The organism is Comamonas sp. UBA7840 (assembly GCF_002501455.1).
GTDB lineage: Bacteria > Pseudomonadota > Gammaproteobacteria > Burkholderiales > Burkholderiaceae_C > Comamonas > Comamonas jiangduensis.
The window spans coordinates 1-112,513 of the sequence record NZ_DLTI01000032.1 but is presented as its reverse complement, the minus strand read 5'-3'; the positions used below and the strand labels follow the sequence as shown (position 1 = coordinate 112,513).

At 57.9% G+C, this 112,513-nt stretch carries 110 protein-coding genes and 1 tRNA gene; 62 read left to right on the top strand and 49 right to left on the bottom strand.

Going from position 1 to position 112,513, the window contains the following annotated elements:
* Positions 1-122: 122 nt before the first annotated feature.
* The 13 genes from B3R00_RS13100 (at position 123) to B3R00_RS13040 (ending at position 14,528) form a co-directional block, all read left to right on the top strand.
* The gene (locus tag B3R00_RS13100; protein ID WP_286999380.1) at positions 123-1,637 is read left to right on the top strand and encodes a DegQ family serine endoprotease; all 1,515 of its coding nucleotides are present in this window, start codon (positions 123-125) and stop codon (positions 1,635-1,637) included.
* A gap of 415 nt (positions 1,638-2,052) precedes the next feature.
* Entirely contained in the window at positions 2,053-3,861 is a 1,809-nt protein-coding gene (gene lepA / locus B3R00_RS13095) for a translation elongation factor 4 (protein ID WP_219163945.1), read from the top strand.
* A gap of 13 nt (positions 3,862-3,874) precedes the next feature.
* Entirely contained in the window at positions 3,875-4,849 is a 975-nt protein-coding gene (gene lepB / locus B3R00_RS13090; protein ID WP_286999379.1) for a signal peptidase I, read from the top strand.
* A gap of 69 nt (positions 4,850-4,918) precedes the next feature.
* Positions 4,919-5,275: a DUF4845 domain-containing protein gene (locus tag B3R00_RS13085; protein WP_219163947.1), complete on the top strand. Its 357-nt coding sequence runs from the start codon at positions 4,919-4,921 to the stop codon at positions 5,273-5,275.
* On the top strand, positions 5,276-5,959 hold the full coding sequence (rnc, locus tag B3R00_RS13080; protein ID WP_286999378.1) for a ribonuclease III: 684 nt from the start codon (positions 5,276-5,278) through the stop codon (positions 5,957-5,959).
* Positions 5,956-7,098: a GTPase Era gene (gene era, locus B3R00_RS13075; protein ID WP_219163948.1), complete on the top strand. Its 1,143-nt coding sequence runs from the start codon at positions 5,956-5,958 to the stop codon at positions 7,096-7,098. Before rnc ends, era begins: the two co-directional genes overlap by 4 nt.
* Before the next feature lie 176 nt (positions 7,099-7,274).
* On the top strand, positions 7,275-8,036 hold the full coding sequence (gene recO / locus B3R00_RS13070) for a DNA repair protein RecO (protein WP_286999377.1): 762 nt from the start codon (positions 7,275-7,277) through the stop codon (positions 8,034-8,036).
* The gene (locus B3R00_RS13065; protein ID WP_286999376.1) at positions 8,033-8,809 is read left to right on the top strand and encodes a pyridoxine 5'-phosphate synthase; all 777 of its coding nucleotides are present in this window, start codon (positions 8,033-8,035) and stop codon (positions 8,807-8,809) included. Before recO ends, B3R00_RS13065 begins: the two co-directional genes overlap by 4 nt.
* 73 nt (positions 8,810-8,882) lie before the next feature.
* A complete protein-coding gene (gene acpS, locus B3R00_RS13060) occupies positions 8,883-9,281 on the top strand; it encodes a holo-ACP synthase (RefSeq protein ID WP_286999375.1) in 399 nt (132 codons plus the stop codon).
* A gap of 128 nt (positions 9,282-9,409) precedes the next feature.
* On the top strand, positions 9,410-10,504 hold the full coding sequence (nagZ, locus tag B3R00_RS13055) for a beta-N-acetylhexosaminidase (protein ID WP_286999374.1): 1,095 nt from the start codon (positions 9,410-9,412) through the stop codon (positions 10,502-10,504).
* Positions 10,505-10,894: 390 nt separating this feature from the next.
* Entirely contained in the window at positions 10,895-11,953 is a 1,059-nt protein-coding gene (locus B3R00_RS13050; RefSeq protein ID WP_286999373.1) for a 6-phosphofructokinase, read from the top strand.
* 207 nt (positions 11,954-12,160) lie between these two features.
* Positions 12,161-13,924 carry a methyl-accepting chemotaxis protein gene (locus tag B3R00_RS13045; protein ID WP_286999372.1) on the top strand — a complete coding sequence of 588 codons (1,764 nt, stop codon included), beginning with the start codon at positions 12,161-12,163 and terminating at the stop codon, positions 13,922-13,924.
* A 121-nt stretch (positions 13,925-14,045) separates the two neighbouring features.
* Entirely contained in the window at positions 14,046-14,528 is a 483-nt protein-coding gene (locus B3R00_RS13040) for a hypothetical protein (protein WP_286999371.1), read from the top strand.
* A gap of 53 nt (positions 14,529-14,581) precedes the next feature.
* On the opposite strand, the gene B3R00_RS13035 is transcribed toward B3R00_RS13040, so the two are convergent.
* Together B3R00_RS13035 and B3R00_RS13030 are read right to left on the bottom strand one after the other, a co-directional pair.
* Positions 14,582-15,217 (bottom strand): methyl-accepting chemotaxis protein, encoded by a 636-nt coding sequence (locus B3R00_RS13035; protein WP_286999370.1) that lies wholly within the window; start codon positions 15,215-15,217, stop codon positions 14,582-14,584.
* A gap of 30 nt (positions 15,218-15,247) precedes the next feature.
* Positions 15,248-16,111 carry a HAMP domain-containing protein gene (locus B3R00_RS13030; RefSeq protein ID WP_286999369.1) on the bottom strand — a complete coding sequence of 288 codons (864 nt, stop codon included), beginning with the start codon at positions 16,109-16,111 and terminating at the stop codon, positions 15,248-15,250.
* A gap of 211 nt (positions 16,112-16,322) precedes the next feature.
* On the opposite strand from B3R00_RS13030, the gene purT reads away from it, so the two are divergent.
* Positions 16,323-17,540: a formate-dependent phosphoribosylglycinamide formyltransferase gene (gene purT / locus B3R00_RS13025; protein WP_286999368.1), complete on the top strand. Its 1,218-nt coding sequence runs from the start codon at positions 16,323-16,325 to the stop codon at positions 17,538-17,540.
* Between the two features lie 154 nt (positions 17,541-17,694).
* Here the strand turns inward: purT and B3R00_RS13020 are convergent, their stop codons facing one another.
* The 4 genes from B3R00_RS13020 to B3R00_RS13005 form a co-directional block, all read right to left on the bottom strand.
* Entirely contained in the window at positions 17,695-18,315 is a 621-nt protein-coding gene (locus B3R00_RS13020; RefSeq protein ID WP_286999397.1) for a mechanosensitive ion channel family protein, read from the bottom strand.
* A gap of 148 nt (positions 18,316-18,463) precedes the next feature.
* Positions 18,464-19,429: a GGDEF domain-containing response regulator gene (locus B3R00_RS13015; RefSeq protein WP_246254195.1), complete on the bottom strand. Its 966-nt coding sequence runs from the start codon at positions 19,427-19,429 to the stop codon at positions 18,464-18,466.
* A 226-nt stretch (positions 19,430-19,655) separates the two neighbouring features.
* A complete protein-coding gene (lysS, locus tag B3R00_RS13010; protein ID WP_286999367.1) occupies positions 19,656-21,203 on the bottom strand; it encodes a lysine--tRNA ligase in 1,548 nt (515 codons plus the stop codon).
* Positions 21,204-21,421: 218 nt separating this feature from the next.
* Positions 21,422-22,060, bottom strand: a complete 639-nt coding sequence (locus B3R00_RS13005) for an LON peptidase substrate-binding domain-containing protein (RefSeq protein ID WP_286999366.1) — start codon at positions 22,058-22,060, stop codon at positions 21,422-21,424.
* A gap of 127 nt (positions 22,061-22,187) precedes the next feature.
* On the opposite strand from B3R00_RS13005, the gene B3R00_RS13000 reads away from it, so the two are divergent.
* On the top strand, positions 22,188-22,757 hold the full coding sequence (locus B3R00_RS13000) for a YggT family protein (RefSeq protein WP_286999365.1): 570 nt from the start codon (positions 22,188-22,190) through the stop codon (positions 22,755-22,757).
* 126 nt (positions 22,758-22,883) lie between these two features.
* On the opposite strand, the gene accD is transcribed toward B3R00_RS13000, so the two are convergent.
* The 15 genes from accD to grpE form a co-directional block, all read right to left on the bottom strand.
* On the bottom strand, positions 22,884-23,765 hold the full coding sequence (accD, locus tag B3R00_RS12995; protein WP_219163960.1) for an acetyl-CoA carboxylase, carboxyltransferase subunit beta: 882 nt from the start codon (positions 23,763-23,765) through the stop codon (positions 22,884-22,886).
* A 64-nt stretch (positions 23,766-23,829) separates the two neighbouring features.
* Entirely contained in the window at positions 23,830-24,651 is an 822-nt protein-coding gene (gene trpA, locus B3R00_RS12990) for a tryptophan synthase subunit alpha (protein WP_174863044.1), read from the bottom strand.
* Positions 24,648-25,916, bottom strand: coding sequence for a tryptophan synthase subunit beta (gene trpB, locus B3R00_RS12985; RefSeq protein WP_286999364.1), 1,269 nt, complete (start codon positions 25,914-25,916; stop codon positions 24,648-24,650). The genes trpA and trpB overlap by 4 nt, the downstream gene beginning before the upstream one ends.
* 5 nt (positions 25,917-25,921) lie before the next feature.
* Positions 25,922-26,641 carry a phosphoribosylanthranilate isomerase gene (locus B3R00_RS12980; RefSeq protein ID WP_286999363.1) on the bottom strand — a complete coding sequence of 240 codons (720 nt, stop codon included), beginning with the start codon at positions 26,639-26,641 and terminating at the stop codon, positions 25,922-25,924.
* A gap of 24 nt (positions 26,642-26,665) precedes the next feature.
* A complete protein-coding gene (truA, locus tag B3R00_RS12975; protein ID WP_286999362.1) occupies positions 26,666-27,481 on the bottom strand; it encodes a tRNA pseudouridine(38-40) synthase TruA in 816 nt (271 codons plus the stop codon).
* A gap of 49 nt (positions 27,482-27,530) precedes the next feature.
* Positions 27,531-30,302, bottom strand: a complete 2,772-nt coding sequence (locus B3R00_RS12970) for a FimV/HubP family polar landmark protein (RefSeq protein WP_286999361.1) — start codon at positions 30,300-30,302, stop codon at positions 27,531-27,533.
* 393 nt (positions 30,303-30,695) lie between these two features.
* The gene (asd, locus tag B3R00_RS12965) at positions 30,696-31,808 is read right to left on the bottom strand and encodes an aspartate-semialdehyde dehydrogenase (protein WP_286999360.1); all 1,113 of its coding nucleotides are present in this window, start codon (positions 31,806-31,808) and stop codon (positions 30,696-30,698) included.
* A 384-nt stretch (positions 31,809-32,192) separates the two neighbouring features.
* Positions 32,193-33,269: a 3-isopropylmalate dehydrogenase gene (leuB, locus tag B3R00_RS12960; protein ID WP_286999359.1), complete on the bottom strand. Its 1,077-nt coding sequence runs from the start codon at positions 33,267-33,269 to the stop codon at positions 32,193-32,195.
* A gap of 132 nt (positions 33,270-33,401) precedes the next feature.
* Positions 33,402-34,058: a 3-isopropylmalate dehydratase small subunit gene (gene leuD, locus B3R00_RS12955; protein WP_286999358.1), complete on the bottom strand. Its 657-nt coding sequence runs from the start codon at positions 34,056-34,058 to the stop codon at positions 33,402-33,404.
* Positions 34,059-34,084: 26 nt separating this feature from the next.
* On the bottom strand, positions 34,085-34,210 hold the full coding sequence (locus tag B3R00_RS12950) for an entericidin A/B family lipoprotein (RefSeq protein ID WP_219163966.1): 126 nt from the start codon (positions 34,208-34,210) through the stop codon (positions 34,085-34,087).
* Between the two features lie 44 nt (positions 34,211-34,254).
* Positions 34,255-35,676, bottom strand: a complete 1,422-nt coding sequence (gene leuC, locus B3R00_RS12945) for a 3-isopropylmalate dehydratase large subunit (protein ID WP_286999357.1) — start codon at positions 35,674-35,676, stop codon at positions 34,255-34,257.
* A 41-nt stretch (positions 35,677-35,717) separates the two neighbouring features.
* Entirely contained in the window at positions 35,718-36,659 is a 942-nt protein-coding gene (locus B3R00_RS12940) for a LysR family transcriptional regulator (RefSeq protein WP_286999396.1), read from the bottom strand.
* A 483-nt stretch (positions 36,660-37,142) separates the two neighbouring features.
* Entirely contained in the window at positions 37,143-38,279 is a 1,137-nt protein-coding gene (gene dnaJ, locus B3R00_RS12935) for a molecular chaperone DnaJ (protein WP_284213326.1), read from the bottom strand.
* Positions 38,280-38,376: 97 nt separating this feature from the next.
* Positions 38,377-40,320 (bottom strand): molecular chaperone DnaK, encoded by a 1,944-nt coding sequence (gene dnaK / locus B3R00_RS12930; protein ID WP_284213325.1) that lies wholly within the window; start codon positions 40,318-40,320, stop codon positions 38,377-38,379.
* A gap of 90 nt (positions 40,321-40,410) precedes the next feature.
* Entirely contained in the window at positions 40,411-40,965 is a 555-nt protein-coding gene (gene grpE, locus B3R00_RS12925; RefSeq protein ID WP_219163970.1) for a nucleotide exchange factor GrpE, read from the bottom strand.
* A gap of 193 nt (positions 40,966-41,158) precedes the next feature.
* Between grpE and rpsF the strand changes: the two genes are divergently transcribed.
* From rpsF to dnaB, 5 genes are all read left to right on the top strand, one after another.
* Positions 41,159-41,521, top strand: coding sequence for a 30S ribosomal protein S6 (rpsF, locus tag B3R00_RS12920; RefSeq protein ID WP_219163971.1), 363 nt, complete (start codon positions 41,159-41,161; stop codon positions 41,519-41,521).
* Between the two features lie 16 nt (positions 41,522-41,537).
* Positions 41,538-41,828 (top strand): primosomal replication protein N, encoded by a 291-nt coding sequence (priB, locus tag B3R00_RS12915; protein WP_174863052.1) that lies wholly within the window; start codon positions 41,538-41,540, stop codon positions 41,826-41,828.
* 18 nt (positions 41,829-41,846) lie between these two features.
* Positions 41,847-42,128, top strand: coding sequence for a 30S ribosomal protein S18 (gene rpsR / locus B3R00_RS12910; protein WP_166069388.1), 282 nt, complete (start codon positions 41,847-41,849; stop codon positions 42,126-42,128).
* 12 nt (positions 42,129-42,140) lie between these two features.
* Positions 42,141-42,596 (top strand): 50S ribosomal protein L9, encoded by a 456-nt coding sequence (gene rplI, locus B3R00_RS12905; protein ID WP_174863053.1) that lies wholly within the window; start codon positions 42,141-42,143, stop codon positions 42,594-42,596.
* Positions 42,597-42,864: 268 nt separating this feature from the next.
* Positions 42,865-44,292: a replicative DNA helicase gene (gene dnaB, locus B3R00_RS12900; protein ID WP_219163973.1), complete on the top strand. Its 1,428-nt coding sequence runs from the start codon at positions 42,865-42,867 to the stop codon at positions 44,290-44,292.
* Positions 44,293-44,482: 190 nt separating this feature from the next.
* On the opposite strand, the gene B3R00_RS12895 is transcribed toward dnaB, so the two are convergent.
* The 4 genes from B3R00_RS12895 to B3R00_RS12880 form a co-directional block, all read right to left on the bottom strand.
* On the bottom strand, positions 44,483-44,887 hold the full coding sequence (locus B3R00_RS12895; RefSeq protein ID WP_286999356.1) for a hypothetical protein: 405 nt from the start codon (positions 44,885-44,887) through the stop codon (positions 44,483-44,485).
* Positions 44,888-46,726: a PhoH family protein gene (locus B3R00_RS12890; RefSeq protein ID WP_286999355.1), complete on the bottom strand. Its 1,839-nt coding sequence runs from the start codon at positions 46,724-46,726 to the stop codon at positions 44,888-44,890. It lies immediately after the preceding gene.
* 173 nt (positions 46,727-46,899) lie between these two features.
* The gene (locus B3R00_RS12885) at positions 46,900-47,388 is read right to left on the bottom strand and encodes a peroxiredoxin (protein WP_174863055.1); all 489 of its coding nucleotides are present in this window, start codon (positions 47,386-47,388) and stop codon (positions 46,900-46,902) included.
* Between the two features lie 138 nt (positions 47,389-47,526).
* Positions 47,527-47,895, bottom strand: a complete 369-nt coding sequence (locus B3R00_RS12880) for an Mth938-like domain-containing protein (protein ID WP_286999354.1) — start codon at positions 47,893-47,895, stop codon at positions 47,527-47,529.
* A gap of 179 nt (positions 47,896-48,074) precedes the next feature.
* Here B3R00_RS12880 and B3R00_RS12875 point away from each other — a divergent pair, with 179 nt between their 5' ends.
* From B3R00_RS12875 to B3R00_RS12845, 7 genes are all read left to right on the top strand, one after another.
* Positions 48,075-49,361 carry a pyridoxal phosphate-dependent aminotransferase gene (locus tag B3R00_RS12875; protein ID WP_286999353.1) on the top strand — a complete coding sequence of 429 codons (1,287 nt, stop codon included), beginning with the start codon at positions 48,075-48,077 and terminating at the stop codon, positions 49,359-49,361.
* 73 nt (positions 49,362-49,434) lie between these two features.
* The gene (locus B3R00_RS12870) at positions 49,435-50,769 is read left to right on the top strand and encodes a homoserine dehydrogenase (RefSeq protein ID WP_286999352.1); all 1,335 of its coding nucleotides are present in this window, start codon (positions 49,435-49,437) and stop codon (positions 50,767-50,769) included.
* A 158-nt stretch (positions 50,770-50,927) separates the two neighbouring features.
* Complete coding sequence (gene thrC, locus B3R00_RS12865) at positions 50,928-52,352, top strand: threonine synthase (protein ID WP_286999351.1); 1,425 nt, start codon at positions 50,928-50,930, stop codon at positions 52,350-52,352.
* 187 nt (positions 52,353-52,539) lie between these two features.
* Entirely contained in the window at positions 52,540-53,094 is a 555-nt protein-coding gene (gene mobB, locus B3R00_RS12860; protein ID WP_286999350.1) for a molybdopterin-guanine dinucleotide biosynthesis protein B, read from the top strand.
* A complete protein-coding gene (gene glp / locus B3R00_RS12855) occupies positions 53,094-54,332 on the top strand; it encodes a gephyrin-like molybdotransferase Glp (RefSeq protein ID WP_286999349.1) in 1,239 nt (412 codons plus the stop codon). Before mobB ends, glp begins: the two co-directional genes overlap by 1 nt.
* Before the next feature lie 20 nt (positions 54,333-54,352).
* Positions 54,353-54,604 carry a molybdopterin converting factor subunit 1 gene (gene moaD, locus B3R00_RS12850; protein WP_286999348.1) on the top strand — a complete coding sequence of 84 codons (252 nt, stop codon included), beginning with the start codon at positions 54,353-54,355 and terminating at the stop codon, positions 54,602-54,604.
* A gap of 9 nt (positions 54,605-54,613) precedes the next feature.
* Positions 54,614-54,967 carry a recombinase family protein gene (locus tag B3R00_RS12845; RefSeq protein WP_286999347.1) on the top strand — a complete coding sequence of 118 codons (354 nt, stop codon included), beginning with the start codon at positions 54,614-54,616 and terminating at the stop codon, positions 54,965-54,967.
* Positions 54,968-55,129: 162 nt separating this feature from the next.
* Here the strand turns inward: B3R00_RS12845 and B3R00_RS12840 are convergent, their stop codons facing one another.
* The 3 genes from B3R00_RS12840 to B3R00_RS12830 all read right to left on the bottom strand — a co-directional run bounded on the left by B3R00_RS12840 (position 55,130) and on the right by B3R00_RS12830 (position 56,233).
* On the bottom strand, positions 55,130-55,315 hold the full coding sequence (locus B3R00_RS12840; protein WP_174863063.1) for a CsbD family protein: 186 nt from the start codon (positions 55,313-55,315) through the stop codon (positions 55,130-55,132).
* Between the two features lie 195 nt (positions 55,316-55,510).
* Positions 55,511-55,831 (bottom strand): hypothetical protein, encoded by a 321-nt coding sequence (locus tag B3R00_RS12835; protein WP_286999346.1) that lies wholly within the window; start codon positions 55,829-55,831, stop codon positions 55,511-55,513.
* A 147-nt stretch (positions 55,832-55,978) separates the two neighbouring features.
* Positions 55,979-56,233 carry a hypothetical protein gene (locus tag B3R00_RS12830; RefSeq protein WP_174863065.1) on the bottom strand — a complete coding sequence of 85 codons (255 nt, stop codon included), beginning with the start codon at positions 56,231-56,233 and terminating at the stop codon, positions 55,979-55,981.
* A gap of 112 nt (positions 56,234-56,345) precedes the next feature.
* Between B3R00_RS12830 and moaE the strand changes: the two genes are divergently transcribed.
* Complete coding sequence (moaE, locus tag B3R00_RS12825; RefSeq protein WP_284213455.1) at positions 56,346-56,807, top strand: molybdopterin synthase catalytic subunit MoaE; 462 nt, start codon at positions 56,346-56,348, stop codon at positions 56,805-56,807.
* A gap of 52 nt (positions 56,808-56,859) precedes the next feature.
* Here the strand turns inward: moaE and B3R00_RS12820 are convergent, their stop codons facing one another.
* From B3R00_RS12820 to B3R00_RS12810, 3 genes are all read right to left on the bottom strand, one after another.
* The gene (locus B3R00_RS12820) at positions 56,860-57,432 is read right to left on the bottom strand and encodes a YceI family protein (protein ID WP_284213318.1); all 573 of its coding nucleotides are present in this window, start codon (positions 57,430-57,432) and stop codon (positions 56,860-56,862) included.
* 132 nt (positions 57,433-57,564) lie between these two features.
* Complete coding sequence (locus B3R00_RS12815) at positions 57,565-58,137, bottom strand: YceI family protein (RefSeq protein ID WP_286999345.1); 573 nt, start codon at positions 58,135-58,137, stop codon at positions 57,565-57,567.
* Positions 58,138-58,183: 46 nt separating this feature from the next.
* A complete protein-coding gene (locus B3R00_RS12810; RefSeq protein WP_286999344.1) occupies positions 58,184-58,744 on the bottom strand; it encodes a cytochrome b in 561 nt (186 codons plus the stop codon).
* A 238-nt stretch (positions 58,745-58,982) separates the two neighbouring features.
* Between B3R00_RS12810 and clpB the strand changes: the two genes are divergently transcribed.
* The 5 genes from clpB (at position 58,983) to B3R00_RS12785 (ending at position 65,608) form a co-directional block, all read left to right on the top strand.
* Positions 58,983-61,595, top strand: a complete 2,613-nt coding sequence (clpB, locus tag B3R00_RS12805; RefSeq protein ID WP_286999343.1) for an ATP-dependent chaperone ClpB — start codon at positions 58,983-58,985, stop codon at positions 61,593-61,595.
* Between the two features lie 51 nt (positions 61,596-61,646).
* Positions 61,647-62,015, top strand: a complete 369-nt coding sequence (locus B3R00_RS12800; RefSeq protein WP_286999342.1) for a hypothetical protein — start codon at positions 61,647-61,649, stop codon at positions 62,013-62,015.
* A gap of 180 nt (positions 62,016-62,195) precedes the next feature.
* Positions 62,196-63,632, top strand: coding sequence for a coniferyl aldehyde dehydrogenase (locus B3R00_RS12795; RefSeq protein WP_286999341.1), 1,437 nt, complete (start codon positions 62,196-62,198; stop codon positions 63,630-63,632).
* A gap of 207 nt (positions 63,633-63,839) precedes the next feature.
* Positions 63,840-64,361, top strand: coding sequence for a GNAT family N-acetyltransferase (locus tag B3R00_RS12790; RefSeq protein ID WP_219163990.1), 522 nt, complete (start codon positions 63,840-63,842; stop codon positions 64,359-64,361).
* A gap of 68 nt (positions 64,362-64,429) precedes the next feature.
* Entirely contained in the window at positions 64,430-65,608 is a 1,179-nt protein-coding gene (locus tag B3R00_RS12785; RefSeq protein WP_286999340.1) for a methyltransferase, read from the top strand.
* A 48-nt stretch (positions 65,609-65,656) separates the two neighbouring features.
* Here the strand turns inward: B3R00_RS12785 and B3R00_RS12780 are convergent, their stop codons facing one another.
* Positions 65,657-66,151, bottom strand: a complete 495-nt coding sequence (locus B3R00_RS12780) for a hypothetical protein (RefSeq protein WP_286999339.1) — start codon at positions 66,149-66,151, stop codon at positions 65,657-65,659.
* 202 nt (positions 66,152-66,353) lie between these two features.
* On the opposite strand from B3R00_RS12780, the gene B3R00_RS12775 reads away from it, so the two are divergent.
* Positions 66,354-67,418, top strand: a complete 1,065-nt coding sequence (locus B3R00_RS12775) for a tRNA dihydrouridine synthase (RefSeq protein ID WP_286999338.1) — start codon at positions 66,354-66,356, stop codon at positions 67,416-67,418.
* Between the two features lie 150 nt (positions 67,419-67,568).
* Here B3R00_RS12775 and B3R00_RS12770 read toward each other — a convergent pair whose 3' ends face one another.
* The 9 genes from B3R00_RS12770 to B3R00_RS12730 form a co-directional block, all read right to left on the bottom strand.
* Positions 67,569-69,353, bottom strand: coding sequence for a phospholipase D family protein (locus tag B3R00_RS12770; protein ID WP_286999337.1), 1,785 nt, complete (start codon positions 69,351-69,353; stop codon positions 67,569-67,571).
* 68 nt (positions 69,354-69,421) lie between these two features.
* Positions 69,422-70,513, bottom strand: a complete 1,092-nt coding sequence (gene ribD / locus B3R00_RS12765; protein ID WP_376747657.1) for a bifunctional diaminohydroxyphosphoribosylaminopyrimidine deaminase/5-amino-6-(5-phosphoribosylamino)uracil reductase RibD — start codon at positions 70,511-70,513, stop codon at positions 69,422-69,424.
* A 61-nt stretch (positions 70,514-70,574) separates the two neighbouring features.
* The gene (locus B3R00_RS12760; protein WP_286999335.1) at positions 70,575-70,997 is read right to left on the bottom strand and encodes a type IV pilin protein; all 423 of its coding nucleotides are present in this window, start codon (positions 70,995-70,997) and stop codon (positions 70,575-70,577) included.
* A gap of 19 nt (positions 70,998-71,016) precedes the next feature.
* Positions 71,017-74,577 (bottom strand): pilus assembly protein, encoded by a 3,561-nt coding sequence (locus B3R00_RS12755; protein ID WP_286999334.1) that lies wholly within the window; start codon positions 74,575-74,577, stop codon positions 71,017-71,019.
* Between the two features lie 55 nt (positions 74,578-74,632).
* Positions 74,633-75,394 (bottom strand): pilus assembly PilX family protein, encoded by a 762-nt coding sequence (locus B3R00_RS12750; RefSeq protein ID WP_312425793.1) that lies wholly within the window; start codon positions 75,392-75,394, stop codon positions 74,633-74,635.
* A 23-nt stretch (positions 75,395-75,417) separates the two neighbouring features.
* The gene (locus tag B3R00_RS12745) at positions 75,418-76,314 is read right to left on the bottom strand and encodes a PilW family protein (RefSeq protein ID WP_286999332.1); all 897 of its coding nucleotides are present in this window, start codon (positions 76,312-76,314) and stop codon (positions 75,418-75,420) included.
* Between the two features lie 41 nt (positions 76,315-76,355).
* On the bottom strand, positions 76,356-76,976 hold the full coding sequence (gene pilV, locus B3R00_RS12740) for a type IV pilus modification protein PilV (protein ID WP_286999331.1): 621 nt from the start codon (positions 76,974-76,976) through the stop codon (positions 76,356-76,358).
* On the bottom strand, positions 76,973-77,545 hold the full coding sequence (locus tag B3R00_RS12735; protein ID WP_286999330.1) for a GspH/FimT family pseudopilin: 573 nt from the start codon (positions 77,543-77,545) through the stop codon (positions 76,973-76,975). Before B3R00_RS12735 ends, pilV begins: the two co-directional genes overlap by 4 nt.
* 59 nt (positions 77,546-77,604) lie before the next feature.
* Complete coding sequence (locus B3R00_RS12730; RefSeq protein ID WP_286999329.1) at positions 77,605-78,204, bottom strand: GspH/FimT family pseudopilin; 600 nt, start codon at positions 78,202-78,204, stop codon at positions 77,605-77,607.
* 264 nt (positions 78,205-78,468) lie between these two features.
* On the opposite strand from B3R00_RS12730, the gene rpsO reads away from it, so the two are divergent.
* From rpsO to B3R00_RS12595, 27 genes are all read left to right on the top strand, one after another.
* Positions 78,469-78,735 carry a 30S ribosomal protein S15 gene (rpsO, locus tag B3R00_RS12725; RefSeq protein ID WP_174863082.1) on the top strand — a complete coding sequence of 89 codons (267 nt, stop codon included), beginning with the start codon at positions 78,469-78,471 and terminating at the stop codon, positions 78,733-78,735.
* Positions 78,736-78,963: 228 nt separating this feature from the next.
* Complete coding sequence (pnp, locus tag B3R00_RS12720) at positions 78,964-81,195, top strand: polyribonucleotide nucleotidyltransferase (RefSeq protein ID WP_286999328.1); 2,232 nt, start codon at positions 78,964-78,966, stop codon at positions 81,193-81,195.
* Positions 81,196-81,373: 178 nt separating this feature from the next.
* A complete protein-coding gene (tpiA, locus tag B3R00_RS12715) occupies positions 81,374-82,120 on the top strand; it encodes a triose-phosphate isomerase (protein ID WP_286999327.1) in 747 nt (248 codons plus the stop codon).
* A 38-nt stretch (positions 82,121-82,158) separates the two neighbouring features.
* Positions 82,159-82,521, top strand: coding sequence for a preprotein translocase subunit SecG (secG, locus tag B3R00_RS12710; protein ID WP_286999326.1), 363 nt, complete (start codon positions 82,159-82,161; stop codon positions 82,519-82,521).
* 129 nt (positions 82,522-82,650) lie between these two features.
* A tRNA-Leu gene (locus tag B3R00_RS12705) sits at positions 82,651-82,735 on the top strand.
* 72 nt (positions 82,736-82,807) lie between these two features.
* A complete protein-coding gene (locus B3R00_RS12700; RefSeq protein WP_286999325.1) occupies positions 82,808-83,167 on the top strand; it encodes an NADH-quinone oxidoreductase subunit A in 360 nt (119 codons plus the stop codon).
* A gap of 31 nt (positions 83,168-83,198) precedes the next feature.
* Entirely contained in the window at positions 83,199-83,678 is a 480-nt protein-coding gene (locus B3R00_RS12695) for a NuoB/complex I 20 kDa subunit family protein (protein ID WP_042418791.1), read from the top strand.
* A 12-nt stretch (positions 83,679-83,690) separates the two neighbouring features.
* On the top strand, positions 83,691-84,299 hold the full coding sequence (locus B3R00_RS12690; protein WP_286999324.1) for an NADH-quinone oxidoreductase subunit C: 609 nt from the start codon (positions 83,691-83,693) through the stop codon (positions 84,297-84,299).
* Between the two features lie 30 nt (positions 84,300-84,329).
* Positions 84,330-85,583 (top strand): NADH-quinone oxidoreductase subunit D, encoded by a 1,254-nt coding sequence (locus tag B3R00_RS12685; protein WP_286999323.1) that lies wholly within the window; start codon positions 84,330-84,332, stop codon positions 85,581-85,583.
* Positions 85,580-86,071, top strand: coding sequence for an NADH-quinone oxidoreductase subunit NuoE (gene nuoE, locus B3R00_RS12680; RefSeq protein WP_286999322.1), 492 nt, complete (start codon positions 85,580-85,582; stop codon positions 86,069-86,071). The genes B3R00_RS12685 and nuoE overlap by 4 nt, the downstream gene beginning before the upstream one ends.
* The gene (nuoF, locus tag B3R00_RS12675) at positions 86,068-87,441 is read left to right on the top strand and encodes an NADH-quinone oxidoreductase subunit NuoF (RefSeq protein WP_286999321.1); all 1,374 of its coding nucleotides are present in this window, start codon (positions 86,068-86,070) and stop codon (positions 87,439-87,441) included. The genes nuoE and nuoF overlap by 4 nt, the downstream gene beginning before the upstream one ends.
* A gap of 20 nt (positions 87,442-87,461) precedes the next feature.
* Positions 87,462-89,582, top strand: a complete 2,121-nt coding sequence (gene nuoG, locus B3R00_RS12670; protein WP_286999320.1) for an NADH-quinone oxidoreductase subunit NuoG — start codon at positions 87,462-87,464, stop codon at positions 89,580-89,582.
* Positions 89,579-90,655 (top strand): NADH-quinone oxidoreductase subunit NuoH, encoded by a 1,077-nt coding sequence (nuoH, locus tag B3R00_RS12665; protein ID WP_286999319.1) that lies wholly within the window; start codon positions 89,579-89,581, stop codon positions 90,653-90,655. The genes nuoG and nuoH overlap by 4 nt, the downstream gene beginning before the upstream one ends.
* An 11-nt stretch (positions 90,656-90,666) precedes the next feature.
* The gene (nuoI, locus tag B3R00_RS12660; protein ID WP_219164006.1) at positions 90,667-91,176 is read left to right on the top strand and encodes an NADH-quinone oxidoreductase subunit NuoI; all 510 of its coding nucleotides are present in this window, start codon (positions 90,667-90,669) and stop codon (positions 91,174-91,176) included.
* 30 nt (positions 91,177-91,206) lie between these two features.
* The gene (locus B3R00_RS12655; RefSeq protein ID WP_286999318.1) at positions 91,207-91,881 is read left to right on the top strand and encodes an NADH-quinone oxidoreductase subunit J; all 675 of its coding nucleotides are present in this window, start codon (positions 91,207-91,209) and stop codon (positions 91,879-91,881) included.
* The gene (gene nuoK / locus B3R00_RS12650) at positions 91,878-92,186 is read left to right on the top strand and encodes an NADH-quinone oxidoreductase subunit NuoK (RefSeq protein ID WP_042418761.1); all 309 of its coding nucleotides are present in this window, start codon (positions 91,878-91,880) and stop codon (positions 92,184-92,186) included. The genes B3R00_RS12655 and nuoK overlap by 4 nt, the downstream gene beginning before the upstream one ends.
* A gap of 28 nt (positions 92,187-92,214) precedes the next feature.
* Positions 92,215-94,251: an NADH-quinone oxidoreductase subunit L gene (nuoL, locus tag B3R00_RS12645; protein ID WP_286999317.1), complete on the top strand. Its 2,037-nt coding sequence runs from the start codon at positions 92,215-92,217 to the stop codon at positions 94,249-94,251.
* 9 nt (positions 94,252-94,260) lie between these two features.
* Positions 94,261-95,736: an NADH-quinone oxidoreductase subunit M gene (locus B3R00_RS12640; protein WP_286999316.1), complete on the top strand. Its 1,476-nt coding sequence runs from the start codon at positions 94,261-94,263 to the stop codon at positions 95,734-95,736.
* A 23-nt stretch (positions 95,737-95,759) separates the two neighbouring features.
* Positions 95,760-97,253 (top strand): NADH-quinone oxidoreductase subunit NuoN, encoded by a 1,494-nt coding sequence (gene nuoN, locus B3R00_RS12635; RefSeq protein ID WP_174863096.1) that lies wholly within the window; start codon positions 95,760-95,762, stop codon positions 97,251-97,253.
* A gap of 15 nt (positions 97,254-97,268) precedes the next feature.
* The gene (locus tag B3R00_RS12630) at positions 97,269-97,580 is read left to right on the top strand and encodes a DUF2818 family protein (protein WP_286999315.1); all 312 of its coding nucleotides are present in this window, start codon (positions 97,269-97,271) and stop codon (positions 97,578-97,580) included.
* Between the two features lie 72 nt (positions 97,581-97,652).
* Entirely contained in the window at positions 97,653-98,135 is a 483-nt protein-coding gene (locus tag B3R00_RS12625) for a DUF1178 family protein (protein WP_286999314.1), read from the top strand.
* 442 nt (positions 98,136-98,577) lie between these two features.
* Positions 98,578-99,348: an ABC transporter ATP-binding protein gene (locus tag B3R00_RS12620; protein ID WP_174863098.1), complete on the top strand. Its 771-nt coding sequence runs from the start codon at positions 98,578-98,580 to the stop codon at positions 99,346-99,348.
* Positions 99,348-100,058 carry an ABC transporter ATP-binding protein gene (locus B3R00_RS12615; protein ID WP_219164011.1) on the top strand — a complete coding sequence of 237 codons (711 nt, stop codon included), beginning with the start codon at positions 99,348-99,350 and terminating at the stop codon, positions 100,056-100,058. Before B3R00_RS12620 ends, B3R00_RS12615 begins: the two co-directional genes overlap by 1 nt.
* Before the next feature lie 48 nt (positions 100,059-100,106).
* Positions 100,107-101,306, top strand: a complete 1,200-nt coding sequence (locus tag B3R00_RS12610) for an ABC transporter substrate-binding protein (RefSeq protein ID WP_286999313.1) — start codon at positions 100,107-100,109, stop codon at positions 101,304-101,306.
* A gap of 147 nt (positions 101,307-101,453) precedes the next feature.
* On the top strand, positions 101,454-102,662 hold the full coding sequence (locus B3R00_RS12605) for an ABC transporter substrate-binding protein (protein WP_219164013.1): 1,209 nt from the start codon (positions 101,454-101,456) through the stop codon (positions 102,660-102,662).
* Positions 102,663-102,745: 83 nt separating this feature from the next.
* A complete protein-coding gene (locus B3R00_RS12600) occupies positions 102,746-103,630 on the top strand; it encodes a branched-chain amino acid ABC transporter permease (RefSeq protein ID WP_219164014.1) in 885 nt (294 codons plus the stop codon).
* 15 nt (positions 103,631-103,645) lie between these two features.
* Positions 103,646-104,644 (top strand): branched-chain amino acid ABC transporter permease, encoded by a 999-nt coding sequence (locus B3R00_RS12595; RefSeq protein ID WP_286999312.1) that lies wholly within the window; start codon positions 103,646-103,648, stop codon positions 104,642-104,644.
* Between the two features lie 78 nt (positions 104,645-104,722).
* On the opposite strand, the gene B3R00_RS12590 is transcribed toward B3R00_RS12595, so the two are convergent.
* From B3R00_RS12590 to B3R00_RS12580, 3 genes are all read right to left on the bottom strand, one after another.
* A complete protein-coding gene (locus B3R00_RS12590; RefSeq protein WP_286999311.1) occupies positions 104,723-105,643 on the bottom strand; it encodes a transporter substrate-binding domain-containing protein in 921 nt (306 codons plus the stop codon).
* A 121-nt stretch (positions 105,644-105,764) separates the two neighbouring features.
* Positions 105,765-106,538: a tRNA-uridine aminocarboxypropyltransferase gene (locus B3R00_RS12585; RefSeq protein ID WP_286999310.1), complete on the bottom strand. Its 774-nt coding sequence runs from the start codon at positions 106,536-106,538 to the stop codon at positions 105,765-105,767.
* 85 nt (positions 106,539-106,623) lie between these two features.
* Positions 106,624-107,235 (bottom strand): class I SAM-dependent methyltransferase, encoded by a 612-nt coding sequence (locus tag B3R00_RS12580; protein WP_174863104.1) that lies wholly within the window; start codon positions 107,233-107,235, stop codon positions 106,624-106,626.
* 617 nt (positions 107,236-107,852) lie between these two features.
* Between B3R00_RS12580 and B3R00_RS12575 the strand changes: the two genes are divergently transcribed.
* The gene (locus B3R00_RS12575; protein WP_286999309.1) at positions 107,853-108,839 is read left to right on the top strand and encodes a Bug family tripartite tricarboxylate transporter substrate binding protein; all 987 of its coding nucleotides are present in this window, start codon (positions 107,853-107,855) and stop codon (positions 108,837-108,839) included.
* 393 nt (positions 108,840-109,232) lie between these two features.
* On the opposite strand, the gene B3R00_RS12570 is transcribed toward B3R00_RS12575, so the two are convergent.
* The 5 genes from B3R00_RS12570 to B3R00_RS12550 form a co-directional block, all read right to left on the bottom strand.
* A complete protein-coding gene (locus B3R00_RS12570; RefSeq protein WP_219164020.1) occupies positions 109,233-109,619 on the bottom strand; it encodes a VOC family protein in 387 nt (128 codons plus the stop codon).
* 246 nt (positions 109,620-109,865) lie between these two features.
* Positions 109,866-110,090 carry a DUF3079 domain-containing protein gene (locus B3R00_RS12565; RefSeq protein ID WP_286999308.1) on the bottom strand — a complete coding sequence of 75 codons (225 nt, stop codon included), beginning with the start codon at positions 110,088-110,090 and terminating at the stop codon, positions 109,866-109,868.
* A gap of 546 nt (positions 110,091-110,636) precedes the next feature.
* Positions 110,637-111,041: a VOC family protein gene (locus tag B3R00_RS12560; RefSeq protein WP_286999307.1), complete on the bottom strand. Its 405-nt coding sequence runs from the start codon at positions 111,039-111,041 to the stop codon at positions 110,637-110,639.
* 13 nt (positions 111,042-111,054) lie between these two features.
* Positions 111,055-112,071 carry an ATP-binding protein gene (locus tag B3R00_RS12555; protein WP_286999306.1) on the bottom strand — a complete coding sequence of 339 codons (1,017 nt, stop codon included), beginning with the start codon at positions 112,069-112,071 and terminating at the stop codon, positions 111,055-111,057.
* On the bottom strand, positions 112,072-112,479 hold the full coding sequence (locus tag B3R00_RS12550; RefSeq protein WP_286999305.1) for a 3'-5' exonuclease: 408 nt from the start codon (positions 112,477-112,479) through the stop codon (positions 112,072-112,074).
* Positions 112,480-112,513: the final 34 nt, after the last annotated feature.

Sequence of the window (112,513 nt, the reverse complement as noted above, 5' to 3'; positions counted from 1 at the left end):
GCGATGGAATCCCCACAAGAATTGACAACTCGCTCATAAACTGGGGAACCAAATTGCGGTTCGATTTTCTGAACATGTAGTTGCGCATGGCGCAGAGTGTGATTTTGGAAAGGATGACAAAAATGCCTTTAATGCAATTCAAACCTTTGCATGCAGCAGTGCTGGCCGTTGGTGTGGCTGCAGGTGCGGCAACCGTGGCGTGGAGCGATGCGGCCCGCCAGTGGATGCCTGCGGCGCATGCGCAGACGGTGGCAACGGCACCTGCGGCAGCCCCGATGGTGACTGGGTTGCCCGACTTCACCCAATTGGTGGATGCGGTAGGCCCTGCGGTGGTCAATATCCGCACCACGGAGAAAATTTCGACACAGCCTTCTATGAGCGGCATTGACGAAGACATGCTGGAGTTCTTCCGCCGCTTTGGCTTGCCTGTGCCCAATGTGCCCCGCCAAGGAGGGCCTCAGCAGCAGCCCAATGACGAGGGCGAAGAGCGTCCTAGTGGCGTAGGTTCAGGCTTTATCCTGAGCGCGGACGGCTATGTCATGACCAATGCTCATGTGGTTGAGGGCGCCAGTGAAGTCATCGTCACGCTGACCGACAAGCGGGAATACAAGGCCAAAATCATCGGTGCTGACAAGCGCACCGACGTGGCGGTGGTCAAGATTGATGCCAAGGGCCTGCCCGCAGTGAAGATTGGTGATGTCAGCCGTTTAAAAGTGGGCGAATGGGTCATGGCCATTGGCTCGCCGTTTGGGCTGGAAAACTCGGTGACTGCGGGCATTGTCTCTGCCAAGCAGCGTGATACGGGTGACTACCTGCCGTTCATTCAGACGGATGTGGCCATCAACCCCGGCAACTCGGGCGGGCCCTTGCTGAATATGCGCGGTGAAGTGGTGGGCATCAACAGCCAGATTTATTCGCGCTCCGGCGGCTTCATGGGTATTTCGTTTGCCATTCCGATCGATGAGGCGGTGCGCGTGAGCGATCAACTGCGTGCCACCGGCAAGGTCACACGCGGGCGCATTGGGGTGCAAATTGGTCAGGTGACCAAGGAAGTGGCCGAATCGATTGGTTTGGGCACTGCACGGGGCGCCTTGGTGTCGGCGGTAGAGCCTGACTCACCGGCAGCCAAAGCTGGTATTGAGGCCGGTGACATCATCGTGAAATACGACGGCAAAGCCATCGACAAGGTGGGCGATCTGCCGCGCCTGGTGGGTAACACCAAGCCTGGCACCAAGAGCGCAATCACGGTATTCCGCCGTGGCCAGATGCGCGATCTGTCCATCATGGTGGCGGAGGTGGAGCCCGACGAGAAAGTCGCTGCCGCAGATGGCAAGCCTGCTTCTGGTGCAACCGCTACGGCCAAGCAGTTAGGCTTGGTGGTGGGTGAGCTGAGCGAGGTACAAAAGCGCGCTCTGGCCGTCAAGGGTGGTGTGCGTGTGCTCTCGGCCACGGATGCTGCCGCCCGCGCGGGGCTGCGCGAAGGCGATGTGGTGCTGGCGGTGGCCAACAGTGAGGTAACCAGCGTCAAGAGTTTTGAGGCGGCCCTGTCGAAGGCAGACAAGAGCAAGCCCGTGAACTTGTTGGTGCGTCGTGGGGAGTGGACGCAGTACGTACTCATTCGCCCTAACACCAAGTAAAGCATCGGTGAAGGTCTTCCTGCGCAGGATGCTAATCCTTGCGTAGGAATGACTTACTTTGAACCGCAGTGGTTTTAAATGGGTGCTTGGGTAGAATGCCCATTGAATGAGCGCGGTCACAGGCCGGCACAAGCAAGTACTCGCTGTGAATGCAGGCTTGTTGGGTGTTGAAATGACTGTCTGTGAACCTACAGTTGAATTGTGGGTAACTTGTTGGTAAGTGATTTGGCGGCAATGCACAATGCCCGAGTCATAGTAAATAGATGCTTGGTTTTTGGGCGGTTTTGCCTACAATCGATCGTCCAACCAATCGCAGTTGCCAGAGATTGTTGGTTCAGGGCGCGTCACATTGAGACGCGCCCTTTTTTCTTGCCTAGAGCACGCTTTCCCCTTTAATTACAAACGCTTATCGTTGATGAAGCACATTCGAAATTTTTCCATCATTGCGCATATTGACCATGGCAAGTCGACCCTGGCAGACCGACTGATCCAAACCTGCGGTGGTTTGGCTGAACGCCAGATGGAGGCGCAAGTCCTGGACTCGATGGACATCGAGAAAGAACGTGGTATCACCATCAAGGCGCAGACGGCGGCGCTGCAATACAAGGCCAAAGACGGCAACGTCTACAACCTGAATTTGATTGACACCCCCGGCCACGTCGACTTCTCGTATGAAGTGTCCCGCTCGCTGTCGGCCTGCGAAGGTGGTTTGTTGGTGGTCGACGCTTCTCAAGGCGTAGAAGCACAGACTGTTGCGAACTGCTATACCGCGCTCGACCTGGGTGTGGAAGTGTTTGCGGTGCTCAATAAGATGGATCTGCCCAATGCCGATCCAGACAATGCCAAGGCTGAAATCGAAGACGTCATTGGTATTGATGCCACCGATGCAATCCCCTGCTCGGCCAAGACCGGCATGGGCATTGAAGAGATTTTGGAAGCCATTGTGGCCAAGGTGCCGCCACCGAAGGGTGATCCGGATGGCCCTTTGCGCGCCATGATTGTGGACAGTTGGTTTGACCCGTATGTGGGTGTCATCATGCTGGTGCGCGTGGTAGATGGTGAGCTCAAAAAGGGCGAGCGCTTCAAGATGATGGCCACAGGCGCCGCCTATGAAGCCAACAACGTGGGTGTGTTCACCCCCGCCAACCAACCCCGTGACTCCCTCAAGGCGGGTGAAGTGGGCTACATCATTGCAGGCATCAAGGAGTTGAAGGCTGCGAAGGTGGGCGACACCATCACCTTGGAAAAGAAGCTGCCCAATAACCTAGGCCCCGCTGAAAAGGCTTTGCCAGGTTTCAAGGAAGTACAGCCGCAAGTGTTTGCAGGTCTGTACCCTACGGAAGCTTCTGAATACGACCAGTTGCGCGACGCGCTGGAAAAGCTGCAACTCAACGACGCTGCCCTGCGCTTTGAGCCCGAGGTCTCGCAGGCACTGGGCTTTGGTTTCCGCTGCGGTTTTCTGGGTCTGTTGCACATGGAAATTGTGCAAGAGCGTCTGGAGCGTGAGTTCGACCAAGACCTGATCACCACGGCCCCTAGCGTGGTGTACCAAGTGCTCAAGGCAGGAGGAGAGCTGATCGACGTAGAAAATCCATCCAAGATGCCCGACATTGGGCAGATTGAGGAGATTCGCGAGCCCATCGTGACCGTGCACCTGTACATGCCGCAAGAGTACGTGGGCCCGGTCATGACGCTGGCCAACCAAAAGCGTGGCGTGCAGATGAACATGGCCTACCACGGCCGCCAAGTCATGTTGACCTACGAGATGCCCTTGGGCGAAATCGTGCTGGACTTCTTTGACAAGCTCAAGTCGGTCTCGCGCGGCTATGCCTCCATGGACTACGAGTTCCTGGAGTACCGCGCCTCGGACGTGGTCAAGGTGGATATTTTGCTCAATGGCGAAAAGGTTGATGCCCTGTCCATCATCGTGCACCGTAGCCAGTCCCAGTACCGTGGCCGTGCCGTGGTCGCCAAGATGCGCGAGATCATCAGCCGTCAGATGTTTGACGTAGCGATCCAGGCGGCCATTGGCGGCAACATCATTGCACGTGAGACCGTCAAGGCCATGCGCAAGAACGTGTTGGCCAAGTGCTATGGCGGTGACGTGAGCCGCAAGCGCAAGCTGTTGGAAAAGCAAAAGGCCGGTAAGAAGCGCATGAAGCAAATCGGCTCGGTGGAAGTACCACAAGAAGCGTTCCTGGCCATTTTGCAGGTCGAAGACTAAAGCGAGGGAGACCATGCAAGCAATGCAATGGATCACGGCGGTCATCTTGGCCGCGTTTGTGGGCTACATCGGTGCTTGGTACACCGGGGCGATTGAAGGCAACTTTGCCTTGCTGATGTTCCTGGCAACCTTCATCACCGGCCTGTACTGGCTGGCGGAGCGTTTTTACTTCTGGCCGCAGCGCAAGAAGGAGGCTGAGCGCCTGAATGCCGAAGCCGCCGCACGGCGTGCTGAATTGGAGCGCCAGGGCTTGCGCCACGACATGGTGGACACACACGAAGGCGAAACCCGCATCCTCAAGCAGCCCTGGTGGCTGGATTGGACGGCGGGCCTGTTCCCGGTGCTGTTTGTGGTGTTTGTGCTGCGCTCGTTCTTGTTTGAGCCGTTCAAAATTCCTTCGGGCTCGATGATCCCCACGCTGATGGTGGGTGATCTGATTTTGGTGAACAAATACCACTACGGCATCCGCCTGCCTGTGCTCAACACCAAGGTAACCGACGGCAACCCCGTGGAGCGCGGTGATGTGATGGTGTTTCGCTACCCTCCACAGCCTACGCTGGACTATATCAAGCGTGTAGTCGGCGTGCCCGGGGATACCGTGGCGTACCTGAACAAGCGCTTGACCATCAACGGTCAGGAAGTGCCGACCAAGGAGCTGCCGGATTTCTTTGACACGGATGCCATGCGTTACTTCGCGCAGTTTGAAGAGCAACTGGGTGAGAGGCCGCACAAGTTGCTCAACACCAAGGGCATGCCTGCATTCGTGCAAGGTGCTTCGGAGTTTCCTTATCGCGAAAACTGCACCTATACCGTTGAAGGCGTGATCTGCAAAGTACCGGATGGCCACTACTTCGCCATGGGCGACAACCGTGACAACTCGCTGGACTCGCGTTACTGGGGCTTTGTGCCGGAAGCAAACATTGTCGGAAAGGCCTTTTTCGTTTGGATGAATTTCGGTAATCTCAAGCGTATCGGTAGCTTCAACTAAATCAAGGCATTGCGCCTGTATCGAATGGCCGCTTCGAGCGGCCATTTTTCATGAGAGGAGAGGGTCATCATGCGTCGTGTATCTGCTCGCAGCCAAAAGGGTGTGTCTTTCGTTGGATTTGTCGTGATTGCTGTGCTGGCCGTCGCGGTTTTTGCGATTGGCGGACAATCGCTTCCCATCGTCTTGGAATACCAAGCCGCCAAAAAAGCTGCGCAAAAAGCAGCCAATGAAGGCAACACCGTGCCAGAGGTGCGCGCAGCATTTGACCGTGCCGCACAAATTGATGACATCAAAACCATTTCCGGCCAGGATCTGGAGGTCAGCAAGGTCAACGACCGCGTGGTGGTGGCCTTTGAATATGAGCGTTCCGTACCGTTGGTAGGCCCTGCCTACCTTGTTTATCGTTTTACACATCAGACCAAATAGGTGCCAATCACCCTGCAAGATCTGCAGCGCTCGCTGCAGTACGAATTTCAAAACCCTGCCTTGCTGCAGCGTGCGCTGACGCACCGCAGCTTCTCGGCAGACAATAACGAGCGTCTGGAGTTTCTGGGCGACTCCGTGTTGAGTCTGGCCATCTCCAGCCTGCTGTACCAGCGTTTGCGCGCTTTGCCCGAGGGAGATCTCTCGCGCGTGCGCTCGAACCTGGTCAAAGAAGGCACGCTGCACCAAATCGCCATCAAACTGCAGCTGTCCGAGCTGCTGCGTCTGGGCGAAGGCGAGTCCAAGTCGGGGGGCAAAAATCGCCCTTCCATCTTGGCGGACGCGGTGGAAGCCATTTTGGGTGCGGTGTACCTGGACGCTGGCTTTACAGCGGGCGAAAAGCTGGTGCACCACCTGTTTGTGGGGGTTGATATCAACCCCCATATGCGTGCCGCAGAAAAAGACCCCAAGACTGCGTTGCAAGAATGGCTGCAAGGCCGCCGCAAACAACTGCCGCAATACAGTGTGGTGGCCACGACGGGCGCAGCCCACAAGCAGACCTTTGAAGTGGCCTGCATGATTCCTGAACTCAAGCTGGGCGCAAAAGGCACGGGCGTATCGCGCCGTGCCGGCGAACAAGCTGCTGCCAGCGCCATGCTGGAACTTTTGAAAGCGAAACACCCATGACCGATGCTGCGAAGAAAAAAGTAGCTAGCACCGCAGGCGCAGCAAGCGCCAAGGGCCAAAAAGAATCGAAATCTATGCCGTCATTTCCTGAGGTGACGCCTGCAGGCCAAAGCATGGCGGAGCTGGATGCCATGCTGGCGGCGGCCAAACCCGGAGCCACCCCATCGCTGGTGGCCCGCGCGGCAGAGATTGAGGCCGAAAAGGCCGCCGAAGCTGCCACGCCGGTGCGCGTGTATGCCCCTGAAGAGCAGCGCTGCGGTCTGATTGCGATTGTGGGCAAGCCCAACGTGGGCAAGTCCACGCTGATGAATGCGCTGGTGGGGCAGAAGGTGTCCATCACCTCGCGCAAGTCGCAGACCACGCGCCACCGCATCACCGGTATTCGCACCAAGGAAGAGACGCAGTTCATTTTTGTGGATACGCCCGGTTTTCAGACCAAGCACTCCACCGCGCTGAACAAATCGCTCAACAAGACCGTGATGGGCGCCATCACCGATGTGGACCTGATTTTGTTCGTGGTGGAAGCGGGCAGCTTCACCCTGGCCGATGCCAAGGTGCTGAGCCTGTTCAAGCCCGGCATTCCTACGTTGCTGATTGCCAACAAGCTGGATGAGGTGGGCCGCCGCCATGAGATTGCGCCTTGGCTCAAGAGCATGCAAGAGCGCCATCCATTTGAAGAATTTGTGCCCATGTCGGCCAAAAAGCGCGATGACATTCAGCGCTTGTTTGGCATCTGCGCCAAGTACCTGCCGCAGCAGCCCTGGTTCTACGCAGAAGACGAACTGACCGACCGCAGCGAAAACTTCATGGCTGCCGAAATCGTGCGCGAAAAGCTCTTCCGCTTCACGGGCGATGAGTTGCCTTACACCTCCACCGTGGTGATCGACAAGTTTGTCGAAGAGCCCAGCAAGCAGCACAAGCGTTTCATGCGCGTGGCCGCCACGATTGTGGTGGAGCGCGATGGCCACAAGGCCATGGTGATTGGCCAGGGTGGTGAGCGCCTCAAGCGCATCTCCATGGAAGCGCGCCAGGAGATGGAAAAGCTGTTTGATGCCAAGGTGTTCCTGGAAGTGTGGGTCAAGGTCAAGTCCGGCTGGGCGGATGACGAGGCACGCGTCAAATCCTTCGGCTACGAATGATGGGCGGTGTTGGGCATTCGGTTCCCGATACTTTGTCGCACCCGCTTGCCGTGGCGTTGCCACGGTCTGCGCGGTCGCTTCGCGTCTCGGCCGCTTTGCCGAACCGACTTCCCAACACTGGATGCAGCAGTGCTTCACAAGGCCTCGTTGAGGCCTTTTTGTCTTTTTGAGAACCTATGGCCGCCAAGCGCGTGGGCGAAGAGCCCGCTTTCATCTTGCACCGCTACGACTGGAGCGAGTCCAGCCTGATTCTGGAGGTGTTCACGCGCCACCGCGGGCGGGTGGCGCTGCTGGCCAAAGGGGTCAAGCGGCATACCTCCAACTTCCGGCCGGTGCTGCTGGCGCTGCAGCCGCTCAAAGTCAGCTACACGCTCTCGGGCGATGGCAATGCCGACATCCATGTGCTCAAGGGTGCGGAATGGGCGGGCGGCCACATCATGCCCATGGGCAACAACCTGCTCACCGGGCTGTACCTCAACGAGTTGCTGATGCGTCTGCTGGCGCGCGATGATCCGTATGCCTACCTGTTCGATGTGTACGGTGCCGTGGTCAAGCTGCTGGCCACGCAGCCCGAAGAGGTGATTGAGCCGGTGCTGCGTGCCTTTGAGCTGATTTTGCTGCGCGAGCTGGGATTGCTCCCAGCTTTAGAGCTGGAAACGCAGACCCTGCAAGCGCTGCAGCCGCAAACGCCTTATGTGCTGGTGGCAGAAATGGGCCTGCGCCCGGCGCTGGATAATGACCGCGCCGCGCTGACGGGGCAGCAGTGGCTGCAGCTGCAATCGGCGCTGGAGCAAGAAGATGCCGCTTACCCCGCTTTGGTGCGTGCCTGCGCAACGGTAGCGCCCGCACTGAAACCACAATTGCGCCATTTGCTGCAATACCATTGCGGTAGCTTGCTGCGCACGCGGCAATTGATGATGGATTTGCAAACGCTATGACCGCCTCTCACCCTTCCCGTCGCACGGCCTTGTCCGTGAACGTCAACAAAGTCGCGCTGGTGCGCAACACGCGCCACCTGGGCATTCCCTCCGTCATGCGCGCGGCGCAGCTGTGCCTGGAGGCAGGTGCGCAGGGCATCACCATCCACCCCCGCCCCGATGAGCGCCATATTCGCGGCACCGATGTGTACGAGCTGGCTGAGTTGATGCAGGCCTGGCCGCAGGCTGAGTTCAACATTGAGGGCAACCCGACACAAAACCTGATGGCTTTCATTCGCAACGTCAAGCCGCACCAGGCCACGTTCGTGCCAGACAGCGAAGACCAGTTCACCAGCGACCACGGCTGGAGCTTTCCGCAGGATGCTGAGCGCCTCAAGCCGCTGATTGCCGAGTGCAAAGCGCTGGGCGTGCGGGTGAGCCTGTTTATGGACCCGGTGCCCGCGCAAATGGCGGCTGCCAAAGCCGCAGGCGCTGACCGCGTGGAGCTGTACACCGAACCTTACGCAGCGGCATGGGGCACCCCCGAGCAAGTCCTGCAACTGGCAACCTACGCCCAAGCGGCGCAGGCCGCGCTGGATGCGGGACTGGAAGTGAATGCCGGCCATGACTTGAACCGTGACAACCTGGCTGCCTTTGTGGCGCAGGTGCCGGGGGTGGCTGAAGTCTCTATCGGCCACGCGTTGATCGCTGATGCGCTGGAGCTGGGGTACGCCAATACGGTGAAAGCCTATCAAGCGTGCATTGACCAAGGCATGGCGCAGCGCGCTGCCTGAGCAAGTTGTTATTAAAGATATGAGCTGCTAGCGCTTACTGCATAAGCGCTAGAGGCTATTTTGATGGTGCATCATGATCTACGGCATTGGCACTGATATTTGCGATATTCGCCGCATCCGCGCCAGTGTGGAGCGCCACGGCGACCGCTTTGCCGAAAAAGTGCTCACGGCGCAGGAGTTGCAGGTCTGGCGTGCGCGCAGCGTGCGCTGGCCCGAGCGCGGCATCAAATACCTGGCGACGCGCTTTTCGGCCAAGGAAGCGTTCAGCAAAGCCGTGGGGCTGGGCATGACCATGCCCATGACCTGGCGCAACTGCGAGATCGCCAATTTGCCCAGCGGGCAGCCCACCATCGTGCTGCACGGCGCGATGAAGGCATGGTTTGAGGCCAAAGGCCTGAGCGTGCACATCACCATGAGCGATGAGAGCGACTACGCCGCCAGCTTTTGCGTGGTAGAGCGTCAACCTGCCTAAAGCCCGGCGCGCGGCGGACAAAGCGCTGCAGCATCCAAAGCGTGACAAGCCGCTCTTCGCAGTCATACTGGAGGCTTTATAGCTTTCGCAGTTGCTGGCTACGCAGCTGCGCTTCATGAGGCTCGTCCATGACCGCATTGCATGCCCCTCTCATCATTGACATCGCTGGCAAAGCGCTGACCGATACCGACCGCTCTCGCCTGGCCCACCCGTTGGTGGGCGGCATTATTTTGTTCACCCGCAACTGGGAAAACCGCGCGCAACTGGTGCAGCTGTGCGCGGACATCAAGGCGGTCAAGGAAGACCTGCTGATTTGCGTGGACCACGAAGGCGGGCGCGTGCAGCGGTTCAAAACCGATGGTTTCACCCACATTCCCCCCATGCGTGCTCTGGGCCAGATGTGGATGGATGATGGCCAAGGTAAAAAGCGCCGCAAAGGCAGCGGTGCCATGCACGCCATGAATGCGGCCACGGCGGCCGGTTATGTGCTGGGCAGCGAGCTGCGCGCCTGCGGCGTGGACTTCAGCTTCACGCCGGTGCTGGATCTGGACTACGGCGAAAGCTCCGTGATTGGCGACCGCAGCTTCCACCGCGACCCCCGTGTGGTGGCCGCGCTGGCCAAGAGCCTGATGCACGGGCTGCTGCAAGCAGGCATGGGCAACTGCGGCAAACACTTTCCCGGCCATGGTCATGTGAAAGCGGACTCGCACACCGACATGCCCGTAGACAAGCGCAAGCTCAAAAAAATTCTGGGCGAAGATGCTGCGCCTTACCCTTGGCTGTCCAGCGTGCTCACGGCAGTTATGCCTGCGCATGTGATCTACCCCAAGGTGGATAAGCTGCCTGCTGGTTTTTCCAAGGTGTGGCTGCGAGAGATTTTGCGCGGTGAGCTGCACTATGACGGCGCGATCATCAGCGATGACCTCAGCATGGAAGCGGCACGCCGCATCGATGGCCAGGTGATCAGCTATACCGAAGCAGCACTGCGCGCTTTGGAGGCAGGCTGCGACATGGTGCTGCTGTGCAACCAAAGCCTGGGGTTGGGCGAGCACGTGGACGAGTTGTTGGAAGGCATGGACGAGGCTTTGCGCACTGGCCGCTGGCAGCCCGACATTGATTCCGAATCACGCCGCTTGGCGCTGCTGCCCGACACTGTGCCGCAGCCTTGGGATGATTTGATGCACCAGCCGGCCTATTTGCAAGCGCTGGACATGCTGCCCTGAGTGAGGGCGGGGCGGTGCTGCGCCCCCATCACAGCGCGTCATTCTGACCGCCTGGACACGTGATGTGCAGGCGGTTTTTTATGCTAGCAGCGTTTTAGGGGGAGATGAGGGGCGCTGTTTTGTCTAGGCTGAAGCCCGCAGTGCTCGCGTGCCGCCATTGTGTTGTGTTGCGTTGTGTTGGGCACTCAAGCATCTGCACATCTCGGCTTCTGCTGGATCTGGCGTGCAGGCCAACCCGAGGCCTGCTCCCTCGGCGCTGTCAGTGCGGCTATTTTTTAGGTCCACCAAGCTGCCTCCAGGGCGGACATGGGATGATGCACGTTTGCTGCCTGGGCCAGCCTTGGCCCTAGGGGCAGCGCGACCCGTTGGAGTGAATAAGGAGAGATGTCTATGCGCGTAGGTGTGCTAACCGGTGGTGGGGATTGCCCCGGCCTGAATGCGGTGATCCGTGCTGTGACCAAGTCGTTGATCCGCCAAGGTGGCTGTGAAGTGCTCGGCATTCAAGATGGCTTCGAAGGCTTGATGGGTGATGCGCCGCGCGTCAAGCCATTGAGCTGGGACGAGGTCTCGGGCATTTTGCACATTGGCGGCACCATTTTGGGCACCAGCAACAGTGCCAACCCCCTCAAGAACGCCGAAACCCTGGCGCAGGTCAAGCGCAATGTGCACACCCTGGGCCTGGATGTGGTGGTCTCGATTGGTGGTGATGGCACGCAGAGCTTGGCCTACGGACTGGCAAACGCAGTGGGCATGCAATGTGTGGGCGTGCCTAAAACCATCGACAACGATATTGCGAATTGCGAGCGCAGCTTTGGCTTTGACACGGCGGTGGCCACGGCCACCGAGGCACTGCGCCGCATTGAGAGCACGGCCAACAGCCACCACCGCGTGATGATCGTCGAGACCATGGGCCGCAACGCGGGCTGGCTGGCGCTGGAGGCTGGTATTGCCGGGGCTGCAGACATCATCTTGCTGCCAGAAATCGACTATGACCTGCAAACCATCATCGACGTGTGCAAGGCGCGCGAGCAGCGCCAGCGCTACACCATCATTTGCATTGGGGAAGGCGCCAAAGAAAGCGGCCAGAGCTTGACGGTGCGAGAGCGCGTGGAGCACAGCCCCGACCCTTTGCGCTTGGGCGGCGTGGGCCATGTGCTGCGAGAGCGCTTGCAGCCACATTTGAAGAGTGAAGTCCGCGCCACGGTCTTGGGCCACGTGCAGCGCGGCGGTGACCCCACACCGTTTGACCGGGTGCTGGCGACCCAGTTCGGCCACCATGCGGCGCAACTGGTGCTGAGCGGTCAGTTTGGCCGCATGGTGACTTTGCAAAACGGCGCGATTGGCAGTGTAGAAATTGCTACCGTAGCCAACACCCAACGCCAGATCGCTGCAGACCATCCGCTGCTGACCATGGCCCGAGATATTGGTATTTGCTTGGGTCAGCCCTAGCACGGCAGGGTGACTGATCTGTAGCACCAGAGCTGGCTCTGGGACGGAGCAGAGCCAGCCAGACAAGGCATTGACGCAGCAGGTTGCACATTTGCAACGTTTTGTCAAAAGTGGTTGGAATATACGGGCAAACCCTGTGTAATTGTCAGCATCTGTAAAAAAGCCGCTGACGCGTAGGTGTTGGCGGTTTTCCTTTATCCGTCTGACATGCAATTCAAAAATCTGACCGTAGCTAAAAAAGTCTGGCTACTGCTGCTGACTGTGATCACCACGATGCTGCTTTCTGGCTTGGGCATGACGTCCTACCTCAAGAGTGTCGATCAACGGGTGATGGACTCCATCCTTGATATGGAGGAGCGTATCCGTCTGGTGGTGCAGCTGCGTGGTAACACCCAAGCTACCGCCAGCTATTTGGTGGCCGCCAATATGGCCCAAGACACTACGTCGATAGACTTTTTTAACCAGCAGTTCAAAACTGCATCGGTAGAAGCGAATGCATTGCTGACGGAGACGAACCAGCGCGTAGAAAGCGCAGAGGGCCTGGCTGTGATGGCACGTCTGGCAGACCAGCGCAAAAAATTGCAGCAGCTGACAGAGCAAATTGCCATGGAGCGCCGCAACGATGGTGATGTGGGCCGCATGGTGCAAAGTGAACTGGTGCCCACGGTGGACCAATACATGGACATCCTGGATGAGCTGGTGGCGCTGCAGCAAAAAATGCTCAGCACAGCCATTCAAAAGGGGAAAGCCGAGGGCGAGCTGGCCATGACGGTTGGCGGTATTGCGCTGGCCTTAGTGATTGCGCTGGGTCTGCTGCTGTCTGCATGGCTGGTGCGCCAGTTGACCGCACCTTTGGCGCGTGCGGTAGAGCTGGCAGAAACCATTGCGGCTGGCGACTTGACCAAAGATGTGCACGATGACCGCCAGGACGAGCTGGGTCAGTTGCTGCGCAGCTTGAATGCCATGACGCAAAAATTGCGCTCCCTGGTGGGCGAGGTGCGCAACGGCGTGGATTCGGTGTCTTCCGCAGCCAGCCAGATCGCCACAGGCAACCAAGACTTGTCGGCACGCACGGAGCAAACAGCGGCCAACCTGGAAGAAACAGCGGCCAGCATGGAAGAGCTGACCGCCACCGTGACGCAGTCTGCAGACACGGCCCGCCAGGCCAATCAACTGGCAGCCACCGCCGTGCAGGCGGCCGAGCGCGGTGGGGATGTGGTGGGGCAGGTGGTCACCAGCATGGACCAGATCAACGTCGCCAGCCGCAAGATCAACGACATCATTGGTGTGATTGACGGCATTGCCTTCCAGACCAATATCCTGGCGCTCAATGCCGCCGTGGAAGCCGCGCGTGCCGGGGAGCAAGGCCGGGGCTTTGCGGTGGTGGCCGGCGAGGTGCGCTCTTTGGCGGGGCGCAGCGCAGAGGCTGCCAAGGAAATCAAGGTGCTGATTACGGAAAGCGTCAACAAGGTGGATGTGGGCTCTGCGCAGGTGGCGCAGGCTGGCGAGAGCATGCAAGAGATCGTCAGCAGCGTGCGCCGCGTGACGGACTTGATCGGCGAAATCACCGCTTCTTCGCATGAGCAACGTGATGGCATCGCGCAAGTGAACCATGCAGTAAGCAACCTGGATCAGATGACGCAGCAAAACGCTGCGCTGGTGGAAGAGTCCAGTGCTGCGGCCACCTCGATGAATGAGCAAGCCAAACGCTTGGCGGAAGTTGTTGCGGTCTTCAATGTGGGGCAGTCACTGGCTGTGGCTGCTGCTCGCCAGCCTGTGGTGGCCAGAGCCACCGCCAGCAAGCCTGCAGCGACCCAGGCAGCCACCAAGCCCGCAGTCACGGGCAGCCAGCCTGCAGCACGCAAACCGGTGGCGAAAAAGGTCGAAGAAGCCCCCAAACTGCTGCGCGCTGTACCGGCAGACAGCAAGGCGGCGGCCACCACCTCTGACGATGATTGGGAAACTTTCTAAGTCATGGTGGTGACGCACCCCAGCCAGGAGCCATTGCGGCTCCTTTTTTTATGAGCAAAATAGAGGCCTAACGCTTGTCTGTAAAGCGTAGACAGCTATCAAAAACTTTTAAAGGGCCCCCATGGATCGACACGATGAAGCGGTCATGCAGTTTTTAACTGCCAATGGCGACACCTTCATAGCGGCGCAGTACGACGTAGCCGCAGGGTGGATGTGCCCGAGTTTTGTGGCACTGCGTCCGGCAAAGCGCCAAATCTGGGTGGTGGCGGTGAGTGCATCGGGCTATCCGCTGGGCTTGGTGGACAAGATCAACCAGCGCGTACCGAAGTGGTATGCCCCTTTGCTGGAGCAATTGCAGCGCCTGCAGGTGGTGGACAGTGGCTGGAGTATTGGCTTGCTGGTATTTGTGCGCGATGACCAGGTGGAATGGCTCAAAGGCCGGGCCCAGGATTGGGCCGGGGTGCATGTGCTGAGCCTGGAAACGGCCAGCAGCCCTTGGGCCTGGGACAGCGTGGTGTGGACGCCGGAGATGGACTTTGCCCAAGCCACCATTCCCCGCAAGGCCCCTGCAGCGGCGCAGGCCGCAAAGCCTACAACGCATTGAAGGCGCGCCCAGCGCTGCTCCAGTTCTGGCGTCGTGCTACTGGCTAATGGCTACTAGCTATTGGTTTGGAAAGCGCTGGCGCTGCGCAGCAAATCCTGAGACTGTGTGTGCAAGCTCTGGGTGGCGGCAGTCATCTCTTCCACCATGGCCGCGTTGTGCTGCGTGCTGTTGTCAATATCTGCCAAGGCGCTGCCTATCTCGGTCACCCCCGTGCTTTGCGCATGGCTGGCCTGTGCAATTTCTTGCACCAGGCTTGTGACGCGGTGGATGGTTTGTTCAATCTCCGTCATGGTGCTGCCGGTTTCGCCGGCTTGGCGCACCCCGGCATCCACGCGCTCGCCGCTGAGTGCGATGAGCTGCTTGATTTCTTTGGCGGCCTCTGCGCTGCGCTGTGCCAGTGAGCGCACCTCCCCGGCCACCACCGCAAAGCCCCGGCCTTGTTCACCGGCCCGCGCAGCTTCCACGGCGGCATTGAGCGCCAGGATATTGGTCTGGAAGGCAATGCCGTCAATCACGCCAATGATGTCGCCAATTTTTTGGCTGCTGTGCTGAATGCTCTGCATGGTCTCGACCAAGCCCAGCATGCTGCTGCGCCCCGAGGTGGCGACCTGGCTGGCTTGCTGGGACAGGTGCAGCGCAGATTGTGCGTGGTCTGCGTTCTGGCGCACATTGCTGGCCAGCGTTTCCATGCTGGCATTGCTTTGCTGCAGGGCGCTGGCCTAGCTTTCCGTGCGGCGCGAAAGATCTTGGTTGCCGCTGGCAATTTGCTCGCTGGCGGTGGCCACGTGCTCGGCATCGGTGCGCACTTGCTGCACCAGGTGTGACAGGCTGGTTTGCATGCCTTGCAAGGCATGCATCAGGTCGGTGATTTCATTGCGGCCATGGGCATGCATGCGCTGGCGCAAATCACCGGCTGCAATGCCGTTGGCCGCTGCTACAGCCTGTGCCAGTGGCAGGGTGATGCGGCGGCTGTAGCCCACACTCACCGCCAAGCCCGCAGCAAATACCAGCAAGCAAACGCCCAGGCTGAGCCAGCGTGCTTGCTCGGCCATGTGCTGGGCCTGTGCGGACAATGCTGCGCTGTCGCTGGCGATTTGCTGGGCGGCCTGCTCCAGCAAGGTGCTGGCTTCGCGGTCAATACCGCGCACGTGCGCATCGCCAGCGCGCGGGTCATAGCCATTGTTTTCAAACTGGCGCAGGCCTTGGCGGTAGGCCTGGCCCATGTTCTGGTGGGATTGCTGAAACTGCTGCACCAGCGTGCGCGCGGTGCCCGCCTCCAGGCTCGACAGCAGCTGCTGGCTGTGGGCTTGAATATCGCGCTCCTGCTTTTCAAACGCTTGCCAGTAACGTGCACGGTCTTGCGGAGTGTGGCCACGCAGCAGCACGTTTTTCCATTCCTGCGCCTGTACCTTGAACTCCTGGAGCAGCAGGCTGGTGACACGCTCGTTCCCCATATGGCGGGCAACGTCTTCGTGATAGAGCGTGAGCGCTTGTTGCTGGCGCAGCAGTCCAAAAAGTGCTGCACACAACATCAGCAGCAAGGCTGCAGCCATAAAGAGCGGGAGTTGAAGGCGGAGTTTCATCGAGAGCGGGAGCGAATGGCGCGAAGCACCTGGCTTCTGGGGAAAGGGACTGCTTGCAAGGCACAAGGGCGTGATCTTGCTGAATTCGCAGTTCTGTGTGTACGGCAGGGTTAATGCTTCAATCTGTAATTTCTTATAGGGCTTATATGGAAATTATGATGATGGGGTTGGCTGCACCAAGCAGCACGTCTTTACAGTGAGAACTTTTGCTATGACCACCCTTGGAACCCCTCTGTCGCCCCATGCCACCAAAGTCATGCTGCTGGGCAGCGGCGAATTGGGCAAAGAAGTCTTGATTGCGCTGCAACGCCTGGGCGTGGAAACCATTGCGGTGGATCGCTACGACAACGCGCCGGGCCAGCAGGTGGCGCACCACGCGCGCACCATCACCATGAGCGACCCCGCCCAGCTCAAGGCGCTGATTGAGGACGTCAAGCCGGATTTGGTGGTGCCCGAGATTGAAGCGATTGCCACGCCGATGCTGGAGGAGCTGGAAGCCGCAGGCGTGATCACCTGCATCCCCACCGCACGCGCCGCGCGGCTGACCATGGACCGCGAAGGCATTCGCCGCTTGGCAGCTGAAACCTTGGGCCTGCCCACGAGTCCTTATCGCTTTTGCGACTCGCTGGCGCAGTTGCAAGCTGCGATTGACGGCAGTGATGGCCACCCAGCGATTGGCTACCCCTGTGTGGTCAAGCCTGTGATGAGCAGCTCTGGCAAGGGGCAAAGCAAGATCGACGGCCCGGTCGATGTGGCAGCCGCCTGGGATTACGCCATGGCCGGTGGCCGTGTGGCCAAGGGACGCGTGATTGTCGAAGGTTTTATCGACTTTGATTACGAAATCACCCAGCTGACCGTGCGCGCCAAAGGGGCCGATGGGCAGATCGAAACGCATTTCTGTGACCCCGTGGGCCACATTCAGAAAGCCGGTGACTATGTCGAAAGCTGGCAACCCCACCCCATGCACCCTGCGGCACTGGAAAAATCGCGCCAGATTGCCAAAGCCGTGACCGACGACTTGGGTGGGCTGGGCCTGTTTGGTGTGGAGCTGTTTGTGAAGGGCGAGCAAGTGTGGTTCAGCGAAGTCTCGCCGCGCCCGCACGACACGGGGCTGGTCACGCTGTGCACCCAGTGGCAAAGCGAGTTCGAGTTGCATGCCCGCGCCATTCTGGGCTTGCCCGTGGATGCCAGCTTGCGCAACCCCGGCGCCAGCGCCGTGATTTATGGCGGCCAGGATGCCGAGGGTCTGGTGTTCGATGGCGTGGACGAAGCGCTGGCGATTGCCGGCACCGATCTGCGCCTGTTTGGCAAGCCCGAGAGCTTTGTCAAGCGCCGCATGGGGGTGGCGCTGGCGCGTGCTGCGGATGTGGATACGGCACGCAGCCAAGCCAAGCTGGCCGCCAGCAAGGTGCAACCTCGCAAGCCTTAAAAAGTAGAGCTGCCAGCGCTTGCTGCATAAGCGCTAGAGGCTAAAAAGCATATGAAAAGTGCATAAAAAGTGCACGAATTGTTAGGGCATGCAAAAAGCCGCTGCTTCGGCATGAATCAGCGGCTTTTTGGTGCAAGAGAAGCGCGGCTTGCGCTTACGGGAAAGTCACGGTCTTGGGCGCAGGCGCAGGCTCTGCCGTGGTTTCGCGGGCGGCGGGTGCCGCCTGGTGCAGCTTGTCCGCAGGCACCGGGGTGCCCATGCGCCAGCGGCGCACCACGCGCTGGAAGATCAGCGAGTTGGGGATTTGAATCATCGTGCCGGGCTCTGCCGCCGTGGCATCTTCCAGCGTGGTGTAGAGCAGGTTGATGTCGATCACGCGGCCCAGGGCGCCGGGTTTTTCGGCGGTGTCCAGCACTTCAATGTGATCGCCCACGCGGAAAGGGCCCACGGTGAAGATCAGGAAGGCGCAAAACAGGTTGGACAGCACGCTCCACGCGGCAAAAAAGGCCACGGCACCCACAGTGGCAAAGCCGGTAAAGGCTGACCACAGCACACTGGCGGAGACGCCCAGGCGCTCCAAAATCAGCAGCACCGAACCCGCAATAATGAGCCAGCGCACCACCGCGTGGATGGGCATGAGCAACTCATGTGGAAACTCATAGTGAGCGCTGGCGCGTTGGATGACGCGTTTGAACAGGCGGTGCAGCAGCCAGGCGAGCAGCACGATCAGCAAAATTTGCAGCACGGGGATGGCAATCTCGATCCAGTCTTGCATCCAGGCGGGAAGGCGGGTGCGCAGGTTGGATAAACGGTCAATCAAGGTCACAAAAGCGGTTCCTTATTTTTCAAAGGCAATCAATAGAGCAGCCATAAAGGCGAAGGGCACCAGAAGGTGCCCCGGACAGACAAATACGGCCCGAAGGCTAACGCATGCGCAATTGCTCAATGGTATCCATCTGCATTTCAAAGCTGAAAAAACGGTTTCTTCCTTCGGCTTTGGCGGCATACAGCGCATGGTCCGCACGCATGATGAGGCTTTCTTCGTCCGTATTTTCGTCGGGAATGCAGGTGGTGATACCGCCGGAAAGCGTGACAAAGGGTGAGGCAGCACTTTGCGGATGCGCAATCGCGCGCTTGTGCAGCACGCTGCACAGTGCGCGGGCGAAGGTCATGGCGCCCGAACGCGGTGTGTTGGGCAGCACCAGGGCAAACTCTTCACCGCCATAGCGCGTGGCGATATCGCGGGGGCGTACGCACACATCCCTGAGCAAACGGGCCACTTCGCGCAGGCATTCATCGCCCGCCAGATGGCCCAGGTTGTCGTTGTAGCTTTTGAAGAAATCGATATCGCACAGCATCAAGGTCAGCGGCTGCTGCTCGCGCCGGGCGGCGTGGATTTCGGAGTGGAGCAGGCGCTCCAGGCCACGGCGGTTGGTCAAGCCCGTCAGCGCATCAATTTCCACCATGTGGTTCAGGCGCTGGTTGGCCAGGCGCAATTCGGCAGACATGCTGACCAGGCGGCGGCGCATATCCAGCAAACGCTGCATGGCGCGCAGTTTGGCCATCAGCACAATGGGTTTGACGGGTTTGACCAGGTAGTCATCGCCCCCGGATTCAATGCCTTGCCAGACATCCAGGTCGTTGTCCAAGCCCGAAAGGAAGATGATGGGTGTCCAGTCGCCGTTCTCGCTTTCGCGAATGCGGCGAGCCACCCAGTAGCCACTTTTGCCGGGCAGGCGAATGTCCAGCAGAACCAAGTCTGGCCGATGTTGCTGAAAGAGCGCGACCGCGCTTTCTGCATCGGCAGCCTGGATGACCTCGGTGACACCGCTGCGCTGCAGCTCATACGCCAAAGCCAAGCGCACGGAGTTTTGGTCATCGACCACCATGACCCGAATGTTTTGAATACCCTGACCTGCCAGGTGGGTGGTGCCGGAGGCAAGACCTTGGTCATCCAAGGCAGTGGTCGGGCGCTCGTCTGGGGAATGCATAAGATCCAGCGAAAAAACTGCGAAGAAGTACGCAGTTTGGCGAGGTTGCGCCGGAACACAAAGCAAAAAAAGGTGTACTCCGCCAAAACGGAGTACACCTGTGATCTGCTGCAGAGAAAGTGCGTTAGATATGTTCGCGGCGCAGGGCGGGGAACAGTATCACGTCGCGGATGCTGGCGCTGTCGGTCAGCAGCATCAGCAGGCGGTCAATGCCGATGCCGCAGCCGCCGGTGGGGGGCATGCCGTATTCCAGGGCGCGGACGAAGTCGTGGTCGAAGTACATGGCTTCGTCGTCGCCACCGTCCTTGGCTTCCACCTGGGCGTTGAAGCGCGCGGCCTGGTCTTCGGCGTCGTTCAGCTCGGAGAAGCCGTTGCCGAATTCACGGCCAGTGATGTACAGCTCAAAGCGCTCGGTCACTTCGGGGCGCTCGTCGTTGGCGCGCGCCAGCGGCGAGATTTCGGTGGGGTGCTCCATGATGAAGGTGGGGTTCCACAGCTTCTCTTCCACCACTTCCTCGAAGTACAGCACCTGCAGGCTGGCCAGCGAGCGGGTGGACAGCTTGTCCTTCTCTTCGTTCATCCCCAGCTTCTTGAGGGCATTGGTCAGCCAGTCGCGGTTGGCCACGTTGTCTCCGGCTTCGGTGTACTTGACGATGGCTTCGGGAATGGTCAGGCGCTCAAACGGCTTGGTCAGATCCACAGGCTTGCCGCCGTAGGTGCACTCCAGCGTGCCCACGGCCTTCATGGCGGCGTCGCGCACCAGCTGCTCGGTGTAGTCCATCAGGTCCTGGTAGTTCCAGTAGGCCGCGTAGAACTCCATCATGGTGAACTCGGGGTTGTGGCGTACCGAGATACCTTCGTTGCGGAAGTTGCGGTTGATTTCGAACACGCGCTCGAAACCGCCGACGATCAGGCGCTTCAAGTACAGCTCGGGCGCAATGCGCAGGTACATCTCCTGGTCCAGCGCATTGTGGTGTGTGACGAAGGGCTTGGCGTTGGCACCACCGGGGATGGGGTGCAGCATGGGCGTTTCGACTTCCAGGAAGCCGTGTTGCACCATGAAGTCGCGGATGCCGGCCACGGCCTTGCTGCGCGCCACGAAGCGCTTGCGGGCGTCTTCGTTCATCATCAGGTCGACGTAGCGCTGGCGCACCTTCTGCTCGGGGTCGGCCATGCCGTGGAACTTGTCGGGCATGGGGCGCAGGCTCTTGGTGAGCAGGCGGATGCGCGTGGCCTTGATCGACAACTCGCCGGTCTTGGTCTTCATCAGCTGGCCTTCGACGGCGATGATGTCGCCCAGGTCCCACTTCTTGAAGTCGGCATACACCTCTTCGCCCACGGCGTCGCGGGTGATGTAGGCCTGAATGCGGCCGGTAGCATCCTGCACGGTGGCAAAGCTGGCCTTGCCCATCACGCGCTTGAGCATCATGCGGCCGCCCACCGACACAGTCAGGGCTTCGGCTTCCAGCGCCTCGGCTTCCTTGGTGCCATGGGCCTCGACCAGCGGCAGGGCGCGGTCGGCGGGCTTGAAGTCGTTGGGGAAGGCCACGCCACCGTGGGCCTTGACAGACTCGCGCAAGGCTTTCAGTTTTTCGCGGCGCTCAGCAATCAGTTTGTTTTCGTCTTGGGGGGCAGCGACTTCTGCCTCAGGGGAGTTGTGTTGTTCAGACATGGATGAGCGCAGCGCAAAGGCTGGTAAGACTTGCCAAAACCGAGCATTTTAGTTTTTTTGCGCTGCTTCGGCATGCAGGTGCTGCAATCTCGGCACTTTCAGTGTGAAAGGCGGTGCTGTGCGCCGGGTAATTACTAAAAAGTGAGCTTTAAGCGCTTGTATTCAAAGCGTTTAGGCACTGAAAGTACCTGAAAACTAGATTCAATAGGCGCAGGCAGCTATGTTTTTGTAGGGTGATGCGGCACGATGCCTGCGCTTTCGAGGGCATCGGTGATCAGCTCCAGGCGCAGCAAAGGGCTGTCCAGCTCCAGCATTTGCAGCTGGAATTGCTCTGTCAGCGGCAATAACTCGCACCAGCGGTTGGCCACCCAACCGCAATCTGCAAACTGTTGTTCTGTGGCCTGGTCCAAGTGCGGCTGCAACAGCTTGTGCAGCACATGGCGCAAAGCCGCTGCTGCGTGTTGCAAGTCTGCGGGGATGGGAGTGGTGATGTCGCTGGGCAGCAGTTGCACATCAGCCACCCATAAACCATTGGCGAGTTGGCGCGCTGTGGTGATGCAAAAGCGGTCTTGGCCTGCGCAGTGAATCAGCTCCAAGCCCGAGCTCAGCGTGGCCACCATATCAATATGCGCCAGCGTGCCGAGTGGGTAAAAGCGCTCTTCAGGGGCATGGCTGCGTTGCACTTCGCTGCCACTGAGTAGTGTGACCACACCAAATGGCGCACCTTGCTCACGGCAGCCGCGCACCATCATGCGATAACGTGGTTCAAACACCCGCAATGGCAACGCGCCGCCCGGAAACAACACCGTGTGCAGCGGAAAAATGGGCAGAGAAACCAGTGTCAGCGCAGAAGTCATGGTCTATAGCAGCAGTACGCTTGGCTATGATGGGTTGCAGTGCATGCGGGCCTGCGTAGGCTGAGACCGCGCAGCCCTGCATGTGGGGCGTTTTTATTGACGTAGTGATTCAACCTTTTCGATCTCCATGATGGTTCAAATTCTTCAATTTCTGCTGGAGGTGGTTTGCGGCTTGGTGGCAGGCGCTTGCCTGCTGCGCCTGTACATGCAGGCACAGCGCATTCCCTTCAACAACCCCGTGGGCAAGCTGGTGTTTGCGCTGTCCGACTGGCTGGTGATGCCGCTGCGCAAGCTGGTGCCCAGCCGCACGCAGTACGACCTGTCCAGCTTGCTGGCCGCGATGCTGGTGATGCTGGTGCAGTACCTGCTGCTGTGGCTGCTGCTGGGGGCGGCCGGCAATCCGTTGATGGTGTTGGTGCTGGCCATCTTTGGCCTGGTGCGCATGGTGCTGACGGGGCTGATCGGTATCTTGATTGTGTATGCCATCTTGTCGTGGGTGCAGCCGCATTCGCCGATTGCCGGCATCTTGCACCGGCTGAGTGAGCCTGTGCTGCGTCCGCTGCGCAAACTGATTCCTCTGGTGGGCGGTGTCGATCTGTCAGCGCTGGTGGCCATCATCGCTTTGCAGGTGATGCAGATGATGCTCTCGCACATCCAGTTCAGCCTGCTCTCCGGCATGACGGCGGTAGCGTACTAAGGCTCGGTTTTGCGTATTCAGTCATCGCTAGCTGGCTGTGCAGCCGTGGCAAGCGCAGGACGTAAAAAAGGCTCCTACCTAGGAGCCTTTTTTGTGGGGTGACGCACCGCAAACAGTGCGCGGTACTTAGTCTTGTACCACTGCGTCAGCAGGCAGACGCTGCAGCATGGCCAGGGTGCTGGCCACGGTGTCGCGCAGCGCGCGGCGGTCGACAATCATGTCCACGGCGCCTTTGTCCTTCAGGAATTCCGAGCGCTGGAAGCCCTCGGGCAGCTTCACGCGCACCGTGGTTTCGATCACGCGGGGGCCGGCAAAGCCGATCAGCGCCTTGGGCTCGGCCATCACGATGTCGCCCACGAAGGCAAAGCCCGCGGAAACGCCACCCATGGTGGGGTCGGTCAGTACCGAGATGTAAGGCAGGCCTTTTTTGGCCAGACGGGTCAGCGCTGCATTGGTCTTGGCCATTTGCATCAGCGACAGCAAGCCTTCTTGCATGCGCGCACCACCCGTGGCGGTAAAGCAGAGGAAGGGTACTTTTTGCTCGATCGCGGTTTCCACGCCGCGCACAAAGCGCTCGCCGACCACCGAGCCCATGGAGCCGCCCATGAAGTCAAATTCAAAGCAGGCGACGACCATCTCGATGCCCTTGACCGTGCCGCCCATGACCACCAGGGCATCGGTCTCTCCGGTGTTTTCCAGTGCTTCTTTCAAGCGCTGGGGGTATTTGCGGCTGTCTTGGAACTTCAGGGGGTCCACAGGAATGACTTCCTGACCAATTTCATAGCGGCCTTCGCCGTCCAGGAAATGGTTCAGACGGGCGCGCGCGCCAATGCGGTGGTGGTGACCACAGGTGGGGCATACGTTCTGGTTGCTCTCCAGATCCGTCTTGTACAGCACCGTTTCGCAGCTGGGGCACTTGACCCACAGGCCTTCAGGAATCTGCTGTTGGCGATCCTTGGGTTCGGTTTGCTGAATTTTGGCAGGCAGGAGTTTTTCAAGCCAGGACATACGGTTTCCTCTTTAGGGCAATCTCACTTGGCACACATACAACGGATGTGGGCCAGGGGGCGCATTATGCATCCATCGTTTTGCGCACACCGCGCAAGAAATCAATGGCCAGTGGGACAATTTTTTCGTGGGGTTGATCTTCCAGCAATTGGATGATCTTGCTGCCAATGATGGCTGCATCCGCAATTTGGGCGACCGCATGGGCGGTTTGGCCATCACGAATGCCAAAGCCCACCCCCACGGGCACGTGGATGTGCTGCTTGATGCGGGGCATCATCGCTGCCACAGCATCCACATCCAGTGCGTTGGAGCCGGTCACCCCCTTGAGCGAGACGTAGTAGACATAGCCGCTGGCGATGCGCGCCACTTGTTGGATGCGTTCATCGGTGCTGGTGGGGGCCAGCAGGAAGATCTGGTCCATGCCCTTGGCGCGCAGCTTGGCGGCAAACGCTTCAGACTCCTCGGGGGGGTAGTCCACCACCAAGATACCATCGACACCGGCTTCGGCTGCATCGTTAACGAAGGCGTCCGTGCCGTGTACCTGGTCGTAGCGCTCCACCGGGTTGGCATAGCCCATCAGCACCACGGGGGTGGTGTGGTTCTTCTGGCGGAACTCGCGCACGTAGGCCAGCACCTGCTTGAGGCCCACGCCATTGGCAATCGCGCGGTCACCGGCTTTTTGGATGACGGGGCCATCGGCCATCGGGTCCGAGAACGGCACCCCCAGCTCGATGATGTCCGAACCAGCTTCCACCATGCCGTGCATCAGCGAGGGCGTGATGGCGGCAAACGGGTAGCCAGCCGTCACGAAGGGGATGAGGGCCTTGCGGCCTTCCTGGTTCAGTTTTTCGAAAGTGGCAGCAATTCTGGATGGTTGTGGGCTCATGCAGCGGGCCCTCCCTTGACGGTCAGACCGCGCATCGATGGGCGGTCGTAAAAATCTACACCCGACAGATCGGCCACGGTGCCGATGTCCTTGTCCCCCCGGCCCGACAGGTTGACCAGGATGGATTGTTCGGGCTTCATGGTCTTGGCCAGCTTCATGGCATAGGCCACGGCATGGCTGGACTCCAGCGCAGGAATGATGCCCTCGACGCGGCACAGGTAGTGGAAGGCTTCCAGCGCTTCCTTGTCGGTGATGCCCACGTACTGCGCGCGGCCGATCTCCTGCAGCCAGGCGTGCTCAGGCCCCACGCCGGGGTAGTCCAAGCCAGCGCTGATGGAATGGGTCTCCATGATTTGACCGTTGTCGTCCTGCATGATGAAGGTGCGGTTGCCGTGCAGCACGCCCGCGCTGCCCTTTTGCAGCGATGCCGAGTGCTTGCCGGTGTCCAGGCCTTCGCCCGCAGCTTCCACGCCGATCAGCTGGGTGTTCTCAAACGGGATATAGGGGTAGAAGATGCCCATGGCGTTGGAGCCGCCACCCACGCAGGCGACGACGACATCGGGTTGCTCGCCCGCCATCTTCAGTTCCTTGAAGATCTCGGGCATCTGCGTCAGGCACTCTTCGCCAATCACGCTCTGGAAATCGCGCACCATGGCTGGGTAGGGGGCCGGGCCAGCCACAGTGCCGATGATGTAGAAGGTGTTGTCCACGTTGGCCACCCAGTCGCGCATGGCTTCGTTCAGCGCATCCTTGAGGGTCTTGGAGCCTGACTCCACGGGCACCACGGTAGCGCCCAGCAGCTTCATGCGGTAGACGTTGGGGCTTTGGCGCTTGACGTCTTCAGCACCCATGTAGACCACGCACTCCAGGCCATAGCGCGCGCAAATCGTTGCCGTGGCCACGCCGTGCTGGCCCGCACCGGTCTCTGCAATGATGCGTGGTTTGCCCATGCGCTTGGCCAACATGGCTTGGCCGATCACGTTGTTGATCTTGTGCGCGCCGGTGTGGTTCAGGTCTTCGCGCTTCAGATAGATTTGCGCGCCGCCCATCTCTTTGGACATGCGGGCGGCGTGGTACACCGGCGAAGGACGGCCGACGAAGTGCGCCAGTTCAGAGCGGAATTCGGCAACGAACTCCGGGTCGTGCTGGTATTTGGCATAGGCATCGCGCAACTCCGCCAGAGCGTGGGTCAGGGTTTCGCTGGCAAAGCTGCCGCCATAGGGGCCAAAGTGGCCGTTTGCATCGGGGTAGGAATATTCAAACATCAGGATTAGGGGGCCAGTGGTGCATCGGCAGCACGCACGGCTGCAACGAAGCGTTGAATCTTTTCAGCATCCTTGATGCCCTTGAGCGTTTGGCCTTCGGGGCTGGTGGCTTCGACGCCGGAGCTGACATCAACTGCCAAAGACAGGCAGCGGGGTCGCACCTGGCGGATGCCATCGGTCACGTTTGCAGGCGTAAGTCCACCAGACAAAACGAGGTGAGCGTTGACGCTTGTTGGAAGGAGTGACCAATTGAATGCTTTGCCTGCACCACCGTAGCCGTCCACATGGGCGTCTAACAAAATGGCCTGGGCCTGAGAGTAATGATCGGCGTATTTTACGAGGTCAAAGCCCTTGGCGTCGTTACCTAGGGGAATGCGTGCAGCGCGCAGGAAACGGTAGCGCCCATTTTCGGTGGCCAGCGCGCAGCTTTCAGGGGTTTCGTCTCCATGAAACTGCAGCAATGCGTGCGGAATGGCGCGTACCGCAGCGCTGACTTCAGCGGCGCTGGCATTGACGAACAGCAGCACGGGCGTGACAAACGGTGGTAGCCGCTGCGCCAATTGGGTGGCGCGCTCCAAGCTGACGGCGCGCGGGCTGGGCGCGTAGAGCACAAAGCCCAAGGCATCGACGCCCGCAGCCACGGCGGCATCGACATCGCATTCACGGGTCAGTCCGCAGACTTTGATGCGAGTGCGAGAAATAGGAGCTGTCAGCGCTTGTTCCATAAGGGTTTAATGCCAATTTGATGCTTAAGGGAGCCAGTCGAAACCGGGAACGCGATCCGGCAAATTCCATTCGCTACCGTAAACAGGGCCCATGAAATACAGGCCGTGGGGCGAGAAAGTGGGGGCTGCGGCATCGCGAGAGCGCGCTGCCAAGACCTGCGCCATCCACTCTGGTGCGTAAGAGCCATCCCCAATGGCCACCAAGCAGCCCATGATGTTGCGCACCATGTGGTGCAAGAAAGCACTGCCTTCAAACTCAAAGCGCCAGTAGCAGCACTCCATCTCCCGGTGCAGCGAGTCGGCCACGCTGCGGCGCGTGATGTCCAGCCGGTGCAAGGTTTTGACGGGGGACAGGGCTTGGCAGGCCGACGCGCGGAACGACGAAAAATCGTGCTCGCCAATCAGATACGCCGCAGCTTGGCGCATGGCATCGCCATCAAGCGCATTGAACACCCAGCCCACGCGGCCCGTTTCCACGCTGGGGCGCACGGGCGACTGCAGCAGCACATAGGCGTAGCGGCGCGAGGTGGCGCAGGCGCGGCTGTGAAACGCATCGGGTACAGCACGCGCCCATTGCACGGCAATGTCTGGCGGTAAAAAAGTGTTGGTGCCGCGTACCCATGAGCTTTCAGGGCGTTGCAGTTCCGTATCAAAGTGCACGACCTGCATGAGCCCGTGTACCCCAGAGTCCGTGCGGCCCGCGCACAAAGTGGAGATGCTATGCGTAGCAAAGCGGCCTAAGGCCGCTTCGAGTTTGTCTTGAACGGTGTTGCCGTTCGTTTGGCTTTGCCAGCCGTTGTAGGTCTGGCCGTTGTAACTTACCCCGAGGGCTATGCGCATGGCGGCTCCTGGGGAAGCGGCGCAGCCGCTTCAGAAAAAATGCAAATCATCAATCCAATTCAGACAGCATTTTTTGTGCACGTTCCTTGAGTGATCCGCTGGCTTCTGCCAGCACTTCTTCGATCAAGGCCCGGGCACCTTCGCTGTCGCCGATAGCGTTGAATTCCTGTGCCAAGTCAAGCTTGGTGGACAGGGGGTCATCGGCCAGATTGTGCACGGGCTGTGCTGGTGCTGCTGGCGCTGCGGCATCACCCAAGTCCAGATCGAGGGAACCTAGGTCAAAGTCCAGGTCGCTGGCTTCGGTAGTGTCTGGTGCTGCCGCAGGTTCTACGACCGGGCTAGCGGGTGATGGCAGCTCTTCTGGGGTAACGGACGTGCTCAAGTCAAAGTCAAGGCCTGCATCGATGGCTGGTGCAGGCTCTGCCACAGAGGAGGGCGCTGCAGGTGCCGAGCTGGGCTGAGCCATGGGCGGCACATCGAAACCAGAGAGGTCCAGATCCAAGCCACTCAAATCATGGGCGCTGTCGTCTTGGGCCATCAGCGTGTCTTGTATCAGCGTGGGCGGGTCTTGCGGCTCAGGGGCTGCAGACACATCGAGCTGGCTGTCTAACGCACTTGGCCGCTCCAAGGATGCGTAGTCGTCATCCGATGGCAGCGGCGCTGTAGGGGCAGCAGATGCCGTGGGTGCTGGGGTGGTGATGGGGGCGGGCGCGGCAGTATGGCTGAGGCCATCGTCCGGTAAATCCAGATTCAGGTCTATATCGGGCATCGGCTGGGCGGCCGCCACGGTGGCAGCGGTAGCGACTGCGGCAACTGCGGCGTTGCCCGTGTGCTCGGGTTTGACGGAGTTCAAAGCGGCGGCAAATGGCGAAGTAGGCTTGCTGCTGGCAGTGCCTGCCGCAGTGTTGGCTGCTGCGAAGAACGGGTTGGTAGGGTCCATATGGCGGCCCATTTCCACCACCCGTTGCCATTCTGGATCTTGGCTGCTGCTGACGTCTTGCATGGCACGTGCAATGCCTTCCAGCGCCTTGATGTCATGGCGTTTGACATAGATTTCTGCCAATTTCACGTGGATCGACAAGCGACCGGGTTGGCTGCGCAGTGCCTCCTTCAGGATTTCCTCGGCCTGCACATCACGGCCATACGCCAGATAGACATCGGCTTCGGCGACAGGGTCTACATCCCCACCACCATCCAACTGGCTAGGGGAGTAGGCCATGGTGGAGGCTCCCGCATCTGCGCTGCTGGTGTCAACCTGCTGACCCCCGCTGCTGCCAAAGAAAGAGTCTGGCTGCAGCTGGCTGTCTCCCAGGCTGGGGTCTTGTGCAGTTTGCGCTGTGCGGCGGCGCTTCCATGCGGTATAGCCTAGCAAGCCCAAAAGTACGGCGACCAAGCCTGCACCGGCTGGCACTAGGGGGTTGTCCAGCAATTCATCCATGACCGAAGCTTCTGCCGCTGGCGTAGGCGCGGGTGCTACAGGTGCCGGCTTCTTGGCGGGTGTGGCGTCGGCTTGCGGTGTAGGGGGCGATGCTTCTTGCGCTGTCTCTGCAGAAGGCGCTGCACCTGCTTCTATCGCGGCTGGGGCATTGGCTTCACTGGCGGCAGCAGCAGTGGCGTTGGCCACTTCCAGAGAAGGAGCCGCTGCAGCGGCGGCATTCGTCGCCTCTGGGGTGGCTGCCGCTGGGACATCAGGCTGGGTGCTTGCAGCGGCAGTGGCGGGCGCTGTATTTGCGGAGTTTTGGGCCAAGTCATTGAGCTCTGCCAAGTTGCGCTGCAACTCATTCAGGCGGTTGTCTTGGTCGCTGGCTTGCTTTTGCTCGGCCACCTTGGCTTCGGCGGCTGCATTCTGTACAGAACCCTTGGAAAGGGTCAGCTTGTCAGGTGTTTCGGCGCTGGGGCGTGTTTCTTCGACGCGCGCTTGCACTTGCCCGCCAGAGCTGCGGTCGGCAGCCTGTACGGTGGCCTGCGGCGCTTTCGATGCCAAGCTGCGGCGATAGGCATTGAAATCACGGCTTTGCGCTGCAACGATTTGGCGGGCCTCGGTTTTGGAGGTTTCCAGTGCTTGATCGCGGCTGGGCACCTGCACGACGGCACCGGCACGAAGGCGGTTGACGTTGCCGTTGATAAAGGCATCAGGGTTGCTGCGCAGCATGGCCACGAGCATTTGGTCGAGGGAAACGCCCGCCGGACGGTGGGTATTGGCAATGCGGCCTGCAGTATCGCCCGCGCGAACGCGTGTGCTTGCTTCGCTGGAAGCTGCGGGCGCAGACGGGCTTGCAGGGGCTGCGGTGTTTGTCGGTGCGGTGGCGCGCTGGCGTGGCGCTGCACTGGAGTTGTAGTCGCGAGCCGCAACCGATGGGTTGGCTGGAGCCGTGATTTGTGGCGGCGCCACCGGTGCCGGGGCATTGCGTTGTGCGGCAGGGGGGTCTAACAGCAGGGTGTAGCTGCGCACCAGACGGCCGGTACTCCACTGCGTCTCCAGCACCAAATCGACAAAAGGCTCTTGGATGGGCGTAGTGCTGCTCAGGCGCAGGCTGGCTGTGCCATCTGCGTTGCGTTGCAGTTGCACTTGGATGGAGCGTGCGGCATTGCTGTAGTCCATGCCCTGGGCCCGAAAGGTTTCGGCCGAGGCGATTTGGGCGACCAAGCTATTGATTTCTGCGGCGGTGGCTTGGGGGATGGCAATTTCAGCCTGCAGGTTCTCGCCCAGTGCGGAGCGCACATTCAGCGATCCCAGCGACAACGCCCACGCATCGGTGGTGTTTAGTGCAGCAGAAACAAATGTGGCTGCAGCCAAGGCTGAAAGTTTCCAACGATGCATGTTTGTGGTCACGTTCAAAATGTTGGGCCGAAGTGATTACGGCGGGTGTTCTTATTGGGGCGCTGCACGCAGCCTCTCCCACTGGTGCGACATTGGCAAAGACATTAGCAGCAATGCCAAAGGGTGACAAGCCAAGCCAAAGCCCGAAAAACAAGGCTTTTTAGGGCATGGATGTTGTCAAAGCCTTGATTATGACAAGCACAACCGCGCGGTAAGGCGCAAGTGTGCGCTCTTACTGCAGGTCTGGAGGTCGTTGTGGCGGTGAACCCCCCTGGTGTGCGGGCGATGCTGTGTGGGGTGAATGGGATGTTGTCTGTGGGCGACAAAGCACCAAGCCTCGCGCAAAGAAAAAAGGAAGCCGTAGCTTCCTTTTTATGGGCGGCCGAACTGGGCTTACTTGGACAGCAGGATGCGCAGCATGCGGCGCAGCGGTTCGGCAGCGCCCCACAGCAACTGGTCACCGATCACGAAGGCCGAGACGTATTCGGGGCCCATGTTCAGCTTGCGCACGCGGCCCACGGCCACTTCCAGGCCGCCGGTGGTGGCGGCAGGTGTCAATTCCTTGACGGTTTCTGCACGGTCGTTGGCCACGAACTTGACCCAGGGGTTGCCACCCTTGATCAGTGCTTCGATCTCGGCCAAAGGCAAGTCCTTCTTCAGCTTCAAAGTCAGCGCCAGCGAGTGGCAGCGCATGGCGCCAATGCGCACGCACAGGCCGTCCACAGGAATAGTGGCTGCTGTGCCCAAAATCTTGTTCACTTCGGCCTGGCCCTTCCATTCTTCCTTGGACTGACCGTTGGGCAGTTGCACGTCGATCCAGGGGATCAGGCCGCCCGCCAGCGGTGCGCCAAAGAACTCGGTGGGCACGTCTTCGCGGATGGTGGTGGCTACCTTGCGGTCGATGTCCAAAATGGCAGAAGCGGGAGTGGCCAGCTCATCAGCCACAGCGGCGTGCACCACGCCCATGCCCTTGAGCAGCTCACGCATGTGGTTGGCACCGCCGCCCGAAGCCGCCTGGTAGGTCATGGAAGATACCCACTCCACCAGACCAGCCTTGAACAAGCCACCCAGGCCCATCAGCAGGATGGAGTTGGTGCAGTTGCCGCCAATCCAGTTCTTGCAGCCGGCAGCCAGCTTGGACTTGATCAGCTCGTCGTTGACGGGGTCCAGCACGATGACGGCGTCGTCTTCCATGCGCAGCGAGGAGGCGGCGTCAATCCAGTGGCCATTCCAGCCAGCAGCGCGGATCTTGGGGAAGACTTCCTTGGTGTAGTCGCCGCCCTGGCAGGTGATGATGATGTCGCACTTGGACAGCTCGGCGATGTCGTTGGCGTCCTTCAGTTGGGTGTGCACCGTGGCCATTGCCGGGGCTTTGCCGCCAGCGTTGGAGGTGGAGAAGAACACGGGTTCGATCAGGTCAAAGTCGCCCTCGGCCTGCATACGGTCCATCAATACGGAGCCGACCATGCCGCGCCAGCCCACCAAACCTACCAATTGCTTGCTCATTTTGAAACGCCCTTAAGAAGAAGTTGCGAAAACAGATGTGAAAGTGCTCAATCTGGCTTCCTGCACCCGGCTCGTCTGGCCGGAAAAGGGCGCACGACGAACCGGGCTGGGTCAGCCTTTAATCGTCGTTGTCGTGGTTGTCGCGCGCACAGCCACGCCTGCCAGCAAGGCAGTGTTTTGAGTAGCTGTAAGAATATGGGCGGCAAACATAGACGTAAATTGTAGCTTAACTAATGCGGCTTTAGAAAATCTAATCTCTGCCCGCCGCAAGGGGTTTGGCAGTGATTGTGGCGGCAAATGCACACCACAACACCTTAAATTTTCTGTGCAGACATTAGCCGCCAGAAAAAAGCCGCGTGGCGCAAGGCGCACGCGGCTTGGGTTTTAGACCGCCGCCAGTGCGGTCACGACGGCATCGCCCATTTCGCGGGTCGATACCTTGGTGGTGCCTTCGCTGTAGATGTCGGCGGTGCGCAGGCCGTCGGCCAGCACCTTTTGCACGGCCGCTTCGATCTTTTGTGCGGCAGCTTCTTGCTGCAGCGAGAAACGCAGCATCATCGCCGCCGACAAGATGGTGGCCAGCGGGTTGGCAATGCCCTTGCCGGCGATGTCAGGGGCTGAGCCGTGGCTGGGCTCGTACAGGCCTTGGCCTTGCGCGTTCAAGGAGGCTGAAGGCAGCATGCCGATGGAGCCGGTCAGCATGGAGGCTTCGTCCGACAGGATGTCGCCGAACATATTGCCCGTCACCACCACGTCAAAGCGCTTAGGTTCCTTGACCAGTTGCATGGCGGCGTTGTCCACATACATGTGATCCAGGGCCACATCGGGGTACTGCTTGCCGATCTCGGTGACGATGTCCTTCCAGAACTGGAAGGTCTCCAGCACGTTGGCCTTGTCCACGCTGGTCACGCGTTTGCTGCGCTTTTGGGCGGCCTGGAAAGCCACGTGGGCAATACGCTCAATCTCGGGGCGCGAGTAGCGCATGGTGTCAAACGCTTCTTCTGCGCCGGGGAAGTGGCCGTCTTCGGCAATGCGGCGGCCACGCGGCTGGCCGAAGTAGATGTCACCGGTCAGCTCGCGGATGATGAGGATGTCCAGGCCTGCGACCAGCTCGGGCTTGAGGCTGGAGGCATGCGTCAGTTCCTTGTAGCAAATCGCAGGGCGGAAGTTGGCAAACAGGCCCATGTGCTTGCGCAGGCCCAAAATGGCTTGCTCAGGGCGCAGTGGGCGGTCCAGCGAGTCGTACTTCCAGTCGCCCACTGCACCAAACAGCACGGCGTCCGATTCCATCGCCAGCTTCAGCGTGGCGGGTGGCAGGGGGTGGCCTGCGGCTTCGTAGGCGGCGCCGCCTACGGGCGCGGTTTCCATCTCCAGGTCCAGATCCAGTGCGTTGAGCACCTTCACGGCCTCGGCCACGATTTCGGGGCCAATGCCATCACCGGGCAAGACTGCGATTTTCATCATATTCCTCAATTTTTTGATAGCTGCTTGCGCTCTTTATTCATAGGTTTCAAATACAAAAGCATCTGAAATCTATAAATAACGCGCGCTGGCAGCTCATTTATTTATAGATGTGCGTGGGCTGTTGCGCACTCAGGCTTGGACCAGGCTGTGCGACAGCCAGGGCTTTTGCGCCAGGCGTTCGGCTTCAAAGGCCTTGATCTTGTCGGCGTGGCGCATGGTCAGGCCGATGTCGTCAAAACCGTTGAGCAGGCAGTACTTGCGGAAAGGAATCACGTCAAACGCAATTTCTTCACCCTGAGGGCGCACGATGACCTGGCGCTCCAGGTCAATCGTCAGCTCATAGCCCGGGAAGGCAGCCACTTCGTTAAACAGCAGATCGATCGTGGCCTCGGGCAGCACGATGGGCAGCAGGCCGTTCTTGAAGCTGTTGTTGAAGAAGATGTCGGCAAAGCTGGGCGCCAAAATGGCGCGGAAACCATACTGATCCAGCGCCCAGGGCGCGTGCTCGCGGCTGGAGCCGCAGCCAAAGTTCTTGCGTGTGAGCAAGATGCTGGCGCCCTTGTAGCGCGGCTGGTTCAGCACAAAGTCGGGGTTGGGCTTGCGCTGGTCTTCGGGCACGCCGGGCTGGCCAGGTTGGTCCAGGTAGCGCCATTCGTCAAACGCGTTGGCGCCAAAGCCGGTTTTCTTGATCGACTTGAGGAACTGCTTGGGAATGATGGCGTCGGTGTCGACGTTTTCGCGGTCCATGGGGGCCACCAGGCCCTGGTGTACGGTGAATTTTTGCATGGCTGTCGAAGTGTTCTGTCGTCAGATCAACGGGCAGCGCGTTCAATCGCGTTGCCGGCTTTTTGCACGTCCTGGCCAATCCCTTGCACGGTGTTGCAAGCGCCCAGTGTGAAGGCCAAGCCGATCAAAAGAATCGTGAAGGAAGGCTTCATGGTGTGTCTCCCGGTCTCGTTGAATCTGTGGTTGTACGGGTGGTTTAGGCGAACTTGCGGATGTCCACAAAATGGCCGTGGATGGCGGCTGCCGCAGCCATGGCCGGGCTGACCAGGTGGGTGCGGCCACCCGCGCCCTGACGGCCTTCGAAGTTGCGGTTGGAGGTGGACGCGCAGCGCTCACCGGGCTCCAGGCGGTCGGCATTCATGGCCAGGCACATGGAGCAGCCGGGTTCGCGCCATTCAAAGCCGGCGGCCTTGAAGATCAGATCCAGACCTTCGCGCTCGGCCTGCTCTTTCACCAGGCCCGAGCCAGGTACCACCATCGCCAGCTTGATGTTTTTGGCCACTTTCTGGCCCAGCTTTTTCACCACCGCAGCGGCTTCGCGCATGTCTTCAATGCGGCTGTTGGTGCACGAACCAATAAACACCTTGTCGACAAAGATGTCGCTCAGCGGCTTGCCGGGCTCCAGGGCCATATAGGTCAGCGCCCGCTCGATGGCGCCGCGCTTGTTGGGGTCTTTTTCCTTGTCGGGATCCGGCACGCTGGCATCCACGCCCAGCACCATCTCGGGGCTGGTGCCCCAGGTCACTTGGGGCACGATGTCGGCGGCGTTGAGTTCCACCACGGCGTCGAACTTGGCGTCAGCGTCGGAGTGCAGCGTCTTCCAGTAGGCCACAGCAGCATCCCATTCCGCGCCAGTAGGTGCCAATGGGCGGCCTTTGACGTAGTTGATGGTTTTCTCGTCCACCGCCACGAGGCCGGCGCGGGCGCCGCCTTCAATCGCCATGTTGCACACCGTCATGCGGCCTTCGATGGACAGATCACGGATGGCTTGGCCTGCGAACTCAATCGTGTAGCCCGTGCCGCCGGCCGTGCCGATCTTGCCAATGATGGCCAGCACGATGTCCTTGGCAGTCACGCCGGGGGCGACCTTGCCGTTAACCTGCACCAGCATGTTCTTGGCTTTTTTGGCCAAGAGCGTTTGCGTGGCCATCACGTGCTCGACCTCGGAGGTGCCGATGCCGTGCGCCAGTGCGCCAAACGCGCCGTGGGTGGAGGTGTGGCTGTCGCCGCACACGACGGTCATGCCGGGCAGCGTGGCGCCTTGCTCAGGGCCCATCACGTGAACAATGCCCTGGCCCTTGTCCATGAAGGGGAAGAAGGCCGCCGCACCAAACTCCGCAATATTGGTGTTGAGGGTGGTGATTTGTTCTTTGCTGATGGGGTCTTCAATGCCGTCGTAACCGCGCTCCCAGCCGTGGGTGGGGGTGTTGTGGTCGGCCGTGGCCACCACGGAGCTGATGCGCCACAGCTTGCGGCCCGCCAGGCGCAGGCCTTCAAAGGCCTGCGGGCTGGTGACTTCGTGCACCAGATGGCGGTCGATGTAGAGGATGGAGGTGCCGTCTTCCTCGGTATGGATGACGTGCTCGTCAAAAATCTTGTCGTAAAGGGTGCGGCCCATAAGTGTTCTCGTCTTCGTGGGAAAAAGTTGTCTCTGAAATTTTAGGCAGCCGCCTTGGCAACTGACACCCAGCCTTTGCCGAGGTGTTCCACCAGCAAACGCGATGTCACGGGCAGCGCATCAAAGTCACGCGCCACCAGACTCAGCGTGCGCTGGGCCCAGCCGTCGGTCAGCGGCACACTCTTTAAATGGCCCACGCCGTGCATGAGCTCAAACGCGCGATCGGGGATCAGGCCCACGCCTAGGCCGTTGTCGATCATGCGGCACATGGCATCCAGGCTTGTGACCTGAATGCGCTGGTGTAAGGGGTGGCCCGAGCGCGCCGCCGCGCCGCGCATGGCCAGGCTGATGGAGCTGCCGCCATGCAGGCCGACAATGTCCCACTCCAGCACTTCTTCAAAAGAAATCGATGTGCGCTGTGCCAGTGCGTGGTCTTGGGGCACCACCAGCACCAGCTTGTCGGTGCGGTAGGGGCGGGTTTGCAGGCCATTGGTGTTGGCTTGGCCCATGTTGCAAATGCCGATGTCGGCCGTACCTTCTTGCACAGCCTGCAGCACGTCGGCGGACAGGTGCTCTTGCAAATCGATCTTGATTTGGGGGTGCTCTTTGCTGAAAGCGCCCAGGTCTTCGGGCAAGAACTGCACGATGGCCGAGATGGTGGCGTGCACGCGCACATGGCCGCGCACGCCATCGGCGTATTCCGAGAGCTCGCCTTGCATGCGCTCCAGCCCATACAGCACGTTGCGCGCGTGGTGCAGCAGGCTTTCGCCCGCAGGAGTGAGGGTGACGCCACGGCTGTGGCGGTACAGCAAGGCCGTATCCACGGCGGCTTCCAGATCAGACAGGCGCTTGCTCACGGCGGAAGCGGCGATGTACTCTCGTTCGGCAGCGCGACCAATGCTGCCAAGCTCACACACAGCGACAAACAACTGCAAAGAGGTCAGGTCGATACGGCGTGCAAAACTGCGCTCGGAATTTTTCATGGCGGGGAACACTTTTTCAGTCTTCTCGTTTTGAGAAGTTGAAAGCATTTTCTCACCCTGATTGGCTGCTTGTCATCGCGCAACGCGAAGTCTTGGGGTATGAAAAGACCAGCAAAGACTTCGTGGTTGGCGATGGCTGGTGTGTTGCTAGTGAAAAAGTGAGCGCCTAGCGCTGGTGTTGCATGCACTTCAAGGTGCTTTATGGCTGAAAGTGTCAAAAAAAAGCGGAACCAGCTCTTTTTTATGAAGCGGTGGCTGCTGGGCATGCAAGCCCGACTAAGCCGTAGCTGATGGTGCTGGAGAGTATGAAAAATGCCAGCAAGCGCTTAACCAGCAGGCATTATGTGCTTTAGAAGTTGTAGCGCAGTGCGTGCTGACAGCCCCGTTGCGGTCGGAGGCTGAGCCATAGAGCTAGCGGTGCCTTAGAGCGCCTGGAAATGAAAAAAAGCCCTGCAGTGCAGGGCTTGTGGGTAGTGCGTTCAGTTAGCTGAAGAAGCGTTTGAGCTTGTCGGTCCAGCTTTCACCGTTGGGTGAATGCTTGCCGCCGCCCTTTTTCAAGGATTCTTCCAGCTCGCGCAGCAGCTTGCGCTGGTATTCGGTCAGCTTCACGGGTGTTTCCACCACGATGTGGCAGTACAAATCGCCGGGGTAGCTGGAGCGCACGCCCTTGATGCCCTTGCCGCGCAAGCGGAACTGCTTGCCCGCCTGGGTGCCTTCGGGAATGTCGATCGCGGCCTTGCCTTGCAGCGTGGGCACTTCAATCTCGCCACCCAAAGCGGCGGTGATAAAGCTCACGGGCACTTGGCAGTGCAGGTCATCACCTTCGCGCTCAAAGATGTCGTGTTCTTTGATGCGAATTTCAATGTACAGATCACCGGGAGGGCCGCCGTTCATACCGGGCTCACCGTTGCCGGAGGAGCGGATGCGCATGCCATCGTCGATGCCTGCAGGAATCTTCACTTCCAGGGTCTTCTGGCGCTTGATGCGGCCTTGGCCGCCGCAGCTGGTGCAGGGCTCGGGAATGATCTTGCCCGTGCCGCGGCAGTGGGGGCAGGTCTGCTGCACGCTGAAGAAGCCTTGGCGCATTTGCACCGAGCCTTGGCCACCGCAGGTGGTACAGGTCTTGGGGCTGGTGCCGGGTTTGGCGCCGCTGCCGTGGCAGGTATCGCAGCTGTCCCAGCTGGGGATGCGGATTTGCGCATCTTTGCCCTTGGCAGCTTCTTCCAGGGTGATTTCCATGGAGTAGCTCAGGTCGTTGCCGCGGTAGACCTGACGGCCGCCGCGTGCACCCCCTGCGCGGCCACCGCCGAACATGTCGCCAAAAATATCGCCAAAGGCTTCAGCAAAGCCACCGCCGCCGCCAAAACCGCCACCCATGCCGCTGTTGGGGTCTACGCCAGCATGACCGTATTGGTCATAAGCAGCGCGCTTTTGGCTGTCCGAGAGCATTTCGTAGGCCTCTTTGACCTCTTTGAACTTCTCTTCGGCTTCCTTGGCTTGCTCGCCCTGATTGCGGTCAGGGTGGTACTTCATGGCCAGCTTGCGGTAGGCCTTTTTCAGTTCTTCGTCCGAGGCAGTCTTGCTGACGCCGAGGACTTCGTAAAAGTCGCGTTTGGACATTGGTATTTACAGACGGTAAAAAACAGGAACGCCGCGCAAGTCGCCTTGGCAGGCGGCAGCGCGGCGGCAAGCGGTCACGTATGCCGCTGCGTCCAAATTACTTCTTCACTTCCTTGACTTCCGCGTCGACGATGTCGTCATCGCTGGAGCCTGCGGGCTTGGACTGTGCCTGCGCAGCTTCGGGGGCCGCTTCCGCGCCGCCTGCGGCTGCAGCAGCCTGGGCTTCGGCGTACACCTTCTCACCCAGCTTCTGGCTGGCGGTCATCAGCGCCGTGGTCTTGGCTTCAATGGCCTCCTTGTCTTCACCCTTGAGGGCTTCTTCCAAGTCCTTGGCAGCAGCTTCGATGGCTTCCTTCTCAGAGGCTTCCAGCTTGTCACCATGCTCGCCCAGGCTCTTCTTGACGCTGTGTACAGCGGCTTCACCCTGGTTCTTGGCTTGCACCAGTTCCAGCTTCTTCTTGTCGTCGGCCGCGTTCAATTCAGCGTCCTTGACCATCTGCTGGATTTCCTCTTCCGACAAACCGGAGTTGGCCTTGATGGTGATCTTGTTTTCCTTGCCGGTGCCCTTGTCCTTGGCGGACACGTTCAAGATACCGTTGGCGTCGATGTCAAAAGTCACCTCAATCTGGGGCACGCCGCGTGGAGCTGCGGGAATGCCTTCCAGGTTGAACTCGCCCAGCGCCTTGTTGCCCGAAGCCATTTCGCGCTCGCCCTGGTAGACCTTGATGGTCACCGCAGGCTGGTTGTCGTCTGCGGTCGAGAAGGTCTGCGCAAACTTGGTGGGGATGGTCGTGTTCTTGGTGATCATCTTGGTCATGACGCCACCCAGGGTTTCAATACCCAGGGACAGCGGAGTCACGTCCAGCAGCAGCACGTCAGAACGGTCGCCCGCCAGCACTTGGCCTTGCACGGCAGCACCCACGGCCACGGCTTCGTCAGGGTTCACGTCCTTGCGGGGTTCCTTGCCGAAGAATTCCTTGACCTTTTCCTGCACCTTGGGCATGCGGCTCATACCGCCCACCAAGATTACGTCCTGAATGTCAGACACGGAGATGCCAGCATCCTTGATGGCAGTGCGGCAAGGCGCAATAGTGCGCTCGATCAGGTCTTCCACCAAAGCTTCCAGCTTGGAGCGTGTCAGCTTGATGTTCAGGTGCTTGGGGCCGCTGGCGTCTGCAGTGATGTAAGGCAGGTTGATGTCGGTCTGTGCAGAGTTCGACAGCTCAATCTTGGCCTTTTCAGCCGCTTCCTTCAGGCGTTGCAGGGCCAGCACGTCCTTGGACAGGTCTACGCCTTGCTCTTTCTTGAACTCAGCAATGATGTAGTCGATGATGCGCTGGTCAAAGTCTTCGCCGCCCAGGAACGTGTCGCCGTTGGTCGACAGCACTTCGAACTGCTTTTCGCCATCCACATCGGCAATTTCGATGATGGACACGTCAAACGTACCGCCGCCCAGGTCATACACGGCGATCTTGCGGTCACCCTTGCCCACCTTGTCCAAGCCAAAGGCCAGTGCAGCGGCAGTTGGTTCGTTGATGATGCGCTTGACTTCCAGGCCAGCGATACGGCCTGCGTCCTTGGTTGCTTGGCGCTGCGCGTCGTTGAAGTAAGCAGGCACAGTGATCACGGCCTCGGTCACTTCTTCACCCAAGAAGTCCTCAGCGGTCTTCTTCATCTTGCGCAGCACTTCTGCGGAGATTTGGGGTGGCGCCAGCTTTTGGCCGCGCACTTCCACCCATGCGTCGCCGTTGTCAGCCTTGGCAATAGTGAAAGGCATCAGGTCGATGTCTTTTTGCACTTCCTTCTCGTCGAACTTGCGACCGATCAGGCGCTTGGCAGCGTAGATGGTGTTCTTGGGGTTGGTGACGGCCTGGCGCTTGGCGGAAGCACCCACCAAAATTTCGCCATCTTCCTGGTACGCAATGATCGAAGGCGTGGTGCGTGCACCTTCGCTGTTTTCGATCACGCGGGTGTTGTTGCCTTCCATGATGGCCACGCAGCTGTTGGTCGTGCCCAAGTCAATACCAATGATTTTTCCCATTTGAATGCTCCGAATGCTGTGATGTTTGATTGGCTTGTAACTAAGGGTGATTACTAGGATTTCAAGCCAATCGATAAGGTTTTTTGAAGTTTATTTTGGGGCTGCCACAGTGACCAAGGCAGGGCGCAGTACGCGCTCTGCAATCAGGTAGCCTTTTTGCAGCACGGTGACTACGGTGTTGGCTTCTTGGTCTGCCGGCACTACGGAGATGGCTTGGTGCTGGTGGGGATCAAACTTGCTGCCCGCCGCAGGATTGATCAAGATGACTTTGTTGCGCTCCAGCGCATGTTGCAGCTGGCGCAAGGTGGCATCTGAGCCTTCGCGCAATTGCTCTGCCGTTGCGTTTTGAATCGCCAAAGCGGCGTCCAGGCTGTCGCACACGGGCAGCAGGCTTTCTGCAAAACTTTCAATACCGAATTTGCGCGCTTTGCTGACCTCTTCTTCAGCGCGGCGGCGCATATTTTCGGCTTCAGCCTTGGCGCGCAGGAAATGGTCAGCCATTTCGGCGTTCTTGGCCTTGAGTTCAGCCAGTTCGGCTTGCAGGCGAGAGATTTCGTCGGCCACATTAGCGGCCATCGCAGCTTCGACTTCCTCAGGCGAGGCGTCAACAGGGGCTGCGTGGGGCGTATTGGTTTGTTCTGACATGTGGATAGCGTCTCTAAAGAGTGAACCTTGTTAGTTCACTTGGGGGCGGGTTTTGTACTTTCAAGGGCAGTGTGCCAAAGGGTATTCCAAGCCTGTGAGTGTACAAGCCCATGGGGAGTGCTTATAATCTACCGTTTTGCCTTGCTCCACCGCTACAGGCGCAGCGGGGGGCTTAACCCAAAAGGGAGTTTTCATGCGTCATTACGAAATCATTTTGTTGATCCATCCGGATCAAAGCGAGCAAGTTCCAGCCATGCTGGAGCGCTACAAGGGCATGATCACCGCTGGCGGTGGTGCAGTGCACCGTGAAGAAGATTGGGGCCGTCGTCAGCTGGCTTACATGATCAACAAGCTCGCCAAGGCTCACTACATCTGCTTGAACATCGAAGCCGACCAGGCTGTGATGCAAGAGCTGGAACACGCGTTCAAGTTCAACGACGCCGTGCTGCGTCACCTGACAGTGCAGAAGAAGAAGGCCGACACCGGCGCTTCTTCCATGATGAAGACTGTCGAGCGCGAAGAAGCTCGCAAGGCCAACCAAGCTGCTGAAGCCTAATTAGGTTTCGCTTGGAGTGGAAAACCACGTTGTCCTGAGCGCCTGTATCGAAGAGCTGCAAGCTCTGCGCTACACCCCCGCCGGATTGCCTGCCTTGGATTTGCGCCTGGTGCATGAATCCTCCCAAGTGGAAGCAGGCGTTCCGCGCAAAGTCTCAGCGGCTGTGAAAGCGGTGGCATTTGGTGCATTGGCCGAGCGACTGGCTCGCCAAGCACCCGGAAGTTCTTGGAGTTTTCAAGGCTTTCTTGCCACACCGCGCAACAGCAAAACCGTGGTGCTGCACATCCAGGATATTCAACAAAATTAATTTTCAAGAGGTCCAGTAATGGCCACGTTCAAGAAATTCAACAAAGACAAGCGCCCCAAGCGCAACACCCAGTCGCTGCTGTTCAAGCGCAAGCGCTTCTGCCGCTTCACCGTGGCTGGTGTTGAAGAGATCGATTACAAGGATGTTGACACCCTGCGTGACTTCATCGCCGAAAACGGCAAGATCATCCCTGCTCGCCTGACCGGCACGCGCGCTATTTACCAGCGTCAGCTGAACACTGCCATCAAGCGTGCTCGCTTCCTGGCTATGCTGCCCTACACTGACCAGCACAAGATCTAAGGAGCAAGAATCATGCAAATTATCCTGCTCGAAAAGGTTGTGAACCTGGGTAACCTGGGTGATATCGTTAAGGTCAAGGACGGCTACGCACGTAACTTCCTGATCCCTACAGGCCAAGCACGCCGTGCTACCGCTGCTGCCAAGGCTGAGTTCGAAGCCAAGCGCGTCGAACTGGAAAAGGCTGCTGCTGAGAAGCTGGCTGCTGCACAAGCTGAAGGCGAAAAGCTCAACGGTTTCACCGTGAAGCTGTCGCAAAAAGCCGGTGTGGATGGCCGTCTGTTCGGTTCCGTGACCAACTACGACATCGCCGATGCTCTGAAGGCGCAAGGTTTCGCGTCGGTGCACAAGGCTCAAGTGCGTATGCCTAACGGTCCTATCAAGACTGTTTCCGCTTCCACCGTGGAAGTGGCTCTGCACACTGACGTGGTTGTGGAAGTGAACGTGGAAGTGGCTGGCGAAGCTGCTTAAGCGTTTGCCGAACTTCTCGGAATACTTTCCGACACACAAAAGCCACCTTCGGGTGGCTTTTGTATTTGGGTTCTGTGTTTGATTTGATGCATGAAACCGCTGTCAGCGGCCGTTGAATCTGCGTGGACAGCACTTATTTTCTGAGTATTGCCAAGTTTTGGTGGCGCGCGATAGTTGCAATGCGTGCGTTGCTGGTGTGATTACTGGATGACGCCAGCAGCGCTGGGCGCTACGATCACTGGCTTGTCTTTTTGTGGGTTGTTGATAGATGTCCTCCGTAATGCCGCCGTTGGAAGATGATGTGTTTGGTGTCCCTGTGCCTGATGAAGATCAGCAGGTAGCCAAGCTGCGCCTGCCGCAGTACTCCATGGAGTCAGAGTCCAGCGTGCTGGGTGGCTTGTTGATGGACAACAACGCCTGGGATCGGGTGGGCGATTTACTCACCGACAACGATTTCTATCGCCACGAGCACAAGCTGATCTTTGCGGCGATTGGCAAGTTGATCAACGACAGCAAGCCGGCCGACGTGATCACGGTGTTTGAGCATCTGCAGGGCATGGGTAAGGCGGACGAGGTAGGGGGCATCCTCTACCTGAACCAGCTGGCGCAGTATGTGCCCAGTGCCACCAACATCCGCCGCTATGCGGAAATCGTGCGCGAGAAAGGCATTCTGCGCAAACTGCTGACGGTGAGCGATGAGATTGCCACCAATGCGCTGAACCCCCAGGGCAAGCCGGTGGAGCGCATTCTGGATGAGGCGGAGCAGAAGATCTTTGCGATTGGCGAAGAAGGCTCGCGCATGAAGCAGGGCTTTCAGAGCATGGATGTGCTGGTGGGTGACCTGCTGGACCGTGTGCAGGAGATGGCCGATAACCCTATGGATGTGACCGGCGTGCCCACGGGCTTTGCCGACCTTGATCGCATGACTAGCGGCCTGCAAGCGGGTGACTTGGTGGTGCTGGCGGCGCGCCCGTCCATGGGTAAGACCTCTTTCGCAGTAAATATTGCGGAGCACGTGGCGCTCAATGAAGGCCTGCCGGTAGCCATTTTTTCGATGGAAATGGGCGCCGCCCAGTTGGCGGTGCGTATCGTTGGTTCGATTGGCAAGGTCAACCAGGGCAATTTGCGCACCGGCAAGCTGGAGCACGATGAGTGGGCACGCTTGACCGAGGCGGTGGAAAAGCTGAGCCAAATCTCGCTGCATATTGACGAAACCCCGGGCCTGACGCCTTCAGAGCTGCGTGCCAACGCCCGCCGTCTGTCGCGTACCTGCGGCAAGCTGGGTCTGATTGTGGTCGACTATTTGCAGCTGATGAGCGGCTCCAGCGGCGGTGGTGGCGACAACCGTGCGACCGAGCTGGGTGAAATCTCCCGTGGCCTGAAGATGCTGGCCAAGGAGCTGCAATGCCCGGTGATTGCCCTGTCGCAGCTCAACCGCTCGGTGGAGCAGCGCACCGACAAACGCCCCATGATGAGTGACTTGCGCGAATCGGGTGCCATCGAGCAGGACGCGGACATCATCATGTTCATCTACCGCGACGACTACTACAACAAAGACTCCAAAGAGCCGAACGTGGCCGAAGTCATTATCGGCAAACAGCGTAACGGCCCTACCGGCACGGTGAAACTGTTCTTTCAGAAGAACCAGACGCGCTTTGAGAACCTGGCCATGGGGTATGGCAGCGACGAGTATTGAGTGTCGGGTGTTGGCGCAAAGCGATGACGCCATAGATGGCGCAAAAGAAAAAGGCCCTGCAATGCTGCAGGGCCTTTTTTATGGCTCAAATAAAAAGTGAGCTGCTAGCGCTTGATATTCATAGACTTTAGATGGTTTTATATCTGAAGTTGTTGATTAATCAGCGCAAGCGGCTTCGTTTTTGAAAGCACTACATGCGCACCAGGTAGATCAGCAAACCTATCACCACCACGCTCAGCACGCCGCAGGCCCACGCCAGACGCGTGGCGCCGGTGCGCAAAATGCCTACGGTTTTGACGATTTGTGCCTGCTGCTCCGCCATTTTCTCCAGCACTTGGTTGGAAGCGCGCTGGGCGGCTTCCAGGTGCTGAATGCGTGCCTCCAACTGCGCCACTTGCTGCAGCGCCAATTCACCGGCATTGCTGGCCAGTGAAGGCTGGGCTGCATGCAGCGAAGCGGCTTGCTCGGCTTCTTCCTGGGCTTGTTCGGGGCTTTTTTTCATCAGTCCCTTGGCAGCCTTGAGTACTGAAGGCGCAGCCTGAATCACGTCGCCCCACGGCACCATTTTGAGCGCAGTCACCCAACTGATGGCCATTTACAGTACCTCGCTGGCAAAGTCCGCCAAGCGCGAGCGCTCCCCGCGTGCCAGCTGGATGTGGCCGCCGTGCGCCCAGCCCTTGAAGCGGTCTACCGCAAAGGTCAGGCCCGAGCTGCCTTCGGTCAGGTAGGGGGTGTCGATCTGTGCCAGGTTGCCCATACAGATTATCTTGGTGCCGGGGCCGGCACGGGTGATCAAGGTCTTCATTTGCTTGGGTGTCAGGTTCTGCGCTTCGTCGATGATGACGTACTTGTTCAAGAATGTGCGGCCTCGCATGAAGTTCATGCTCTTGATTTTGATGCGGCTGCGGATCAGCTCATTGGTTGCGGCGCGCCCCCATTCGCCGGGGTTGCCGCCGTCGCCCTTGGCCAGAAATTCGAGGTTATCGTCCAGGGCGCCCATCCAGGGGCCCATTTTCTCTTCTTCGGTACCGGGCAAAAAGCCAATGTCCTCGCCTACGCTCACGGTGGCGCGGGTCATGATGATTTCGGTGTAACGGCGGTCATCCAGCACTTGTGCCAGGCCAGCGGCCAGTGCCATCAGGGTCTTGCCCGTGCCCGCCGTGCCGGTGAGTGAAACAAAGTCCACATTCGGATCCATCAGCAGGTTCAGGGCAAAGTTTTGCTCGCGGTTGCGTGCGTTCACGCCCCAGACATTGTGTTTGGTGCTGCTGTAGTCGCGCAGGGTTTCCAGCACCACGGTTTTGTCGCGGATTTCCGCCACGCGCGCGTGCAAGCTGGGCTCGCCGGGTGCTTCAAAGTACACATATTGGTTGACCAGCATCTGGCCCGACAGCGGACTGGTGAAGCTGTAGAGCGTTTTGCCACGGTCTTGCCAGCTTTCCACCTGCTTGGCCTTCTTCCAGAAGTCGGCAGGCAGGGCCAGGCTGCCCGTATAGAGCAAATCGCCATCCTCCAGCGTTTTGTCGTTGCGGTAGTCCTCGGCAGGCAGGCCCAGTGCGCGTGCCTTGACGCGCATATTGATGTCCTTGGACACCAAAATCACTTCCTGTTGGCCGAGCTTGACGGCGCGCAGCGCTTGTACCACACCCAAAATCTGGTTATCGGCCTTGCCTTGGGGCAGGCTGGAAGGTAGCTTGTAATCCAGCGGCACGGTCTGGAAGAACAGGTGACCCGTGGCGCCCTTGTGGCCGCTAGCGTCCAGGCGCAGCCCGGTGGCCAGGTCGGCGTCTTGCTGGGCATCAACCAGTGCATCCAAGGTACGGCTGACTTGGCGGCCATTGCGCGCCACTTCGGTCATGCCGCGTTTGTGCGCATCCAGCTCTTCCAGCACCACCATCGGCAAGAAGATGTCGTGCTCTTCAAAGCGGAACAAGCTGGTGGGGTCGTGCAGCAGCACATTCGTATCCAGCACAAACAGGCAGGAATGCTGGGTACGCTTTTTGTGGCTGGTGGCAGCCTTGGTTTTGCTCTTGGCGGGTTGGCTGGGTGTAGCTGGTGTAACTGCTGCGGTGGGCGCTGGCGTAGCGGTGGAGACAGGCGTGGCAGTTGCCGTAACGGCAGCTACAGGTAGTTTCGCGGCGGGTGGTTGCTTGATGCTTGCCTGTGCCGCAGCGCGCTGTTGGGCCAGTTGTTTGGCGGCAGCCGTGGTGGCAGCACTGGCGCTGCCCGATGTTTTGTTGCGACTGCGGGCGGGTGCTGCAGAAGCTGCAGGTTCGGCGGCGATGGCCGTCGCAACGGCGCTGGGCAAGTCTTCGTCCAAGTCGATGACCGGGGGCTTTGCCGCAGCGGCACGTTTACTGATGTCAGCAGTGACGTTGAAGGCTTCCTTGGCAACGCGCGCAGCGCGCTTGGTAGGGGCTGGAGGCAGTGGCATAAGCGTTTCAGTCCTTGTTTTCAGGGCTGTAAAAAACACAAAGCCGCTGGGCGCAGGCCCGAGCGGCTTTGGAAGAGAGGGATTTGCAATGCTGGTTCAATACGCGCAAAGGCATGCGATCCATTATGCATGTCTTGGCGCTTGCACGGATGCCAGCGCCAAGAATGTAGGGTTTAGGCAGCCTTCTTGGCGGCTGTCTTCAAGGCTTTTACAGCCTTCAGAACTTCATCCACGTGACCGGGGACTTTCAGGCCGCGCCACTCTTGCGCCAGGATGCCGTTGGTATCAATCAGGAATGTGGAGCGCTCAATGCCCTTGACCTTCTTGCCGTACATGATCTTGTTCTTGACCACGCCAAACATGTGGCACATCTTTTCTTCGGTGTCCGCGATCAGCTCAAAGGGCAGCTCCAGCTTCTCCTTGAAGTCGTCGTGCGACTTCATGTTGTCGCGCGAAACACCGAACACCACGGCGCCTGCTTTTTCGAAGTCCTTGAACTTGTCGCGGAACTGCATGGCCTCTGTGGTGCAACCAGGTGTGTTGTCCTTCGGATAGAAGTACAGAATCACAATCTGGCCGTTGTGCGAGGTGTTGGAAACCTTCACGCCACCTGTCGCATTGGCTTCAAATTCGGGAAGGGGTTTGTTGACAACGATCGCCATGCGCTTTTATCTCTCGGGAGTAGTCGTTGGAATGCCGAGGGGTGTAGGGTAAGTATTGCTTTTATGGATAAGTACGCCCCCGACCGCAACCTGCGATTTTACCCCGAAACGTTGAATTTGACGAGCCCCCTGCGGATATTACTCCAACAACAGTGCGGCTATCACGTTGCGGCCTTCTGCCGCTAAAACGTTGTAAGTGCGGCAGGCGGCATGGGTATCCATGGTTTCGAATCCGATGCGTTTTTGCATCAGAGCTTGAAGCCAGGAAGGGTGGACAAAGCGCAGCTTCTCGCCGGAGCCAAAAATGATGAGTTCGGCGTTGAGCTCGGCCAGCTCGGCAAAGTGCTGGGCGGTGAGCGAAGCAAAGTTGCTGCAATTCCAAGGGCGTAAAAAGCCGCTGGCGCCAAGCAGAACACTGCCGGAGTGCTCTTTTTTATCAATGGCGACCCAGCCGGGGCCATAGCCTGTGACCATTTGCACATCAGCGCGATCGGCATGGAGTTGCATAGAGATTCCTTCTTGGGCAGTGCGTGGAAATGCTCGGGGTGCTGTCCCCTCTGTGTGCAAGGAGCATGGGCACCTCGGTTTACGGGGAGGCGCTGCGCCCGATCTGTGTTCAAATTATAGGTTTCACCGGGGCGCAAGCGCGCTTCGGCGCCACTTCGAGCCAACTGGAAAATCCTCCTATGAAGACCGTCCAAAAATCCGCCAAATTAGCCAACGTCTGTTATGACATCCGCGGGCCGATCATGGATGCGGCGAAACAAATGGAGGAAGACGGCCACAAGATCATCAAGCTCAATATCGGCAACTTGGCGGTGTTTGGTTTTGATGCGCCGGAAGAAATCCAGCAGGACATGATCCGCAACCTGCCCAACTCGGCCGGTTACTCGGACAGTCGCGGTATTTTTGCGGCCCGCAAGGCAGTGATGCATGAAACTCAGCACCAGGGCATCAAGGGGGTCACGCTCGACGATATCTACCTGGGCAATGGCGCTTCCGAGCTGATCAACCTGGCGACCAACGCCCTGCTGGATAACGGCGATGAGTTGCTGGTGCCTGCACCCGACTACCCGCTGTGGACGGCAGCCACCAGCCTCTCGGGCGGCACGCCCGTGCACTATATGTGCGATGAGGCGAATGGCTGGATGCCCAATTTGGACGACATTCGCGCCAAAGTCACGCCGCGTACCAAGGGCATTGTGGTCATCAATCCCAACAACCCCACAGGTGCCTTGTATTCCAAGGAGTTGTTGCTGAGCATCATTGAAATTGCCCGCCAGCACGGCTTGGTGATTTTTGCCGATGAGGTGTATGACAAGGTGCTGTACGACGACGTCAAGCACGTGCCCATGGCCAGCTTGTCGACGGACGTGCTGACGCTGACGTTCAATTCCCTGTCCAAGGCGTACCGCTCCTGCGGCTATCGTGCGGGCTGGATGGTGATTTCGGGCGACAAAAAGCCCGCCAAGGATTACATCGAGGGCATCAATATGCTCTCCAACATGCGCCTGTGCGCCAACGTGCCTGGGCAGTGGGCGGTGCAAACCGCGCTGGGTGGCTACCAGTCCATCAAGGATTTGGTGTGTGAAGGCGGTCGCTTGCGTGTGCAGCGTGACCTGGCGTGGGAGATGATCAACGCCATTCCGGGCGTTAGCTGTGTCAAGCCCCAAGGCGCGCTGTACATGTTCCCACGCCTCGATCCCGAGATTTACCCCATCTCCAACGACCAGGAGTTCTTCCTGGAAGTGCTGCAAGAAACCAAGGTCATGCTGGTGCAAGGCACCGGTTTTAACTGGCCCCATCCGGACCACTTCCGCATTGTGTTTTTGCCCCATGAGGCTGACCTGCGCGAAGCCATCAACCGTTTGGCAGACTTCTTGGCGAAATACCGCCAGCGCCACGGCGCCGACAAGCTGGCAGCTTCCAAAGCTGCGGGCAAAGGCAAAGCCAAGCTGCACGTGGCAGCCTAAAATTTTCTGATAGCTGCAAGCGCAGACTCCATAAGCGCTGCAGCCCTTTTTGACGTAGAAACGTAAGCAACTTATGAAACCGATCCAAGTAGGCCTGTTGGGCATTGGCACCGTGGGCAGCGGCACATTCAACGTGCTGCAGCGCAACCAAGAAGAGATCCGCCGCCGTGCGGGTCGTGGCATTGAGATTGCCATGGTGGCCGACTTGGACACAACGCGTGCGCAAGCGGTGGTGGGCGACAAGGCCAAGGTGGTGGGCGATGCCCGCGCCATCATCGCCAACCCCGACATCGACGTGGTGGTGGAACTGATCGGCGGCTACGGCATTGCCAAGGCCCTGGTGCTGGAAGCGATTGCTGCAGGCAAGCACGTGGTAACCGCCAACAAGGCGCTGCTGGCCGTGCACGGCACCGAAATCTTCAAGGCGGCCGCCGAGAAGGGCGTGATCGTGGCCTATGAAGCGGCTGTGGCCGGAGGCATCCCGATCATCAAGGCGCTGCGCGAAGGTCTGACCGCCAACCAGATCCAGTGGGTGGCCGGCATCATCAACGGCACGACCAACTTCATCCTGTCCGAAATGCGTGACAAGGGTCTGGACTTTGACGTGGTGCTCAAAGAAGCGCAACGCCTGGGCTACGCCGAAGCCGACCCCACCTTCGACATCGAAGGCGTGGACGCCGCGCACAAGGCCACCTTGATGAGCGCGATTGCGTTTGGTATCCCGGTACAGTTTGACAAGGCCTATGTAGAGGGCATCACCAAGTTGGCGGGCGCTGACATCAAGTACGCCGAGCAACTGGGCTACCGCATCAAGCTGCTGGGCATCACCAAGCGCACCGACAAGGGCATCGAGCTGCGTGTGCACCCGTCGCTGGTGCCTTCCAAGCGCCTGATCGCCAACGTCGAAGGCGCGATGAACGCCGTGGTGGTCAACGGGGATGCCGTGGGCACCACGCTGTACTACGGCAAGGGCGCGGGCTCTGAGCCCACCGCTTCGGCCGTGATCGCCGACCTGGTGGACATTGCCCGCCTGCACGGTGCAGACCCCGCCCACAGCGTGCCGGCGCTGGCTTTCCAGGCCCACACCTTGGCGGCTGCGGGCAACGAATTGCCCGTGCTGCCCATGGCCGACGTGGTCACTAGCTACTACCTGCGCATCCGCGTGGCGGACGAAGCCGGTGTGCTGGCCAAGATCACCACGCTGCTGGCCAATGCCGGTATCAGCATCGACGCCGTGATCCAGCGCGAAGCCGACGAAGTGGGCGGCGAGGGCTCGACCCAGACCGACCTGATCATCCTCACGCACGACACCCGCGAAGGCGATATGGACAAGGCCATGGCTGAAATCCAAGGCCTGGCCACTGTGCTGGCGCCGATCACGCGCATTCGCAAAGAAGAGTTGAACTGATAGCACCCCCTGAGGCGCTGCGCGCCTTCCCCCTCTCTGGCTGGGCCGGAGGGGGACGGCACCAGCGCGGCGGGGCGGCCCTTGCGCGGTGTCCCCAACGAAAGTTGGCGTGGACACTGTGTTGGGGCTTTTGATTCGAATATTGACGAGGAAGCACCATGCTTTATCTGTCCACCCGCGGTCATGCAGACCGCAAACGTTTTTGCGACATCTTGCTCGAAGGTCTGGCGCCCGATGGCGGCCTGTACCTGCCGGTCGAGTACCCCCAGATCAGCGACGCCAAGCTGACCCAGCTGCGTGAAACCTTGGCCACCCAAGGCTATGCGGCGCTGGCGTTTGAGATTTTGTCGCTGTATATCGACGACATCCCTGCGGACGACCTGCGCGCCCTGTGCGCCAAGACGTACACCAAGGACGTGTTCGGCACCGAGGCCATCGTGCCCGTACGCACGCTGGAAGGTAATTTGCGGATCGAAGCCCTGTCCAACGGCCCCACACTGGCCTTCAAGGACATGGCTATGCAGTTGCTGGGCAATTTGTTTGAGTACGAGCTGACCCGCCGTGGTGAAACCCTGAACATCCTGGGCGCCACTTCGGGCGACACCGGCAGCGCGGCCGAATACGCCATGCGCGGCAAGCAGGGGGTGCGCGTGTTCATGACCAGCCCCCACGGCCGCATGAGCCCCTTCCAGCAGGCGCAGATGTTCAGTCTGCAGGACGAGAATATCCACAACATCGCCATCGAAGGCGTGTTTGACGACTGCCAGGACATCGTCAAGGCAGTGTCCAACGACCACGCCTTCAAGGCCAAGTACAAGATCGGTACCGTCAACTCCATCAACTGGGCGCGTTTGCTAGCCCAGGTGGTGTACTACTTTGCCGGTTACTTGCAAGCCACCACACGCAACGAAGAAAAGGTGAGCTTCACCGTGCCTTCGGGCAACTTTGGCAATATCTGCGCGGGCCATGTGGCGCGCCAGATGGGCTTGCCGATTGCCCAGCTGGTGGTGGCCACCAACGAAAACGATGTGCTGGACGAGTTCTTCCGCACTGGCGTGTACCAGGTGCGCGGCGCGGTCAACACCTACGAAACGTCCAGCCCCTCGATGGACATCTCCAAGGCCAGCAACTTTGAGCGCTTTGTGTTCGACCTGGTCGGCCGGGATGGCGCGCGCACCCAGGCGCTGTTTGCCGAAGGCGTTGCCAAGCAGGGCAAGTTCGACCTGAGCGGTGACGCCTGCTTCCAGGATGCTGCAGCCAAATATGGTTTTGTCAGCGGCAAGAGCACCCATGCCGACCGTTTGGCTACCATCAAGGACTGCTATGAGCGTCTGGGCCAGATGATCGACACCCACACCGCCGATGGCGTGAAAGTGGCCCGCGAGCATCTGCGTGCCGAGCCCATGCTGGTGCTGGAAACTGCCTTGCCCATCAAGTTTGCGGCGACCATCGAAGAAGCCCTGGGCCGCCAGCCTGAGCGTCCCGCCAAGTTCGACGGCATCGAAGACCTGCCTAAACGCGTGGTGGTGATGCCATCGGATGTGGAGCAGGTGAAGGCCTACATCCAGCAGCACTGCGATTGAGGTGAGGCGGGCTTTATAAAAAAGAGAGCTGCCTGCGCTTGATAAAACTCGCTTTGCACTACAAAGTATTTGCAAAGCAAGATACTGCAAGCGCTAGCAGCTATGCTTTTGAAAGCCTATGCACCTGTGGCACACCAACGGCGCTGGGCAACCAAGCGCCGTTTTTATTGGGAAGAAAGAACACACGATGAAAGCTTTGGGCTTTGCCGCTTTCTCTGGCATGGGCAAGACCACCTTGCTGGAGCAGTTGATTGCCGCGCTGCGCGCGCGGGGCCAGCGTGTGTCCACCATCAAGCATGCCCACCACGATGTGGACATCGACATTCCGGGCAAAGACAGCTGGCGCCACCGCCAGGCTGGTGCCAGCGAGGTGCTGCTGGTGTGCGACAAACGCCTGGCGCTGGTGCGCGAGTTTGAGTCTGAGCAAGACCTCGATATACACGCCATGCTGGCCGAGTTGCGCGCTGAGGTGGACTGGGTGTTGGTGGAAGGCTTCAAGCACGGCAACCTGCCCAAGGTGGAAATTTGGCGTGCGCCCGATCCCGCCTCTGGCAAGACTGCTAAGCCGCTGCGCTTTCCGGAAGACCCGCAGGTGGTGGCCGTAGCGACGGACGATGCTGCGGCATTACCCGTGCAGCCGCCCGCGCACATCGCGTTGTTAGATTTGAACCAGCCAGCGCACATCGCCGACTGGATGCTGGCCAACGCCAGCCGTTTTGACTACCAAGGAGTGAATGCCTGATGGCCGCTATGACCACTTTGGATGACGCACTGGCCCACGTGCTGGCACAAGCCCAGTTGCTGGGCACGGAAAACGTTGACCTGTTCAACGCCGATGGCCGCGTGCTGGCGCAGGACTGCATCTCGGCGCTGCAAGTGCCGCCGCAAGACAATTCCGCCATGGACGGCTACGCCGTGCGCACCGCCGATATCACAGCCGCTGGTGTGGCCCTGCCCGTGAGCCAGCGCATTCCCGCAGGCCATGTGGGCACTGCGCTGCAGCCCGGTACCGCAGCCCGCATCTTCACTGGCGCGCCCGTGCCCCCCGGAGCGGACGCGGTGTTGATGCAGGAAGACACGCAAGTCTTGGACGATGGCCGCGTGCAATTCAACGCGGTGCCCAAACTGGGCCAGAACATCCGCCGTGCAGGCGAAGACATTGCCCTGAACAGCACGGTGCTGGCGCAAGGCACGCGCTTGACGCCTGCGGCGATCGGCTTGGCCGCCAGCATTGGCATGGCCACGCTGCCCGTGGGCCGCAAGCCATGCGTGGCGCTGTTTTCCACGGGCGATGAGCTGGTCATCCCCGGCACCGTGGCCCCGCAGGACATGCAACCCGGCCACATCTACAACAGCAACCGCTACTTCCTGCGTGCGCTGCTGCAGCGTTTGGGTTGCGAGGTGGTGGATGGCGGCATCCTGCCTGACAACCGCGAGCAAACTGTGGCAGCGATTCACCGCGTGGCGCAGGACTGCGATTTGGTGCTCTCCAGCGCAGGTGTTTCGGTAGGTGAGGAAGACCACGTCAAGCCCGCCGTGGAGCAGCAGGGCGAGCTGAACCTGTGGATGATTTCCATGAAGCCCGGCAAGCCCTTTGCCTATGGCAAGGTCTGGCGCAACGGCAAAGATACGTCTGCAGGCGTGGCCCACTTTATGGGCCTGCCCGGCAATCCGGTCTCCAGCTTCATCACCTTCTTGCTGCTGGTGCGCCCCTTTGTGCTGCGTCTGCAGGGCATGCAGGATGTAGCGCCCAAAGCCATTGAAGTGACCGCGCAGTTTGAATGGCCCAAGAAAGAAAAGCGCCGCGAATTCCTGCGTGCGCGCCACACGGGCAATGGCACTCTGGCACTGTTTGGCAACCAGGGCTCGGGCGTGCTGACGTCCACGGTCTGGGGCGATGGCTTGATCGACAACCCGCCGCTCACGCCCATCCAGCCCGGTGATACCGTGCGCTTTATTCCGTTCACCGAGTTGATGTGAGCGGGCAGGGAGAAAACTCTATGAATATCACCGTGCGTTACTTTGCTTCCATCCGTGAAGCCATGGGCACAGGCTCCGAAGACCTGCAAACCACTGCAGCGACGGTAGGCGCCTTGCGCGACGAACTGATGGCGCGCAGCGACGCTGCGGCGCATGCGCTGGCCCACGGCAAGGCCGTGCGCATGGCGCTGAACCAGGACATGTGCAGCGGTGATGCACCGCTCAAGTCGGGGGATGAAGTTGCCTTTTTCCCTCCCGTCACCGGTGGCTAAGCAGCGTGTATGACTGACGCGAAACCAGAGATTGACGCTGCCATCAGTCGCCGCACGCGCCAGGCGCTGAGCGATGCCAAGGCCCGTGGCGTGCAACTGGGCAAAGCCGGGGCCGACAACATCCGTGCCACGGTCGAAAAGCGTAAAAACGCCGCCGATGCCTTTGCCAAGCTGCATGAAGCGTTGTTTGCCGAATTGGTGGCGCAGGGCCTGACGCACCGCAAGATGGCCGAAGTGCTCAACGAGCGCGGCATTGCTGCCGCCAAGGGCGGGCTGTGGACGCACGGGCAGGTGCAGCGCATCTTGAACCGCTATGCGGATGGGGCGCAGACCCAAGTCAGTGAAAGGACTGACCGCGTGTGAATGGGGTTAGTGTGTGTAAATCAAAAAAAGGAGCACAAGGTGCTCCTTTTTTGTGGGCGCTTTAGCACGACATGACACAGTGCTGTGGTGTGCTGCACTGCGGTGCCGATACGGCGTGCAGCTCGCTGCACTGGATGAGCGTGCCATCGCTAGGCCCGTTGGTTACATCCGCTTTTTGGCGTCTTCTACCGCTTCTTTGACATCGCCCACTTTCCGCTGGGCCAGCCCTTGCGCCTGTTTGGCCAGCCCCTTGGCTTGCTGCTCAGGGCTATCGATCAACTCGCCAGCCTTTTGTTGCACCTTGCCTGCGGTTTCCTTGATCGTGCCGGTGATTTGGTCTTTGTTCATACAGCCTCCATAAAGCGTGAAAACAATAGCGGTCAGCGGTAGCTTGCTGTCCGTTCGAAGGGATAGCGTAACCCGATGAGCGGTAGGTGATGGACGGTCATGAACGCCCCTGCCTGTGCGCGAAGACTGACAGGGGTGGGTAATTTTGGTAGCGCTTTGCGTAGGCCAGATCAGCGTCAAAGCCTGTTTTTGTGCTTATTCCAAAGGTGCAGGCAATTGCGGCGCCCGCCATTCCAGCAGCTCGGCCAGGCGCTGAATCACCCAGCCGGCTTCAGCGGGCGTGACTGGGGCACCTTCGGTAGACAGCGCCGTGTGAAAGCCCAGCAAGATGCCTGCTTCGCTGGAGTTGCCGCTGTGGTAGAGCGTTTGCGCTTGCTCGACCAAATGGCAGGCCAGGTCTTCGCACAGCTCATAGCGCGCCACGACTTCGGCAATCGGTGTCTTAAAAACCCCTGCGCGACTGCGAAACAGGTTGGCAAAGCTTTCCGTGGGTTGGATTTGGCTGGTGTCGTCCATGAGAGATCGTGCGGTACGCGGCGGGGGGGCTGGGTCACACAACCTTTGCTCCGTGGTCGCTGGGCCTGCTGCTACGAAAGTACTGCCAGTGGCTTCGGCTTGGTTGCAACCGTCCAACTGCGGTGGGCGGGGATGTGGGGGTGGTTTTTATTCGGGGTCAAACAGGCGCTCAAAGCGCAGGATGTCAATTTCCAGCTCACAGGTCACCAACTGGCCATTTTTGTCGTCAGCTTTGCGGCGGGCCGAAAACAGGGTGGCGCGGCCCTCAAAGTCAAAATCCGGCAGGTGGATGATGGCGTAGGGGTAGGGCACAAAGCACTGGTGCTCAAAGACCACGCGGTGCTCGTTGCGTGGTGAGGGGTAAAGCATGTACTCCGGGGTATCAATGGTGGGGGTGGCCATAGGTGGTAATTGGTGAGTGCCAGTACGAGCGGGGCGCAATGCTACCGCGATGGCGCTGGCTTTCGTGCGTGTGTGGGCATGCATGCCAGCGCCTGCTGCGACAATCATGGATATGAATGCCCCACGTGTTTTGATCCAGAGCGAAGATTTCGATGTTTCCCGCGAGTTGGCTGCGCTGCGCCAGGGCGATGCGCGAGTCGGGGCGGTGTGTAGCTTTGTGGGCACGGTGCGCGATCGCAATGAAGGCGCCAACGTCTCGGCCATGGAGCTGGAGCATTACCCTGGCATGACGGAAAAAAGCATCGAAGCCATCATTGACCGAGCGGTGCAGCGTTTTGGCATTTACGCCGCCAAGGTGATTCACCGCGTGGGCCCGCTGCAGCCTATGGACCAGATTGTGCTGGTGGCCGTCACCAGCGCCCACCGCGGCATGAGTTTTCAGGCCTGCGAGTTCATCATGGACTACCTCAAGTCCGAAGCGCCTTTCTGGAAAAAAGAGCAAACCCCGCAAGGCGCGCGCTGGGTGGATGCGCGGGTGAGCGATGAGCAGGCGCTGGCGCGCTGGGAAGCATAAAAAAGGGCCCTGTCAGGGCCCTTTTTGGTTTCGTAGAGTGCTCGTGGCGGAATTACTGCTTGACGGCTTCCATCTGCAGCACCAGGCGCACGTTCTTGGCAAAGCCCCAGTCCACGCCGTAGTTCACGCCCCATTGGGTGCGGTCGATGGTGGCTTCAAAGTCGCCGCCGCACACTTCGCGCTTGAGCATGGGGTTGTCGTAGCAGGTGAACTTGTTGGCCTTGATGGTGATGGGCTTGGTTTGGCCCATCAGGGTCAGCTGGCCGGTGACTTCCTTGAGCTTGTCGCCCTCAAACACAAACTTGTCGGAGACAAACTTGGCTTCGGGGAATTTCTCGGTGTTGAAGATGTCTGCGCTCTTCAAGTGCTTGTCAAAGGCGGCGGTGCCGGAGTTCACGGCGTTCATGTCCAGCGTTACTTCTACCTTACCTGTCTTGCCCGCTTTGTCGAACTGCACGGTGCCGCTCTTTTTGTCAAAGCGCACGCGGTTGGTTGAGGCTCCGAAGTGGTCGATCTCAAACGTTGCGAAAGTGTGGGTGGGGTCCACGGTGTATGTGGCGGGTGCAGCGTGGGCGGCGGTAGCCAGCAAACCGGTGGCGGCCAGAGCAATCAGGGTAGAGCGCATGGAAATCTCCTGTGGAAAAGTGAAGCGAAAAATATGAAAAAAAGTAGCTGCTAGCGCATGTTTTGCTTGGCTTTCAGATTCAAAACATCTTGAAAGGCACAGAACACCAGCGCTAGATGCTTCCAAAATGATTTACAGCTTGCCCACGCCGGTCAGTGCCAGCTTGAACTGCACGGTGACCTCATCAGCCACCATGGAGGTGTCGGCCCAGTCGCCGTCCCCGATCTTGAAGGGCAAGCGCTTGAGCGGCAAGGTGCCTGCAGCGGTGGTGGTGGCGCCGGACTGCGTCAGCTGCACGGGCACCGACACCTTCTGGGCGTTGCCCTTGATGGTGAGCGTGCCGTCCACCTGGTATTTGCCGCCGCCCAGGGCCTTGACGGCGCTGGAGTCAAACGTGGCCTTGGGGAACTTGGCAATGTTGAACCAGTCTGTGCCCATCAGATTGCTGTCGGTTTCTTTGCTGCCCATGGTGGCGCTGCCGGTATCCACGGTGAAGTGGATTTTGCTGGCCTCGGGTTTGGCCGTGTCAAAGTGGATTTGCGCGGCAAACTGCTTGAAGTGGCCGTTCAAAGGCACGCCCAGCTGCTTGGCGGTGAAGTGGATGCTGCTTTGTGCAGGCACCAGCGCTTGCTGGGCCATTGCAGCAGTGCCCAGCAAAGCCATGCCGGCCAAAGCTGCTGCGCGGAGGGTGGTCGCGAAATTCATGGTGATGTCCTGGTGACGATCTAACAAATAAAAAAGGGCGTGAGGCTCAGCGTGCTTGGCCTGGCAGCATGCGGCGCAGCAGGCCATCGCGGTCAATCAACTGGTGCTTCAAAGCGGCGGCAATGTGCAGCGCAATCAGTGCGACCAGCGTGTAAGCCGAAATCATGTGCCAGGGCTTGATGGCTTCGGCCAGCGCCGGGTTGGCAGCCACAAAATCGGGCAGTTGCCACACGCCAAACCAGACGATGGGAAAGCCCGCCGCAGAGCTGTAAGCCCAGCCGATCAGCGGTACGGCAAAAAACAGCGCATACAGCAGGTGGTGTACGCCGTGGTGCGCTAGCTGCTGCCAGCGGGGCATGGCGGCGGCCATGGCAGTTGGCAAAGCGGGGGGGCGGTGCGTCATGCGCCACAGCAAACGCAGCACGCTCAGCAACAAAATGGTCACGCCAGCCCACTTGTGCCAGTTGTAGTACTTGAGCTTGGTGGGCGAGAACGGCAGATCCACCATATACCAGCCAAATACCAACAGGCCGATCAGGCCTGCAGCCAGTAGCCAGTGCAGGGCAATGGCGGGCAAGGTGTAGCGTTGCGCAGAGGAAGAGGGCATGAAGGGCAGGAAAGCGATAAAGAGCTGCAGTCTAGAAGCGATCGTCTGACGCAGCATTCAATCGTCTTGAAGACAATCATCAAAAGATTGCAAGGAACTTTTTGTTGCACTGCGCCTCGTCAATAGGTGGGCTTTTGCAGATAGAAGGCATGCGGATTGCACGTGCAAACTATTGAAAAAACATAAAAAGCCCACAGTTGTGAGGGAGTTACAGATTTACCGTTGAAGGAAGCCTTTCATGCGTATCGACAAGCTCACTACCAAATTCCAAGAAGCCCTGGCCGACGCGCAGAGCCTCGCCCTGGGCAATGACCACGCCTACATCGATCCCTTACACCTGCTGGCCGCCATGCTGCGCCAGAACGACGGTCCCAAGGCCCTGCTGCAGCGCGCGGGTGCCAATGTGGCCGCCATGAGCACGGCGGCTGAAAACGCCATCAAGCAGCTGCCCGAGGTGCAAGGCCACGACCAGGTCACCATCGGCTCCGAGCTGGGCAAGCTGATGCAGGCCACGGAAAAGGAAGCCATCAAGCGCGGCGACCAGTTCATCGCCAGTGAATTGTTCCTGCTGGCGCTGGCCGACAGCGACACCAAGGCAGGCAAGATCGCCAAGGAGCACGGCCTGACCCGCAAGGCCATGGAGTCCGCCATCAACGCCGTGCGCGGTGGCCAGACCATGGACAGCGCCGAAGGTGAAAGCCAGCGCGAAGCCCTGAAGAAATACACCCTGGACCTGACCGAGCGCGCCCGCATGGGCAAGCTGGACCCCGTGATTGGCCGCGACGACGAAATCCGCCGCGCCATCCAGGTGCTGCAGCGCCGCAGCAAGAACAACCCCGTGCTCATCGGTGAGCCCGGCGTCGGTAAGACCGCGATTGTGGAAGGCTTGGCGCAGCGCATTGTGGAAGGCGAAGTGCCCGAAACCCTCAAAGACAAGCGCGTGCTGGTGCTGGATATGGCCGGCCTGCTGGCGGGCGCCAAGTACCGCGGTGAGTTTGAAGAGCGCCTCAAAGCTGTGCTGAATGACGTGGCCAAGGAAGAAGGCCGCATCATCTTGTTCATTGACGAAATCCACACGATGGTGGGTGCCGGCAAGGCCGAAGGCGCGATGGACGCCGGCAACATGCTCAAGCCTGCGCTGGCGCGCGGTGAGCTGCACTGCATTGGCGCGACCACCTTGGACGAGTACCGCAAGTACATCGAAAAAGACGCGGCGCTGGAGCGCCGTTTCCAGAAAGTGCTGGTTGATGAGCCTTCGGTGGAAGACACCATCGCCATCTTGCGCGGCCTGCAGGTGCGTTATGAGGCGCACCACGGTGTGGACATTACGGACCCTGCTATCGTTGCTGCAGCAGAGTTGAGCCACCGCTACATCACCGACCGTTTCCTGCCCGACAAGGCGATTGACCTGATCGACGAGGCGGCCGCCAAGATCAAGATCGAGATCGACTCCAAGCCTGAAGTCATGGACAAGCTCGAGCGCCGCATGATCCAGCTCAAGATTGAGCGCGAGGCCATGAAGAAGGAAAAGGACGAGGCTTCGCAAAAGCGCCTGCAGCTCATTGAAGATGAGTTGACCGGGCTGGAGCGCGAGTACGCCGACCTGGAAGAAATCTGGAAGGCCGAAAAAGCCAGCGCCCAAGGCTCTGAGCAAATCCGCAAGGAAGTGGATGCCATCCGCACGCAAATCGAAGATTTGAAGCGCAAGGGCGACTTCAACAAAGTGGCCGAGTTGCAATACGGCAAGCTGCCCGCTTTGGAAAAACAGCTCAAGGAAGCCCAGGCCAGCGAGGCCGATGGCGACGCGCCCAAGCACAAGCTGCTGCGCACCCACGTTGGCGCGGAAGAGATTGCGGAAGTGGTCAGCCGTGCCACGGGCATTCCCGTGTCCAAAATGATGCAGGGCGAAAAAGACAAGCTGCTGCACATGGAAGACAAGCTGCACCAGCGCGTGGTGGGCCAGGACGAGGCGATCTCTGCGGTCTCCAACGCCATCCGCCGTTCGCGCTCGGGTCTGTCTGATCCGAACAAGCCACTGGGCAGCTTCTTGTTCCTGGGCCCCACGGGCGTGGGCAAGACCGAGCTGTGCAAGGCGTTGGCGGGCTTTATGTTCGACAGCGAAGACCATCTGGTGCGCATCGATATGTCGGAATTCATGGAAAAGCATAGCGTGGCACGATTGATTGGCGCGCCTCCTGGCTATGTTGGCTATGAAGAAGGCGGTTACCTGACCGAAGCCGTGCGCCGCAAGCCCTACAGCGTGCTGCTGCTCGATGAGGTCGAAAAGGCCCACCCCGACGTGTTCAACGTGCTGCTGCAGGTGCTCGATGATGGCCGCCTGACCGATGGCCAGGGCCGCACCGTGGACTTCAAGAACACAGTGATCGTGATGACCAGCAATATTGGCTCGCACCTGATCCAAGCGATGGTGGGCCAGGACAGCGAAGACATCAAAGAAGCGGTGTGGGGGGAACTTAAATCCCATTTCCGCCCCGAATTCTTGAACCGTATCGACGAAACCGTGGTCTTCCATGGCTTGGATGCTGCACACATCGAGTCCATTGCCAAGATTCAGCTGCAATTGCTGCAGTCGCGTCTGGAGAAGATGGATTTGCAAATGCACATCAGCGACGCGGCTTTGTCGGAATTGGCTAAAGTAGGGTTTGACCCGGTCTTTGGTGCCCGTCCGCTCAAGCGTGCCATCCAGCAGCGCATTGAGAACCCGCTGTCACGGTCCTTGCTGGAGGGCAAGTTCCCGCCCAAGAGCGTGATCGAGGTGTCGGTGGATCCCGTGCAGGAGCCCGGCGTCTTTAAATTCGGCTTAGGTGCTGTGGCTGATAGCGCGGCTTAAGCCTCCACGGCCAGTACCTCAGGGCGCTGGCCGCATTTGAAAGGCATTGCTTTGAACGACTTTCTGAATTCGCTCACCCGTTGGACCGTGCGCATTGTGCTGTTGATGGTTGGTGTGGCGTTCTTTTTGAGCCTGTTGACGGTCGCTTGCGTGCTGGCTGCGTTTTGGGGCCTGCGTGCGCTATGGGCCAAGCTCACCGGCCAGCCTGTGACGCCATGGGTCATGCCCATGCGTGCAGCCAGCAGCTGGGCCAGCATGTACCAGCGCGCAGGCAGCTTTGGCGGCATGGCCGGTGCTGCCGCGGCCGACAAAGAAGAGGGCGGCGCGCCCTTCACCCCAGCTGCGGGTAGCAAGCGCGGCGGTATTTTGTCCAAAGTGGCAGGCGAAGTCAGCGACGTTCAGGCGCGTGAGGTGCACTGAGGGCACGCTGGCGCATGCCGTTCTTTCTTGATAAGAAGCAGGCCTTAGGCCTGCTTTTTTTCTGTCTGCAGCAACGCGGCCTTCCGCGCAATTAGCGTTTGGTTACCGCGAAGTTGTAACGTGTTGTGGAATTGGGGGATTCCTTGGCGTTTCCCCGATACCGCTCTCTATCATGCCTTTATGAATCAAGCTGATATCCGCGCGTTTTTCGACCAACAACACCAAGCCAGCCGTCAGCATATTGAAGTGCCTGCGCTGGTGCGCAAGGAACGTTTGCTGCGCATTCAGAAAATTTTGCAGGAGCATGGCACGACCTTGGCTGCAGCGGTGCAGGCGGATTTTGGCGTGCGCTCGCCGCAGCTTACCGAAATGGCAGACCTCATGGTGCTGCGCAGCATGCTCTCGCATACCCTGCGCCATCTGCGCCCATGGATGCGCCACCAGCGCGTGTGGACGCCGTTGCACTTGCTGCCCAGCATGGCGCGCATCGAGCGCCAGCCACTCGGTGTGGTCGGCATCATCGCCCCGTGGAACTATCCGCTGCAGCTGGCCTTGGGGCCTGCCATTGCGGCGATTGCAGCGGGCAACCGCGTCATGCTCAAGCCTAGTGAGTTAACGCCCCATACGTCTGCACAGCTGGCCCATGTGATTGGCCAATTTTTTGCACCCGATGAATTTTGTGTGATTCAAGGCGATGCGCAGGTGGCCAGCCAGTTTGCAGGGCTGCCGTTTGATCATCTGGTGTTTACCGGCTCGACGGCTGTCGGCCGCAAAGTGGCGATTGCCGCAGCCCAGCACCTGACGTCCACGACGCTGGAGCTGGGGGGCAAATCCCCTTGCATCCTCGGCACCGATTGCGATATGGAGCAGGCTGCCTTGCGTATTGCCCATGGCAAGCTGCTCAATGCCGGCCAAACCTGTATTGCGCCCGATTATTTGCTGCTGCCGCGCGGGCAAGAGCAGGCGTTTGAGCAGGCCTATCGCAAGGCTGTGGCGCAGCTCTTCCCCGCTATCGCTGGCAACCCGGACTACGCCGCCATCATCAATCAAAAGCATTTCCACCGCCTGCGCGGCCTGGCCCAGCAAGCCGAGAGCCAGGGCGCACATGTGCAGTGGCTGGAGCCTGCGCAGACTGCTGCCTCCTCTGCTGCGCCCGGCTGGGGAGATGCGGTGCAGCGCCAGATGACACCGGCACTGGTGTGGAACGTGCATTCCGGCATGGACATCATGCGCGAGGAAATTTTTGGGCCGCTGCTGCCAGTGATCAGCTATGACCGGCTGGATGACGTAATCCAAGCGATCAATGCGGGGCCACGGCCTTTGGCGCTGTACTGGTTTGGCAAGGATGAAAAGCTGCGTGACAGCGTGTTGCGCCGTACCGTGAGCGGGGGTGTGACGGTGAACGATACGCTCATGCACGTGGCGCATGACAACCTGCCTTTTGGTGGTGTGGGCCCCAGTGGATGGGGGGCATATCACGGTGAGCATGGTTTTTTACGCTTTTCTCACCAAAAGTCGGTCTTTTTACAAGCAAAATGGAGCCCTGCCTCTTGGCTGTACCCGCCGTACGGAGCCAAGTTTGAGCGCGTCATGGCGCTGATCAAACGCTTGGGTTGAGCGTTTGCCACTCTCCAGCTGCTTGCAACAAGCAGCTTGCTATAGGCCGTTGCAACGGCCTAGCACATCCTTTTTCTGCGGGCAAGAAACCTTTGACAGCCGTACTCGCTTAAATGGCTACAGCGAGCAGGCATAAGCGAAGTTCGCGTTTTCACTGACAATTGCGGACTTTCGTTTTCAACACCTAGTTTCCGTTTCGGTTTTTCCATGTCTAATTACCAGGTCCGTCCTGCAACGCTTCGCGATGCGAAGGCGATTGCACAAATCCACACCGCTTCTGCTTTGGAAGCCTACCGTGGCATCGTGCCTGACGACCAACTGAAAGCCATGTCTTCCGTCGAGAAGCGTCAAGCTTACTGGCGTGAGGCGATCGAATACTGCGAGCCCCAAGTGCATGTTGCCATTGACGGCGACAAGATCGTAGGCTTTGTTGGTTTTGACCGTTCCCGTGACGAAAAATCTCGCCAGACCACTGGCGAGGTGTGGGCCATCTATGCGGCCCCTTCGCACTGGAACAAAGGTGTCGGCGTGACGCTGTGGGATGCAGCCCGCGAAGGTCTGCAAGAAGAAGGCTGTACCAACGTGACCGTTTGGGTGCCGCTGCGAAATGAGCGTGCTTTGCGCTTCCATGAGATGGCTGGCTTCAAGCGTGAAATGTCGACCGCCAAGACCACCCCAGTGGGCGGTATCAAGATTGAGGAAATTCGCTTAAAGCGTCCCTTAAACTAATTGCCGCCTCACGGCCCGCTTCGGCGGGCCGATTTTTTTGTATTTCGACTCTTCACAGAAAGCACCACATGCTGCAATGGCAACACCAAGGCATTGACCACCAAGCTGCTTGGCGCAGCGAAAGCGGCCTGCCCGCGCCACGGCGTGTGGTCGTGGCGGACGACACCATGCCCGCCGATACCGCTTACCGCCTGGCCTGCGAAGGCACCGCCTTGCTGTGGCAGGGTGATTTTCACAATGCCCGCCTGTTGCTGGATGCGCTCAAGCGCCGCCTGGACAAACCTGCGGGCAAAAGCACCGCCAAAGTACGCAAGCAACTGCGAGCGTCTAGCCAGCAAGCGGCACAAACCCCGGCAGAGGCTTTTCACCACTACCGCATGGCACAAGGCCAGCGCGCGCGCGTGCTGGGCAGCATCCTGATTGCGCTGCAGCCGGACTACAGCATCGCACTGCGCCGCGCACCTGATTGGAAAGTGGCTTGCACCGAGGCTTGGGGCGCGCCCACAGCGGATGCCGCCGTGCAAGTGCTGACGCTGCGCGAGTTGCTGGGCGTGGTGGGGGCGCACGAGTGGCGCAAAAAAGGGGTGGCCATGCCCGTGCTGGGCAAGGAAGCGCGCATCTACCCGCATTACGGTGTGTTCTCGCCCGTGCGTGGCGAGTATGTGGCGCTGGTCAATGAGGCACCTTTGCCTGAAGGTGCGCGTGAGCGCGCCTTTGATATTGGTACCGGCACCGGCGTGCTTGCGGCGCTGCTGGCCAAACGCGGTGTCAAGCAGGTAGTGGCCACCGATATGTCGCCCCGTGCGCTGGCTTGTGCGCAAGACAATATTGCGCGCTTGGGTCTGAGTGACCGGGTGCAGCTGCAGCAGGTCGATTTGTTCCCCGAAGGGCAGGCGGCGCTGATTGTCTGCAACCCTCCATGGTTGCCCGCTCGCGCAGTCACCACGCTGGAGCATGCGGTGTACGACGAGAACAGCGCCATGTTGCGCGGTTTTCTGAATGGCTTGCGCGCGCACCTGACGCCCGAGGGCGAAGGCTGGCTGATTTTGTCGGACCTGGCAGAGCACCTGGGTTTGCGCAGCCGCGAAGAGCTGATGGGCTGGATCGATGCGGCAGGCCTGTATGTGGTCTACCGCATGGATACTGAGCCGACGCATGGCAAAGCGCAAGATACCAGCGATGCATTGCATGCAGCACGCGCGGCAGAGATGACTTCGCTGTGGCGTTTGAAAGCCAAGGTGGCCTGAACCCACCTGCATGCATACGGGCGGACATACGTGCCTGCGCCTGGAGGCTTAACTGGTCTCCAGGCTGCGTTCGGGCAGCATGTGCATCAGCTGCTGGCGAATGGTTTCTGCACGCTGTGCGCCAGCATGCATTTGAATGGCCAGCAGAAGTTCGTCGCGCACTGCCAGCATGCTGTCGACGTCGCGGGCTTCACGCAGCCGTTGGCGCAGATGTTGGGCGGTGTCGTGGGCACGGTTGGCAAACATGCGCTCACACAGATCAAACATATACATGCGCAGCCCTGCCAGGCTGATGGTTGGTGCGGAGGCTGGGGCACCAGCAGTGGCTTCGGCTGTGGGCGCTGCAGCGTAGTTGGCGGCTTGCAAGTAACCGGCATGCAGCAGTTGCTCCACCAGCGCTGCGCCTTCACCGTGGTACATGGCTTGCAACTGATGCAGCGGTGTGCCTTCTGCCAGCAGCAGCATGGAGCGCTCGCGCAGGCCCAAGCTGCGCTGGCCAGGGGCGAGCTCAGACTGTGCCTTGGTGGTGCGCTGTAAAAACATGCAGGCTATTGCACCTGCAGCTTGTGACAGCCCCGTGAAACCACCGGCAAAGCCGCAGCAAGCTTGCGACAATACACGTGACCGGGGCGGTGAAGTGGATGTTTGTTCTTTTGAAAAGCATAGCTTGCAGCGCTTGATACATAAGCGCTAGAAGCCTTTTTTATACCTAAGTGCCATCCCGTGAAGACGTGGTGAAATTTACATGCGACTGCTTTTGGCCCCGATGGAGGGCTTGCTCGATTTTGTCTTGCGCGATGTGCTGACCCGTGTGGGCGGCGTGGATCGCTGCGTCTCAGAGTTCATCCGCGTCAGCGGCTCCATCCTGCCGGATCGCGTCTTTCTGGGTTATATGCCCGAGCTGCTCAACGGCAGCAAAACCTTGGCAGGCGTGCCGGTGCGCGCACAACTGCTGGGCTCTGACCCGGATTACATGGCTGCGAATGCCGCCAATTTGGCGCGGCTGAACCCTGAAGGCATTGACCTGAACTTTGGCTGCCCGGCCAAAACCGTGAACCGCCACGGCGGAGGCGCCTCCATGCTGCAAGACCCGGAAAGCATTGCCAAGCTGGTGGCTGCTGTGCGCCAGGCCGTGCCTGCGCATTTGCCGGTGTCCGCCAAAATGCGCATGGGGTTCAACGACAAAAGCTTGATGCGTGAATGCGCGCTGGCCATGGTGGAAAACGGTGCCTGTGAACTGGTGGTGCATGCGCGCACTAAGGTAGAAGGCTACCGCCCGCCCGCCTACTGGGAGCTGATTCCGGACATTAAAGCCGTGGTGAAGGTGCCGGTGGTGGCCAATGGCGAGATCTGGACGGTGCAAGAAGCACTGCGCTGCCGGGAGCAATCAGGGTGTGACGATTTGATGCTGGGGCGCGGCAGTGTGGCAGACCCCGGGCTGGCGCTGGCCTTGCGTGCGGGAATGGCGCAGGGCACACCACCTTCAGAGGCAGTACCCGCTGAGATTGCGCCAGCGGTGCCGTGGGCTGCGATGCTGCCTCACCTGCAGCGCTTTTGGTGGCTGGTGTGCCGCGATCTCACGCCCAACCAGCGTGCGGGGCGCCTGAAGCAGTGGCTGAACCTGATGCGCCGCCGCTACCCTGAAGCGGAAGTCGCCTTCCAGAGCGTGCGGGTGCTGACGCAGCAAAGCCTGGTGGCTGACTGGCTGGAGCAAGAGTGTGCGCGCTACGGCGCAGACTTTGTGCTGCATAAAAATGAGCTGTCAGCGTACGTAGATCGTATGCCTGAAGGTATTCCTGCACTGAATTGAAGCGCTGACCAGCGCTGGCTGCTCTCACTATGAAAGCGGCGGGCTGTGCCCGATGCGCTTGGGGCATGCACACAACGCATTGCCGGCGTGGCCGGCATTACCGGTGCTGCATGGTGTGCCGCAGCCAGGCCCGTGAAGCTGGCGACGGTGTTACAGCAGGTGGTCGGGTGCCAGCGGGCCGATTAGGTGAATCATCATGCGCAGCGGCAAGCTGGCGTCGGGTTCGCGGGTTTGGTCGCCCCAGTCGCTGCCTTGGGGCGCACGCCAGACGAGCCCGTGGGCAGTGTCTTCCACCAGCCAAGCGGCTTCTTGCAGGCTGGCTTCAATGTTGGCGGTGGCCTCCTGCGCCAGTTGGCGCGAGGCAATCAGCAGGGCAATTTCGGTGTTCTGCAGCTGGGAGCGCAAGTCCAAATTCATGGACCCCACCACGGTAAGCTTGTGGTCCAGCACCAGTATTTTGGAATGCAGCATGGCGCGCGAGCCGCCTTGCGAGCCAGTGATGGTGCCCGCGGTGCCGCGCAGCGTGCCGGTGCCCACGCGGCCGTCCTGCAGGCTGCGCAGCTCATACAGCTCAATGCCGAGCGCCAGCAGTTCTTTGCGGTGCCGTGCGTAGCCCGCATGCGCCAGCGGCGCATCGTTGGAGGCCAAGGAATTGGTCAGAATGCGCAGCCGTATGCCGCGTTCGCGCGCGCGTGCAAAGGCACGCTTCATATCGTTGCCCGGCACAAAGTAGGGCGAGACGATCAAAACGTCAGACTGGGCTTGGTCAATCAAAGCCAGCAAGCCGCTGACCACGTTCTCCTGGGCAATGACGGGCGTCATCACCTCGCGCAAAGCCTGGCGGTTGGTGGAGTGGATGGCCCCCGATGGAGGCAAGGCGCCGGGCGCCAGTTGCTGGGCCAGGGTGGTGGGGGCTGAGGGCGGCTCATCCACCGCAGGCTCGGGCGCCAGCTCCTCAGACACCATCCCCTCCGGCGGGGAGTCTTCCGGCGGCGGCAAAATTTTTCCCGGCGCATCGGCCAGCACCAAGGATGGCGCCCAGATCCAGGTTATCGCCGCCAAATTCATGGGGGGCAAACTGGCCGTTTTGCTGGTCTGAATGGCGGTCTGGATCAGTGCGGCTTCGTCTTCGTGGTTGTCCGGGGTGCGGCGCAGTTGGAGCAGTTGTTGCTCGGAGATGAGCGCGCTGACCGGGTAGGCGCGTGCGTCATTCCAGTAGCGGTCAAAGCTGGAGGACAACTGGCGCACGGCATCGCCTGCCGCCATGATGTCTAGGTCAATGAAGTTGTCGCTGTCCAGCGCATCAAAATAGGCATCGCCCAGATTGCGCCCGCCGGTAATGCCGATGGTGTTGTCCGCAATAAACAGCTTGTTGTGCATGCGCTGCTGGGTGCGCTGAAAGTCAGCCAGCGTCGAGAGCGCCCGCATCACGGTGGAGCCACGCGGCCCGGCCAAGGGGTTGAACATGCGCATCTCAATGCCCGGCACAAACGCCAAGCGCATGATTTGCGCATTTTTGCCTGCGCCATGGAAGTCATCCAACAGCACGCGCACGCGCACACCGCGCTCAGCGGCTTGCACCACAGCCTCCAGCAAGCGTGCGGTACTGGCGTCGGCGTGGATCGCGTAGTACTGCAAGTCCAAGGTTTGCGTGGCAGATTGCACCAAGGCCAAACGGCTGGAAAACGCGGCATCGGCGCCGCCCAGCAAGGCAAACCCTGTGCGGTACGCCGTGCCGCTGGCCTGCCGCTGCGCTTGCACCATTTGCCCCAGCGGGGTTTGCGAGGGCTGTGCCAGTGCATAACTGGCGCTGCGCGGCGGCATGGGCGGCAAGCTGCCGCAGGCACTGAGTGCAAGCACCGCAGCACACCAGCAGGCTGTGAGAAGGTGGCTGCGCCAAGGGAAACGCATGTGCGCCAGAGGCAAGATGGACATGGCTCAGGTATAGCGGTGCGCGTAAAGCGCACATGTCGGACGTCAGAGGGTTTGACGGTGGTTAACGGCTAAAACTGATCGCGCGCCGCCACACGAGCCACGATGCGCAAATCGTCACCGATGCGCGCGACATCGTGCCACTGCAAAGGTGTGGCTTGGGACAGCGCTTGCAGCGGGCCAAACTGGGCCATGCCCATGGCGCCTGCACCCAGCAGCTTGGGTGCCATGTACAGCAGCAAGTCGTCGACCAAGCCCTCCCGCAAGAAGGAGCCGTTGAGTTTAAAACCTGCTTCGACATGCAACTCGTTGGTGCCCCGAGCGCTCAGATCACGCAGCATGGCTGCCAGATCGACCTTACCCGCCGCGTTCGGCATAGCAATAACTGTAGCGCCTAGCGCCTGCAAAGCCTCAGTTTTAGATGGGTTAGTACTTGAAGTGTAGATGGTGCAACCGCTGGCTGCTTTTAAAACATGAGCATCCAGCGGCATGTCCAGCTTGCTGTCTACCACCACCACTTTGGGCTGGCGTGGGGTGGCAACCTCGCGCACATTCAGGCGTGGATTGTCTTCCAGCACAGTACCAATTCCTGTGAGCACGGCACAGGCGCGTGCGCGCCACGCGTGGCCATCGGCACGCGCTGCAGGCCCGGTAATCCACTGGCTTTGACCATTGTGCAAAGCGGTGACGCCATCCAGTGAGGTGGCTGCCTTCAGCCGTACCCAGGGCGTGCCGCGCACCATGCGGCTGAAAAAACCGATATTGAGCTCACGCGATGCTGCACCTGCAGCATCGTCCATCTCCACTGCGACGCCAGCCGCGCGCAACTTGGCAAAGCCTTGCCCGGCCACCTGCGGGTTCGGATCGGTGATGGCGCCGACCACCTTGGCGATGCCGGCATCGATCAACGCGTTGCAGCAGGGGCCTGTGCGTCCGGTGTGGGAGCAGGGCTCCAGCGTGACATAGGCCGTCGCCCCACGGGTGTCATAGCCTTGCGCCGCGGCATCGCGCAGCGCCATGACTTCGGCATGCGGCCCACCGGCTTGCTGGGTGAAGCCTTGACCAATCACTTGGCCTTGGGTATTGACTAAAACGCAGCCAACACGCGGGTTGGGATTGGAAATGAAAAGCGCCTGACGGGCCAGGTCAAGCGCTTGTTGCATGTGAGCAGATATAGGCGTTAGTTCAGTCATGGCGACTGGATGGTAACGCACTGAAAGAGTCTTAGCGGCTCCAGCAATCTGTAGCAGTCATATTGCTACCAGCAGGCCTGTTCGTGATATTGCGCTCTCCGGTGTGTGTCAAGGTGAGAGTGCCGCATCGGTCATTGCGTTGAGCACCTGCTTTTGGGGTGGCTGTGAGCGTAAAAGTGGCGTTGGTATTGTTGGCTGCAAAACCTATCGTATAGCGCTTGGTGTTGTCATTGGCCCAGGTCAGTACGGCTGGTAAGGCAGTGGGATACACCCCATTGGCCGTTGCAGCACGCTCCAGCCATAGTTGTGTTTGCAAAAGCCCTGCGCGCGCATCTGCACGGTGCCCGCGCATGACGTACTCGGTATAGCTCGGGTAGGCCACGGCACCTAGGATGCCGATGATTGCCACCACAATCATCATCTCGATCAGCGTAAAGCCTTTATTTTTCTGCATGATTTTGATTGGTATGTTTTTATTTCAACTGGCGCCAGCTTGGGCGCATAGATTGCTCTGGCATACGGGCTAGGTTGAATGAGTCACCCTTGCCGTAGTCCGTGGACTGCTGAACTTGTCCAATGATGCGGTGTGCACCTTTGACGACACGCATGCGAGAGACACCATGATCCGCGCTCAGGTCGTAGAAGCCATCGCCATTCATATCCATCAACTGCACGGACGGGCGTTTGCCGTCCATGATGTTGAGCATGGTGAGGAATTGGCGCTCTTCGTCCACGGCGGATGCCTCGCAGCTCTCTACTGCCTGGTTGATGTTGGAACCTTTCGCGGGGACTTGGGTGTACACCGCCAGAATATTGCTACCGTCATACAAGCTCATGGGTTTGAGTAGACGCTCACCAGTGGCTGGCAAGTCTAGGTACCAGCCACGCTGGGTATTCCAGTTTACAGAAGGGCTGCCTGTGGCACTGGTTGGGTCAATTTGCCAATATTCACGCCCTTCGCTTTTGCCTTGTCCCTTAAAAGCGTCGCCGACTTTTTGCTGTGCCAGCAAGGTTTGTTTGGATTCACTGTTCAGGCCTGTACCCAGCGGTGTGGGAGCGGGGATGGATTTGCTGCTGTCGCCCGGGTGTACGGATACATAGCTTTGTTTGTCGTCTGCGTTGATCGCCACGGTATAGCGAGTGTTGTCGAGCACAGAATACAAAGTCTGACTATCGGTATTGTCGGGGTCTGAATTGGTTACGTTGCGGCCAGTTCCGAACGCCACCATCATGCCGCCCACGAAGAGTACTTTTTGGTTGGTGCCGGTCCCTGTTACGGTGGTGCGATCGTTGGCTCGAACGGTGGGGGGGGCTGTAATGGGCTGCACCAAAGTACGGGTAGCTGGTGAACCTGCAGTGCCGCCACGGGCAGTAAAGAGCGGGTCTCCGTTAAAAGCCACTCCCCAGGTGTTGGAAGACTTGCTGGCGATCATGAACTTCCACATATTGCCTTTGAGATCCCCTGCATACACCACATCCGGGCGGCCATCGTTGTTGATGTCCACCAAACGAGGGGCTGACAGGCCATTGTCATTGACGTTGGCGCCCGTGGCATTGGCGGCTGTGGCAGGCAGGCGCAGCAGCTCTTTGTTGCCATCCAGATACTGAATCAGCAGGACGGGGCGACCGTTTTTGCTGTTGTAACCATTGCCCATGATGGCCGCCCAACGGTTGTTGTTGAGCAGTGTGATTTGGCCTGTAACTAGAGGGTTGCTGTCATCGGTGCTGGGCGTTGCAAAAATATGTCCGATATCAGCGTTGGCAGTGTTGACACACGCGGTATCGTCGGTTGCGGTGGTGCTGCAGTTGATGGTTTCCTCGCTGTGCAGCGTTTTGTCCATGACCACCAGTGCGCTCGCATTGTTTTCTGAAAAATTGGAGGGATTGGTCACATCCAGAACGAAATAGCCTTTTCCTCCAGCACCCAAAGCACTAACCAGCATAGTGCGCCAAGCGGGCGTGTGTGAGGTGCTGTTGCGGTCGTTGATGTCCACATCACCAGACATGGGCGAGCCATCGACGAAGTAGCGGTGGTTGTCGTCAAACGAAGGCCAGGTCAGGCGCGTTAGGTTAGCTTGCACGGCGCGGGGTACGTAGGCAATTTTTTCGGTTCCGTCTTCCACCGAAAAACCATGCAACATACCGTCGTTACCACCCACATAAATCATGGGTAGCCTGTTCTTTTGATCTGCCGTGAACTTGGCATAACCAGTCAAAGCGTAATTGCTGACAGGGGTGCCTGTGTACCATACATTGGAATTGACGATGTCGCCTTGCCGGCTTTGGCGGTTACGGAATACGCCATTGCTATTGGCGAGTTCCAGGGTGCGGTCGCCACGCAAATAGTTCAGTCGTTGCTCGCCCTTTGTGTCCACAGAGGTGTTGGCGCTGCAATTGGCGGTAATCGTGCTGTCAGGTTTGACATTGAAGCATTTTTGTTGCGCGGTACTCAGGTTGGACCAGCGAAACGGTATGCCAGCGGGCTGTGTACTGCTGTCATTCAAGGTCACGATGACACGGTTGGAGGGCGAGGTCGCATCAAGAATTTGCGCAGTGGTTTTGCTTCCCCATAAATCCGTTTGCCCCGTGAGCTCTAGCTTGACGCCCCGCACCTCGCCTTTCCACGCTTCTTTCGGTAAATTGCTTGTAATAAACATACCCACGGGCTTATCTTGGTAAGACATACCACTGATAGCGGCGGAACTGCGATCAGGCTCAGCTTGGGTGTTAATAACACCAATAATTTCACGGAATGCCTTCTCTAAATCTTCTCCCTTAGAAACTGCATAAAAACGTCCCCGGCCGTTGATGGCCGCATGCCACAAATCAAGAGCACGTCTGTTTTCATTATTCATTTCTGGCCAAACAGCAGTTCCATTGACGAAGTTAGGAAAACTTCCGTCGTAGCCGAAGGGAGTTGTTTCGCTGGGCCTTTGTATGCTGGATGCGCCAGGCCATGTGATAGCTTCATCGCTAAAGCCAATCGTGTAGGTGACCAGATGAGGCCAGTTGGCAGGGTTGTATTTAGGATTCCAATATTTATCTATTTTTACATTGCCAATAACTTCGCTGTCAGGAGCTTTTCTGTAATCGCTCGAGAGTGATATTTGCTTTTTTGAGTTAGAAGCATCATAGATGGATGGTTGTAAATTGTTGGACCAACTATAAAAAGCCCAGTCTGATAATGTGTTGGTGTAGTTGTCGTAATAAACCCGTGTTTGGCTTGAGTTGGCAGTATATTGGGTTCCATCTGGGAGTTGTGTCGATTGGCTTTCCTGATTTCCTCCAGACGCAGTGCCGTTCCAGCGGCCGTCTGTCATCATAATGTGATAGTTGCGCCGGCAGCCCAAAAATTCTTTGCTGAGAGCATCGTTCCCTCCTGGGTTAGTGGCCCAAGGTCCGCCTACAACAGGATTGCCGTTGCTTTTGGTGCGCAGATAATCATCCGCTTGTTTAAACATTAAGTGGGAAGGAGTGCCATTTTGAGGTAGCAAGTAATCTACAAACTCAATGAAATTTGAACGATGTGTAGCATCGAGTATTTTCATACTGTTTTTGTTGCCACTTCCTACATTATTTGCTCCAGGGGTTTTATTTCTCCCTGGGTTTTCCTGGCTACCACCGTACCAGTAATCTAAGTCATTGTATTTTTTTACGGAATTTCCATTGTTCCACATTGCTTGCCAAGAAAGACGTATTTTTTTATCAGGCAATAAAGACTGGTCGGTAAATACTTGCTTTAGAGCATATTTTAATACGTTCATGCGCCTGCTAGATGCAGGCCAGGTTCCATCATTATTTGGAATTGTCGTGTTGTTGGCACCCGTGGCGTTCGCAGCATTCAGGCGAAACCCCATACTCCCTGAGTCATCAATAGAGATAATCACATTGGGTGCCACATAAGGGTCTACAGTACCAGGCGGAGACTGGGCAAGGTCTAAAGCATGGGCGTAATACGGCGTGAAAATAGCTGCAACCGCGAGTGCCAGTAAGGACTTGCGAAAATAGGGGCTAACAACGACTGTGTGAGACATGGCGGGCTCCTGCAAATCAAAATATCTAAAAATCAGAGTCGGCGGGCAAAGGGCTTCAGTCTTTGCGTCTTTGGCGTGCATAGGTTTGCTGCAGCACCACCATCGTGTTGGATTTAAGTCCATGCGAAATTGCAGTGATGCGATACACCACATAGGTATCAAGGCTGATATCTAACAGGTAGCTGGTGTTATTCGGAATCAAACCACTGCTATTGGCATTTTTGATATATGGCAGAACCTCAATCCAATACCAGCCGCCTCTACCTTCACCTCGTTCGGCTAATATGGGATTGCTTGCGGCGCCTGTGGTTGCTCCCGTGTATTGACCATAACGTGCTCCTACGGGAGGAAGGTTGTTGGCAAGGCCGATGCCTTCCATTTCTGCCAACGTGATGCCTTTTTTGGGGTCCGCGTTGTTCCAAAAATCTTGTTCAGAGGTGCGTTTGACGCAAAGGGCATTGCGGCACTTGGTTGTGCCGCCGTTGGTGTCAAGATGTGCTAGGAGTGTGCCAATGTCCTGATCTTCAGCAGGGGGGCGCTCAATGCCGTTGCCTCTACGGCAGACGTTCTCATCCTTGTCATTGATTGCACAGGCTTGGCCGTTTGCTTGTTCGCGGCGAATGTCCAGTTCTGCATCTTGCAGCAGTGCCTGAGCAGCCTCGAATGCACGCTGATAATCTGCATCGTTTCCCACGATGATCTCGTTGAACCATGCGGTACGCGAAGCCCAGAGCGCAAGCAGCATGGAAAGCATGACGAAAATAATTACCACAAACAACGCGACGCCACGTTGATGGGGTGAGGCTGATTTATGCATGAGTGGCATGGATGATGCGAGCCTTAACTGCTGGTTTGCAAGAGACCTTGGCTGCGTAATTGAAAAACTGAGCGAAATGTCTTGTGCATCCGCCGGTTACGCGGTTGTTCTAGAGCGGTCATATCAACTGTGGCAATAACTCCGTCTGCTGAAGGGCAGTCTGTATAGCTGCTGCCTGCTGGCATATCTATGACTTCATTGCCGTAAAGCACCAAACACACCTCTACTGCAAAGACTTGGGCCCAGCGCCCATTGACTGTTGCTGCATTCATATATTGCATTTGGGGATTACCGTGGGGCGTGGTTTGCATGAGGTAGCGGACTTGAAAGTTGGCCACGTTATCCACGATTGGCTGGGTATTGCCTTCGCCAGCACAAGACAGTGTGTTGTTGCGTAAAACAAAACGACTGAGAATGCGGTCATTGCTGCCTTGTTCACCTAGACAGTTGCGTAGCAAGGACTCGCGGTTGTTATTGGCTGCAGATGCAATATGCAGTTGCTCGGTGTAGTTGCGATAACCCACGGTGAGCTGAAACTGATTGGTCCCTGGCGCATCAACTCCTTGGAGGATGTCTAGGTTGGGGTTGAACCCTGGAGCTTGGGTTTCAAACGCTACGAGGTCGGTAATCTCTATAGCTGCACCATCTGTTTTTTGTGCCGCTAAGTTCAGACGCATAGAGCCAGCTTGTCGTAATTGTTGGGCAAGCACACGAAAAGCATAGGCTGATTGCTGCTGTAGCAAACTGGAATCGCTGACGGTTGCAGTGACACTACGTGACGCCATCAGAGCGCCCATGGCGACGGCTACTGTGAGCAACCCAATCGCGATACCAACCATCAACTCGACAAGAGAGAGCCCTTTTTGTTGTTGACGTTGGCACCTGTTGGTGGTCATGGTGGCATAAAGTGGTGCACGCATAGAAATGGTCTTGTGGGCAAAGTGCTTGGTGCTGAAGTCAGTCAGGAGCCAGGGCAGAAAGTTTGCACATTACTTCCTGCGAAATAAGGAGCGCAACGGGCCATTACGGGTAAAAATTGCAGGTGGCAAGTTTGATTGGCTGGACAGCTTTTGTTATCCCCTGCACCGCCTCCGGTGCTGGCATCCAGTGGTGTGCGGTAGTCATCGTTTTGAGAACTTTCGTTTTCACGCCAACTGACCATGACGCCAAGTTGTCGTCGGTTATTGTCAGATGCCTCGTCATCAGAAGTGAAAACGCTGGCGTTTCCGTTGGGTAAGGTGCTAGCAACCTGAGTTTTCCATTGTGCTAAGTCAAACTGCGAAAGGTTTGAGCTGTCGCAAGCAGAGTCATTGCATCGAGTGTTGACTTCTGGCTCGTCGGCCCAAGTCGTGAGGTAGTTGCCTGTATTGAGAAAGGCGTTCGGATTGGCCATCATTCGTTCGTTGAGATCCTCAATCAGGCGAATCGCTTGAGCGCGGTAGAGGCTGGTTTGTGTGTTGGTAAGTGTGCGCATTTGCACACCAAGAATTCCCAAAATACCCAATGCCATCACGACAATAGCCACCAAGGATTCCAATAAGGTGATGCCGCGTTGTAGAGCGCGTGGAGCATGTGTTTTCATTTTTTTGGGCAACTGCTGTCGTTGATAAGGCGAATGCGTCCTCCGGAACTCATGCAAAGTGTTTGGATGGTTGCTGATGAGATCCCAGTGGTTTCTGGGCTGAGTGTGAAGCCTTTGGCATTCAGGCCGCTGGCCATTCCAAAGCGATCAAACTTGATATTGTTCCCTCCGGAGGTGTGCATTACGTTGACATTTCCATTGAGGGCGACTTCGTGCAGTTTGGGCTCATTAACATTCCATGAGCCATTGCCATTCGTATCTGCATAAATAAACCAGCCACACCCCCATGCTTGGTTGGTACTCGCGTTTTGGCAGCCTTGCGCGGCAGTATCATTTTTGCGTATTCCAATATTGCCGCCTCGTTGAATGGCTAGAGAGCGTGCAAGGGTCAGTGTGGACTCTAGGCTTCGCGTGGTTTGCAGAACCTGCCAGCGCTCGTGTATCTCTCGAAACTGTGGCAGCCCTAAGGCCAAGAGAATGGCAGTGATAGATAAAACGGTCAGCAGCTCAACCATGGTGACACCGCTGGAAGACGTGTAGGTGCTATTCATGACGAAGAAAGTGATCATTTGCAATCTTTCATCTATAGCAAAAGTATTTCGAGGATGGGCGGTTTAAGGACTGTCGGTTAAGCGTTGCAATTGGCGGAATTTTTGATTTTGCGCAAGTGACCGCCAGCGCTGATGCAAAGTCTTTGGGTATCTGCATTGGGCTGTGATAAAGGGCGCGCGTCAAAGCTAAAGATGCTGCTGTTTTCTAAACCTGCCAAGGACAATACGCCCCAGCGATCAATCAAGATGGTGTTGCTATTGACCGACGCAGCGATGGCGAGGTTGGTGTAGTTGTGGCTGAACGGGCGCAGTGTGGTGTTTTCCTCGCCTGCATTAAATGCATCGGCAATCCCGTCCTGATTGGTGTCAATGATTAAAGTCCAGCCGCATTGCCATTCGTTGTCGGCAGCAGCACAGCTGTCGCTGCTAGGAGTGCGTATCAGAGAAATTCCGCCGCCCCGGCGAATACTTTCGGAGCGTGCGTAAAACAAGGAAGACTCCAAGTCTGCAATGGCTTGATTGGCTTGCCAGCGCTCCCTCAGTGGGGTAAAGCTGGGAACGGCAATACCCAGCAAAATAACCAGTACAGCCAGCGTCACCATGAGTTCAACCAAGGTGAACCCTTGCTGCGAAGGTGCGGGCTTTTGAAAATTTTGAGAGCAACGAGCGAGATGCATAAAACAACCTTAAAGATGTATGGCTTGGTAAAGAGTGGCTGACTGACTAGTGGCTATAAATGAGGAGATAGGTGGTAGTTGCTGTATCAATAGATTGATTCGTTTGCTGGCTGTGGACTTACATGCTGCTAAGTGGAATCCGCTACAATAGCCAAGTTTTGCATGGTGCAAGACGCACGCCGCCGGCCCTTCCAGCCCACGGCGCAAGTAACCTAGGTGCTTGGGGTTCAAACTCCTCACGCCACCACAGACAAGGAAAACAAAATGATCGCTGCCGATAAGAAGGCTGAAGTTGTTAAGGCTAACGCTCGTTCCGAAAACGACACTGGTAGCCCAGAAGTGCAAGTAGCACTGCTGACAGCACGCATCAACGAACTGACTCCCCACTTCAAAGCAAACGCTAAGGACCACCACGGTCGTCGCGGTCTGCTGCGCATGGTGAGCCGTCGTCGCAAGCTGCTGGACTACCTCAAGGGCAAGGACGCAGAGCGTTACACAGCTTTGATCGCGAAGCTGGGCCTGCGTAAGTAAGCACAGTGCAAGATCAAAACGCCTGAGTTAGACCGTCTAGCTCAGGCGTTTTTTACTTTGGAGTTGGTGAAAACAGAGCGAAGCTGTGTCATTCCATAACCGTGTTTACGGTGAAAGTGCTGTAGTTTTGATAGCTGTAAGCGCGCTTGTGGAATGGCATCGTGTTCTGTTTTGCCTCCAAAACATTGCTGGGTGTGCGCATCCAGCTATTCCAATAGGAGTACATACATGACGATGTTCAATAAAGTGACCAAGACTTTCCAGTGGGGCCAACACACTGTCACCATGGAAACCGGCGAGATCGCTCGCCAAGCTTCCGGCGCTGTGCTGGTCAATATCGACGACACCGTGGTGCTGGCCACTGTGGTGGGTTCCAAGATTGCCAAGGCCGGTCAAGACTTCTTCCCTTTGACGGTTGACTACATCGAGAAGACTTACGCAGCGGGCAAGATCCCTGGTAGCTTCTTCAAGCGTGAAGCCAAGCCTTCCGAGCTGGAAACTCTGACTTCGCGTCTGATCGACCGCCCCATCCGCCCTCTGTTCCCAGAAGGTTTCTATAACGACGTGCACGTGGTGATCCACACCATCTCGTTGAACCCTGAAGTGGATGCCGACATTGCTGCAATGATCGCGACTTCCGCAGCCTTGGCGGTGTCCGGCTTGCCTTTCAATGGCCCTATCGGTGCAGCCCGCGTGGGTTACATCAATGGCGAATACGTGCTCAACCCCGGCCAGACACAGCGCAAAGATTCGCTGATGGATCTGGTGGTGGCTGGCACTGAATCGGCTGTGTTGATGGTGGAATCTGAAGCCCAGCAGTTGCCTGAAGAAGTGATGTTGGGTGCTGTGGTGTATGGCCACGAGCAAAGCCAAGTTGCTATCAACGCCATTCATGACTTGGTGCGTGAAGGCGGCAAGCCTGCTTGGGATTGGACTGCACCTGCCAAGGATGAAGTGCTGATCGCTAAGGTGGCTGAGTTGGGTGAAGCCAAGCTGCGTGCCGCTTACCAAGAGCGCAACAAGCAAGTGCGTACGCACGCTTGCCGCGTGGCCTACGGTGAAGTCAAGGCTGCGTTGACTGAGCAAGGCATTGCCTTTGACGGCGTCAAGGTTGAAAGCATGCTGTTCGATATTGAAGCCAACATCGTGCGTTCGCAAATTCTGGCGGGTGAGCCCCGTATCGACGGTCGCGACACCCGCACCGTGCGTCCTATCGAGATCCGCAACTCGGTGCTGCCCCGCACCCACGGCTCGGCGCTGTTCACCCGCGGTGAGACCCAGGCGCTGGTGATCTCTACGCTGGGTACCGAGCGTGATGCGCAGCGTATTGACGCGCTGGCTGGTGAGTTTGAAGACCGATTCCTGTTCCACTACAACATGCCTCCCTTTGCCACTGGTGAAGTCGGCCGCATGGGTTCGACCAAGCGCCGCGAAATCGGTCATGGTCGACTGGCCAAGCGCGCACTGGCCGCTTGCCTGCCCTCCAAGGAAGAATTCCCCTACACCATCCGCGTGGTGTCGGAAATCACTGAATCCAACGGCTCTTCGTCGATGGCATCGGTGTGCGGCGGCTGCTTGTCCATGATGGATGCAGGCGTGCCCATGAAGGCGCACGTGGCCGGTATTGCCATGGGTCTGATCAAGGACGGCAACCGCTTCGCCGTGCTGACCGACATCTTGGGTGATGAAGATCACCTGGGTGACATGGACTTCAAGGTGGCAGGTACCACCAACGGTATTACCGCGCTGCAGATGGATATCAAGATCCAAGGCATCACCAAGGAAATCATGCAAGTGGCCTTGGCGCAAGCCAAGGAAGCGCGCATGCACATCCTGGGTAAGATGCAAGAAGCCATGGGTGAGGCTAAGACCGAAATCTCGTCCTTTGCCCCCAAGCTGTTCACCATGAAGATCAACCCCGAGAAGATTCGTGACGTGATCGGCAAGGGTGGTGCAACGATCCGTGCGCTGACCGAAGAGACTGGCACCCAGATCAATATCGAGGAAGATGGCACCATCACCATCGCCGCCACCGATGGCGACAAGGCCGAAGCTGCCAAGAAGCGCATCGAAGAGATCACTGCCGAAGTGGAAATTGGCAAGGTGTACGAAGGCCCGATCGTCAAGATCTTGGAATTCGGTGCGCTGGTCAATCTGCTGCCAGGCAAGGATGGTTTGCTGCACATCAGCCAGATCGCGCACGAGCGTGTGGAAAAGGTTACCGACTACCTGCAAGAAGGCCAAGTGGTCAAGGTCAAGGTCTTGGAGACGGATGACAAGGGTCGTGTGAAGCTGTCCATGAAAGCTTTGCTGGATCGCCCTGCTGGTATGCCTGAGCGCACTGAGCGCCCTGCGCCTGTAGATCGCCAGCGTCGCGAATATCGTGAGCCCCGTCAGCCGCGTGCTGAGCAAAACGGTGCTGCCGATGCTGACCAGCAGCAACAACAGCAACAGCAATAAGCCCTAGGCTTGATGCGTTCCGCAAGCTGAGGTTTGCGGGTGTGCTATTGAGAAAATAGCTGCTAGCGCTTGCTGCACAAGGATTTAAGCCATATTTGGCTTAAATCCTTTTTGTAATTGGTGGCGTGGCTTGGGCTCAATACCGTGATCGATTCCATCTTGATGATGTTGTAACTCCATGAAGAAGAAACTGATTGTTGGTAACTGGAAGATGAATGGCAGCTTGCAAGCCAACGCAGACTTGGTGTCTGGATTGGTGCAAGGGCTGCCCGCTCCGCTGAACTGTGGCGTGGGTGTGGCTGTGCCTGCTGCATATTTGGCGCAGGTGCAGGCCTTGCTGCAAGGCAGTGCGATTGCGGTGGCGGCGCAAGATGTGTCGCAGCATGAAAAAGGTGCTTACACCGGTGAGGTGTCAGTATCCATGCTGCAAGACTTTGGGGTGCGTTACGCGCTCGTGGGTCACTCAGAGCGTCGCCAATACCACGGTGAGACGGATGCGGTGGTTGCCGCCAAGGCGCAAGCTGCGCTGGCTAAGGGCATCACGCCAATCGTTTGTGTGGGGGAAACCTTGCAGGAGCGTGAAGCTGGTCAGACCGAGCAAGTGGTCAAGCGCCAACTCGCGGCAGTGATTCACCAGGTGGGTCCGTGCGTGAGTGAGTTGGTGGTGGCGTACGAGCCCGTCTGGGCAATCGGGACAGGCAAAACGGCAACGCCTGAGCAGGCGCAAGCAGTGCATGCCGTGTTGCGCGCGCAGCTGGCAGCTGCCACGGCGCATGCTGAGCGAGTGCCGCTGCTGTACGGCGGGAGCATGAATGTAGTCAATGCTGCGCAGTTGCTGTCGCAGGCGGATATCGATGGCGGCCTGGTGGGAGGGGCATCCCTCAAGGCGGCTGACTTTTTACAGATCATTGCAGCAGCCAATTAATGGCTGGGTTGCGGGTGTTTAACTGAGGAGTAGAAGAGATGAGCGCGTTCGCGACATTGATTTTGGCGGTGCAGATGCTGTCTGCGCTGGGCATGATTGGTTTGGTTTTGATGCAGCACGGTAAAGGTGCTGACATGGGTGCTGCTTTTGGTAGTGGCAACTCTGGTAGTTTGTTTGGTGCCAGCGGCAGCGCGAACTTCTTGTCGCGCAGCACGGGGGCGCTGGCTACCGTGTTTTTTGTGGCGACATTGGCGTTGGCTTATTTGGGTAACGCACGTCCTGTCAGCACGGGCAGTGTTTTGGAGGCGGTGCCAGCAGTACCTGCGGTCACAGCGCCGGCTGTGGATAGCACCGTACCCACGGCACCTGCACAAGGCGTGGATCAGATCCCTGCCAAATAATTGGTTTAAACCCTTGGTAAATGCTGTAGCGCAGCATTTATCGGGTTAGAATCCTCAGGTTGCTCAGAAAGCGATAGCCCAGTTAGAGGGGGCTCCTCATGCGATCTGAGTGATTTGAGACGTAAAAATGCCGTCGTGGTGGAATTGGTAGACACGCTATCTTGAGGGGGTAGTGGCGAAAGCTGTGCGAGTTCGAGTCTCGCCGACGGCACCATCATAAATACAGCCTGCCCATGATCAGGCAGTGGTCGAGGGCAAGGTCAACAAGCGGAAAACGCGACCTCACATGAACCTCGAGCAATATCTCCCGGTCCTGCTATTTATTTTGGTGGGCATCGCCGTGGGAGTCGTTCCCTTAGTTCTTGGCTATGTTCTAGGCCCTAATCGCCCGGATGCTGCCAAGAATTCCCCCTATGAATGCGGCTTTGAAGCCTTTGAAGACGCGCGCATGAAATTCGATGTGCGCTTCTATCTGATCGCCATTCTTTTCATCTTGTTTGACTTGGAAATCGCTTTCCTTTTGCCTTGGGCCGTTGCGCTGCAAGACGTAGGGGTGGCCGGTTTTGTCGCTGTTCTCATTTTCCTGAGCGTTCTGGTCGTGGGTTTTGCCTACGAATGGAAAAAGGGCGCCCTGGATTGGGAATGAGCACCACGTAATCCTCAAAAAAGGACACACGATGATTGAAGGCGTGATGAAGGAAGGCTTTGTCACCACTAGCTATGACGCTGTGGTGAACTGGGCCAAAACCGGTTCTATCTGGCCGATGACATTTGGGTTGGCGTGCTGCGCGGTAGAGATGATGCATGCTGCAGCTGCGCGTTATGACTTGGCGCGTTTTGGTGCGGAGGTGTTTCGCCCCTCGCCCCGTCAGTCTGACTTGATGATTGTCGCTGGAACCTTGTGCAACAAGATGGCACCTGCTTTGCGCAAGGTGTATGACCAGATGTCAGAGCCTCGCTGGGTGCTGTCGATGGGTTCTTGTGCCAATGGTGGTGGTTACTACCACTACAGCTATTCGGTGGTGCGTGGTTGTGACCGCATTGTCCCGGTGGACGTGTATGTGCCGGGCTGCCCTCCCACAGCCGAAGCGCTGATCTACGGCATCATCCAGCTGCAGCAGAAAATCCGCCGCACGAACACCATCGCCCGCGTTTAAGGAGCCGAGAGGATGTCCGCATTTGCAATTCAGCCCGAAGCACTTCGGGATGTGGTGGCCGCTGCCTTGGGAGACCAAGTTCGCAGCATCACCGTTAAGCTGGGTGAAGTGACTGTAGAAGTCGCTGCCTCTCAATATTTGGATGTGATGCGCAAGCTGCGCGATACGCCGGGCTGTCAGTTTGAACAACTGGTTGACCTGTGCGGCGTTGACTATTCCGCCTACAAAGAAGTTGGGGTTGAAGGCGCGCGCTTTGTTGTTGTTTCGCACCTGCTGTCCGTGAGTTTGAACCAGCGTGTTCGTGTCCGTGTGTCTTGCGCAGATGATGACTTCCCAATCGTCGCTTCAGTGTGCGAGTTGTGGAGCAGTGCCAACTGGTTTGAGCGCGAAGCGTTTGACCTGTTCGGTATTGTGTTTGAAGGTCACACTGACTTGCGCCGCATTTTGACCGATTACGGTTTTATTGGTCACCCCTTCCGCAAGGACTTCCCGCTGTCGGGTCATGTAGAAATGGCTTATGACACCGAGCAGCGCCGCGTGGTCTACCAACCAGTCACGATTGAGCCGCGTGAAATCACGCCTCGCATCATTCGTGAGGAGAACTACGGAGGCTTGCACTAACAGGCGCGTAGCGTTTGTTGGATGAAGAAAATGGCTGAAATCAAGAACTATTCCATCAACTTTGGTCCGCAGCACCCAGCAGCACACGGTGTGTTGCGTTTGGTGCTGGAGCTGGACGGTGAAGTGGTCCAGCGCGCTGACCCGCACGTTGGTCTGCTGCACCGTGCCACAGAAAAGCTGGCTGAGCACAAAACTTATATCCAGTCGCTGCCTTATATGGATCGACTGGACTATGTGTCCATGATGTGCAATGAGCACGCCTACTGCTTGGCCATCGAAAAGCTGCTGGGCCTGGAAGTGCCCAAGCGTGCGCAGTACATCCGTGTGATGTTCAGCGAAATCACCCGCTTGCTGAATCACCTGATGTGGCTGGGCTCCAACGGCATGGACTGCGGTGCATCCACCGTCCTGATGTGGACCTTCCGTGAGCGTGAAGACCTGTTTGATATGTACGAAGCCGTGTCCGGCGCGCGCATGCATGCAGCCTACTTCCGTCCCGGTGGCGTCTACCGCGACTTGCCTGACACGATGCCGCAGTTCAAGGCCAGCAAGGTGCGCAATGCCAAGGGCATTGAGAAGCTGAATGCCAACCGCCAAGGTTCGCTGCTGGACTTTATTGAAGACTTTACCAATCGTTTCCCCAAGTGCGTCGATGAGTATGAGTATCTACTCACCGACAACCGCATCTGGAAGCAGCGTATGGTGGGTATTGGTGTGGTGACACCGGAGCGTGCGCTGAATATGGGCTTTACAGGTCCCATGCTGCGTGGCTCGGGCATCGCGTGGGACTTGCGCAAGAAGCAGCCTTACGAGATCTACGACGAGCTGGACTTTGACGTCCCTGTTGGTAAAACCGGCGACTGCTATGACCGCTATTTGGTGCGTGTGGCCGAGATGCGCCAGTCCAATGAGCTGATCAAGCAGTGCATCAAGTGGCTGCGAGCCAACCCTGGCCCTGTCATCACAGAAAACACCAAGGTGGCACCACCGACCCGTGAGGACATGAAGTCCAACATGGAGTCGTTGATTCACCACTTCAAACTGTTCACTGAAGGCTTCAAAGTGCCAGAAGGTGAAGCCTATGCCGCAGTGGAGCACCCGAAGGGTGAGTTCGGTATTTACATGGTAAGTGATGGGGCCAACAAGCCTTATCGCTTGAAGATTCGTGCCCCTGGTTTCGCTCACTTGGCGATGATGGACGAGGTGGTCAGCGGCCACATGCTGTCCGACGTGGTGGCGATCATCGGCACTATGGATATCGTGTTCGGAGAGATTGACCGATGATTACTGAAGCGACCAAAGCGCGCTTTGCGCGTGAAGTGGCCAAGTACCCGGCCGACCAAAAGCAGTCTGCCGTGATGGCCTGCCTGTCGATTGCGCAGCAAGAGCTGGGCTGGGTCACGCCCGAGAGCGAGGCAGTCATTGCCGAGGTGCTGGACATGCCGCAGATTGCCGTGCATGAAGTCACGACCTTTTACAACATGTACAACCAAAAGCCCGTGGGCAAGTACAAGTTGAACGTCTGCACCAACCTGCCTTGCCAACTGCGCGATGGCTACAAGGCATTGCACCATTTGGAAACCAAGCTGGGCATCAAGATGGGCGAGACCACGCCGGACGGCATGTTCACCTTGCAACAGTCGGAATGTCTGGGCGCCTGCGCCGATTCTCCGGTGATGCTGGTGAACGACCGTTGCATGTGCAGCTTCATGAGCAATGAGAAGTTGGACGAATTGGTGGACGGCCTGCGTGCTGCGGAGGACAAGGCATGACCACCATCCTAAACAATCCTGCTGCCAACGACGTGCTGGCCAAGTTTGCCTCTTCGGGCAACGAAACCTGCTTCCACGGCCGCCACATTGAGCCCCAGATCTACAAGGATTTGAACGGCAAGAATTGGTCCCTCAAAGACTACGAAGCCCGTGGTGGCTACCAGGCCCTGCGCAAGATATTGGGTCAAGACGGCGGGCCTGGCCTGACCCAGGACGAGGTCATTGCCACGGTAAAGGAATCGGCCCTGCGTGGTCGTGGTGGTGCAGGCTTTCCTTCCGGTCTGAAGTGGAGCTTCATGCCTCGCCAATTCCCAGGTCAAAAATACCTGGTATGCAACTCCGACGAAGGCGAGCCAGGTACGTGCAAGGACCGCGAAATCCTGATGCATAACCCACACATCGTGATCGAAGGCATGGCGATTGCTGCCTATGCGATGGGCATCAACGTCGGTTACAACTACATCCACGGGGAAATCTTCCAAGCGTACGAACGCTTTGAAGCTGCTTTGGAAGAAGCTCGCGATGCAGGGTATCTGGGTGACAACATCATGGGTTCGAACTTCAGCTTTCAGCTGCATGGTCACCATGGCTTTGGCGCTTACATTTGCGGCGAAGAAACGGCATTGCTGGAATCGCTGGAAGGCAAGAAGGGGCAGCCCCGCTTCAAACCGCCATTTCCTGCCAGCTTCGGCCTTTATGGCAAGCCCACCACGATCAACAACACCGAGACATTTGCAGCGGTGCCTTGGATCATTCGTAACGGCGGCAATGCCTACTTGGAATGCGGCAAGCCCAACAACGGCGGCACCAAGATTTTCTCGGTCAGCGGCGACGTGAATCTGCCCGGTAACTACGAAGTTCCCATGGGCACGCCGTTCAGCAAGCTGCTCGAACTGGCTGGCGGCGTTCGTACAGGTCGTAAGCTCAAGGCAGTGATCCCTGGTGGCTCGTCTTCGCCCGTGCTCCCTGCTGACATCATCATGGAATGCACGATGGACTACGACTCCATCTCCAAGGCAGGTTCGATGTTGGGCTCTGGTGCTGTGATCGTGATGGATGATTCGCGTGACATGGTGGAAAGCCTGTTGCGTCTGTCGTACTTCTATCAGCATGAGTCCTGTGGCCAGTGCACACCTTGCCGCGAAGGCACAGGTTGGCTGTGGCGTGTGGTCAAGCGTATTCAGGAAGGCGAAGGCCGACCAGAAGACATTGAACTGCTGGATTCCGTATCCGTGAACATCATGGGCCGCACGATTTGTGCGCTGGGCGACGCGGCTGCAATGCCCGTGCGCGCCATGATCAAGCATTTCCGCCACGAGTTTGAAGCCAAGATTGCCGCGGCTGCGAAGTCGGGCTCTACAGCTGCCTGATCGCGAGAGGCGAGAGACATATGGTTGAAATTGAACTAGACGGCAAGAAGGTGGAAGCCACCCCCGGCAGCATGATCATGCATGCAGCTGAAAAGGCTGGCACCTATATTCCGCACTTTTGCTACCACAAGAAACTTTCTATTGCTGCCAACTGTCGTATGTGCTTGGTGGAAGTGGAAAAGGCGCCAAAGCCACTGCCAGCCTGTGCTACGCCTGTGACGCAGGGAATGATCGTTCGTACCAAGAGCGATAAAGCCATCAAGGCGCAGCAGTCGGTGATGGAGTTTTTGCTGATTAATCACCCTTTGGATTGCCCTATTTGCGACCAAGGTGGTGAATGCCAGCTGCAAGACTTGGCAGTGGGCTACGGCGGTACATCTTCGCGTTACGAAGAAGAAAAGCGTGTAGTGGCTCACAAAGAGGTGGGGCCTCTGATCTCGATGGAAGAGATGAGTCGCTGCATCCATTGCACACGTTGCGTTCGCTTTGGCCAAGAAGTGGCCGGCGTGATGGAGCTGGGCATGGTCAACCGCGGCGAGCACTCGGAAATCACCACTGTGCTGGGTGATACCGTGGACTCCGAGCTGTCGGGCAATATGATCGATCTGTGCCCAGTGGGTGCGTTGACCAGCAAGCCTTTCCGCTATAGCGCACGTACCTGGGAACTGTCGCGCCGCAAATCGGTGTCGCCGCATGACTCTACTGGTGCCAACCTGATCGTTCAGGTGAAGAACCACAATGTGATGCGCGTCGTTCCTTTTGAGAACGAGGCCATCAACGAGTGCTGGATTGCTGACCGCGATCGCTTCTCTTACGAAGCACTGAACAGCGACGAGCGCTTGACACAGCCCATGATCAAGCAGGGCGGTGAGTGGAAGACGGTGGACTGGCAGACCGCGTTGGAATATGTGGCGAATGGCCTAAAGCAAATCAAGGAACAACACGGTGCGAACAGCATCGGTGCCTTGGTCAGCCCCCACAGTACTCTCGAAGAGTTGTTCCTTACGGGCCAACTGCTGCGCGGCATCGGCAGCGATAACATCGACTGGCGCCTGCGCAATGCGCAATTTAATGTTGATGAAGGCGTGCGCTGGCTGGGCACTTCGGTTGCTAGTTTGTCTGAGTTGCAAACTGCTTTGGTGGTGGGTTCGAACCTGCGCAAGGATCACCCCCTGTTTGCACAGCGCATTCGCCAAGCGACCAAGAAGGGCGCCCAAGTGTTTGCCTTGAACTCCAAGGTGTACGACTGGGCGATGCCTGTGACCGCTTCGGTAGTGGCCGCACAAGACTGGGCGCAAGCACTGGCAGATGTGGCAGCGGCGGTGGCTGCTGCCAAGGGCGTGCAAGCCCCCTTGGCTGGTCAAGCCAACGCAGAAGCCCAAGCGATTGCTCAAGCCCTGATGGCTGGCGAGCGCAAGGCGGTGTTGCTCGGCAATGCTGCTGCGCACCACGCTCAAGCTGCTGAACTGCTGGCGCTGGCCAACTGGATTGCAGGGCAAACTGGTGCCACCGTGGGCTACCTCACGGAGGCTGCCAACACCGTGGGTGCGCAGTGGGTCAAAGCACAGCCCCAAACCGGTGGTTTAAATGCAGCACAGATGATTGCCGGTGGTTTGAAGGCAGCAATTTTGCTGAACAACGAACCTGCATTCGATACCGCTGCTGGGCAGCAAGCCCTGCAAGGCTTGAACAAGTCGGAGATGGTGGTGACCTTGAGCCCGTTCAAGGCCAATATGGAAATCAGCGACGTACTGCTGCCTATTGCACCTTTCACCGAAACTTCAGGCACCTTCGTCAACGCAGAAGGCCGCGTGCAAAGCTTCCACGCGGTGGTCAAGCCCTTGGCTGAAACCCGTCCCGCTTGGAAGGTATTGCGTGTACTGGCTAATTTGCTGGGTGTGCAAGGCGTTGATTACGAATCGTCGCAAGACGTGCTGACAACCGCTATTGGCACCGGGACTAACGAAGTCCCCGCCAACGTGTTGAGCAACGCCACCAAGGTGGCCGCGCGAATCATAGGTGAAGCGGTGGCCGAGCCTGCAGTGGCAAGCATCTATCAACTGGACAGCATTGTCCGCCGTGCGACATCGCTGCAATTGACAGCAGATGCGCGCGAGGCACGTCAGGGAGGTGTCGCATGATTGATCAACTCAAGATTGCAGGCGCAGGCCTGGTGGATGCGGTTTGGTGGGCCGAGGTGGCGTGGCCTGTGATATGGATTCTGCTGGGCATCATCGCCATCGTGGCACCTTTGATGATTGCCGTGGCTTACCTGACTTTGTGGGAGCGCAAGTTTCTTGGATGGATTCAGGTGCGTCCTGGCCCCAATCGGGTAGGTCCTTGGGGCTTGCTGCAGCCCATGGCCGACGGCTTGAAACTGCTGACCAAAGAGCTGATCATGCCCACCGTGGCAGCCAAAGGGCTGTTCTACGTCGGGCCTGTGATGGCCATCATGCCTGCATTGGCTGCCTGGGTGGCAGTGCCCTTTGGTCCTGAAGTGGCGCTTGCCAACGTCAATGCCGGTATTTTGCTGATCATGGCAATCACTTCGATAGAAGTGTATGGCGTGATCATTGCTGGCTGGGCTTCTAACTCCAAGTACGCTTTCTTGGGGGCGTTGCGTGCATCGGCACAGATGATCAGCTATGAAATTGCCATGGGCTTTTGCTTCTTGGTCGTCATCATGGTGACTGGCAGCATGAACTTGACACAAATTGTCGTAAGCCAAGGCCAGGGACAGTTTGCTGACATGGGGCTGAGTTTCTTGTCTTGGAACTGGTTGCCTTTACTGCCCATCTTTTTGGTCTACCTGATTTCTGGTGTGGCAGAAACCAATCGCGCACCTTTTGACGTGGTCGAAGGCGAGTCAGAAATCGTGGCTGGTCACATGGTCGAGTATTCGGGCATGGGCTTTGCGATCTTCTTCCTGGCTGAGTACGCCAGCATGTGGCTTGTGTCTATCTTGGCCGTCACAATGTTCATGGGTGGCTGGCTGCCGCCAGTGGAAGCACTGTCGTTTATTCCTGGCTGGATTTGGCTGGCTGTAAAGACGGCTTTTGTGGTGAGTTGCTTTATCTGGATTCGCGCCACATTCCCTCGCTTCCGTTATGACCAGATCATGCGTCTGGGCTGGAAAATCTTCATCCCTGTCACCTTGGTGTGGCTGGTCATCGTGGGTGCATGGTTGCACTCGCCTTGGAATATTTGGAATTAAGCGGGGACATCATGGCTGCTGTTGCTGCTACACCTTTTTCTATCAAAGACTTCTTCAAGAGCTTCCTGCTCTGGGAGCTGTTCAAGGGCATGGCCCTGACTGGTCGTAAGGCGTTTTCGCCCCACGTCACTATTCAGTTCCCTGAAGAAAAGACACCACTATCCCCACGCTTTCGCGGGTTGCATGCTTTGCGCCGTTATGACAACGGTGAAGAGCGGTGCATTGCCTGCAAGTTGTGCGAGGCTGTGTGCCCCGCCATGGCGATCACGATTGAGTCTGACGTGCGTGATGACGGCTCGCGCCGTACTACGCGTTATGACATCGACTTGACCAAGTGCATCTTCTGCGGCTTCTGTGAGGAAAGCTGCCCGGTTGATTCGATCGTGGAAACACAGATCTTGGAATACCACGGCGAAAAACGTGGCGACCTGTACTTCACCAAGGACATGCTGCTGGCTGTGGGTGATCGTTATGAAACCGACATCGCCGCTGCTAAAGCGGCTGATGCCAAGTACCGCTAAAGCGGCTCCTGATCCAGAAAGATTCGAATCATGGATGCCAAAACTGGTTTCTTTTATCTCTTTGCTGCGGTAATGCTGTTTGCAGCTTTCCGCGTGATCACGTCGCGTAACCCTGTTCACGCGGTGTTGAACTTGATCCTGGCTTTTTCGCAAGCTGCTGGTATTTGGCTGCTGCTGAAAGCGGAGTTCTTGGGCATTGCCTTGGTGGTGGTGTACCTGGGCGCGGTGATGGTGCTGTTTATGTTCGTCGTGATGATGTTGGATATCCGCATTGATCGCGTACGTCAGGGTTTCTGGAAGCACTTTCCTGTGGCAGCGTTTGTCGGTGCAGTAGTTGCTTTGGAAATGGCGCTGGTACTAATGGCAGGCTTTGGCTCTGTTGATGAGGTCAAGCCTGTTGCCGAACTGCTGAGCCAGCAAGGAGAAGTGCTGCCTTATTCCAATACCCAAGCATTGGGCCGTCTGCTTTATACCCAATACTTGTACCCCGTTGAAATTGCCGCCGTTTTGCTGCTGGTGGCAATGATCACCGCGATTGCGTTGACGCTGCGTAAGCGCAAGGACACCAATAAAGCGATCAACCCTGCGATCCAGGTACGTGTACGTGCTGCGGATCGAATCAGCCTGGTCAAGATGGCAGCCACCAAGGCTCCTGTTGCTCCTGCTGCTACAGAGGGTGAGACCGCTGTGGAGGAGAAAAAATGACGCTCACACTAGGGCATTTCCTGACGCTGGGAGCGATGTTGTTCGCTATCTCGGTGATCGGTATTTTTCTGAACCGGAAAAATCTGATTGTCTTGCTGATGTGCATTGAACTGATGCTCTTGGCGGTCAACACCAACTTTGTGGCCTTCTCCCACTATCTGGGTGACATGCATGGCCAAGTGTTTGTGTTCTTCATCCTGACAGTTGCGGCTGCGGAATCGGCGATTGGCTTGGCCATCCTGGTGCTGCTGTTCCGTAACAAGTCCAGTATCAATGCGGAAGATCTCGACACCCTCAAGGGTTGAGACGCCGGTATTTGCAAGGTTCTGAAGAATGAGTCAAACACTTTCTGCATCCATGCTCCTGGCAGTACCGCTGGCTCCGCTGGCGGGTTCTGTTCTGGCAGGCATATTTGGCACGGCCTTTGGTGGCAACAAGTTCGGTCGTGGCATCAGTCACTCGCTGACCATCTTGGGCGTGCTGATCTCTTTCATCTTGTCGGCACTGGTTTTTCAATCGGTGGTTTTCGACGGAGCACGCTTTGATCAAACCATTTACGAATGGATGAAGGTCGGCAGCCTGAAGATGGAAGTCGGTTTCTTGATCGACTCCATTACCGCCATGATGATGTGTGTGGTGACCTTTGTGTCACTGATGGTGCATATCTACACCATGGGCTATATGGAAGAAGATGACGGCTATAACCGCTTCTTCTCGTACATCTCCCTGTTTACCTTCTCCATGCTGATGCTGGTGATGAGTAACAACCTGCTGCAGCTGTTCTTTGGCTGGGAAGCGGTGGGCTTGGTGTCGTACCTGCTGATTGGCTTCTATTACAAGAAGCCCACTGCCACGTTTGCCAACATGAAGGCATTCTTGGTCAACCGTGTGGGTGACTTCGGTTTCATCTTGGGTATTGGCCTGATTGCTGCCTATACCGGCACGCTGCACTACGCTGAAATCTTTGCCAAGTTGCCAGAATTTGCCACGCACACCTTGCCTGGCACCGATTGGTCGCTGGTCACGGTGACCGCCATTTGTTTGTTCATTGGTGCCATGGGCAAGTCGGCGCAGTTCCCGCTGCATGCTTGGCTCCCAGATTCCATGGAAGGCCCCACACCTATCTCCGCACTGATCCACGCGGCTACCATGGTGACGGCGGGTATCTTTATGGTGTCGCGCATGTCTCCGCTTTATGAGCTGTCGGATGTGGCGCTGAACTTCATTTTGGTGATCGGTTCCATCACGGCCCTGTTCATGGGTATCTTGGGCATCATCCAGAACGACATCAAGCGCGTGATTGCGTACTCCACGCTGTCGCAGCTGGGTTATATGACTATTGCGCTGGGTGTGTCGGCTTACTCCGTAGCCACGTTCCATCTGATGACACACGCGTTCTTCAAAGCGTTGCTGTTCCTCGGGGCTGGCTCTGTGATCATGGGTATGCACCACAACCAGGACATTCGCTGGATGGGTGGTGTGCGTAAATACATGCCCATCACTTGGATCACGTTCCTGTTGGGTAACCTTGCACTGATCGGTACGCCTTTCTTCTCGGGTTTTTACTCGAAGGACGCGATCATTGAAGCCGTGCGTGCCTCAAACCTGCCAGCCTCCGGTTTTGCTAACTTTGCCGTTCTGGCTGGTGTGTTCATCACGGCGTTCTACTCGTTCCGTCTGTACTTCATCGTGTTCCACGGTAAAGAGCGTTACGACCAGAATCCGGATGCCCACCACGATGACCACCATGGTCATGACGATCACGGCCATGGACACGATGCCAAGCCGCATGAGTCGCCTTGGGTGGTGACGGCGCCGCTGGTGCTGCTGGCCATTCCCTCGGTGGTGATTGGTGCGATTGCACTGATGCCCATGCTGTTCGGAGGCTTCTTTGATGGAGTGATCTTCATCGATCACGCCAAGCACCCTGCGATGACGGAGTTGGCAGAGAAGATTCACGGCTGGTTGCCTATGGCTCTGCACGGTTTCCAGACAGCGCCTTTCTGGCTGGCTTTGGCAGGTGTTGTAGTTTCGTACCTCTTCTATATGGTCAAACCAGAGATTCCTGCGGGCATCATGGCTTTCTCCAAAAAGATTGGTCTGTACCAAGTCCTGGAAGGCAAGTACGGCGTGGACTGGGTGTACGAAAACATCTTTGCCCGTGGCGCACGTGTCTTCGGTACCGTGTTCTGGAAGGCCGGAGACCAAGCCGTTATTGATGGCGCGCTTGTGAATGGCTCTTGGAAGATTGTGGGCAAGATTGCTTCGGTGATCCGTTGGTTCCAGTCTGGTTACATCTACCACTACGCGTTGGTCATGATTTTGGGCATTTTCTTGCTCATGACCTACTTCGTGTGGCTCAACAAGTAAGGAAGAAAAATGGGTTTGTTGAGTCTTGCCATTTGGACACCTATCGTCTTTGGTGTCCTGCTGCTGGCCTTCGGTAAAGACAGTTGCGCGCGTGGCGTGCGCTGGGTCGCACTGATTGGCTCCATCTTGGGCCTGCTGGTTACGGTACCGCTGTATACAGGCTTTGATACTTCTTCGGCGAACATGCAGTTCGTTGAAAAGCTGCTGTGGATTGAGCGTTTCAATATCCACTATCACCTGGGCCTGGATGGTCTGTCGTTCTGGTTTGTGCCGCTGACGGCCTTCATCACTGTGATCGTGGTGCTGGCTTCGTGGGAAAACATCACCGAGCGTGTGAACCAGTACATGGGCGCGTTCCTGGTGCTGTCGGGTCTGATGATCGGTGTGTTCGCGGCACTGGATGGACTGTTGTTCTACGTGTTCTTCGAAGCCACCCTGATCCCGATGTATCTGATCATCGGTATTTGGGGCGGCCCCAACAAGATCTACGCGGCCTTCAAGTTCTTCCTGTACACCTTGATGGGTTCGTTGCTCACCCTGGTGGCCATCATCTACTTGTACAACGTCTCCGGTGGCAGCTTTGACATCCAGACGTGGCACAAGCTGCCCCTGGGTTCATTGCCCCAGACCCTGGTGTTCTTCGCCTTCTTTGCGGCGTTTGCCGTGAAGGTGCCCATGTTCCCGGTGCACACCTGGTTGCCCGACGTGCACGTGGAAGCGCCCACCGGCGGCTCTGCCGTTCTGGCAGCCATCATGCTGAAGCTGGGTGCATACGGTTTCCTGCGTTTTTCTCTGCCTATCGCTCCAGACGCTTCGCGTGAATGGGCGTGGCTGATGATCGCGCTGTCGCTGATCGCGGTGGTCTACGTGGGCATGGTTGCCTTGGTGCAAAAGGACATGAAGAAGCTGGTGGCTTATTCGTCCGTGGCGCACATGGGCTTTGTGACTCTGGGCTTCTTTATCTTCAACGACCTGGGCGTGTCCGGCGGTATCGTGCAGATGATTGCCCACGGCTTTGTCTCGGGTGCGATGTTCCTGTGTATTGGCGTGCTGTATGACCGCGTGCATTCGCGCGACATCGCTGCCTATGGTGGTGTGGTCAATACCATGCCCAAGTTCGCGGCCTTTGCACTGCTGTTCGCCATGGCCAACTGCGGTCTGCCAGCCACTGCCGGTTTTGTGGGCGAGTGGATGGTGATCCTGGGCGCCGTACAGTTCAACTTCTGGGTGGGCCTGCTGGCTGCAACGGCACTGATTTTTGGTGCGGCTTACACCCTGTGGATGTACAAGCGTGTCTACTTGGGCCCTGTGGGTAACGACAACGTCAAGAACCTGGAAGACATCGGTTGCCGCGAGTTCTTGATTTTGGCGATCTTGGCCATTGCGGTGTTGTACATGGGCCTGTATCCCAAGCCCTTTACCGACGTGATGGATCCCTCGGTGGCAGAGCTGCTCAAGCACGTCGCCCAATCCAAGCTTCCTTGACCAGACTGAACTGAGAGATTGAGATGATTGACAACATCAGCTGGCTTTCGATCTACCCAGAGATCGTGCTCTTCGTCATGGGGTGCGTGATTACTCTGGTGGATCTGGGTGTGAAAAGCACCCGTCGTACGGGCACCTATGTGCTGACCATGTTGACCTTGGCCTTGGTGGCCATCATGCAGGCCAACTATGCTTTGAGTGGCAACACCTTCTATGGCTGGAGCAACATGGTTGTCTCCGATGCCATGGGCAACTGGCTCAAATGTTTTGCCACGGTCGCCATGATGGTGACTCTGGTGTACGCCCGCCCTTACTCGGCGGATCGTGACATGTTGCGCGGTGGAGAGCTGTTCACGCTGTCTATCTTTGCGCTGCTGGGCATGTTCATCATGATCAGTGCCAACAACTTGCTGCTGATCTATCTGGGTCTGGAGCTGTTGACCCTGGCCAGCTATGCGCTGGTAGCTTTGCGCCGTGATCACACGGTGTCTACCGAAGCTGCCATGAAGTACTTTGTGCTGGGTTCGCTGGCATCGGGCTTCTTGCTCTATGGCTTGTCCATGGTGTATGGCGCCACCGGTTCGCTGGATATTGGTGAAATTTTCAAGGCCATCAGCTCGGGCGAACTCAAGCACCAAGTGCTGGTGTTTGGACTGGTTTTTGTCGTGGCTGGCTTGGCATTCAAGTTGGGCGTGGCACCTTTCCACATGTGGGTGCCCGATGTCTACCATGGTGCGCCTACCGCCATCACGGCCTTGATTGGCGGCGCGCCCAAGCTGGCTGCATTTGCGATTGTGATCCGCTTACTGGTAGATGGCATGCTCCCCTTGGCCTTCGACTGGCAGCAAATGCTGGCGGTGCTGGCGATTGCCTCGCTGCTGATTGGTAACTTGGCCGCGATCGCACAAACCAACCTCAAGCGCATGCTGGCCTACTCGACCATCTCGCAAATGGGCTTTGTCTTGCTGGGCCTGCTGTCGGGTGTGATCGGTGGGGAAGTAGATCCAGCGCGTGCCGCCAACGCGTACAGCTCGTCCATGTTCTACGTGGTGACTTACGTACTGACCACGCTGGCAACGTTCGGTGTGATCTTGTTGCTGTCACGCGAAGGCTTTGAGAGCGAAGAGATTGCCGACTTTGCGGGTCTGAATCAGCGCAGCCCCTTGTACGCCGGCATCATGGCAGCGTGCTTGTTCTCCATGGCAGGTATTCCACCTCTGGTGGGCTTTTACGCCAAGCTGTCGGTGCTGCAAGCGCTGGTGGCTTCGGGTGAGACTTTCTACATCGGCCTGGCGATCTTCGCCGTGCTCATGTCTTTGATCGGTGCCTTCTATTACCTGCGGGTCGTGAAGGTCATGTACTTCGACAAGCCCTTGACCGCTACCACCGTGTCTGCGCCTTGGGATGTGCGTGCGGTGCTGACCGTCAACGGTGCACTGGTTTTGATCTTGGGCATTGTTCCCGGTGGTTTGATGTCCTTGTGCGCCGATGCGATCGTGCGTGCACTGGCATCCTGACCGATAATCTGAAGCGTGACTCAAACCGCTTCTATTTGGTTGGTGATTTTGGCGGCCCTGGTGGCCGCCAATTTGCCTTTTATGAATGAACGCTGGCTCATGGCTGGTCCTGTGGCTGCTTCTTCCAAGAAGCCGCTGTGGGGCAGGCTGTTTGAACTGGTACTGCTGTACTTTGTGGTTGGCGCGCTGGCATTGCTGCTGGAGCGTCGCTCGGGTCAGATTTATCCCCAAGGCTGGGAGTTCTACGCCATCACGGCGACACTGTTTCTGACATTGGCCTTCCCGGGCTTTGTCTGGCGTTACCTTACCAAGCGCCGCAGCAGCTAAGCTGCGCGCTTCGCACAAAGGCAGGGTTGCGACTCTGCCTTTTTTATTGCCCTTATCTGTTGTTGTGCACACATGAAGGTGTTTGACCTGCATTGCCCCCAAGACCACATCTTTGAAGGCTGGTTTGCTTCTGAGGTGGATTTTCAGCGCCAGCTGGAATGCGGTTTGGTGGAATGCCCCATGTGTGGCAGTAAACAGTTGCGCAAAGGCTTGAGTGCCCCGCGTCTTAACTTGGGCGCAAAGCCGGTGTTATCTGCAAGCGCCGTACCTGCAGAGCAAGCTGCCCCTTCACCAGCCACCACCACTACGCAGGAGCGCCATAGGCTGCATGCCTTGCAGGCAGCCTGGCTGGAAGCGTCGCGCAAGATTGCCGCAAACACCGAAGACGTGGGTGAGAAATTTGCCGATGAGGCTTTGCGCATGCACAAAGGCCAAGAGCCAGAGCGCCCCATCCGTGGGCAAGCTACGCCCCAGCAGGCAATCGAATTGCTGGAAGAAGGGGTGCCTGTGCTGCCCCTGATCTTGCCTAAAAACAGCAAAGAAACACTGCAATAAGCTTTGCTGTGCGGCATTAAAAGTAGAGCGCTTGGCGCTTGTCTTTTCATGTTTTCCGATTGTTTCTTGCCTGAAATTATTGATCTCACTGCGCAAGCAGCTATCTTTTTTTATGTCTCGTGCTGCTACGTTAACCCGCGTACCAGCGCTCATCGTGCGGCTGAAGCTGACAAAAAGCCGTCGACATGCAGGTTGAGTGACAGCTTTTTTAGTTTGATAGTTAGTGTTTGCTTTCTGTTTTTGATTGGTCAAATAGCGATTTCTTGTTTTAGTAACAGAGAGTAGGGTAAGTGCTTAGGTTGTAAGTCATAGGCACAAGCCCTAGTGCGGGGGCTGAAACCTCGCACATACGATGCACCGCAACATTCGACACGGTGCATGCATGCCAAGGCGGCCAAAAACTGCCTGGTGCTGCACCTTCACCACGGAGCAGCCCACGCGCATGAGCGACGCCATTCTTCAAACTACCAACCTCACCAAAGAGTTCAAAGGCTTCACTGCGGTGAGCAAAGTGAACCTGTCGGTGCAACGCGGCAGCATTCATGCACTGATTGGCCCCAACGGTGCGGGCAAAACCACGTGCTTTAACCTGCTGACCAAGTTTTTGGAGCCGACCTCGGGTGAAATTCGTTTTAACGGCCAAGACATCACCCGCGAAGCGCCAGCACAAATTGCGCGCCGCGGAGTGATCCGCTCGTTTCAGATCTCTGCCGTTTTTCCCCATCTGACGTTGATGGAGAACGTGCGCGTCGGTCTTCAGCGCCAGCTGGGTACGGCATTCCACTTCTGGAAAAGCGAAAAAACACTGAATCAGCTCAACGATCGTGCCATGCAGCTGCTGGCCGAAGTCGGTCTGGAAGACATGGCCGATGAAGTCACTGTCAACCTGCCTTATGGCCGCAAGCGGGCCCTGGAAATTGCCACCACGCTGGCGATGGAGCCTGAGTTGATGCTGCTGGACGAACCCACGCAGGGTATGGGCCACGAAGATGTGGACCGCGTGACCCAGCTCATCAAAAAAGTGTCGGCAGGGCGCACCATTTTGATGGTGGAGCACAACATGAAAGTGATTTCCACCATTGCGGACCGCATCACCGTGCTGCAGCGCGGTGCGGTGCTGGCCGAGGGCAACTACGCCGAAGTCTCGAACAACGCACAGGTGATGGAAGCCTATATGGGCACGACCGACGGCCAACTGCAAGGAGCGCACTGATGACGACTCCTGCACTCGAAATTCGCAATCTAGAAGCTTGGTACGGTGAGTCGCACGTGCTGCACGGCGTTGACATGGTGGTGCAACCCGGTGAAGTGGTGACGCTGCTGGGGCGCAATGGCGCAGGGCGCACCTCCACCATGCGTGCGGTCATGGGGCTGACGGGCGCGCGCAAGGGTTCCGTCAAGATCAATGGCCAGGAAACGATTGGCTTGCCGACCCACAAGATTGCGCACTTTGGCGTGGGCTACTGCCCTGAAGAGCGCGGCATTTTCTCCAGCCTCTCGTGCGAAGAAAACCTGCTGCTGCCACCACAGCTCAAAACCGGCCATGAAGGCATGAGCGTAGAAGAGATCTACGCCATGTTCCCCAACTTGGCAGAGCGCCGCAACAGCCAAGGAACGCGCTTGTCAGGTGGTGAGCAGCAGATGCTGGCCGTAGCGCGCATTTTGCGCACGGGTGCGCGGCTGCTGTTGCTCGATGAAATCTCTGAAGGCTTGGCGCCTGTCATCGTGCAAGCGCTGGCTCGCATGATCAACACCCTGCGTGACAAGGGCTACACCATCGTCATGGTCGAGCAGAACTTCCGCTTTGCAGCGCCGCTGGCAGACCGCTTTTATGTGATGGAGCACGGCCGCATTGTGGAGACGTTCAATGCCGCACAGCTTGACGCCAAGATGCCCGTCCTCAATGAATTGCTGGGTGTCTGACCTGGCTTTGCCTCCCTTTTTTCTCCATACAACAACAAGGAAACAACCATGCACGCTTTGCGTACCCCTTTGACTCTTTTGACCCTGTCGCTGGCTATGGCCGGCATGGCCCACGCACAGACACCTGACAAGATCAAAATTGGTTTCATCACGGATATGTCCAGCAACTACGCGGACGTGGATGGCAAAAACGGTGCAATTGCGATTCAGATGGCCATTGATGACTTCGGTGGCAAGGTGCTGGGCAAGCCGATCGAGCTGCTGACCCAAGACCACCAGCACAAGCCAGACATTGCCGCCACCAAGGCGCGCGAGTGGATTGATACCCAAAACCTGTCCATGCTGTTTGGTGGCACCAACTCGGGTGTGGCGCTGGCATTGGCCAAGGTGGCACAAGAGAAAAAGCGCGTGTACTTCAACAGCGGTGCCGGTGCGTCGGCGCTGACCAACGAGCAGTGCACGCCCTACACCATCCACTACACCTACGACACCGTGGCACTGGCCAAGGGCACAGGCGGCGCTGTGGTGGATAACGGCGGCAAGGAGTGGTTTTTCCTGACGGCGGACTATGCCTTTGGCCACTCGCTGGAAAACGATACCGCCAAGGTCGTAAAGGCCAAGGGCGGCACGGTCAAGGGCAGCGTGCGCCACCCTCTGAATGCGTCGGATTTCTCCAGCTTCTTGCTGCAGGCCCAAAACTCCAAGGCCCAAATTTTGGGCCTGGCCAATGCCGGTGGCGACACCGTCAACGCCATCAAGGCCGCACGTGAGTTTGGCATCAACAAAAGCATGAAGATGGCGGGCTTGCTGGTGTTCCTGACTGACATCCACTCGCTGGGGCTGAAGAACACCGAAGGCCTGCTGCTGACCACCAGCTGGGACTGGAACCTGAACGACGAAACCCGTGCATTTGGCAAGAAGTTTGAAGCCAAAACCAAGCGCATGCCGACCGACGTGCAGGCCGCCAACTACTCGGCCACCATGAACTATCTGAAGGCGGTGGAGAAGGCCGGAACGGTAGATGCCGACAAGGTGATGGCGGTGCTCAAGAGCACACCGATCAAAGACTTTTACGCGCAAGGCGTGATCCGTCCGGATGGCCGCTACGCCCACGATATGTACCTGATGCAAGTGAAGTCGCCTGCAGAGTCCAAGCAAGCTTGGGACTACTACAAGGTCGTGACCAAGCTGACGCCCGACCAGGTCTGGACGACCAAGGAAGAGAGCAAGTGCGCTTTGTGGAAATAAAGCCTTAAGTCTCTATCGGGCAGGGTGATGCGCTCTGCCCCAGTACCCGTTTTCGCGTTCTCAAGTGTTTGCCGCCGGCGCACATTCCGTGCAAAGGCATTGGTTTTACAAGGCGTAAGCCACCCCACCCACCAAGGAGACAAGGCAATGAAGCAGCAGCGCAATTATTCGAAGTTGGCTCTCACGCTCGCAGCAGCGGGCTTGATGGCCGCCACGGCACACGCGCAGTCACCAGACAAAGTGCGTATTGGTTTTGTGACCGATATGTCGAGTCTGTACGCCGATGTGGAAGGCAAAAACGGTGTACTGGCCATGCAAATGGCGATTGATGACTTCGGTGGCAAGGTGCTGGGCAAGCCGATTGAGCTGCTTTCGGCAGACCACCAAAACAAGGCCGATATTGCCGCAAGCAAAGCGCGGGAGTGGATTGATACCCAAGGTATCAGCCTGATTTTCAGTGGTACCAACTCGGGCACGGCACTGGCTGTCTCGCAAGTAGCCAATGAGAAAAAACGCTTGCACATCAACAATGGTGCAGGCACTTCCGCGCTGACCAACGAGCAGTGCAACCCCTACACCATCCACTACGCCTATGACACCGTGGCGCTGGCCAAGGGCACAGGCGGTGCGGTGGTTGATCGGGGGGGCAAAGACTGGTTCTTCCTGACGGCGGACTATGCCTTCGGCCAGGCGCTGGAGGCAGACACCACGGCGGTGATCAAAGCCAAGGGCGGCACGGTCAAGGGCAGTGTCAAGCACCCGCTGAACGCTTCGGACTTCTCCAGCTTCTTGCTGCAGGCACAAAGCTCCAAGGCCCACATCTTGGGTCTGGCCAATGCGGGTGGCGACACCATCAATGCCATCAAGGCGGCCAAAGAGTTCGGCATCGACAAGAACATGAAGACCGCAGGGCTGCTGGTGTTCTTGACCGATATCCACTCTCTGGGGCTGAAGAACACTGCGGGCTTGCTGCACACCACCAGCTGGTATTGGGACATGAATGATGAGTCGCGCAAATTCGCCAACAAGTTCTTTGCCAAAACCAAGCGCATGCCCACCGATGTTCAGGCTGCGGATTACTCCGCCATCATGCAGTACCTGAAAGCGGTGCAGGCCGTGGGGAGCACCGATGCTGACAAGGTCATGGCACACCTCAAAAGCACACCGCTGTCTGACTTCTACGCCAAAGGCGTGATCCGTCCCGATGGCACTTACGCCCACGACATGTATCTCGTCGAGGCGAAAAAGCCAGAGGAATCTACCAAGCCTTGGGACTACCTGAAGGTGCTGCAGACTTTGCCTGCAGACACCGTCTGGACCACCAAAGCAGAAACCAAATGCGCGCTCTGGAAGTGATGTGAGGCAAGCACGCCCATCACAAGTGGGCGTGCACCGCGCATTCGCCAGGGCCATCCTGTTTAACCAAAAGCGTCTCTCTCATGGAAATCTTCGGTGTCTCACTGCCGGGCCTGCTCAGCCAGCTATTGCTGGGGCTGGTCAACGGCTCGTTTTATGCGATCTTGAGCCTTGGGCTGGCGGTCATCTTTGGCTTGCTCAACGTCATCAACTTTGCGCATGGCGCACTGTTCATGCTGGGGGCCATGGTCACATGGATGGCCATGAACTACCTGGGTATCAACTACTGGGTGATGCTGATATTGGCGCCCATTGTGGTGGGTGCTTTTGGGGTGTTGATTGAGCGGTTTTTATTGCGCTGGATTTACAAGCTCGACCACCTTTACGGACTGCTGCTGACACTGGGTTTGTCGCTGCTGATTGAGGGCGTGTTCCGCTCCATCTACGGCGTATCAGGTTTGGGTTACGACACGCCAGAGCTGCTCGAAGGTGCCACCAACCTGGGCTTCATGATCTTGCCTAACTACCGTGCATGGGTCGTGGTGGCTTCACTCGTCGTGTGTATTGCTACGTGGTATGTGATTGAGAAAACCCGCCTGGGTGCTTACCTGCGTGCAGGTACCGAGAACCCCCGGCTGGTGGAGGCATTCGGCATCAACGTGCCCGTCATGGTCACGCTCACTTATGCCTTTGGCGTAGGTTTGGCGGCTTTTGCGGGTGTGCTGGCCGCACCGGTGTACCAAGTGACGCCGTTGATGGGGCAAAACCTCATCATCGTGGTGTTTGCCGTGGTGGTGATTGGGGGCATGGGCTCCATCATGGGCTCCATCCTGACGGGCCTGGGCCTGGGCGTGATTGAAGGCCTCACCAAAGTGTTTTATCCAGAAGCATCTTCCACCGTGGTGTTCGTCATCATGGTCATCGTTTTGCTGATTCGCCCCGCCGGCTTGTTCGGTAAAGAGAAATAAGAGGGGGCACACACCATGACTTCTAAGAAACTTGCATTCTTTGGCTATGGCTTGCTGCTGCTGGCCTTGATCGTCGCGCCTTTCTTTGGTGCCTACCCGGTGTTTGTCATGAAGCTGATGTGCTTTGCACTGTTTGCTTCGGCGTTCAATCTGTTGCTGGGCTATACGGGGCTGCTGTCTTTTGGGCATGCGGCATTCTTGGGTGGTGCAGCCTATGTGGCGGGTCACGCCATCAAGGTCTGGAGCTTCACCCCGGAGCTGGGCATTATTTTGGGCACGCTGGGTGGCGCAGCTTTGGGGCTGGTAGCGGGGTGGTTGGCCATCCGCCGCCAAGGTATCTACTTCTCGATGATTACCTTGGCCCTGGCGCAGATGCTGTTCTTTGTGGCACTGCAAGCGCCGTTCACCGGTGGTGAAGATGGACTGCAAGGTGTGCCTCGGGGCAAGCTGTTTGGCCTGATTGACCTTTCCAGTGACCTGACCATGTACTACGTGGCGCTGGTCATCTGTGTGCTGGGCTTCTTGGTGATTGTGCGTACGGTGCACTCGCCTTTCGGCCAAGTGCTCAAAGCCATCAAAGAGAACGAGCCGCGTGCCATTTCGCTGGGCTACGACGTCAATCGCTTCAAGCTGCTGGTGTTTGTCTTGTCTGCTGCGCTCACCGGCTTGGCAGGTTCTCTCAAGACCCTGGTGCTGGGCTTTGCCACCTTGTCCGATGTGCACTGGACATCGTCGGGCCATGTGGTGCTGATGACGCTCATGGGCGGCATGGGTACGCTGTCTGGGCCGATTGTTGGCTCGGCCATCGTGGTGGCATTGGAAAACAAGATTGGGGATTTGGGCAGTTGGCTGGCCAAGCTCACGGGCTTTGAATGGTTCTCGACCTTGGGCGAGTCCGTCACCATCGTCACCGGCTTTATCTTTGTGATCTGCGTACTGGCCTTCCGCCGTGGTGTGATGGGTGAACTCATTGCATGGCTGGCGCGCCGCAGAGGCAGCGGCAAAATGCTGTAGCGATCAAAAGGTGTAACCCAACAAAAAACCGCCTCAAGGGCGGTTTTTTGTTGGGCGGCATATGCCTTGAGTGAGGGCTTAGCGCACGCTGTCAAATTGCTCCACAGGCACATCGTTGGGCTGGGCAATCATCTTCTTGAGTGTCTCGCCTATTGGCAAGTTCAGGTTCATCTGCTTTGGGGGGATAGGCTGCAGGTACCACTTGGCGTACAGGCGCTCCAAATCGCCATTCGCCATCATCTGGCGGATCACGCCGTCCACCGCTTGCTTGATGGCCGGGTCCGCCTTGCTGAACTGAATGGCAATCGGCTCTGCACCAATGACTTCGCCCACAATTTTGAAGCCTTCGGGATTCTTGCTTTGTGCGATCACGCCAGCGAGCATGTTGTCGTCCAGCACAAATGCATCGACGCGGCCTGACTCCAGCAGCAAGAACGCTTCAAACTGGTCCTTGGCCATCAGGGTCTGAAACTGAATGCCGTGCTCGGCAGCAAAACGGCGCAGGATTTGCACTGCCGTGGTTCCCGTCAAGACAGAGACTTTTTTGCCGTCCAGTTGCTTGAAGCTGGTGATGGCCTGGCTGCGGGCCACGGCCATACGCACTTCGCTGACATAGGTGGTCAGGCCAAACGCCACCTGGTCTTGGCGCTTGAGGCTGTTGGTCATGCTGGCACAGTTGAAATCCGCCGTGCCGTTTTGGATCAGCGGCATGGTGTTTTGCGGCGTGAGCACCATGTATTTAAGCTGGGCTTTGGGCGCAATGGTGCGCACCACTTGCTCGCACAACTCGGTGTGGTAGCCCACAAACTTTTCATTGGCCCCCAGGGCATACGACATGGGCGTGGCACTTTCGCGCACACCCAGCACCACCGTGCCCCCCGCTTGCCAGCGCTGCAGCGTAGCCGATGCTGCCCCAGGGGCTGCTGCGTACGCCGCAGAAGTAAAAACGGCTGCAGTCAGTGCAGCCGAGGCCAAAGAGAACTTCACAACAGACTTCATGGGGACTCGCAATCGGTAGGCCGCACCGCAGATGGGTGGCCTTTGCCGCAAATTGTCCCACTGGCTTAAGACATCACAGTGTTATGCAAATTCTGCAGCAAGGAATGCCCGCATGCTGTTTCTACGATGGCTGCAGCTTGCTTTGCAAGGCTTGGTGGGCATCGCCCTCCCACTGCGGTGGCAGCTGGTGTTTGGCGCGCAGATAGTGGTGGGTGTACACCTCCAGATAGCGCTCCAGCACCTGCCCTGCATGCATATCGCGGGCATCCTGGCTTAGTTCCAGGCACAGGGCTGCGACTTCGCTGGTGCAAAAGTGATCGTCGCGTTTGGCACGGCGCAACTGGTAGTGGCTGATTTGCTCGGGCTGAAACCCCAAGACGGGAAAGCGATCCAGGTACGGACTTTTGCGAAACATCTTGCGCGCTTCGGACCAGGTGGCATCCAGCAAGATAAACAGCGGGCGCTTGCCGCTGTGCGGCGCATCACCGGCCAGTGCGGAGATTGCGCGCTCGGCTGGCTGCACGTATTCGCTGGGGAATACCACATACGGCTGCCACTGCGGATCGTCCAGCAAAGCCAGCAGCTGTGCGTCCACCTCGGTGCGGCTCCAGCCAAAGGCAAAAGTGTCTTGCACCACATCGGCAATCAGCCAGCCGGTGTTGCTGGGCTTGAGAGGCTCTGCATCGTGCATGAGCAGGCACACCCCTGCACGTGTTGGTAACTGAGGGCGCAGCGTGCACATGCAGTGCGAGGGGCGCAGTCTGCAGCCTTCACAGCGCTCGCCCTTGATGCCACCGCGGGCTAGAAAAGGCCGCGTGCTGCGTGCTAAACGGGCTGTGCGCAGGCGTGCGACGGCATGGGGAAAAGTAGGGGGAGCGTTGCGAGGTGCGGACATGGGCAGGGCGCTATTGTCGCAGCGGGCAGGTGGCAATGCAGCCGCGTGGGCCAATGCAGCGCCGTTGGTGCCACATCTTTGGTCTTTAGTGTCCGCCGCCTGCGCACTCCAGTTCAAACACCGGTACTTGCGCTTTGCGGCTGAGCCACATGCCTCCGCCCAGCTCGCTAAAACTTTGCTTGAGCCCCTGGCGGTACAGCGCCGCACGGTGGCGGAACAAGCGCGGGTCGGTCAAGTCTTCGTCAATGATGTCGCGCTCGTAGTCTTCCTTGGCCACGGCTTCCAGGTACAAGGCGCCGCGTGAGAGCTTGCCCAGATTGTGCAAAGCCAGTTTCAGGTCTGCGGGACTCAGGTAGGGCAACACGCCTTGGCAGATCACCAGGTCAAACGGCTCGCTGCTCTGGTAATTCACCACGGAGCCGCGCTCCCAGCCAAAGCGGCCGCACAGGTATTCGCTCAATTCCACACCGTGGTAGCTGCAGCCGGGAAACTGCTGCTGCACCACGCCTTTCCACAAACCAATGCCGCAGCCTACGTCCAGAACACGGGCCACGGGAACGCGCAAATATTTCAGGTAACTGCACACAAAAGTGCCCAGGCGTTCAATGTGCTCCGGGTCTACCACGCTGGTCTTTTTGTCAAAGTAAAAGCGCTGGTAGTACGCCTCGTCAAACCATTGGTCGCTAGCTGATTGCACGCGCTCTCCTGTGTAAAGGGGGGTAGAACGACTGACGCACCCCCGCCGCCGCATGCAGCACAGACCTGGCAGAGCAACAAGGTGTGGAGGGTGTGAAGTGGTTCCAAAGAAAGAGCCGCTGAGTATCGGGCATAGGCCTTATCGGCATGCTCTGCTGCGGTATGGGTGCTAATTCTTTAGGAGCTAATGGCGCTTGCTGCATCTGCGTTGAGGGCAGATTTGGCAGGTATTTGTGGAAAATCTACACGCAATGATCGACCGGCCCATAGGTGTATTGGCAGTTTTTACGCATGTTTTTTGCGTGGCAGGCGTGCAGCCGCCAAGCATGCGCTGGTTGCGCTGCCCGTGTCTCGCGCAGGAATCATCCGCCAAGCTTTGGTGCGGCGCACAAATTGATGTGTGCTAGAACAATTTGCCTGGTATGGCAAGCCATTGCACTGCACGCCTGTGTTTGATCTATTCGGCTTGGGGCGGGGCTGGGCCTTTCTAGAATCCGCTGCGCATGACTGCCAATGCACTGGAGGGAGGAGTGGGCACCAGACCCGCACAGAGCCAGTGCCGCGCTTGGCGCAGTTGGTGGTTGTGCGCCTTGCCACCTCATCAGAAAGCACTTTGTCATGATCTCGCGTCGCCAATTGGTGGCTGCTACGGCAGCGTCGGCCACTTTGTCTCCTTGGGGGGCGCTGAGCGCCTTCGCCAGCAATGGTCAGCCCGTGCGCCTGATGGTGGGCTTTGCCGCAGGCGGCTCTGCCGACTATGTGGCGCGCCAGATGGGCATACAACTGGCTGAAGAGCTGGGGGTGCCCGTGGTGGTGGAAAACCGCCCCGGTGCGGGGGGCCGAATTGCGGTAGAGGCGGTAAAAAACGCCAAGCCCGACGGCAACACCTTGCTGGTGACGCCCGGTGCCATCCTCACCATTTACCCCCATGTGTACGACAAGCTCAGCTATGACGCCGTGGCTGACCTGGCCCCCATCGCCAACCTGTGCGAGATGTCATACAGCCTGAACATTGGCCCGGCAGTGCCCGACAGCGTGCGTACCCTGAAAGACTTTGGTCTATGGCTCAAAGCCCATCCCAAGCAGGCCTCATACGGCTCGGCGGGCGCAGGCACGGCCATGCACTTTTTGGGCGCCCTGTACGCCGCCCAACTGGGTGTGGATTACCTGCACATTCCCTACAAGGGCGGTGTGCTGGCGCTGCAAGATGTCATGGCGGGGCAAATCCCCTCCAGTTTTAACGTAGCCAGCGAAGCCGTCGCGCAGATTGGCAACCCCAAGCTACGCACCTTGGCCGTCACCAGCAAGCAGCGCATGCCGCAGTTTCCCCAGGTGCCCACCTTTGCAGAGCAAGGCATGGAGGCACTGACTGCCAGCGAATGGATGGGCCTGCTGGCCCCCAAGGGCACACCGGCTGCGCTGGTGCAACGCCTGCACCAGGCGGCCACGCGCAGTGTGGCTGCACCCAAGGTGCAGCAGGCACTGGCGGAAATGGCGTTTACCGTCAACCAAGGCAGCACCGCAGACTTTGCCCAGCAACTGCGCCAGGACATCGCCAAATGGGCGCCCGTGGTGCAGCGCACAGGCTTCAAGGCCGAAGGTTGATGGCTGCGGTGTAGCCATCTGCAAGCGGGGTAATGTGCCAGACGTGCATCAGCGCGGCTGGTAGGCACTGCGTAAGGGCTTTAAACAGGGTTCAGCACGCAGTGCAGCATTTTTCGTATACTCGTTAGGTTGTTTGCGCAAACAATGCTGATCTCACGCCAGTACGTCGAGCACTTCGACGAGAAAAAGAAAAGTGACAGCTGCAGAGACGTTCTGCCGTAATACGGTGATCGCGTAAGAGTCGCCGTCCAATATCACCACAAAGCCCGCTGCATGCGGGCTTTGTGGTTTCTGCTGTGCCGCTCTGCACGCGGGGCAGCGTTTCAATAGGCATGCGCCAGCAGCATGCGGGCCTGCGGTTGCGGGCTGGCCGCACGCTGCAGTCCAGCGGGCTTAGGCCGCCTTGGGTGGGCGGTGCATCACACACACCTTGTTGCCCGCAGGGTCACGCAAATAGGCCAGATACAGCTTCATGCGCTCATCGCCGCGCCAGCCGGGGGCGTCTTCAATGGCGGTGCCGCCCGCAGCCAGTGCGGCCTCATAGGCTTGCAGCGCCTGCTCGGTGGAATCGGCCGCAAAGCCCAGCGTAAAGCCATTGGCCGCTGTGGCAGGCTCACCATTGATGGGCAGGGTCACGCTGAAGGTGCTGCCCGCATGGCGCCAGAAATAGCGGTGGCGGTCTTGCACGCCGGGCTTGGCACCCAAGGTGCCCAGCAGGGCGTTGTAGAACTTGACGGACGCATCGAGGTCATTGGCGCCGAGCATGACGTGGCTGAACATAGGGGGTGTCTCCTCAGTAAGCTGTAGTGGGTGCGGGCTGGGGCGTTGCACAGCACCAGCCCGCACGCATGCTAACGCTTGCCCTTGCACGCAGCGCGTCACCCATGCGATGCAGCCCATTAATTTTGATAGCTGCTGACGCCTGCTGGGTAAGCGTGAGAGGTGGTTTTTGTTATAGATGGAAAACGCAGCTGCCGCAGGCAGGTGCCCCACGGGCACAACCCTGGCACTCTGGGCACGCAGGGCTTACAGGCTGTGGGGCGGTGTGGGGGCCTTGGTAGCGGCAGCGGCCACCGCTTCGCAGGACGTGCCCTCCAGCATCTGTTCCCAGTCGTCGCCCCAGAACTCGCAAGGGTGGGGCGTGCGGTCGGAGCCATTGCCGCAGCGCAGGTCATCGGCCGGGCAATACAGGTCGCAACCCCAGCACAGGCGCTCAGGGTGGGCGGGGGCAATCGGGAATTTTTTGGCCATCTCTGTGCATCTATAGGCGTTGGCGCCCATCACAAGGCGTGCTTGCAATTTACGCCCAAACGGCGTGCACGCAGTTTGTGGGAGATCACAGACAGCGTGGTTTTGGGGCGTTGAGATGACCTTATTTGATAGCTGCTAGCGCTTGCTGCATCAGCGTTAGAGGCTGATTGATCTATCAATTATTTGCCATCTGCGCAATGCTCAAAGCATGCGGGCGTTAGAGGCAGAAGCCGGTTCATCGCACCGGCGAGCGAGTGACTTTTTGTTTTCGTCCAGAAAAGCGCAGCTTTCACTCAAGTCACCCAAGATGCGACCCTGCCGAGGGCTGCCCGGCGCAACTCGCTGCGCGCTTGCAGCGCTACGCGCACACAGCCGCCGGCCATATGCAGGACTGCCACGTGGTCTGCACGATGCTTGCGCGCGCAAGACGGTGCGGTGCGTTGCGGCCCGCTGCTGTCAAGGCTGGTTTGCGATTTTTGGGTGTTGATTGGGTCAAGCGCCAAATTGGCCTCTAACGCTGATGTAGCAAGCGCTAGCAGCTATGGTTTATGCGGACGTGGCCCATGCTTCACGAAACATCAAACACAGCTTGTGGCCCGCCGGGTCTCGCACATAGGCCAGGTAGCGGTCATTGCCCGGCGCGCGGCGCCAGCCGGGCGCATCTTCAATGGCTAAGCCGCCGTGGGCCAAAGCAGCGTCGAGTGCGCGGTGCAACTGGTCGATGGAGGTGGTCTTAAACCCCAGCGTAAAACCGTTGTAGTGTGTGGCAGGCTCACCGTTGCGCGGCGTGGCGATCATCAACCGCGTGCCATCGTGGTCCCACACATAGCGTTCAAAACCGTTGACCTGGATGTGCGTGGCAGGCGCCGCACCCAAGACGCCGAGCACGGCGTCATAGAACTGGCGGCTAGCTTGGAGGTGGTTGGTGCCTAGGAGGAGGTGGGAGAGCATCAGTTTGAAAAATTTATTTTTTAAAATCTCTGGAGAGCATTTGAGACGCTGCAGAAGCTTGGTAATAACCAATACCTTTAATTGTCTTGGCTATTTCATAACCCTCATCTCTATACTCTCTTAAGATATCAGGTAACTTTTTTATTTTACTTGTATTTAAAACCATTCGAATAATTGTTCCTTGATAATTATGATTTAAGTAGATATGTTTTTTCTCTTCAGAATTTAATAGTATTCCGTGATCGCCGCTACATATTAAAAAGCTTCCACCAGTTCTACATATTCTATTTATCATGTAGAGTCCAAATCCTGAGTTATGCCAAGGATCATCTCTATTAATAATGGCGCCCTGATAATTTTTGCTAGATATTGCTGGCATTAAAGCTTGTTGTAATGCATCTGAGTCATTTTTAACTTGTATAAATGGATTGTTTTTTAGTGATTTTCTTAAGCCAATTCCATTGTCTGATATGGCAATTTCTACTTTGTTGTAGGTTGGCCAGAATTGAGCACAGTATTCAATAAATTTTGATTCACTGTGTTCTATAACATTTCTCATTATTTCTCTAATGGAAAATGTTAATGCATCAACAAGGTTGCTATCATCTTCCCTAGCTAAAATTTTTGCGAGTTGAGCAGATTTATTTTCAATAATATCTTGTTTAGGAGACCAAGATTTTCTTGCTTCATCTAAAACTGTTTGTGTCCTAAGTATTGATAATGGAACAAAGCTAGCATTTCCATCATTTATGCTAGGCACTCTTCCATGCTTTAAACCGAATGCTCTAAAAAATCCCATATTAGATGCATAGGATTTTTCTTGATAACCATCGCAAAATATTTTTCTTGTAGGAGATTCATTTTTTATATCTCTAATTATCTTAGCTAGATAAACCATTGTGAATGGCTCAACTCTTCCCATTGAACTAAAGTCAATATAAATATCTTCATTTTTTTCTATGTCAATTATTTCATTGCAAAATGAAAATATTGAATATATGTCGCAATTATTAGGGAAATTAATTTTCATTTATGTTTTTAATAGAATTTTTGTCGATCTCGTCGCCGCCACATAAGCCAATTTAGATTCCATCTCCAAATCTTCCTGGCTCATGTTTTCTTTAACCTCTGAAGTTAAAACCGCCACCACCGGCCATTCCAGCCCTTTGCTGGCGTGCATGGTCATGACCTTGATGGTGTTGTCTTGCGGTTGAAAGTCGCCTGACTTTTTGCGTACGCGGTGGGGCAGGCCTTTGCGGGTGAGGGCGCGGCTGCAGATGTCCATGCCGTCCCAGTCGCGGCACAGCACGGCCATGTCGCCCCAGGCGTGGCCTTGGGCGTGCTGGTCGGCCAGCAGTTCTGCAATCTTGGCGGCGCGCTCGGGCAGGCTGGGCAGGGTGATGACGATGGGTTCCGGCCCTTCGCGCCCGCAGCCCATGGGGGCGAGCAGGGGGGTAATCCCCCCTTAAACC

Coding starts and splice junctions, on each gene's coding strand:
- B3R00_RS13100 (WP_286999380.1), top strand. CDS start 123: ATGCCTTTAATGCAATTCAAACCTTTGCATGCAGCAGTGCTGGCCGTT.
- lepA (WP_219163945.1), top strand. CDS start 2,053: ATGAAGCACATTCGAAATTTTTCCATCATTGCGCATATTGACCATGGC.
- lepB (WP_286999379.1), top strand. CDS start 3,875: ATGCAAGCAATGCAATGGATCACGGCGGTCATCTTGGCCGCGTTTGTG.
- B3R00_RS13085 (WP_219163947.1), top strand. CDS start 4,919: ATGCGTCGTGTATCTGCTCGCAGCCAAAAGGGTGTGTCTTTCGTTGGA.
- era (WP_219163948.1), top strand. CDS start 5,956: ATGACCGATGCTGCGAAGAAAAAAGTAGCTAGCACCGCAGGCGCAGCA.
- recO (WP_286999377.1), top strand. CDS start 7,275: ATGGCCGCCAAGCGCGTGGGCGAAGAGCCCGCTTTCATCTTGCACCGC.
- B3R00_RS13065 (WP_286999376.1), top strand. CDS start 8,033: ATGACCGCCTCTCACCCTTCCCGTCGCACGGCCTTGTCCGTGAACGTC.
- acpS (WP_286999375.1), top strand. CDS start 8,883: ATGATCTACGGCATTGGCACTGATATTTGCGATATTCGCCGCATCCGC.
- nagZ (WP_286999374.1), top strand. CDS start 9,410: ATGACCGCATTGCATGCCCCTCTCATCATTGACATCGCTGGCAAAGCG.
- B3R00_RS13050 (WP_286999373.1), top strand. CDS start 10,895: ATGCGCGTAGGTGTGCTAACCGGTGGTGGGGATTGCCCCGGCCTGAAT.
- B3R00_RS13045 (WP_286999372.1), top strand. CDS start 12,161: ATGCAATTCAAAAATCTGACCGTAGCTAAAAAAGTCTGGCTACTGCTG.
- B3R00_RS13040 (WP_286999371.1), top strand. CDS start 14,046: ATGGATCGACACGATGAAGCGGTCATGCAGTTTTTAACTGCCAATGGC.
- B3R00_RS13035 (WP_286999370.1), bottom strand. CDS start 15,217: ATGGAAACGCTGGCCAGCAATGTGCGCCAGAACGCAGACCACGCACAA.
- B3R00_RS13030 (WP_286999369.1), bottom strand. CDS start 16,111: ATGAAACTCCGCCTTCAACTCCCGCTCTTTATGGCTGCAGCCTTGCTG.
- purT (WP_286999368.1), top strand. CDS start 16,323: ATGACCACCCTTGGAACCCCTCTGTCGCCCCATGCCACCAAAGTCATG.
- B3R00_RS13020 (WP_286999397.1), bottom strand. CDS start 18,315: ATGCAAGACTGGATCGAGATTGCCATCCCCGTGCTGCAAATTTTGCTG.
- B3R00_RS13015 (WP_246254195.1), bottom strand. CDS start 19,429: ATGGTGGTCGATGACCAAAACTCCGTGCGCTTGGCTTTGGCGTATGAG.
- lysS (WP_286999367.1), bottom strand. CDS start 21,203: ATGTCTGAACAACACAACTCCCCTGAGGCAGAAGTCGCTGCCCCCCAA.
- B3R00_RS13005 (WP_286999366.1), bottom strand. CDS start 22,060: ATGACTTCTGCGCTGACACTGGTTTCTCTGCCCATTTTTCCGCTGCAC.
- B3R00_RS13000 (WP_286999365.1), top strand. CDS start 22,188: ATGATGGTTCAAATTCTTCAATTTCTGCTGGAGGTGGTTTGCGGCTTG.
- accD (WP_219163960.1), bottom strand. CDS start 23,765: ATGTCCTGGCTTGAAAAACTCCTGCCTGCCAAAATTCAGCAAACCGAA.
- trpA (WP_174863044.1), bottom strand. CDS start 24,651: ATGAGCCCACAACCATCCAGAATTGCTGCCACTTTCGAAAAACTGAAC.
- trpB (WP_286999364.1), bottom strand. CDS start 25,916: ATGTTTGAATATTCCTACCCCGATGCAAACGGCCACTTTGGCCCCTAT.
- B3R00_RS12980 (WP_286999363.1), bottom strand. CDS start 26,641: ATGGAACAAGCGCTGACAGCTCCTATTTCTCGCACTCGCATCAAAGTC.
- truA (WP_286999362.1), bottom strand. CDS start 27,481: ATGCGCATAGCCCTCGGGGTAAGTTACAACGGCCAGACCTACAACGGC.
- B3R00_RS12970 (WP_286999361.1), bottom strand. CDS start 30,302: ATGCATCGTTGGAAACTTTCAGCCTTGGCTGCAGCCACATTTGTTTCT.
- asd (WP_286999360.1), bottom strand. CDS start 31,808: ATGAGCAAGCAATTGGTAGGTTTGGTGGGCTGGCGCGGCATGGTCGGC.
- leuB (WP_286999359.1), bottom strand. CDS start 33,269: ATGAAAATCGCAGTCTTGCCCGGTGATGGCATTGGCCCCGAAATCGTG.
- leuD (WP_286999358.1), bottom strand. CDS start 34,058: ATGCAAAAATTCACCGTACACCAGGGCCTGGTGGCCCCCATGGACCGC.
- B3R00_RS12950 (WP_219163966.1), bottom strand. CDS start 34,210: ATGAAGCCTTCCTTCACGATTCTTTTGATCGGCTTGGCCTTCACACTG.
- leuC (WP_286999357.1), bottom strand. CDS start 35,676: ATGGGCCGCACCCTTTACGACAAGATTTTTGACGAGCACGTCATCCAT.
- B3R00_RS12940 (WP_286999396.1), bottom strand. CDS start 36,659: ATGAAAAATTCCGAGCGCAGTTTTGCACGCCGTATCGACCTGACCTCT.
- dnaJ (WP_284213326.1), bottom strand. CDS start 38,279: ATGTCCAAACGCGACTTTTACGAAGTCCTCGGCGTCAGCAAGACTGCC.
- dnaK (WP_284213325.1), bottom strand. CDS start 40,320: ATGGGAAAAATCATTGGTATTGACTTGGGCACGACCAACAGCTGCGTG.
- grpE (WP_219163970.1), bottom strand. CDS start 40,965: ATGTCAGAACAAACCAATACGCCCCACGCAGCCCCTGTTGACGCCTCG.
- rpsF (WP_219163971.1), top strand. CDS start 41,159: ATGCGTCATTACGAAATCATTTTGTTGATCCATCCGGATCAAAGCGAG.
- rpsR (WP_166069388.1), top strand. CDS start 41,847: ATGGCCACGTTCAAGAAATTCAACAAAGACAAGCGCCCCAAGCGCAAC.
- rplI (WP_174863053.1), top strand. CDS start 42,141: ATGCAAATTATCCTGCTCGAAAAGGTTGTGAACCTGGGTAACCTGGGT.
- dnaB (WP_219163973.1), top strand. CDS start 42,865: ATGTCCTCCGTAATGCCGCCGTTGGAAGATGATGTGTTTGGTGTCCCT.
- B3R00_RS12895 (WP_286999356.1), bottom strand. CDS start 44,887: ATGGCCATCAGTTGGGTGACTGCGCTCAAAATGGTGCCGTGGGGCGAC.
- B3R00_RS12890 (WP_286999355.1), bottom strand. CDS start 46,726: ATGCCACTGCCTCCAGCCCCTACCAAGCGCGCTGCGCGCGTTGCCAAG.
- B3R00_RS12885 (WP_174863055.1), bottom strand. CDS start 47,388: ATGGCGATCGTTGTCAACAAACCCCTTCCCGAATTTGAAGCCAATGCG.
- B3R00_RS12880 (WP_286999354.1), bottom strand. CDS start 47,895: ATGCAACTCCATGCCGATCGCGCTGATGTGCAAATGGTCACAGGCTAT.
- B3R00_RS12875 (WP_286999353.1), top strand. CDS start 48,075: ATGAAGACCGTCCAAAAATCCGCCAAATTAGCCAACGTCTGTTATGAC.
- B3R00_RS12870 (WP_286999352.1), top strand. CDS start 49,435: ATGAAACCGATCCAAGTAGGCCTGTTGGGCATTGGCACCGTGGGCAGC.
- thrC (WP_286999351.1), top strand. CDS start 50,928: ATGCTTTATCTGTCCACCCGCGGTCATGCAGACCGCAAACGTTTTTGC.
- mobB (WP_286999350.1), top strand. CDS start 52,540: ATGAAAGCTTTGGGCTTTGCCGCTTTCTCTGGCATGGGCAAGACCACC.
- glp (WP_286999349.1), top strand. CDS start 53,094: ATGGCCGCTATGACCACTTTGGATGACGCACTGGCCCACGTGCTGGCA.
- moaD (WP_286999348.1), top strand. CDS start 54,353: ATGAATATCACCGTGCGTTACTTTGCTTCCATCCGTGAAGCCATGGGC.
- B3R00_RS12845 (WP_286999347.1), top strand. CDS start 54,614: ATGACTGACGCGAAACCAGAGATTGACGCTGCCATCAGTCGCCGCACG.
- B3R00_RS12840 (WP_174863063.1), bottom strand. CDS start 55,315: ATGAACAAAGACCAAATCACCGGCACGATCAAGGAAACCGCAGGCAAG.
- B3R00_RS12835 (WP_286999346.1), bottom strand. CDS start 55,831: ATGGACGACACCAGCCAAATCCAACCCACGGAAAGCTTTGCCAACCTG.
- B3R00_RS12830 (WP_174863065.1), bottom strand. CDS start 56,233: ATGGCCACCCCCACCATTGATACCCCGGAGTACATGCTTTACCCCTCA.
- moaE (WP_284213455.1), top strand. CDS start 56,346: ATGAATGCCCCACGTGTTTTGATCCAGAGCGAAGATTTCGATGTTTCC.
- B3R00_RS12820 (WP_284213318.1), bottom strand. CDS start 57,432: ATGCGCTCTACCCTGATTGCTCTGGCCGCCACCGGTTTGCTGGCTACC.
- B3R00_RS12815 (WP_286999345.1), bottom strand. CDS start 58,137: ATGAATTTCGCGACCACCCTCCGCGCAGCAGCTTTGGCCGGCATGGCT.
- B3R00_RS12810 (WP_286999344.1), bottom strand. CDS start 58,744: ATGCCCTCTTCCTCTGCGCAACGCTACACCTTGCCCGCCATTGCCCTG.
- clpB (WP_286999343.1), top strand. CDS start 58,983: ATGCGTATCGACAAGCTCACTACCAAATTCCAAGAAGCCCTGGCCGAC.
- B3R00_RS12795 (WP_286999341.1), top strand. CDS start 62,196: ATGAATCAAGCTGATATCCGCGCGTTTTTCGACCAACAACACCAAGCC.
- B3R00_RS12790 (WP_219163990.1), top strand. CDS start 63,840: ATGTCTAATTACCAGGTCCGTCCTGCAACGCTTCGCGATGCGAAGGCG.
- B3R00_RS12785 (WP_286999340.1), top strand. CDS start 64,430: ATGCTGCAATGGCAACACCAAGGCATTGACCACCAAGCTGCTTGGCGC.
- B3R00_RS12780 (WP_286999339.1), bottom strand. CDS start 66,151: ATGTTTTTACAGCGCACCACCAAGGCACAGTCTGAGCTCGCCCCTGGC.
- B3R00_RS12775 (WP_286999338.1), top strand. CDS start 66,354: ATGCGACTGCTTTTGGCCCCGATGGAGGGCTTGCTCGATTTTGTCTTG.
- B3R00_RS12770 (WP_286999337.1), bottom strand. CDS start 69,353: ATGTCCATCTTGCCTCTGGCGCACATGCGTTTCCCTTGGCGCAGCCAC.
- ribD (WP_376747657.1), bottom strand. CDS start 70,513: ATGCAACAAGCGCTTGACCTGGCCCGTCAGGCGCTTTTCATTTCCAAT.
- B3R00_RS12760 (WP_286999335.1), bottom strand. CDS start 70,997: ATGCAGAAAAATAAAGGCTTTACGCTGATCGAGATGATGATTGTGGTG.
- B3R00_RS12755 (WP_286999334.1), bottom strand. CDS start 74,577: ATGTCTCACACAGTCGTTGTTAGCCCCTATTTTCGCAAGTCCTTACTG.
- B3R00_RS12750 (WP_312425793.1), bottom strand. CDS start 75,394: ATGCATAAATCAGCCTCACCCCATCAACGTGGCGTCGCGTTGTTTGTG.
- B3R00_RS12745 (WP_286999332.1), bottom strand. CDS start 76,314: ATGCGTGCACCACTTTATGCCACCATGACCACCAACAGGTGCCAACGT.
- pilV (WP_286999331.1), bottom strand. CDS start 76,976: ATGAAAACACATGCTCCACGCGCTCTACAACGCGGCATCACCTTATTG.
- B3R00_RS12735 (WP_286999330.1), bottom strand. CDS start 77,545: ATGATCACTTTCTTCGTCATGAATAGCACCTACACGTCTTCCAGCGGT.
- B3R00_RS12730 (WP_286999329.1), bottom strand. CDS start 78,204: ATGCATCTCGCTCGTTGCTCTCAAAATTTTCAAAAGCCCGCACCTTCG.
- rpsO (WP_174863082.1), top strand. CDS start 78,469: ATGATCGCTGCCGATAAGAAGGCTGAAGTTGTTAAGGCTAACGCTCGT.
- pnp (WP_286999328.1), top strand. CDS start 78,964: ATGACGATGTTCAATAAAGTGACCAAGACTTTCCAGTGGGGCCAACAC.
- tpiA (WP_286999327.1), top strand. CDS start 81,374: ATGAAGAAGAAACTGATTGTTGGTAACTGGAAGATGAATGGCAGCTTG.
- secG (WP_286999326.1), top strand. CDS start 82,159: ATGAGCGCGTTCGCGACATTGATTTTGGCGGTGCAGATGCTGTCTGCG.
- B3R00_RS12700 (WP_286999325.1), top strand. CDS start 82,808: ATGAACCTCGAGCAATATCTCCCGGTCCTGCTATTTATTTTGGTGGGC.
- B3R00_RS12695 (WP_042418791.1), top strand. CDS start 83,199: ATGATTGAAGGCGTGATGAAGGAAGGCTTTGTCACCACTAGCTATGAC.
- B3R00_RS12690 (WP_286999324.1), top strand. CDS start 83,691: ATGTCCGCATTTGCAATTCAGCCCGAAGCACTTCGGGATGTGGTGGCC.
- B3R00_RS12685 (WP_286999323.1), top strand. CDS start 84,330: ATGGCTGAAATCAAGAACTATTCCATCAACTTTGGTCCGCAGCACCCA.
- nuoE (WP_286999322.1), top strand. CDS start 85,580: ATGATTACTGAAGCGACCAAAGCGCGCTTTGCGCGTGAAGTGGCCAAG.
- nuoF (WP_286999321.1), top strand. CDS start 86,068: ATGACCACCATCCTAAACAATCCTGCTGCCAACGACGTGCTGGCCAAG.
- nuoG (WP_286999320.1), top strand. CDS start 87,462: ATGGTTGAAATTGAACTAGACGGCAAGAAGGTGGAAGCCACCCCCGGC.
- nuoH (WP_286999319.1), top strand. CDS start 89,579: ATGATTGATCAACTCAAGATTGCAGGCGCAGGCCTGGTGGATGCGGTT.
- nuoI (WP_219164006.1), top strand. CDS start 90,667: ATGGCTGCTGTTGCTGCTACACCTTTTTCTATCAAAGACTTCTTCAAG.
- B3R00_RS12655 (WP_286999318.1), top strand. CDS start 91,207: ATGGATGCCAAAACTGGTTTCTTTTATCTCTTTGCTGCGGTAATGCTG.
- nuoK (WP_042418761.1), top strand. CDS start 91,878: ATGACGCTCACACTAGGGCATTTCCTGACGCTGGGAGCGATGTTGTTC.
- nuoL (WP_286999317.1), top strand. CDS start 92,215: ATGAGTCAAACACTTTCTGCATCCATGCTCCTGGCAGTACCGCTGGCT.
- B3R00_RS12640 (WP_286999316.1), top strand. CDS start 94,261: ATGGGTTTGTTGAGTCTTGCCATTTGGACACCTATCGTCTTTGGTGTC.
- nuoN (WP_174863096.1), top strand. CDS start 95,760: ATGATTGACAACATCAGCTGGCTTTCGATCTACCCAGAGATCGTGCTC.
- B3R00_RS12625 (WP_286999314.1), top strand. CDS start 97,653: ATGAAGGTGTTTGACCTGCATTGCCCCCAAGACCACATCTTTGAAGGC.
- B3R00_RS12620 (WP_174863098.1), top strand. CDS start 98,578: ATGAGCGACGCCATTCTTCAAACTACCAACCTCACCAAAGAGTTCAAA.
- B3R00_RS12615 (WP_219164011.1), top strand. CDS start 99,348: ATGACGACTCCTGCACTCGAAATTCGCAATCTAGAAGCTTGGTACGGT.
- B3R00_RS12610 (WP_286999313.1), top strand. CDS start 100,107: ATGCACGCTTTGCGTACCCCTTTGACTCTTTTGACCCTGTCGCTGGCT.
- B3R00_RS12605 (WP_219164013.1), top strand. CDS start 101,454: ATGAAGCAGCAGCGCAATTATTCGAAGTTGGCTCTCACGCTCGCAGCA.
- B3R00_RS12600 (WP_219164014.1), top strand. CDS start 102,746: ATGGAAATCTTCGGTGTCTCACTGCCGGGCCTGCTCAGCCAGCTATTG.
- B3R00_RS12595 (WP_286999312.1), top strand. CDS start 103,646: ATGACTTCTAAGAAACTTGCATTCTTTGGCTATGGCTTGCTGCTGCTG.
- B3R00_RS12590 (WP_286999311.1), bottom strand. CDS start 105,643: ATGAAGTCTGTTGTGAAGTTCTCTTTGGCCTCGGCTGCACTGACTGCA.
- B3R00_RS12585 (WP_286999310.1), bottom strand. CDS start 106,538: ATGTCCGCACCTCGCAACGCTCCCCCTACTTTTCCCCATGCCGTCGCA.
- B3R00_RS12575 (WP_286999309.1), top strand. CDS start 107,853: ATGATCTCGCGTCGCCAATTGGTGGCTGCTACGGCAGCGTCGGCCACT.
- B3R00_RS12570 (WP_219164020.1), bottom strand. CDS start 109,619: ATGTTCAGCCACGTCATGCTCGGCGCCAATGACCTCGATGCGTCCGTC.
- B3R00_RS12565 (WP_286999308.1), bottom strand. CDS start 110,090: ATGGCCAAAAAATTCCCGATTGCCCCCGCCCACCCTGAGCGCCTGTGC.
- B3R00_RS12560 (WP_286999307.1), bottom strand. CDS start 111,041: ATGCTCTCCCACCTCCTCCTAGGCACCAACCACCTCCAAGCTAGCCGC.
- B3R00_RS12555 (WP_286999306.1), bottom strand. CDS start 112,071: ATGAAAATTAATTTCCCTAATAATTGCGACATATATTCAATATTTTCA.
- B3R00_RS12550 (WP_286999305.1), bottom strand. CDS start 112,479: ATGGGCTGCGGGCGCGAAGGGCCGGAACCCATCGTCATCACCCTGCCC.